General features: G+C 27.6%; 117 protein-coding genes and 5 tRNA genes (1 of these 122 cut by a window edge). 104 read left to right on the top strand and 18 right to left on the bottom strand.

What is annotated here, in order from left to right; translation table 11 throughout:
- Positions 1-968, top strand: the 3' portion of a protein-coding gene (locus ACH5BK_RS06995; protein WP_404305820.1) for a UDP-N-acetylglucosamine--N-acetylmuramyl-(pentapeptide) pyrophosphoryl-undecaprenol N-acetylglucosamine transferase. It extends 58 nt beyond the left edge of the window; 968 of the gene's 1,026 nt are visible here — the last part of the coding sequence; its start codon lies off the left edge, out of view; it ends in the stop codon at positions 966-968.
- On the opposite strand, the gene ACH5BK_RS06990 is transcribed toward ACH5BK_RS06995, so the two are convergent.
- Complete coding sequence (locus ACH5BK_RS06990; protein WP_404305818.1) at positions 955-1,725, bottom strand: undecaprenyl-diphosphate phosphatase; 771 nt, start codon at positions 1,723-1,725, stop codon at positions 955-957. The two genes, ACH5BK_RS06995 and ACH5BK_RS06990, sit on opposite strands and share 14 nt — an antisense overlap.
- Positions 1,725-2,384 (bottom strand): MqnA/MqnD/SBP family protein, encoded by a 660-nt coding sequence (locus tag ACH5BK_RS06985; protein WP_404305816.1) that lies wholly within the window; start codon positions 2,382-2,384, stop codon positions 1,725-1,727. Before ACH5BK_RS06985 ends, ACH5BK_RS06990 begins: the two co-directional genes overlap by 1 nt.
- A 70-nt stretch (positions 2,385-2,454) precedes the next feature.
- Between ACH5BK_RS06985 and ACH5BK_RS06980 the strand changes: the two genes are divergently transcribed.
- The 4 genes from ACH5BK_RS06980 to glnA all read left to right on the top strand — a co-directional run bounded on the left by ACH5BK_RS06980 (position 2,455) and on the right by glnA (position 5,485).
- Positions 2,455-2,676 (top strand): MoaD/ThiS family protein, encoded by a 222-nt coding sequence (locus ACH5BK_RS06980; protein WP_404305814.1) that lies wholly within the window; start codon positions 2,455-2,457, stop codon positions 2,674-2,676.
- 2 nt (positions 2,677-2,678) lie between these two features.
- Entirely contained in the window at positions 2,679-3,125 is a 447-nt protein-coding gene (locus ACH5BK_RS06975; protein WP_404305812.1) for a molybdenum cofactor biosynthesis protein MoaE, read from the top strand.
- Positions 3,125-3,934: a histidinol-phosphatase gene (locus ACH5BK_RS06970; protein WP_404305810.1), complete on the top strand. Its 810-nt coding sequence runs from the start codon at positions 3,125-3,127 to the stop codon at positions 3,932-3,934. The genes ACH5BK_RS06975 and ACH5BK_RS06970 overlap by 1 nt, the downstream gene beginning before the upstream one ends.
- 123 nt (positions 3,935-4,057) lie before the next feature.
- Entirely contained in the window at positions 4,058-5,485 is a 1,428-nt protein-coding gene (gene glnA / locus ACH5BK_RS06965; RefSeq protein WP_404305808.1) for a type I glutamate--ammonia ligase, read from the top strand.
- Positions 5,486-5,562: 77 nt separating this feature from the next.
- On the opposite strand, the gene ACH5BK_RS06960 is transcribed toward glnA, so the two are convergent.
- The 3 genes from ACH5BK_RS06960 to gpmI are packed head-to-tail and all read right to left on the bottom strand — an operon-like array spanning position 5,563 to position 9,719.
- Positions 5,563-7,539, bottom strand: coding sequence for a transglycosylase domain-containing protein (locus ACH5BK_RS06960; protein ID WP_404305806.1), 1,977 nt, complete (start codon positions 7,537-7,539; stop codon positions 5,563-5,565).
- A 2-nt stretch (positions 7,540-7,541) separates the two neighbouring features.
- Positions 7,542-8,237 carry an ATP-binding cassette domain-containing protein gene (locus tag ACH5BK_RS06955; protein ID WP_404305804.1) on the bottom strand — a complete coding sequence of 232 codons (696 nt, stop codon included), beginning with the start codon at positions 8,235-8,237 and terminating at the stop codon, positions 7,542-7,544.
- Between the two features lie 6 nt (positions 8,238-8,243).
- Positions 8,244-9,719, bottom strand: a complete 1,476-nt coding sequence (gene gpmI, locus ACH5BK_RS06950; protein WP_404305802.1) for a 2,3-bisphosphoglycerate-independent phosphoglycerate mutase — start codon at positions 9,717-9,719, stop codon at positions 8,244-8,246.
- A gap of 115 nt (positions 9,720-9,834) precedes the next feature.
- Between gpmI and mraY the strand changes: the two genes are divergently transcribed.
- The 20 genes from mraY to ACH5BK_RS06850 all read left to right on the top strand — a co-directional run bounded on the left by mraY (position 9,835) and on the right by ACH5BK_RS06850 (position 27,757).
- Entirely contained in the window at positions 9,835-10,896 is a 1,062-nt protein-coding gene (gene mraY, locus ACH5BK_RS06945; protein ID WP_404305800.1) for a phospho-N-acetylmuramoyl-pentapeptide-transferase, read from the top strand.
- A 3-nt stretch (positions 10,897-10,899) separates the two neighbouring features.
- On the top strand, positions 10,900-12,075 hold the full coding sequence (gene murD, locus ACH5BK_RS06940) for a UDP-N-acetylmuramoyl-L-alanine--D-glutamate ligase (RefSeq protein WP_404305798.1): 1,176 nt from the start codon (positions 10,900-10,902) through the stop codon (positions 12,073-12,075).
- Positions 12,076-12,111: 36 nt separating this feature from the next.
- A tRNA-Phe gene (locus ACH5BK_RS06935) sits at positions 12,112-12,187 on the top strand.
- A 15-nt stretch (positions 12,188-12,202) separates the two neighbouring features.
- Positions 12,203-12,279: transfer RNA gene (locus tag ACH5BK_RS06930), tRNA-Thr, on the top strand.
- A gap of 68 nt (positions 12,280-12,347) precedes the next feature.
- Positions 12,348-12,432: transfer RNA gene (locus tag ACH5BK_RS06925), tRNA-Tyr, on the top strand.
- Positions 12,433-12,441: 9 nt separating this feature from the next.
- Positions 12,442-12,518: transfer RNA gene (locus ACH5BK_RS06920), tRNA-Gly, on the top strand.
- A 204-nt stretch (positions 12,519-12,722) separates the two neighbouring features.
- Complete coding sequence (gene tuf / locus ACH5BK_RS06915) at positions 12,723-13,931, top strand: elongation factor Tu (protein ID WP_404305797.1); 1,209 nt, start codon at positions 12,723-12,725, stop codon at positions 13,929-13,931.
- A 10-nt stretch (positions 13,932-13,941) separates the two neighbouring features.
- Complete coding sequence (rpmG, locus tag ACH5BK_RS06910; RefSeq protein ID WP_404305795.1) at positions 13,942-14,112, top strand: 50S ribosomal protein L33; 171 nt, start codon at positions 13,942-13,944, stop codon at positions 14,110-14,112.
- Between the two features lie 38 nt (positions 14,113-14,150).
- Positions 14,151-14,226: transfer RNA gene (locus ACH5BK_RS06905), tRNA-Trp, on the top strand.
- A 77-nt stretch (positions 14,227-14,303) separates the two neighbouring features.
- The gene (secE, locus tag ACH5BK_RS06900; protein ID WP_404305793.1) at positions 14,304-14,486 is read left to right on the top strand and encodes a preprotein translocase subunit SecE; all 183 of its coding nucleotides are present in this window, start codon (positions 14,304-14,306) and stop codon (positions 14,484-14,486) included.
- Positions 14,487-14,495: 9 nt separating this feature from the next.
- Positions 14,496-15,023, top strand: coding sequence for a transcription termination/antitermination protein NusG (gene nusG / locus ACH5BK_RS06895; protein WP_404305791.1), 528 nt, complete (start codon positions 14,496-14,498; stop codon positions 15,021-15,023).
- A 98-nt stretch (positions 15,024-15,121) separates the two neighbouring features.
- Positions 15,122-15,547, top strand: a complete 426-nt coding sequence (gene rplK / locus ACH5BK_RS06890) for a 50S ribosomal protein L11 (RefSeq protein WP_404305789.1) — start codon at positions 15,122-15,124, stop codon at positions 15,545-15,547.
- A 74-nt stretch (positions 15,548-15,621) separates the two neighbouring features.
- Positions 15,622-16,320, top strand: a complete 699-nt coding sequence (gene rplA, locus ACH5BK_RS06885) for a 50S ribosomal protein L1 (protein WP_404305787.1) — start codon at positions 15,622-15,624, stop codon at positions 16,318-16,320.
- A 166-nt stretch (positions 16,321-16,486) separates the two neighbouring features.
- The gene (rplJ, locus tag ACH5BK_RS06880) at positions 16,487-16,975 is read left to right on the top strand and encodes a 50S ribosomal protein L10 (protein WP_404305785.1); all 489 of its coding nucleotides are present in this window, start codon (positions 16,487-16,489) and stop codon (positions 16,973-16,975) included.
- Between the two features lie 51 nt (positions 16,976-17,026).
- Positions 17,027-17,401: a 50S ribosomal protein L7/L12 gene (rplL, locus tag ACH5BK_RS06875; RefSeq protein ID WP_404305783.1), complete on the top strand. Its 375-nt coding sequence runs from the start codon at positions 17,027-17,029 to the stop codon at positions 17,399-17,401.
- A 174-nt stretch (positions 17,402-17,575) separates the two neighbouring features.
- Entirely contained in the window at positions 17,576-21,724 is a 4,149-nt protein-coding gene (rpoB, locus tag ACH5BK_RS06870) for a DNA-directed RNA polymerase subunit beta (RefSeq protein WP_404305781.1), read from the top strand.
- On the top strand, positions 21,714-26,246 hold the full coding sequence (gene rpoC / locus ACH5BK_RS06865; protein WP_404305779.1) for a DNA-directed RNA polymerase subunit beta': 4,533 nt from the start codon (positions 21,714-21,716) through the stop codon (positions 26,244-26,246). Before rpoB ends, rpoC begins: the two co-directional genes overlap by 11 nt.
- A 283-nt stretch (positions 26,247-26,529) precedes the next feature.
- Positions 26,530-26,661, top strand: a complete 132-nt coding sequence (locus ACH5BK_RS06860) for a hypothetical protein (protein ID WP_404305777.1) — start codon at positions 26,530-26,532, stop codon at positions 26,659-26,661.
- Positions 26,662-26,719: 58 nt separating this feature from the next.
- The gene (locus ACH5BK_RS06855; RefSeq protein WP_404305775.1) at positions 26,720-27,427 is read left to right on the top strand and encodes an EAL domain-containing protein; all 708 of its coding nucleotides are present in this window, start codon (positions 26,720-26,722) and stop codon (positions 27,425-27,427) included.
- Between the two features lie 42 nt (positions 27,428-27,469).
- On the top strand, positions 27,470-27,757 hold the full coding sequence (locus tag ACH5BK_RS06850; RefSeq protein WP_404305773.1) for a YciI family protein: 288 nt from the start codon (positions 27,470-27,472) through the stop codon (positions 27,755-27,757).
- On the opposite strand, the gene ACH5BK_RS06845 is transcribed toward ACH5BK_RS06850, so the two are convergent.
- The gene (locus ACH5BK_RS06845) at positions 27,741-28,361 is read right to left on the bottom strand and encodes a transposase (protein WP_404305771.1); all 621 of its coding nucleotides are present in this window, start codon (positions 28,359-28,361) and stop codon (positions 27,741-27,743) included. The two genes, ACH5BK_RS06850 and ACH5BK_RS06845, sit on opposite strands and share 17 nt — an antisense overlap.
- A gap of 87 nt (positions 28,362-28,448) precedes the next feature.
- Between ACH5BK_RS06845 and ACH5BK_RS06840 the strand changes: the two genes are divergently transcribed.
- From ACH5BK_RS06840 to ACH5BK_RS06810, 7 genes are read left to right on the top strand one after another with little or no spacing between them, the layout of a single operon-like run.
- Entirely contained in the window at positions 28,449-29,171 is a 723-nt protein-coding gene (locus ACH5BK_RS06840; RefSeq protein WP_404305769.1) for a DUF4198 domain-containing protein, read from the top strand.
- Between the two features lie 19 nt (positions 29,172-29,190).
- Positions 29,191-29,793 (top strand): cobalt transporter CbiM, encoded by a 603-nt coding sequence (gene cbiM / locus ACH5BK_RS06835; protein ID WP_404305767.1) that lies wholly within the window; start codon positions 29,191-29,193, stop codon positions 29,791-29,793.
- The gene (locus ACH5BK_RS06830; RefSeq protein ID WP_404305765.1) at positions 29,790-30,263 is read left to right on the top strand and encodes a hypothetical protein; all 474 of its coding nucleotides are present in this window, start codon (positions 29,790-29,792) and stop codon (positions 30,261-30,263) included. Before cbiM ends, ACH5BK_RS06830 begins: the two co-directional genes overlap by 4 nt.
- A 2-nt stretch (positions 30,264-30,265) precedes the next feature.
- On the top strand, positions 30,266-30,925 hold the full coding sequence (locus ACH5BK_RS06825) for a CbiQ family ECF transporter T component (RefSeq protein WP_404305763.1): 660 nt from the start codon (positions 30,266-30,268) through the stop codon (positions 30,923-30,925).
- A complete protein-coding gene (locus tag ACH5BK_RS06820; protein WP_404305761.1) occupies positions 30,909-31,565 on the top strand; it encodes an energy-coupling factor ABC transporter ATP-binding protein in 657 nt (218 codons plus the stop codon). Before ACH5BK_RS06825 ends, ACH5BK_RS06820 begins: the two co-directional genes overlap by 17 nt.
- Before the next feature lie 38 nt (positions 31,566-31,603).
- On the top strand, positions 31,604-32,419 hold the full coding sequence (locus ACH5BK_RS06815; RefSeq protein WP_404305759.1) for a DUF2971 domain-containing protein: 816 nt from the start codon (positions 31,604-31,606) through the stop codon (positions 32,417-32,419).
- A 33-nt stretch (positions 32,420-32,452) separates the two neighbouring features.
- Complete coding sequence (locus ACH5BK_RS06810) at positions 32,453-33,742, top strand: diguanylate cyclase (protein WP_404305757.1); 1,290 nt, start codon at positions 32,453-32,455, stop codon at positions 33,740-33,742.
- Between the two features lie 2 nt (positions 33,743-33,744).
- On the opposite strand, the gene ACH5BK_RS06805 is transcribed toward ACH5BK_RS06810, so the two are convergent.
- Entirely contained in the window at positions 33,745-35,109 is a 1,365-nt protein-coding gene (locus ACH5BK_RS06805) for a chloride channel protein (RefSeq protein ID WP_404305755.1), read from the bottom strand.
- A 128-nt stretch (positions 35,110-35,237) separates the two neighbouring features.
- Between ACH5BK_RS06805 and ACH5BK_RS06800 the strand changes: the two genes are divergently transcribed.
- From ACH5BK_RS06800 to ACH5BK_RS06790, 3 genes are read left to right on the top strand one after another with little or no spacing between them, the layout of a single operon-like run.
- A complete protein-coding gene (locus tag ACH5BK_RS06800; protein WP_404305753.1) occupies positions 35,238-35,723 on the top strand; it encodes a hypothetical protein in 486 nt (161 codons plus the stop codon).
- 3 nt (positions 35,724-35,726) lie between these two features.
- Positions 35,727-35,921 (top strand): YwbE family protein, encoded by a 195-nt coding sequence (locus ACH5BK_RS06795; RefSeq protein ID WP_254576207.1) that lies wholly within the window; start codon positions 35,727-35,729, stop codon positions 35,919-35,921.
- Positions 35,921-36,364, top strand: coding sequence for a YaiI/YqxD family protein (locus ACH5BK_RS06790; RefSeq protein ID WP_404305751.1), 444 nt, complete (start codon positions 35,921-35,923; stop codon positions 36,362-36,364). Before ACH5BK_RS06795 ends, ACH5BK_RS06790 begins: the two co-directional genes overlap by 1 nt.
- 94 nt (positions 36,365-36,458) lie before the next feature.
- Here ACH5BK_RS06790 and ACH5BK_RS06785 read toward each other — a convergent pair whose 3' ends face one another.
- The 8 genes from ACH5BK_RS06785 to ACH5BK_RS06750 all read right to left on the bottom strand — a co-directional run bounded on the left by ACH5BK_RS06785 (position 36,459) and on the right by ACH5BK_RS06750 (position 43,596).
- Positions 36,459-37,490 (bottom strand): YeiH family protein, encoded by a 1,032-nt coding sequence (locus tag ACH5BK_RS06785; RefSeq protein WP_404305749.1) that lies wholly within the window; start codon positions 37,488-37,490, stop codon positions 36,459-36,461.
- Positions 37,491-37,690: 200 nt separating this feature from the next.
- Positions 37,691-38,074 carry a RidA family protein gene (locus ACH5BK_RS06780; protein ID WP_404305747.1) on the bottom strand — a complete coding sequence of 128 codons (384 nt, stop codon included), beginning with the start codon at positions 38,072-38,074 and terminating at the stop codon, positions 37,691-37,693.
- A 16-nt stretch (positions 38,075-38,090) separates the two neighbouring features.
- Positions 38,091-38,849 carry an alpha/beta fold hydrolase gene (locus ACH5BK_RS06775; RefSeq protein WP_404305745.1) on the bottom strand — a complete coding sequence of 253 codons (759 nt, stop codon included), beginning with the start codon at positions 38,847-38,849 and terminating at the stop codon, positions 38,091-38,093.
- A 2-nt stretch (positions 38,850-38,851) separates the two neighbouring features.
- Complete coding sequence (locus ACH5BK_RS06770) at positions 38,852-40,147, bottom strand: TRAP transporter large permease (RefSeq protein WP_404305743.1); 1,296 nt, start codon at positions 40,145-40,147, stop codon at positions 38,852-38,854.
- A gap of 2 nt (positions 40,148-40,149) precedes the next feature.
- A complete protein-coding gene (locus tag ACH5BK_RS06765) occupies positions 40,150-40,611 on the bottom strand; it encodes a TRAP transporter small permease (protein WP_404305741.1) in 462 nt (153 codons plus the stop codon).
- Positions 40,608-41,567, bottom strand: coding sequence for a TRAP transporter substrate-binding protein DctP (dctP, locus tag ACH5BK_RS06760; RefSeq protein WP_404305739.1), 960 nt, complete (start codon positions 41,565-41,567; stop codon positions 40,608-40,610). The genes ACH5BK_RS06765 and dctP overlap by 4 nt, the downstream gene beginning before the upstream one ends.
- A 2-nt stretch (positions 41,568-41,569) precedes the next feature.
- On the bottom strand, positions 41,570-42,568 hold the full coding sequence (locus ACH5BK_RS06755) for a D-cysteine desulfhydrase (protein ID WP_404305737.1): 999 nt from the start codon (positions 42,566-42,568) through the stop codon (positions 41,570-41,572).
- Between the two features lie 152 nt (positions 42,569-42,720).
- Positions 42,721-43,596 (bottom strand): LysR substrate-binding domain-containing protein, encoded by an 876-nt coding sequence (locus ACH5BK_RS06750; protein ID WP_404305735.1) that lies wholly within the window; start codon positions 43,594-43,596, stop codon positions 42,721-42,723.
- Between the two features lie 358 nt (positions 43,597-43,954).
- Here ACH5BK_RS06750 and rpsL point away from each other — a divergent pair, with 358 nt between their 5' ends.
- The 31 genes from rpsL to rimM all read left to right on the top strand — a co-directional run bounded on the left by rpsL (position 43,955) and on the right by rimM (position 74,147).
- A complete protein-coding gene (gene rpsL / locus ACH5BK_RS06745; protein WP_152190696.1) occupies positions 43,955-44,329 on the top strand; it encodes a 30S ribosomal protein S12 in 375 nt (124 codons plus the stop codon).
- Positions 44,330-44,345: 16 nt separating this feature from the next.
- Positions 44,346-44,813 carry a 30S ribosomal protein S7 gene (rpsG, locus tag ACH5BK_RS06740; protein ID WP_404305732.1) on the top strand — a complete coding sequence of 156 codons (468 nt, stop codon included), beginning with the start codon at positions 44,346-44,348 and terminating at the stop codon, positions 44,811-44,813.
- 112 nt (positions 44,814-44,925) lie between these two features.
- Positions 44,926-47,034 carry an elongation factor G gene (fusA, locus tag ACH5BK_RS06735; protein WP_404305731.1) on the top strand — a complete coding sequence of 703 codons (2,109 nt, stop codon included), beginning with the start codon at positions 44,926-44,928 and terminating at the stop codon, positions 47,032-47,034.
- Between the two features lie 204 nt (positions 47,035-47,238).
- A complete protein-coding gene (locus ACH5BK_RS06730; RefSeq protein ID WP_404305729.1) occupies positions 47,239-48,105 on the top strand; it encodes an NAD(+)/NADH kinase in 867 nt (288 codons plus the stop codon).
- The gene (locus ACH5BK_RS06725; RefSeq protein WP_404305727.1) at positions 48,105-49,634 is read left to right on the top strand and encodes an AAA family ATPase; all 1,530 of its coding nucleotides are present in this window, start codon (positions 48,105-48,107) and stop codon (positions 49,632-49,634) included. The genes ACH5BK_RS06730 and ACH5BK_RS06725 overlap by 1 nt, the downstream gene beginning before the upstream one ends.
- Positions 49,635-50,056: 422 nt before the next feature.
- Entirely contained in the window at positions 50,057-51,391 is a 1,335-nt protein-coding gene (soxC, locus tag ACH5BK_RS06720; protein WP_404305725.1) for a sulfite dehydrogenase, read from the top strand.
- Positions 51,363-52,544, top strand: a complete 1,182-nt coding sequence (locus ACH5BK_RS06715; RefSeq protein WP_404305723.1) for a c-type cytochrome — start codon at positions 51,363-51,365, stop codon at positions 52,542-52,544. The genes soxC and ACH5BK_RS06715 overlap by 29 nt, the downstream gene beginning before the upstream one ends.
- A gap of 11 nt (positions 52,545-52,555) precedes the next feature.
- Positions 52,556-52,906: a sulfur oxidation c-type cytochrome SoxX gene (gene soxX / locus ACH5BK_RS06710; protein ID WP_404305721.1), complete on the top strand. Its 351-nt coding sequence runs from the start codon at positions 52,556-52,558 to the stop codon at positions 52,904-52,906.
- Positions 52,907-52,922: 16 nt separating this feature from the next.
- Positions 52,923-53,372 carry a thiosulfate oxidation carrier protein SoxY gene (gene soxY, locus ACH5BK_RS06705; protein WP_404305719.1) on the top strand — a complete coding sequence of 150 codons (450 nt, stop codon included), beginning with the start codon at positions 52,923-52,925 and terminating at the stop codon, positions 53,370-53,372.
- Positions 53,373-53,435: 63 nt separating this feature from the next.
- A complete protein-coding gene (gene soxZ / locus ACH5BK_RS06700) occupies positions 53,436-53,753 on the top strand; it encodes a thiosulfate oxidation carrier complex protein SoxZ (protein ID WP_404305718.1) in 318 nt (105 codons plus the stop codon).
- Between the two features lie 40 nt (positions 53,754-53,793).
- Positions 53,794-54,729 (top strand): sulfur oxidation c-type cytochrome SoxA, encoded by a 936-nt coding sequence (gene soxA, locus ACH5BK_RS06695; RefSeq protein ID WP_404305716.1) that lies wholly within the window; start codon positions 53,794-53,796, stop codon positions 54,727-54,729.
- A 12-nt stretch (positions 54,730-54,741) separates the two neighbouring features.
- On the top strand, positions 54,742-55,176 hold the full coding sequence (locus tag ACH5BK_RS06690) for a hypothetical protein (RefSeq protein WP_404305715.1): 435 nt from the start codon (positions 54,742-54,744) through the stop codon (positions 55,174-55,176).
- A 105-nt stretch (positions 55,177-55,281) separates the two neighbouring features.
- Positions 55,282-55,935 carry a rhodanese-like domain-containing protein gene (locus ACH5BK_RS06685; RefSeq protein ID WP_404305713.1) on the top strand — a complete coding sequence of 218 codons (654 nt, stop codon included), beginning with the start codon at positions 55,282-55,284 and terminating at the stop codon, positions 55,933-55,935.
- An 18-nt stretch (positions 55,936-55,953) separates the two neighbouring features.
- Entirely contained in the window at positions 55,954-57,720 is a 1,767-nt protein-coding gene (gene soxB, locus ACH5BK_RS06680; protein ID WP_404305712.1) for a thiosulfohydrolase SoxB, read from the top strand.
- 89 nt (positions 57,721-57,809) lie between these two features.
- The gene (locus ACH5BK_RS06675; protein WP_404305710.1) at positions 57,810-58,598 is read left to right on the top strand and encodes a thioredoxin fold domain-containing protein; all 789 of its coding nucleotides are present in this window, start codon (positions 57,810-57,812) and stop codon (positions 58,596-58,598) included.
- Positions 58,598-59,038: an MOSC domain-containing protein gene (locus ACH5BK_RS06670; RefSeq protein WP_404305708.1), complete on the top strand. Its 441-nt coding sequence runs from the start codon at positions 58,598-58,600 to the stop codon at positions 59,036-59,038. Before ACH5BK_RS06675 ends, ACH5BK_RS06670 begins: the two co-directional genes overlap by 1 nt.
- Before the next feature lie 10 nt (positions 59,039-59,048).
- Positions 59,049-59,486, top strand: a complete 438-nt coding sequence (locus ACH5BK_RS06665; protein WP_404305706.1) for a DsrE family protein — start codon at positions 59,049-59,051, stop codon at positions 59,484-59,486.
- Between the two features lie 16 nt (positions 59,487-59,502).
- Positions 59,503-60,285: an alpha/beta hydrolase gene (locus ACH5BK_RS06660; RefSeq protein ID WP_404305704.1), complete on the top strand. Its 783-nt coding sequence runs from the start codon at positions 59,503-59,505 to the stop codon at positions 60,283-60,285.
- A 38-nt stretch (positions 60,286-60,323) separates the two neighbouring features.
- Entirely contained in the window at positions 60,324-61,481 is a 1,158-nt protein-coding gene (locus ACH5BK_RS06655) for an HD-GYP domain-containing protein (protein ID WP_404305702.1), read from the top strand.
- A gap of 69 nt (positions 61,482-61,550) precedes the next feature.
- Positions 61,551-64,343 carry a cache domain-containing protein gene (locus ACH5BK_RS06650; RefSeq protein ID WP_404305700.1) on the top strand — a complete coding sequence of 931 codons (2,793 nt, stop codon included), beginning with the start codon at positions 61,551-61,553 and terminating at the stop codon, positions 64,341-64,343.
- A 100-nt stretch (positions 64,344-64,443) separates the two neighbouring features.
- Positions 64,444-65,724, top strand: a complete 1,281-nt coding sequence (locus tag ACH5BK_RS06645) for a peptidase U32 family protein (protein ID WP_404305698.1) — start codon at positions 64,444-64,446, stop codon at positions 65,722-65,724.
- 10 nt (positions 65,725-65,734) lie between these two features.
- On the top strand, positions 65,735-67,039 hold the full coding sequence (locus ACH5BK_RS06640) for a hypothetical protein (protein ID WP_404305696.1): 1,305 nt from the start codon (positions 65,735-65,737) through the stop codon (positions 67,037-67,039).
- 176 nt (positions 67,040-67,215) lie between these two features.
- Entirely contained in the window at positions 67,216-68,154 is a 939-nt protein-coding gene (gene glyQ, locus ACH5BK_RS06635; protein WP_404305694.1) for a glycine--tRNA ligase subunit alpha, read from the top strand.
- Positions 68,155-68,163: 9 nt separating this feature from the next.
- Complete coding sequence (locus ACH5BK_RS06630) at positions 68,164-68,919, top strand: Nif3-like dinuclear metal center hexameric protein (RefSeq protein WP_404305693.1); 756 nt, start codon at positions 68,164-68,166, stop codon at positions 68,917-68,919.
- Positions 68,912-69,631, top strand: a complete 720-nt coding sequence (locus tag ACH5BK_RS06625) for a zinc ribbon domain-containing protein (protein ID WP_404305691.1) — start codon at positions 68,912-68,914, stop codon at positions 69,629-69,631. The genes ACH5BK_RS06630 and ACH5BK_RS06625 overlap by 8 nt, the downstream gene beginning before the upstream one ends.
- A 2-nt stretch (positions 69,632-69,633) precedes the next feature.
- Positions 69,634-70,782 carry a lipid IV(A) 3-deoxy-D-manno-octulosonic acid transferase gene (gene waaA / locus ACH5BK_RS06620; RefSeq protein ID WP_404305689.1) on the top strand — a complete coding sequence of 383 codons (1,149 nt, stop codon included), beginning with the start codon at positions 69,634-69,636 and terminating at the stop codon, positions 70,780-70,782.
- On the top strand, positions 70,769-71,524 hold the full coding sequence (locus ACH5BK_RS06615; RefSeq protein ID WP_404305687.1) for a pseudouridine synthase family protein: 756 nt from the start codon (positions 70,769-70,771) through the stop codon (positions 71,522-71,524). Before waaA ends, ACH5BK_RS06615 begins: the two co-directional genes overlap by 14 nt.
- A 170-nt stretch (positions 71,525-71,694) precedes the next feature.
- Positions 71,695-73,047, top strand: coding sequence for a signal recognition particle protein (ffh, locus tag ACH5BK_RS06610; RefSeq protein WP_404305685.1), 1,353 nt, complete (start codon positions 71,695-71,697; stop codon positions 73,045-73,047).
- 79 nt (positions 73,048-73,126) lie between these two features.
- Positions 73,127-73,354: a 30S ribosomal protein S16 gene (gene rpsP / locus ACH5BK_RS06605; protein ID WP_404305683.1), complete on the top strand. Its 228-nt coding sequence runs from the start codon at positions 73,127-73,129 to the stop codon at positions 73,352-73,354.
- Between the two features lie 16 nt (positions 73,355-73,370).
- Positions 73,371-73,610: a KH domain-containing protein gene (locus ACH5BK_RS06600; protein WP_404305681.1), complete on the top strand. Its 240-nt coding sequence runs from the start codon at positions 73,371-73,373 to the stop codon at positions 73,608-73,610.
- Positions 73,611-73,616: 6 nt separating this feature from the next.
- Positions 73,617-74,147, top strand: coding sequence for a ribosome maturation factor RimM (gene rimM / locus ACH5BK_RS06595; protein WP_404305679.1), 531 nt, complete (start codon positions 73,617-73,619; stop codon positions 74,145-74,147).
- A gap of 11 nt (positions 74,148-74,158) precedes the next feature.
- Here rimM and ACH5BK_RS06590 read toward each other — a convergent pair whose 3' ends face one another.
- From ACH5BK_RS06590 to flgG, 3 genes are read right to left on the bottom strand one after another with little or no spacing between them, the layout of a single operon-like run.
- The gene (locus tag ACH5BK_RS06590) at positions 74,159-75,208 is read right to left on the bottom strand and encodes a coiled-coil domain-containing protein (protein WP_404305677.1); all 1,050 of its coding nucleotides are present in this window, start codon (positions 75,206-75,208) and stop codon (positions 74,159-74,161) included.
- Positions 75,208-75,621, bottom strand: a complete 414-nt coding sequence (locus ACH5BK_RS06585; RefSeq protein WP_404305675.1) for a hypothetical protein — start codon at positions 75,619-75,621, stop codon at positions 75,208-75,210. The genes ACH5BK_RS06590 and ACH5BK_RS06585 overlap by 1 nt, the downstream gene beginning before the upstream one ends.
- A gap of 15 nt (positions 75,622-75,636) precedes the next feature.
- Complete coding sequence (gene flgG / locus ACH5BK_RS06580) at positions 75,637-76,425, bottom strand: flagellar basal-body rod protein FlgG (RefSeq protein ID WP_404305673.1); 789 nt, start codon at positions 76,423-76,425, stop codon at positions 75,637-75,639.
- Positions 76,426-76,590: 165 nt separating this feature from the next.
- On the opposite strand from flgG, the gene ACH5BK_RS06575 reads away from it, so the two are divergent.
- The 38 genes from ACH5BK_RS06575 (at position 76,591) to ACH5BK_RS06390 (ending at position 115,216) form a co-directional block, all read left to right on the top strand.
- Complete coding sequence (locus tag ACH5BK_RS06575) at positions 76,591-76,962, top strand: response regulator (protein WP_404305671.1); 372 nt, start codon at positions 76,591-76,593, stop codon at positions 76,960-76,962.
- 16 nt (positions 76,963-76,978) lie between these two features.
- Positions 76,979-78,052, top strand: a complete 1,074-nt coding sequence (locus tag ACH5BK_RS06570; protein WP_404305669.1) for a hypothetical protein — start codon at positions 76,979-76,981, stop codon at positions 78,050-78,052.
- A 9-nt stretch (positions 78,053-78,061) separates the two neighbouring features.
- The gene (locus ACH5BK_RS06565) at positions 78,062-78,781 is read left to right on the top strand and encodes a flagellar hook-basal body protein (RefSeq protein WP_404305667.1); all 720 of its coding nucleotides are present in this window, start codon (positions 78,062-78,064) and stop codon (positions 78,779-78,781) included.
- Entirely contained in the window at positions 78,781-79,188 is a 408-nt protein-coding gene (gene flgB, locus ACH5BK_RS06560; RefSeq protein ID WP_404305665.1) for a flagellar basal body rod protein FlgB, read from the top strand. Before ACH5BK_RS06565 ends, flgB begins: the two co-directional genes overlap by 1 nt.
- A 16-nt stretch (positions 79,189-79,204) precedes the next feature.
- Positions 79,205-80,938: a flagellar basal-body MS-ring/collar protein FliF gene (gene fliF, locus ACH5BK_RS06555; RefSeq protein ID WP_404305663.1), complete on the top strand. Its 1,734-nt coding sequence runs from the start codon at positions 79,205-79,207 to the stop codon at positions 80,936-80,938.
- Positions 80,938-81,951, top strand: a complete 1,014-nt coding sequence (gene fliG / locus ACH5BK_RS06550) for a flagellar motor switch protein FliG (protein ID WP_404305661.1) — start codon at positions 80,938-80,940, stop codon at positions 81,949-81,951. The genes fliF and fliG overlap by 1 nt, the downstream gene beginning before the upstream one ends.
- Positions 81,951-82,616: a FliH/SctL family protein gene (locus ACH5BK_RS06545; protein ID WP_404305659.1), complete on the top strand. Its 666-nt coding sequence runs from the start codon at positions 81,951-81,953 to the stop codon at positions 82,614-82,616. Before fliG ends, ACH5BK_RS06545 begins: the two co-directional genes overlap by 1 nt.
- An 80-nt stretch (positions 82,617-82,696) precedes the next feature.
- On the top strand, positions 82,697-82,984 hold the full coding sequence (locus ACH5BK_RS06540; protein WP_404305657.1) for a FliM/FliN family flagellar motor switch protein: 288 nt from the start codon (positions 82,697-82,699) through the stop codon (positions 82,982-82,984).
- Between the two features lie 11 nt (positions 82,985-82,995).
- Positions 82,996-83,754, top strand: a complete 759-nt coding sequence (locus ACH5BK_RS06535) for a flagellar hook assembly protein FlgD (RefSeq protein WP_404305655.1) — start codon at positions 82,996-82,998, stop codon at positions 83,752-83,754.
- An 8-nt stretch (positions 83,755-83,762) separates the two neighbouring features.
- Entirely contained in the window at positions 83,763-85,223 is a 1,461-nt protein-coding gene (locus tag ACH5BK_RS06530) for a flagellar hook-basal body complex protein (protein WP_404305653.1), read from the top strand.
- 85 nt (positions 85,224-85,308) lie between these two features.
- A complete protein-coding gene (locus ACH5BK_RS06525; RefSeq protein WP_404305651.1) occupies positions 85,309-87,540 on the top strand; it encodes a flagellar hook-basal body complex protein in 2,232 nt (743 codons plus the stop codon).
- Between the two features lie 46 nt (positions 87,541-87,586).
- Complete coding sequence (locus tag ACH5BK_RS06520) at positions 87,587-87,916, top strand: hypothetical protein (RefSeq protein WP_404305649.1); 330 nt, start codon at positions 87,587-87,589, stop codon at positions 87,914-87,916.
- Entirely contained in the window at positions 87,891-89,924 is a 2,034-nt protein-coding gene (locus ACH5BK_RS06515; RefSeq protein WP_404305647.1) for a tetratricopeptide repeat protein, read from the top strand. The genes ACH5BK_RS06520 and ACH5BK_RS06515 overlap by 26 nt, the downstream gene beginning before the upstream one ends.
- Before the next feature lie 87 nt (positions 89,925-90,011).
- On the top strand, positions 90,012-90,329 hold the full coding sequence (locus tag ACH5BK_RS06510; protein WP_404305645.1) for a flagellin: 318 nt from the start codon (positions 90,012-90,014) through the stop codon (positions 90,327-90,329).
- 11 nt (positions 90,330-90,340) lie between these two features.
- Positions 90,341-91,213, top strand: coding sequence for a FliM/FliN family flagellar motor switch protein (locus ACH5BK_RS06505; RefSeq protein WP_404305643.1), 873 nt, complete (start codon positions 90,341-90,343; stop codon positions 91,211-91,213).
- A gap of 3 nt (positions 91,214-91,216) precedes the next feature.
- Positions 91,217-91,972: a motility protein A gene (locus ACH5BK_RS06500; protein ID WP_404305641.1), complete on the top strand. Its 756-nt coding sequence runs from the start codon at positions 91,217-91,219 to the stop codon at positions 91,970-91,972.
- Between the two features lie 4 nt (positions 91,973-91,976).
- A complete protein-coding gene (locus ACH5BK_RS06495; protein WP_404305639.1) occupies positions 91,977-92,753 on the top strand; it encodes a flagellar motor protein MotB in 777 nt (258 codons plus the stop codon).
- Positions 92,753-93,052, top strand: coding sequence for a hypothetical protein (locus tag ACH5BK_RS06490; protein WP_404305637.1), 300 nt, complete (start codon positions 92,753-92,755; stop codon positions 93,050-93,052). Before ACH5BK_RS06495 ends, ACH5BK_RS06490 begins: the two co-directional genes overlap by 1 nt.
- A gap of 9 nt (positions 93,053-93,061) precedes the next feature.
- A complete protein-coding gene (locus ACH5BK_RS06485; protein ID WP_404305635.1) occupies positions 93,062-93,439 on the top strand; it encodes a hypothetical protein in 378 nt (125 codons plus the stop codon).
- Complete coding sequence (locus ACH5BK_RS06480; RefSeq protein WP_404305634.1) at positions 93,426-93,818, top strand: hypothetical protein; 393 nt, start codon at positions 93,426-93,428, stop codon at positions 93,816-93,818. Before ACH5BK_RS06485 ends, ACH5BK_RS06480 begins: the two co-directional genes overlap by 14 nt.
- On the top strand, positions 93,815-94,969 hold the full coding sequence (gene flhF / locus ACH5BK_RS06475) for a flagellar biosynthesis protein FlhF (protein ID WP_404305632.1): 1,155 nt from the start codon (positions 93,815-93,817) through the stop codon (positions 94,967-94,969). Before ACH5BK_RS06480 ends, flhF begins: the two co-directional genes overlap by 4 nt.
- A gap of 2 nt (positions 94,970-94,971) precedes the next feature.
- On the top strand, positions 94,972-95,793 hold the full coding sequence (locus ACH5BK_RS06470) for a P-loop NTPase (protein WP_404305630.1): 822 nt from the start codon (positions 94,972-94,974) through the stop codon (positions 95,791-95,793).
- A 68-nt stretch (positions 95,794-95,861) separates the two neighbouring features.
- A complete protein-coding gene (locus tag ACH5BK_RS06465; protein WP_404305628.1) occupies positions 95,862-96,203 on the top strand; it encodes a hypothetical protein in 342 nt (113 codons plus the stop codon).
- A gap of 10 nt (positions 96,204-96,213) precedes the next feature.
- The gene (fliE, locus tag ACH5BK_RS06460) at positions 96,214-96,510 is read left to right on the top strand and encodes a flagellar hook-basal body complex protein FliE (protein WP_404305626.1); all 297 of its coding nucleotides are present in this window, start codon (positions 96,214-96,216) and stop codon (positions 96,508-96,510) included.
- A gap of 12 nt (positions 96,511-96,522) precedes the next feature.
- Positions 96,523-96,993, top strand: coding sequence for a flagellar basal body rod protein FlgC (flgC, locus tag ACH5BK_RS06455; protein WP_404305624.1), 471 nt, complete (start codon positions 96,523-96,525; stop codon positions 96,991-96,993).
- Between the two features lie 3 nt (positions 96,994-96,996).
- Positions 96,997-99,504 carry a flagellar hook-length control protein FliK gene (locus tag ACH5BK_RS06450; protein WP_404305622.1) on the top strand — a complete coding sequence of 836 codons (2,508 nt, stop codon included), beginning with the start codon at positions 96,997-96,999 and terminating at the stop codon, positions 99,502-99,504.
- Between the two features lie 7 nt (positions 99,505-99,511).
- Entirely contained in the window at positions 99,512-100,261 is a 750-nt protein-coding gene (locus tag ACH5BK_RS06445) for a flagellar biosynthetic protein FliR (protein ID WP_404305620.1), read from the top strand.
- Positions 100,262-100,272: 11 nt separating this feature from the next.
- Complete coding sequence (gene flhB / locus ACH5BK_RS06440) at positions 100,273-101,325, top strand: flagellar biosynthesis protein FlhB (protein WP_404305618.1); 1,053 nt, start codon at positions 100,273-100,275, stop codon at positions 101,323-101,325.
- A gap of 3 nt (positions 101,326-101,328) precedes the next feature.
- Positions 101,329-103,323, top strand: coding sequence for a tetratricopeptide repeat protein (locus ACH5BK_RS06435; RefSeq protein WP_404305616.1), 1,995 nt, complete (start codon positions 101,329-101,331; stop codon positions 103,321-103,323).
- Positions 103,323-104,627, top strand: a complete 1,305-nt coding sequence (gene fliI, locus ACH5BK_RS06430; protein WP_404305614.1) for a flagellar protein export ATPase FliI — start codon at positions 103,323-103,325, stop codon at positions 104,625-104,627. The genes ACH5BK_RS06435 and fliI overlap by 1 nt, the downstream gene beginning before the upstream one ends.
- Positions 104,624-105,778, top strand: a complete 1,155-nt coding sequence (locus tag ACH5BK_RS06425) for a flagellar hook-associated protein 3 (RefSeq protein WP_404305612.1) — start codon at positions 104,624-104,626, stop codon at positions 105,776-105,778. Before fliI ends, ACH5BK_RS06425 begins: the two co-directional genes overlap by 4 nt.
- Positions 105,779-105,807: 29 nt before the next feature.
- Positions 105,808-107,934 carry a flagellar biosynthesis protein FlhA gene (gene flhA, locus ACH5BK_RS06420; RefSeq protein ID WP_404305610.1) on the top strand — a complete coding sequence of 709 codons (2,127 nt, stop codon included), beginning with the start codon at positions 105,808-105,810 and terminating at the stop codon, positions 107,932-107,934.
- A gap of 2 nt (positions 107,935-107,936) precedes the next feature.
- On the top strand, positions 107,937-109,424 hold the full coding sequence (locus ACH5BK_RS06415) for a hypothetical protein (RefSeq protein ID WP_404305608.1): 1,488 nt from the start codon (positions 107,937-107,939) through the stop codon (positions 109,422-109,424).
- A 3-nt stretch (positions 109,425-109,427) separates the two neighbouring features.
- Positions 109,428-110,135 (top strand): hypothetical protein, encoded by a 708-nt coding sequence (locus ACH5BK_RS06410; RefSeq protein ID WP_404305606.1) that lies wholly within the window; start codon positions 109,428-109,430, stop codon positions 110,133-110,135.
- Positions 110,122-111,828: a molybdopterin-dependent oxidoreductase gene (locus ACH5BK_RS06405; RefSeq protein ID WP_404305604.1), complete on the top strand. Its 1,707-nt coding sequence runs from the start codon at positions 110,122-110,124 to the stop codon at positions 111,826-111,828. Before ACH5BK_RS06410 ends, ACH5BK_RS06405 begins: the two co-directional genes overlap by 14 nt.
- Positions 111,815-112,996, top strand: coding sequence for an MFS transporter (locus tag ACH5BK_RS06400; protein ID WP_404305602.1), 1,182 nt, complete (start codon positions 111,815-111,817; stop codon positions 112,994-112,996). Before ACH5BK_RS06405 ends, ACH5BK_RS06400 begins: the two co-directional genes overlap by 14 nt.
- Positions 112,987-113,211 carry a hypothetical protein gene (locus ACH5BK_RS06395; RefSeq protein ID WP_404305600.1) on the top strand — a complete coding sequence of 75 codons (225 nt, stop codon included), beginning with the start codon at positions 112,987-112,989 and terminating at the stop codon, positions 113,209-113,211. The genes ACH5BK_RS06400 and ACH5BK_RS06395 overlap by 10 nt, the downstream gene beginning before the upstream one ends.
- 4 nt (positions 113,212-113,215) lie before the next feature.
- A complete protein-coding gene (locus ACH5BK_RS06390; RefSeq protein ID WP_404305598.1) occupies positions 113,216-115,216 on the top strand; it encodes a cache domain-containing protein in 2,001 nt (666 codons plus the stop codon).
- The last annotated feature ends 127 nt before the right edge of the window (positions 115,217-115,343 follow it).

Here is a 115,343-nt window from a genome sequence, read left to right as displayed (position 1 = left end):
ATGCGTTTATTGAGGAGCTTTATAAGAAAGAATTTAATATTATTTTTATTGGTTCAATAAATGGACAAGATAAATTATGGTTTGAAAATGATAAAAGATTATATAAAAAAATTTTTTTAGATACAAAGGGTGTTGTTAATAAAAAAGGTTTAGGTAAAATTTTATCTTTATTTAATATATTAAGAAAAACAATATATTGTCTAGGATTGTATTATAAATATGATATTTCAAAAGTTATTTCTGTAGGAGGTTTCTCTGCAGCACCTGGAACATTTGCTTCTATTTTTAAACCTTTTACAAAACTTTTTATTCATGAACAGAATTCTAAAATGGGAAAGTTAAATGAAATAACATCAAAATTTGCAAAGCAGGTTTATTCTTCTTTTCATGATTTTTCTACAATTAAAGATTATCCTGTATCTAATGAGTTTTTTGAGAAAGCAAGAATAAGAAGTGAAATAAAAACAATTGCATTTTTTGGTGGTTCTCAAGGTGCAGTAGCTATAAATGATTTTGCATTAAAGCTAACACCTTTTCTTATTAATCTAGGAATAAAAGTTATTCATCAAACAGGAAAGAATGATTTCGAGAGAGTAAAAGAGTTTTACTCTAAAAATGATTTGGATGTTGATGTATTTGATTTTTCTAGAAATATTATAGAAAAAATGAGGGAAGCAGATTTTGCTATAAGTAGAGCAGGTGCTTCAACTTTGTGGGAAATGAGTGCGAACTGTTTACCTGCTTATTTTGTACCATACAAGTATGCAGCAGGGAATCATCAGTATTTTAATGCTAAAGATTTAGTAGAAAAGAATATGGCATTTATTTGTGAGGAAGATGATTTAAAAGAAGATGAGTTTTTAAAACTTATTGATAAAATTGATATTAATGAAATAAGTATTAGGCTTAAAAATTCAATTAAGCCTAATGCTGTAGAAAATATTATAAGTGATATTATACAAAAATAGCTAAAAGTATAATTCCAAATAAAATTCTGTAAATACCAAAAGCAATAAAAGTAAAGTTTTCTAAAAATTTAATAAAAAGTTTTATTGCTAGGTACGCTACTACAAATGAAACTACAAAACCAACAGCTAAATTTATTATATTACCTGCGGCAAAAAGTTCTTCATGATGTTTTAGTAAGTCATATCCTGTTGTAGCACACATAACAGGAAAAGCTAAAAGAAAAGAAAATTCAGCACTTGCTTTTCTATTTAATTTTACAAGCATTGCTCCAATAATAGATGAACCTGCTCTACTTGTACCTGGAATTAAAGCAAAAATTTGTGCCACACCAATCCATATAGCTTGTTTATATGTTACATCTTCTACATCATGTGTATGAGTTTCATTTTCATCATAAAATTTTTCTACTATTAAAAAAATAATACCACCAATTATAAACATCCAAGCAACTATTTCAATTGAAAACATTGCTTTTACTTGATCTGAGAATATAAATCCAATTGTTGCAATTGGTAGAAAAGAAATCAATACTTTTGTCCATAAATTAATATGAGAAAATGTAAACTTTGATGGATAGTTTAGAATTACAGCTAGTATAGCTGCAAACTGTATAATAACTTCAAAAGCTTTATTTACATTTGATTGTTCTAATCCTAAAAACTCACTTGCTACTATTAAATGTCCAGTTGAAGAGATTGGTAAAAACTCTGTTAAACCTTCAATGATACCTAAAGTGATAGTATCTAATATATTCATTATAAACCTTTTTCTTTTGTAAGTTTTAAAAAGAGTTTTAAAGCTCTTTTTTCTTTTATATTTAAGTCATAATCTATTTTATTTAAGTATTCTAAAATATTATTAGTTGATATTCCACTTCTTTTTGAATATTCTTTCAATATATATTGAGGTATTTTTATCTTTTTTTTATCAAAATTTTTTGTTATTTTAGTAAGGAGTTTTTTATTTGAATTAAAACATAATACAGCAAAAACAAAAGGTAAATTATATTTTTCTTTCCAGTGTTGTGCTAAATCAATAAAGTTTTTATCTTTTGTCGTATGATAATATTTTAGTGCTTTATCTCCAATTATTACTTTTCCTTCTAAATCTAAAACTTTTGCTAGAGCATTTGATGTCTCACTTTGATAATCTTTTTTATATTCACCTGGAATTAATAATACAGATAATACATCATTCTTAGCTACTATACCAAGATTTAATTTTTTTTCATTCCTTGATGCAATTGATGAAATGAAAGCAGCATCTACTTTTCTTTTTTTAAATCTTTTATTAATTGCTGAGGGATAAGATTTTTTGTAGTTTATTATAGATTTAATTTGATTAGATTTAATATTTTTTTTTATATATATATTAAATGGTAATAGATTTATGAAATCAATTTTAGCAAATATCATTTGATTTATGTCATCCTATTATTAAATTTAATTTGATATAATACTTAAAAATATGTAAAAAGGGGTTAAAGTGGTTAAAGTAGAATTTCTTGGACCTATTAATAAAGATTCATTAGAACTTGAAATTAATAACTTATCACAATTAAGTGAAATTTTAAAAAGTGATGAAGATGTTTCAACGTGGTTAGAGACATGTGCTGTTGCAATCAATGATACTTTAGTATCTAGTAAAGATGTAGATTTAAAAGATGGAGATAAAATCTCTTTATTACCTCCTGTTTGTGGTGGATGATAATGAATGAAAAGCTAATTTTATGTGATGGCCCTTTAGATGTAAATGAGATAAACTCAAAATGGTATGATGAATTTAAAAATTCAAATTATGGAGCTATTATTACTTTTGTTGGTGTTGTAAGGGATGAAAATAGTATCGATGGCTTATCTTTTGATATATATGAGCCAATTTTAAAATCTTGGTTTGAAGCTTGGCAAAATAAAGCAAAACAAAAAAATGCAATTGTTTTGATGGCTCATTCAAAAGGTGATGTTTTAAATCATGAAAGTTCTTATATAGCAGCTGTTTGTTCACCTAAAAGAAGAGTTGCTTTAGAAATGATTGATGAATTTGTTGAAGATTTTAAAGCTCAAGCTCCAATTTGGAAATATGATATCATAAAAGGAAAAAGAGTTTATGCCGAAGATCGAAGTACGATTATTAATGGAGCAGGGATTTTAAAATAATGAGAGTTGATTTACATAATCATACTATTCTTTGTAATCATGCTCAAGGTACTGTAGAATCATATATTCAAAAAGCAATTAGCTTAGGAATTGACGTTTATGGTTTTACAGACCATGCACCTATGAATTTTGATCCAAAATATAGAATGTCAATAGATTTCAAAGAGTTTTATGAAAGTACTATTTTACATTTTAAAAATAAATATAAAAATCAAATTAATATTCTTTTAGGATATGAAGTTGATTTTATGCAAAATATTCCTATGTTAGATGAAATATTAAATGCAGATGTTGATTATTTGATTGGTTCTATTCATTTTTTAGAATCAAAAAAAAATAACCTAGATGATGAACCATGGGGATTTGATAATCCTGAGTTTATAGGTAACTATAAAAAAAAGAATATTGATGATATATGGATTGATTATTTTGAAGCAGTAAGGTTACTTGCAAAAACTGGTAAATTTGATGTTATTGGGCATTTAGATTTAATAAAAGTTTTTAAGTATTTACCTAATAAAGATATTAAGCAAATTGCAAAAGATGCTTTGAAGCAAATTAAAAAATCTAATATGGTAATTGAAATAAATAGTGCTGGTTTGAGAAAGCCAATTGAACAACCTTATCCTTCAAAAGAACTTTTAGAACTTTCTTATGAGTTAAATATTCCAATAACTTTCTCTTCTGATGCTCATAGTCTTGATCAAATTGGTTTTTCTTATGATAAAGTAACTACTTTAGCAAAACAAATTGGATATAAAAAATGTTCTTACTTTAATAAAAGAGATAGAATAGAAGTTGATTTTTAAATATTGTTTTATTTAAAAGTATAATATTTTATACTATTGTATATTTTTTATACAGTATTTTTATCTTAGTTTTTTTTATTTTTGATACAATATTTGTATTAATTATTTTAAGGAGTTAAAACTATGGGTAAGTTTGTAAACAATACTGAAGAGTTTTTTAAATATTGTGAAGAAAATGAAGTAAAATTTGTAGATTTTAGATTTACAGATATGAAAGGTATGTGGCACCATATCTCTTATATGATGAGTGCAGTTACTGAAGATCAATTAGAATTTGGTATGCCTTTTGATGGTTCATCTGTTGATGCTTGGCAACCAATTAATAAATCAGATATGATTCTAAAACCAGATGTTGAAACTGCTTTCTTAGATCCTTTTACAGCTGATTCTACAATTATTGTATTTTGTGATGTTTATGATATTTATAAAGGTCAAATGTATGAAAAATGTCCAAGATCTATTGCTAAAAAAGCCTTAACTCACTTAAGTGAATCTGGTGTTGGTGATGTTGCTTACTTTGGACCAGAAAATGAATTCTTTATCTTTGATGATGTAAAAATTATTGATTCTGTAAATGAATCTTATTATAAAGTAGATTCAGAAGAAGGTGAATGGTCAGATGCTACAGATTTTGAATTAGGTAATATGGGTCATAGACCAAGAACTAAAGGTGGTTATTTCCCAGTTCAACCAACTGATTCAATGGTTGATTTAAGAGCTGAAATGATGCAAGTATTAGAACAAGTTGGACTAGAAGTTGTTTTAGGACACCATGAAGTAGCACAAGCACAAGGTGAAATTGGTATTGTATTTGGAGATTTAATTGAAGCTGCAGATAACGTACAAAAATATAAATATGTTTGTAAAATGGTTGCACACTTAAATGGTAAATCTTGTACATTTATGCCTAAGCCATTATTTGGTGATAATGGTAATGGTATGCACGTACACCAATCAATTTGGAAAGATGGTAAAAACTTATTCTATAAAGAAGGTGAATACGGAAATCTTTCAGAAATGGCTAGACACTATGTAGGTGGTATCTTTAAGCATGCAAGAGCAGTTGCAGCATTTACTAACCCATCAACTAACTCTTATAAAAGATTAATCCCTGGATTTGAAGCTCCTTCAATTTTAACTTACTCGTCTCAAAATAGATCAGCTTCTTGTAGAGTTCCTTATGGTGCTGGTGAGAAAGCAACAAGAATTGAAATGAGATTCCCAGATTCTACAGCTTGTCCTTATTTAGCATTTGCTGCAATGTTAATGGCAGGTCTTGATGGTATTGCTAATAAAGTTGAACCTATTGGTCCAATGGATGAAGATTTATTTGAAATGCCTTTAGATGAAATTAGAGAAAGAGAAATTCCACAAATGCCTCATACTTTAAGAGGATCATTAGAAGCACTAATTAGAGATAATGATTTCTTAAAACCAGTATTTACTCAAGATATGGTAGATACTTATCAACATTATAAATTTGAAACACAAGTTTGGCCAGATGAGTCTAGACCAACAGCATTTGAGTTTAAATCAACGTATTCTTGTTAATAGTTATATTAAGTTATGATACTTAAAAAGGCAAGTTCATAAGAACTTGCCTTTTTTTATATAAAATTAATAGAGTATTAAAACTCTATTAATTCTTCATCAGGGTTTTCAGGAACTATATTTACTTCTATTTCAGGTAGAGGAGATTTATGTGTATAATATTCAATTTTGCCATTAATTTTTGACTCATATACATTTGCAGGTTTTTCAAATGTTCTTGGAATTTCAGGGTGTATTTTTAAATATTCTTTATAAAAGTAAGCAAAAGCAGGTGTTGGTGTCTTTCCTCCTGTTTCACTTCTTCTCATTGGAGTATTATCATCTTTACCAAACCATATAACAGTTTGAATTGAAGGAGAATATCCACAAAACCATGCATCTACATTATCATTTGTAGTTCCTGATTTACCAGCAAGTTCTATACCTGAAACTTGAGCTCTTCTTCCTGTTCCTTTTTTTATTACATCTTTTAATATTGATGTTATTAAAAATGTTTGCTCAGGAGAGTTTACTTCTCTTGTTTGTGGTTCAAATATAAGTTTTTCACCATTTTTATTAGAAATAGATTCTATAATATAAGGTTTAACAATTGTACCATGATTTGAAAAAGTACTAAAGTATTCACTTAGTTGTAAAGGAGATACTGACATAGAACCAAGTGTAATAGATAAATCACTTGGCATTCCTTTAAAGCCATATTCTTCTAAGGATTTATACATAATATCTATTCCTGTATCTGTTACTAAGTTTACAGTAGATAAATTTCTTGATTGAACAAGAGAGTCTCTAAGATTTATAAAGCCTTTAAATCTTCCTCCATAATTTTTAGGTTGCCATTTCTTTTTATTTCCATTTGCATCTTTATAATCATAAGTTCTAGATATATCTACAAGTTGTGAAGCTGGATTTAATCCTTCATTTAATGCTGTTTGATATAAAAATGGTTTGATGGCTGAACCAGGTTGTCTTCTAGCTTGTACTGCTCTATTAAACATTGATTCATTATAATCAATCCCACCAACTAAAGCTAAGATTTTACCTGTACTACTATCAATTGAAACTAAGGCTCCATTTAATTTTTCTACATAATAATTATTATCTAAATCTTTTTCTTTTTTTCTATATTGCATATCTCTTTGAAGTGCTTGTTCATAGGATTTTTTTAATGCTTCTTTTGCAATTTCTTGTGCATCTAAGTCAATTGTTAATTTTATATCATACCCTCCATAATAAATATCAGGAATATCTTTTTTCAACTTTTTTAACACATAATCAATTACATAAGGTGCTTTATTTCTTGTAAGTGTTTGGTTATACACTTCAGGAATCTCTTTTATAGATCTTTCATATTGTTCTTTATTTATCCAGCCTAATGTATTTAATCTAGTGATTACTTGATTAGCTCTTGCAAAAGAAATTTTTGGGTTTTTTGTAGGGTCATAAAAGCTTGGTGCTCTAGGAAGTCCTACTAAGATACTCATTTCTTTTAAAGATAGTTCATATAAATCTTTTTTAAAATAACCTTTTGCAGCTGTCTTAATACCATAATATCCATGTCCAAAGTAAACATTATTAAGATATCTTTCTAATATTTCTTCTTTTGTCAAAATAGTTTCAAGTCTAACAGAAAGTAAGGCTTCTTTTATTTTTCTTATTAATTTTTTTTCTCTTGATAAAACTAACATTTTAACTAATTGTTGTGTTAAAGTACTAGCTCCTTCAACATAACCACCAGCTTTTATATTTTTAATCATTGCTCTTGAGATAGCATCAAGATTTACTCCATGATGTTCAAAGAATTGAGTATCTTCAATTGCTACTAAACCTTCAATGATCCTTGCAGGAATATTATCATATTTTACATACTCTCTATTTTCATCTTTAAAAATATTAGCAATTAATCTTCCATCTTTGTCATAAAATTGTGTACTTTGCTTAGGATTGTAATTAACTACCTTATCAACATCATGTTTTATCTCATCATATAAAGTATAAAGCCAACCTAATGTTACTAAACCTACTATGACAAAGAATCCAAATATATATTTCATCATATTTATTTCCTAAAATCTTTATTTTTAAAATTTGAATCTATTAATTTTTTTGTATATTTTTCTTGTGGATTTTGTAAAATTTCTTTTGTAAAACCTTCTTCTACAATTTTTCCTTTATTTATAATTAATATTTTTTCACATAAATTTCTAATAGATTCAATATCATGTGTTACAAAAAGTATAAGAATATTAAACTTTTTTACTAACTGATCAACTAACTTTATTATGTTTTCTTTGTTTTTTATATCTAGTGCAGTAGTTGGCTCATCAAGTAGTAAGATTTTAACATCATTACTTAAAGCAATTGCTATAATTATTCTTTGAATTTGACCTCCACTTAATTGATTGGGAAATTTTTCTAAAACTTCATTAGGTAAATCAACTAACTTTAGAAGTTTTTGTTGTTTTTCTTTTGAGCAAAAAAATTGTTTAGATATTTTTGTCATAGGGGATAATGAAGTAAAAGGATTTTGAGGAATAAATCCTATTGTCTTATGATTTAATTCAAAATTAGATTGAATATCTTTTTGAATATCTAAAGAGTTTGGAAGTAAGTTTAATAAACTTTTTAAGGTTAAGGACTTACCACTTCCACTTTCTCCAATTAATGCAGTAGATGTAGTGATACTAAAAGATATATCTACTAAAGTATTATCTTTATGAGTTATTCTTAATTTTTTAATATCAACTTTCAACATAATGTATTAAACTAATGCCTCATCCATTTCTTCTGGAACTTCTAAATTCATAAGTTTTAGAACAGTAGGTGCAATATTATTTAAACTACCACTTTTTACTTCTTTTACATCTTTTGAAACTACAAAACAGAATACATCTCCAACTGTATGATTTGTAAGAGTATTCCCATTTTTATCTCTCATCATTTCACAATTACCATGATCTGATGTTAGAACAAGTTTGTAATCTTTCTGTTTAGCTTTTTCTAAAATAAGACCTAATTCTTTATCCACAGCTTCTACAGCTTTTATTCCAGCTTCATAAACGCCCGTATGTCCAACCATATCACCATTAGCAAAGTTTACAACAATAAAATCTGTTTCTTCATCCATTGCTTTTCTTACTGTTTCACCTACTTGCGGTGCACTCATTTCAGGTTGTAAGTCATAAGTGGCAACATTTGGAGAGGGAATTAAAACTCTAGTTTCATTTTTTAAAGGTTCTTCAATTCCACCATTAAAGAAAAATGTTACATGGGCATATTTCTCCGTTTCGGCTGTATGAAGTTGGTTTAATCCTGCTTTTGAAATAACTTCCGCTAAAGTATTTTTTGGAGCTTCTTTAGGAAATAATACTGGTAATGGTAAATTTTTGTCGTATTGTGTCATTGTTGCAAGGTTTATTTTATTAGCAAATTTTGGAAATGCAGAAAAGTTTTTATCGCCTAAAGCAGCTGATAATTCTCTCATTCTATCACTTCTGAAATTACAGAAAATAATCCCATCATTTTCTCTTAGTCCATTATACCCTTCAAAAGCAGATGGAATTAAAAACTCATCAAATATATCTTCTTTATATGAGTCATTTATATATTCAATAGCAGATTTATTAGTTTTTGGTAAACCTAATGTAATAGCATCATGACCTTTTTGTACTCTTTCCCATCTTTGATCTCTATCCATAGAATAATATCTACCAGCAATAGTTGCAATTTTTATATCTTCATCACAGATATCTAAAATTTGTTGAACATATTTATTTGCACAATCAGGAGCTACATCTCTACCATCTGTAATTATATGAATAAAAACTTTTTTCCCACTGTTTTTAGCAATGTTTGCAATTCCAATAATATGATCAATATGAGAATGTACTCCACCATCACTTAATAACCCTATTAAATGAATATCATTTGATTTTTCTAAAGTATCTTTTAATACACTATTATCTTTTAATGTATTTTCTTCTAACGCTATATTTATTTTTACTAAATCTTGATATAGTGTTCTACCACTTCCTATTGTCATGTGTCCAACTTCTGAGTTACCCATTTGTCCATCTGGTAAACCTACATGCTTACCATAAGTATGAATATGTGAGTAAGGAACATTTTTAAATAGATAATCATACGTAGGAGTATTTGCATTTGTAAAGGCATTAAATTCATTTGAATCATTATGCCCAATACCATCAGTAATTATTAGAATTGTCTTATTTACCATTGTTTAAACCTTTTAAAAACTATAATATAATATAATCGCATGGATTATATCAAAATATAGGAATATGTTTGCTGAAAACATATTTTGTAATATTAATACAAAATGAAGGTTTAAATTGTTTTATTGGTTTTATAGACATCTAGATATTAATATCTTTCAATACATATCAGTAAGAGCTGGTATTAGTTTTTTTATTGCTTTTTTACTAACAATGTATTTGTTACCAAAATTTATTAATTGGGCTAAATCAAAAAAAGCATCTCAACCCATTTATGATTTGGCACCTGATTCTCATAAAGTAAAAGTAGGAACTCCTACTATGGGTGGAATAGTATTTATTTTTGCTACTATAATAGCTACACTTTTAACTGCAAAGTTGAATAACTTCTATATTGTAGGTGGTTTATTAACAATTGGATTATTCTCTTTAATTGGGATTCAAGATGACTATTCAAAAATTTCAAATGATAAAAATGATGCAGGTTTAAGTGCTAGAGGTAAACTTTTACTTCAAATATTCTGTGCCTTACTTGTTGGACTTGTTTTGTATTTTTATGAACATACTACAACTTTATTTACTCCCTTTTATAAATTACCTATTTTTGATATGGGAATGTTTGCATTAGGATTTTGGGTATTAGTTTTAGTTTCTACTTCAAATGCAGTTAATTTGACAGATGGTTTAGATGGTTTAGCTACAGTTCCATCAATTATGGCATTTTTTACATTGTCTGTATTAGTATATGTAACTGGACATGCTATTATTGCAGGCTATTTATTATTACCAAATATACAAATTGCAGGTGAATTAGCTGTGATGGGTGCTGCAATATCTGGTGCATTAATTGCATTTTTATGGTTTAATTCTCATCCAGCACAAGTTTTTATGGGAGATAGTGGTTCCTTACCTATTGGTGCTTTTATGGGATATATGGCAATTGTAGCAAAATCAGAAGTATTGTTACTATTAATTGGTTTCATTTTTGTGCTAGAAACTGTATCTGTAATTTTACAAGTTGGATCATATAAATTAAGACAAAAAAGAGTTTTTTTAATGGCTCCTATTCATCATCATTTTGAAGAAAAAGGATGGAAAGAAAATAAAATAATTGTAAGATTTTGGATCATATCATTTATGACAAATCTTTTTGCATTAATGAGTTTAAAAATTAGGTAATAAATGGATTATAGTAAAAAAATAAGAGTTTTAGGTAAAGGATTAACTGCTAAAGCAGTAAAAGAAAAATTTCCAAAAGCAATATTATATGATGATAATGATTTTCATGAGTATGATAAGCAGAGTAATGAACCTACTGTTGTAAGTCCCGGTATACCTCCTTTTAATGAAATGGTTAAGAATTCTAAAAATATAATAAGCGACTATGATTTATTTTATAATATAATGCCTTTTTCAATTTGGATTAGTGGAACAAATGGTAAAACAACTACAACACAAATGTGTCAACACATTTTAGAAGAAAAGGGAAGTGAATGTGGAGGCAATATAGGAACATCAATATCAAATCTTTCACTTAATAGTTCTATATGGATTTTAGAAACTTCATCTTTTACTTTTCATTATACTAATAAAGCAAAACCAAATTTATATTTATTGTTACCTATATCAGAAGATCATATTTCATGGCATGGTTCTTTTAAAGAGTATGAAAATGCAAAACTTAAACCCTTATCAATGATGAACGAAGGTGAAATAGCTATAGTTCCCGAAGTATATAAATATGTAAAAACAAATGCGACACTAATTACCTATAAAGATAGTGATGACTTATGTGAAAAATTTGATATAGATAAATCAAAAATTAAATTTAAAGAACCTTTTTTGTTAGATGCTTTATTAGCATTATGTGCTAAAAAAATTATATTTGATATTGTGGATTATGAAAATATAAATACATATAAAGTAGATAAACATAAAGTAGAAGAATTTTTTGATAAAGAAAATAGATTATGGATTGACGATAGTAAAGCTACAAATGTTGATGCAACAATAAATGCTTTATCTTCATATAAAGAGAAAATAATACATCTTATATTAGGAGGAGATGATAAAGGAGCTGATTTAAAACCACTTTTTGAATTTATCAAAAATCTTAATATAACAATATATGCAATAGGTTCTAATACAAATAAGTTGGTTTCTTTATCAAAAGAATATAATTTATCAGTAATTAAATGCAATTTTTTAGAAAATGCAGTGAATTCTATCAATTTAAAACATACTACAAAAACTCTTGGAATACTGTCTCCATCGGCTGCTTCATTAGATCAGTTTAGCTCATATAAACAAAGAGGAGAAAAATTTAAAAAATTAGTATTTAATTTAAGGAAAAATTAATATACTAATGTGTATACTTTCACTCCAATTTGAAAGGGTTCGATAGCTCAGTCGGTAGAGCAAAGGATTGAAAATCCTTGTGTCGGCAGTTCGATTCTGCCTCGAACCACCATTCAAATTTTTTGGCGCTGGTGTAGCTCAGTTGGCTAGAGCAGCTGATTTGTAATCAGCAGGTCGGGGGTTCAAGTCCCTTCACCAGCTCCATTTTTAATAATTGTCGTGCGTAAGTCAAAAGACCAGCGCTTGACCAGAACAATAATAATTTTAACATCGGTGAGGTTGGAGAGTGGTCAAATCCTGCGGATTGTAAATCCGCCGCCTACGGCTTCGAAGGTTCGAATCCTTCCCTCACCACCATTAAATGATGCGGGAGTAGCTCAGTTGGCTAGAGCCTCTGCCTTCCAAGCAGATTGTCGCGAGTTCGAGTCTCGTCTCCCGCTCCATTTATTTTATTGTTTACTGGGAGCTGAGTTATAAGCACTTTTTTTATAACTCTATACAAATTTATACTCCCTTTAAAGTTTTTTTTAGTATTTTTTAAATATAATACACGTCGAACAAAATAATAGTAATCCCCTCTGAATAGAGAAGCCAATGGGCTTATCTACTCAGAGGGCTATAACCACAAATTTTAGAAGGGGAATTTTATGGCAAAAGAAAAATTCGAAAGAAGTAAGCCGCACGTAAATATCGGTACTATTGGTCACGTTGACCACGGTAAAACTACATTAACAGCAGCTATCACTATGTGTTTAGGGCTTAAAAATGGTCAAGCTACTATGGATTATGATCAAATTGATAATGCTCCAGAGGAAAGAGAAAGAGGAATTACTATTGCTACTTCTCACGTTGAATATGAAACTGAAACAAGACACTACGCTCACGTAGATTGTCCAGGTCACGCCGATTATGTTAAAAACATGATTACTGGTGCTGCACAAATGGATGGAGCTATCTTAGTTATCGCTTCAACTGATGGACCAATGGCACAAACTAGAGAGCACATCTTATTATCTAAGCAAGTAGGTGTACCTTATATTGTTGTATTCTTAAACAAAGAAGATCAATTAGATGACGAAGATAAAGAAGAGATGTTAGAATTAGTTGAAATGGAAGTAAGAGAATTACTTTCTGAGTACGACTTCCCAGGTGATGATACTCCAATCGTTGCTGGATCTGCATTCCAAGCTTTAGAAGAAGCTAAAGGTGGAAACGCTGGTGAGTGGTCTGAAAAAATTTATCAATTAATGGCTGAAGTTGATGCTTATATTCCAACTCCAGAAAGATCTACTGATAAAGATTACTTAATGCCTGTTGAGGATGTATTCTCAATTTCTGGTAGAGGTACAGTTGTTACTGGTGCTATTAACCAAGGTACAGTTAGATTAGGTGATGAGATTGAAATCGTTGGTCTAAGAGATACTGTTAAAACTACTGTAACTGGTATTGAAATGTTTAGAAAAGAAATGGATTATGCTGAAGCTGGTGATAATGCAGGTATTCTTTTAAGAGGTATCAAAAAAGAAGATGTTCAAAGAGGACAAGTTCTTGTTAAGCCAGGATCAATTACTCCACATACTGAATTCAAAGGTGAGGTTTATATCTTATCTAAAGAAGAAGGTGGAAGACATACTCCATTCTTCTCAGGATACAGACCACAATTCTATGTAAGAACTACTGATGTTACTGGTTCTTGTACGTTACCAGAAGGTACTGAAATGGTTATGCCTGGAGATAACGTTGAAATGACTGTTGCATTAGTTGCTCCTATCGCTCTTGAAAAGGGAACTAAGTTCGCTATTAGAGAAGGTGGTAGAACTGTAGGTGCAGGTGTTGTTTCTGAAATCATCAAGTAAGGGTTGATTCATGGCAAACGGAGTTAGAATTAAAATCGGATTAAAATGTCAAGAGTGTGGTGATATTAACTACACTACGACTAAAAATCCTAAGACTCATACTGAAAAGTTTGAGACTAAGAAATATAGTCCAAGATTAAAAAAACATACTTTACATAAAGAAGTAAAACTTAAGTCGTAAGACTTTATATCAAGGCTTGGTAACAAGCCTTGACTTACAGGTCAGTAGCTCCAATGGTAGAGCGCCGGATTCCAAATCCGATGGTTGGGGGTTCGAATCCCTCCTGGCCTGCCACTAAATTTTTTTAAAAGAAGTCACGACTCCTTTTAAAAGAATTTACAAGCTTATTATTATCATACTTGGAGTCAATTGTGAACAAATTAAAAAACTATTATAAAAATGCTAAAGAAGAAATATCAAAAGTTATTTTTCCTATAAAGGAACAAATTAGATCTGCTTATTTATCAGTATTTATTGTTGTTACTGTTATTTCTCTTTTCTTAGCATTAATTGACACAGTAATGTCTTTAAGCTTATCTTCTGTAATGAACTAAGGAATATAAATGGCACAAAAATGGTATGCAATTCAAACTTACTCAGGAAGTGAATTAGCGGTTAAGAGAGCACTATTACAACTTTCTGAAGAAATGGCAGATGGTAGAATTTCAGAAGTATTAGTTCCAACTGAAGATTTAATTGAGATAAAAAAAGGTAAAAAGTCTATTGTTGAAAGACCTTTATATCCAGCTTATGCTTTTGCAAAGATAGATTTAGATACTGCATTATGGCACAGAATTCAATCAATGCCTAGAGTTGGAAGATTTATTGGTGAATCTAAGAAGCCAACACCATTATCTGATAAAGATATTAATATGATTTTAGAAAAAGTTCAAAATAGAGCTGCAGCTAAACCAAAAGTTTCTTTTGATGAAGGAGAAATGGTAAGAATTAACGAAGGTCCATTTGCTAACTTTAATGGTTTAGTAGAAGACTTTGATATGGCTTCTGGTTTATTAAAACTTAATGTTTCTATTTTTGGAAGAAATACACCAGTTGAAATCTCTTATACACAAGTAGAAAGAGTAGTTTAAAAATATATATTAGGCATTAGGCAATAAAACTTGCTTCTTTTATAGTTTTCTTGCCTAATGCCTAAGTACATTATAAACCAAATAAAAAAAGGAATAGCATGGCTAAAAAAGTTGAAGGTACACTTAAATTACAAATACCTGCTGGTGCAGCAAACCCATCACCACCAGTTGGACCTGCATTAGGTCAAAGAGGTATCAATATCATGGAATTCTGTAAAGCATTCAATGAGAAAACAAAAGATAAAGGTGGATTCAATATTCCTGTTGAAATCACTGTTTATTCAGACAAAAGTTTTACTTTTGTTACTAAACAACCACCAATGACAGATTTAATTAAAAAAATATCTGGAGTTAAAAAAGGTAGTGATAATCCACTAAAAAATAAAGTTGGAAAATTATCTAAAGAACAAATTTTAGAAATTGTAGATATGAAAATCGCTGACTTAAATACAGATGATAAAGAACAAGCTGCAAAAATTGTAGCAGGTTCTGCTAGATCAATGGGTATTGAAACTGAAGCATAAGCTTTAGTTTCTTTAACAGTCTTACCACCAGACTTAAAAAGGCGGTAGCAAAAAATAAAATTGCGGAGAACAAAATGGCAAAAATTTCAAAAAGATATAAATCATTATCAGAAAAAATTGAAGATAAAAACTATTCTTTAGTAGAAGCTTGTGAGTTATTAAAAGAACTTAAATCTGCTAAATTTGATGAATCAGTAGAAGTTGCATTAAACTTAAATGTAGATCCAAGACATGCAGACCAAATGATTAGAGGTGCTGTTGTACTTCCAAATGGTACTGGTAAAACTGTAAGAGTTGCAGTATTTGCTAAAGGTGCTAAAGTTGATGAAGCAAAAGCTGCAGGTGCTGATATCGTTGGTAATGACGATTTAGTTGAATCTGTTCAAGCTGGAAATATTGACTTTGACGTATTAATCGCAACTCCTGATTGTATGGGACTTGTTGGTAAATTAGGAAGAATCTTAGGACCAAAAGGTTTAATGCCTAACCCTAAAACTGGTACTGTAACTATGGATGTTACTAAAGCTGTTAATGATGCTAAAGGTGGACAAGTAGCATATAGAGTTGACAAAAAAGGTAATATGCAAGCAGCAGTTGGTAAGATTTCATTCTCAACTGAAGCAATTAAAGAAAACATTGAAGCTTTCGTTGCAGCTATTAATAAAGCAAAACCTGCATCTGCTAAAGGTAGATATTTTACTAATGCAGCTGTATCATTAACTATGTCACCATCTATTACTGTAGATGCATCTGAGTTAATGGATATTAAATAAGGATATTTTCCTTATTTAATAGCTACAAACATTCAAAAGTGTTGATTAGTAATCAATATTTTTGAGTGTTATTCAAAGCACTGATATAAAACTAAAGACAGCAGGTTAGAAACATTCCTCGTTTCTTGTAAATCCCGCCTAAGTCCATGTTTTGAAGGGAGGAAATATGACTAGACAACAAAAATCAGAAGTAATTGATTTTTTAACTGCAGAATTCAAAGAGTCTCAAGCTATCGTAGTTTGTGATTTTAATGGAATTTCTCATAAAGAGTTAGAAGAATTAAGAAAAGATGCTAAAGAAAATGGTGCTAAAGTTCAAGTTGCTAAAAATACATTAGTTACAGTTGCTGTAAAGAATGCTGAATTAGGTGATATTGAATTAAGTGGTTCAAACATTTTCTTATGGTCTGAAGATCAAATTACTGCTTGTAAAGTAGCTGATAAGTTTGCAACTGCAAACAAAGATAAATTTGCTATTAAATCTGGTATCATTGAAGGTGAAATTGCGGATCTTGCAACTGTTAATGCATTCGCTAAATTACCATCTAGAGATGAACTTCTTGGTATGCTTGCTGCTACTTGGATGGCTCCAGTACAAAACTTTACAATTGGGCTTGATGCTCTTGCAAAGAAAAAAGAAGAAGAGGCTGCTTAATTATAAGCAAACTATAAAAATATAAAATAAAATAAAATAAGGAATTAAGAAATGGCAATTTCTAAAGAAGACGTATTAGAATACATCTCTAGTTTATCTGTATTAGAGTTATCTGAATTAGTAAAAGAATTCGAAGAAAAATTTGGAGTTTCTGCTCAACCTGTAGCTGTAGCTGGTGCTGTAGCTGGTGGAGCTGCTGAAGCTGCTGAAGAACAAACTGAGTTCAACGTTGTATTAAAAGACGCTGGTGCTAAGAAAATTAACGTTATTAAAGTAATTAGAGCGTTAACTGGATTAGGATTAAAAGAAGCAAAAGCTATGGCTGAAGAAGCTGGTGCAGTTGTTAAAGAAGGAATTTCTAAAGACGACGCTGAAGCTGCAAAAGCTGAATTAGAAGGTGCTGGAGCTACTGTAGAATTAGCATAATTCTCCCATCTATCTTTTAAACGTTACACAAGGCGACGGCCTTGTGTAAAAGACTAGCATCTTTGAAGGCTAAGGTTAGAATTTACCTCAAATTTTAACCCTATCCTTTATGGATGCTTTTGTGCTTTATATATAAAGCTTAAAACTAAACCAAATTTTATAACAAGGCCTGAAATGTTAAACTCTTTAAAATCTGGTAATAGACTTAGAGTTGATTTTGCAAAAAATCCACAACAAATTGAAATTCCTAATCTACTACAATTACAACAAAATTCATATGATACATTTTTAATGATTGGACAAGAAGATAGAGCTGATGCTGGTATAGAAAAAGTATTCAAATCAATTTTCCCAATTCATGATGCACAAAATAGGATTACATTAGACTATTTAGGTTCTGACGTAGGTAAACCTAAATATGATGTAAGAGAATCAATGGTTAGAGGTCTTACATACTCTATTCCTTTAAAAATCAATATTAGATTGACTTTATGGGATTTAGATGAAAAGACTGGTGAGAAAATTGGTGTTAAAGATATGAAAGAACAATCTTTATTCATCAGAGAAATTCCTTTAATGACAGATAGAACATCTTTCATTGTTAATGGTGTTGAAAGAGTTGTTGTTAACCAACTTCACAGATCTCCAGGTGTTATCTTTAAAGAAGAAGAATCTAATACATCTGATAATAAACTTATTTATACTGGACAAATAATTCCAGATAGAGGTTCTTGGTTATATTTTGAATATGATGCAAAAGATGTATTATATGTAAGAATTAACAAGAGAAGAAAAGTTCCTGTAACTATTTTATTTAGAGCATTAGGTTACTCTAAAGAAGATATTATTAAATTATTCTATCCAATTTTAAATGTAAAAGTTAAAAACAACAAATTCTTAACAGAATTTAATCCTGATGATTTTACAGGAAGAGTTGAATTTGATTTAAAAGATGAAAAAGGTAATTTAATTTTAGCAGCAGGTAAAAGATTAACTGCTAGAAAAGCAAAAGCTTTAGTTGAAGGTGGATTAAAGTTAGTTGAATATCCTGTTGAATTATTAATGGATAGATCTACAGCTTCTACAATTTTCGATCCAGAATCAGGTGAAGTATTATTTGATGCTTTAACTAATCTTGATGAAATTAAATTAAAAAAACTATTAGATCTTGGTTTTGATAATTTTGATATAGCAAATGATTTAGCTGCTGGAGTTGATGATTCTATTATTAATGCATTTAAAGCAGATGCAGAGTCTTTAAAACTTTTAAAACAAACTGAAGAAATTGATGATGAAAATGATTTATCAGCAATTAGAATTTATAAAGTTATGAGACCAGGTGAGCCTGTAACAAAAGAAGCTGCAAAAGAGTTTGTTAAAAAACTATTCTTTGATCCTGAAAGATATGACTTAACTAAAGTTGGTAGAATGAAAATGAACCACAAGTTAGGTGTAAATGTTCCTGAGTATGTAACGACTTTAACTTATGAAGATGTTATTAAAACAGTTCAGTACTTAGTAAAAGTTAAATCTGGTCATGGTCATATTGATGATAGAGATCACTTAGGTAATAGAAGAATTAGAGCAATTGGTGAATTATTAGCTAATGAAATGCATTCTGGATTAATCAAAATGCAAAAAGCTATTAGAGATAAAATGACTACTTTATCTGGTACATTAGAAGATATTATGCCACATGATTTAGTTAACTCTAAAATGATTACATCAACAATTACTGAGTTCTTTACATCTGGTCAATTATCACAATTTATGGATCAAACTAATCCATTATCAGAAGTTACTCATAAAAGAAGACTTTCTGCACTTGGTGAAGGTGGTTTAGTAAAAGAAAGAGCTGGATTTGAAGTAAGAGATGTACACCCAACTCACTATGGTAGAATCTGTCCCGTTGAGACTCCAGAGGGACAAAATATTGGTCTTATTAATACTTTATCAACTTTCTCAAAAGTTAATGATTTAGGGTTTATAGAAGCGCCATATAAGACAGTAAAAGATGGTCAAATAACTGATGAAATTAAATACTATACTGCAACTCAAGAAGAGGGATTAGTAATTGCTCCAGGATCAACTAAAATTGATGAAAATGGTAAAATTGTTGAAAACTTAATTGAAGCTAGACAAGATGGTGAAATTCTTTTAGTTGAAAGAAATAAAGTTGACTTAATTGATATTTCTTCACAAATGGTTATGGGTGTTGCTGCTTCTTTAATTCCATTCTTAGAACATGATGATGCCAACAGAGCATTAATGGGATCAAATATGATGAGACAAGCTGTTCCATTATTAAGACCTAATGCTCCTGTTGTTGGAACTGGTTTAGAAAAAACAGTTGCTAGAGATGCATGGGAAGCTATTAAAGCTAAAAGAGGCGGAGTTATTGAAAAAGCTGATGCTAAAAACATCTACATCAGAGGTGAAGATGAAAATGGTGCATTTATTGATCACTATACAGTAAATAAAAATGTTAGAACAAACAATAATACTTCATTTGGACAAAGAATAGGTACAAAAGAGGGTGATATTGTTGAAAAAGGACAAGTTATTGCTGATGGTCCATCAATGGATAATGGTGAATTAGCAGTTGGTGTTAATGCTTGTGTTGCCTTTATGCCATGGAATGGATATAACTATGAAGATGCGATTGTTCTTTCTGAAAGACTAATTAAAGAAGATGCATTTACATCTGTTCATATTTATGAAAAAGATGTTGAGTGTAGAGAACTTAAACATGGTAATGAAGAAATTACTAGAGATTTACCAGGTGTAAAAGAAGAGTCAATTACTCATTTAGATGCTTCTGGTATTGTTAAAGTTGGTACTTTTGTTAAGCCAGGTATGATTCTTGTTGGTAAGGTAACTCCAAAAGGTGAAATTAAACCAACTCCAGAAGAAAGACTTTTAAGAGCAATTTTTGGTGAAAAAGCTGGTCACGTAATTAATAAATCTTTATTAACTCCTACTTCTATGGAAGGTACAGTTGTTGATGTAAAAGTATTTACTAAAAAAGGTTATGAAAAAGACGAAAGAGCAGTAGCTGAAATTGAAGCTGAAAAAGCAGAACTTGATATAAAACACCATGATAAACTTTTAATGCTTGATAGAGAAGAGATTTTAAAAATCAATGATTTATTATCTAAATCTGAATTAGCTAAAGATGTTGAAGTTGAAGATGTTACATATAAAAAAGGTGAAAAAATTCCTTTTGATATTTTAACTAATGTAAACAGATTTGCTATGAAAAAAGTTGTTGCTTCTTACTCTGATGAAGTTGAGAAAAAATACAATGAAATTAAAGATTACTTCATTAAGCAAAAAGCTCAATTAAGAGATGAACATGAAGAGAAACTTCAAGTATTAGAACATGATGATATTTTACCATCTGGTGTTATTAAACAAGTAAAAGTTTATATCGCAACTAAGAGAAAAATCAAAGTTGGGGATAAAATGGCCGGAAGACATGGTAATAAAGGTATTGTTTCTAATATCGTTCCTCAAGTAGATATGCCATATATGAAAGATGGTTCAACGGTTGATGTTATTCTTAACCCATTAGGGGTACCTTCAAGGATGAATATTGGTCAGATTTTAGAAGTTCACTTAGGTTTAGTTGGAATGAAACTAGGTGCTCAAATTCAAGAACTATTTGAGAACAAAAAAGCTGAATTTGTAAGTGAATTAAGAGCTAAAATGACAGAAATTGCATCTGTTGCTAAGCTTATGAATGGAAAAGAGTTTATGGATTCTTTATCTGATGAAGAGCTTATTAAATATGGTCAAGATTGGTCAAAAGGTGTTAGGTTCGCTACACAAGTATTTGATGGTGTAAAAGAAGAAGAGTTTGTTAAATTATTTGAATTAGCAAAAATTGATTCTGATGGAAAAACTCAACTTTATGATGGAAAAACTGGTAGTGCAATGAATGAAAGAGTTAATGTTGGTTATATGTATATGTTAAAACTTCACCACTTAGTTGATGAAAAAGTGCATGCAAGATCAACAGGTCCTTACTCACTTGTAACACAACAACCAGTAGGTGGTAAAGCACTATTTGGTGGACAAAGATTCGGGGAAATGGAAGTTTGGGCTCTTGAAGCTTATGGAGCTACAAATGTTCTTAAAGAAATGCTTACAACTAAATCAGATGATGTTGAAGGTAGAACAAGAGCATATAGAGCTATTGCAAATGGTGAAAATGTTCCAAGTTCAGGTGTACCTGAAACATTCTTCGTATTAACGAAAGAGTTGAAAGCTTTAGGTTTAGATGTTGAGATATTTGACGAGGTAGAAAACGATGAGCAATAATGAAAAAGTATTAGAACCAATTGAAATAAAAGAATTAGAAAGACCGCAAGATTTTGCGGCTTTTCAATTAAGACTAGCAAGTCCTGAAAAAATTCTTTCTTGGTCTTCTGGTGAGGTAAAAAAACCAGAAACTATTAACTATAGAACATTAAAACCTGAAAGAGATGGATTATTTTGTGCTAAAATCTTTGGACCTGTAAAAGACTATGAATGTCTTTGTGGTAAATATAAAAAGATGAGATACAAAGGTGTTGTATGTGAAAAATGTGGTGTTGAAGTAACATCTTCAAAGGTGAGAAGACACAGAATGGGACATATTGACTTAGTATCTCCTGTTGCTCATATTTGGATGGTTTCATCTTTACCAACAAGAATTGGTACTTTATTAGGTGTAAAATTAAAAGATTTAGAGAGAGTATTATATTATGAAGCATATATTGTAAATGAGCCAGGTGATGCTTATTATGATAATGAAAAAACTAAAAAAGTTTTAAAATATGATATCTTAAACGAAGAACAATATAGAACTATTTCTGATTTATTTGAACATACAGGTTTCCAAGCTGATATGGGTGGAGATGTTGTTAGAGAATTATTAGAAACTTTAGACTTATTTGAATTATTAACTAAGTTAAAAGAAGAAATGTCTGCAACTAAATCAGAAGCAAAAAGAAAGACTATTATTAAAAGATTAAAAGTAGTTGAAAACTTTATTAATTCTGGAAATAGACCTGAATGGATGATGTTAACTCAATTACCAGTTCTTCCTCCTGATTTAAGACCATTAGTATCATTAGATGGTGGTAAGTTTGCAGTTTCAGATGTTAATGACTTATATAGAAGAGTTATTAATAGAAATAACAGACTTAAGAGATTAACAGAGCTTGATGCTCCTGAAATTATTATCAGAAATGAAAAAAGAATGCTTCAAGAAGCAGTTGATGCTCTATTTGATAATGGTAAAACTGCAAATGCAGTTAAAGGTGCTAACAAAAGACCATTAAAATCATTATCTGAAATTATTAAAGGTAAGCAAGGTAGATTTAGACAAAACTTACTTGGTAAAAGGGTTGACTTCTCTGGTAGATCTGTAATTGTTGTTGGACCTACTTTAAATATGGATCAGTGTGGTATTCCTAAGAAAATGGCTTTAGAGTTATTTAAACCACACTTAATGGCTAAATTAGAAGAGAAAGGTTATGCAACTACATTAAAATCTGCTAAGAGATTAATTGAGTCTGAAACTAATGAAGTTTGGGAATGTTTAAATGAAATTGTTGATGAATATCCTGTTATGCTTAACAGAGCTCCAACTCTTCATAAACTTTCTATTCAAGCTTTCCACCCAGTATTAATTGATGGTAAAGCAATTCAGTTACATCCATTAGTGTGTGCTGCATTTAATGCCGACTTCGATGGTGACCAGATGGCCGTTCACGTTCCATTATCACAAGAAGCAGTTGCAGAAGCTAAAATTTTAATGATGTCATCTATGAACATTCTTTTACCAGCTTCTGGTAGAGCTATTGCCGTACCATCACAGGATATGATTTTAGGTATTTATTATCTATCATTAGAAAAAGATGGTGTAAAAGGTGAACATAAATTATTTACAGATGTAAATGAAGCAAAAATTGCATTAGATATGGGTCAAGTAGACTTACATGCAAAAATTAGAACTAAAATTGATAATAAAGTAATTCATACAACTGTAGGTAGATTAATTGTTCATGAAATTTTACCTGACTTTGTTCCTGCTAATTTATGGAATAAAATTTTAAAGAAAAAAGATATTGGTACTTTAGTTGATTATATTTATAAGCATGGTGGATATGAAGTAACTCCTAGATTCTTAGATAACTTAAAGAACTTAGGTTTCAGATATGCTACAGATGCTGGTATTTCTGTTTCAATTGATGATATTAGAGTTCCTGAAACTAAAGTTGCTCATATTTCATCTTCTAAAAAAGAAGTTATTGAAGTTCAAAAGCAGTTTGCACAAGGTTTATTAACTGAGCAAGAAAGATATAATAAAATTATTGATATTTGGACAGAAGTTAATAATAAGCTTGGATCTGAAATGATGAATTTAGTTGAAGAAGATAAAAATGGATTCAACTCTATTTACATGATGGCTGACTCAGGGGCAAGAGGTTCTGCTGCTCAGATTAGACAGCTTTCAGGTATGAGGGGACTTATGGCAAAACCTGATGGTTCTATTATTGAAACGCCAATTATTTCAAACTTTAAAGAAGGTCTAAACGTTCTTGAGTACTTTATTTCTACGCACGGTGCTAGAAAAGGTCTTGCCGATACAGCTCTTAAGACTGCAAATGCAGGTTACTTAACAAGAAAGCTTATCGACGTTTCTCAGAATGTAAGAATTACTATTGAAGATTGTGGAACTCATGAAGGTGTTGAGATTACTGATATTTCTTCTGGAAATGAGTTAATCGAATCATTAGAAGAAAGAATTACAGGTAGAGTTATTGCAGAAGATATTATTGATCCAATTTCAAATGAAATTCTATTTACAGAAGGAACATTAATTACAGAAGAGAATGCAAAAGTTGTTGCAGAAGCTGAAGTAAAATCTGTTGTAATTAGAACTCCATTAACTTGTAAAGAAGAGCATGGTTTATGTTCTAAATGTTATGGTCTTAACCTTGGTGAGCAAAGAAAAGCTACTCCTGGTGAAGCTGTTGGTGTTGTTGCAGCACAATCTATTGGTGAGCCAGGAACACAGCTTACACTTAGAACATTCCACGTTGGTGGTACAGCATCTGCAACTCAAACTGAAAGAGAGTTAAGAGCAGATAAAGAAGGTTTTATTAGATACTACAATATTAGAACATATACTAATAGTGAAGGTAAAAATATTGTTGCAAACAGAAGAAATGCAGGTATTTTATTAGTAGAACCAAAAATAAATGCACCATTTAAAGGTAATGTTACTGTTGAAACGATTCATGAAGAAGTTATTTTAACAATTTCTAATGGAAGTGAAAATAAGAAATATTACTTAAGAAAAAATGATGTTGCTAAACCAAATGAGCTTGCTGGTGTATCTGGTAAGATTGAAGGTAAGCTATACTTACCATACTCAGATGGTATTGAAGTTGAAGAAAATGAATCAATTGTTGAGATGATTAAAGATGGTTGGAATGTTCCAAATAGAATTCCTTTTGCTTCTGAATTAAGAGTTGCAGATGGAGCTCCAATTACTTCTAAAATTATTACAGGTGCAAAAGGTGTTGTAAAATACTATAAATTAACTGGTGATTATTTAGAAAGAAGAAAAGATATTAAAGCTGGAGATAAAGTTGATGAGAAAGGTTTATTTGCTGTAATCGTTGATGGTGAAGGTAGAGAAGCTTTAAGACACTATATTGCTAGAGGTTCACAAGTTGAATTAAGTGATGACGTTGCTGTAGAAAAAGATTCAGTTATTGCTGTACCTGAAACTACTGAACAAGTTGTAATTGCAGAGTGGGATCCATATTCAAATCCATCTATTGCTGAAAAAGAAGGTGTTATATCATTTGAAGATATTATTCCAGGTGTAACTGTTTCTGAACAATTTGATGAATTAACAGGTACTTCTAAACTAGTTGTTAATGAATATATTCCAAGTGGATATAAACCAACTGTTATCTTAGCAACAGAAGATAAAGAGATTATTAGATATTCATTAGATCCTAAGACATCTATTAATGTTTCAGAGGGGCAAAAAGTTCAAGTTGCTGATATTATTGGTAAAACACCAAAAGCAACTCAAAAATCTAAAGATATTACTGGAGGTCTTCCAAGAGTATCTGAATTATTTGAGGCTAGAAGACCTAAGAATATTGCAGTACTTGCTTCATTTGATGGTATGGTTTCATTTGGTAAACCACTTAGAAATAAACAAAGAATAATTATTACTGATGAAAATGGTAATAAAGGTGAATTCTTAGTTGAGAAATCTAAGCAAATTTTAGTACATGAAGGTGAGTTTGTTCATGCTGGTGAAGCATTAACAGATGGTCAAGTTTCACCTCATGATGTATTAAGAATTTTAGGTGAAAAAGCATTACATTACTTTATTGTATCAGAAGTACAACAAGTATATAGATCTCAAGGGGTAAATATTGCTGATAAGCATATTGAGGTTATTACATCTCAAATGTTAAGACAAGTATCTATTTTAGATGGTGGAGATACTAAATTCATTATTGGAGATATGGTATCTAAGAAAAGATTTAAAATTGAGAATGAAAGAATTATTAAACTTGGTGGACAACCTGCAATTGCTGAACCATTATTACTTGGTATTACAAGAGCGGCTGTTACATCTGATTCTATTATCTCAGCTGCATCTTTCCAAGAAACTACGAAAGTATTAACAGAAGCTGCAATTTCTGCAAAAATGGATATGTTAGAAGACTTAAAAGAGAATGTTGTAATTGGTAGAACAATTCCAGTTGGAACAGGACTTTATAAAGATAAGAAAATTAGTTTTTCTCAACCTAATGAACAATAAGGCTTAGCCTTATTGTTTAACCTTTCAAATGGAAATATTACTACTACTTTTAATTTTTATTTTTTTAGAAATTTTTGAATCAAAATGGCAAAAAGCTGATACTCTACATGGATTGATTTTAAATAATTTTTACATATTTAGAAAAAATATTTTTTTGTATTTTCTAATGCATACTACATTTTTTTATACAATTTTTTTATGTTTTTATTTAAATAATTTTGATTTTTGGATGAGCTCTATTTTAATAATAAAATTTTTAGATATTACATTTAAGTTATCTATGATGAAAAAATTATTAGCAGGAATTTCTATTGAAGAAGTAATGCCCATAAATATAGAAATGTCAAATATATATAGATATATAAATGTACTAATATATCCAATTAGTTTCATATTTTCACTTAACTTTATTTAATTAATATCAATAGTAATTATCATTTTAAAATAAGCTTCATTTTGTTATTATACTATTTATGAATGCTATAGAATTTAAACAATTAATATTAAATGCTAAATATTATACAAAATATGAACCTATATTATATAAAGATACTTTAGATATATATGGGTATGAGGCGTTGTCAAAGTTTGACATTAATAATGATATAATAAGTACAGAAAATATATTTAAAAAACTACATAATAATAATAAACTATTTTTTGAATTAGAAAAAAGAAATAAATTTTTACAAATACAAAATTTTACTCATAATGAAAAACTTTTTTTAAATTTTGATGCAGATATTTTTGTTACTGATGAACAAAAAAAGTATTGGGAAGATTTTTTACTTCTTAATAAAAAAAATTTAGTTGTTGAAATAACTGAAAATGGAAGTGATGATGAAACAAGTGCTGTAATTATGAAAGATTTTTCTGACTGGTTAAAACAAATGAATATTGAATCTGCTCTAGATGATTTTGCCCAAGATGGTTCTATGTTTTCATTTCACATGATGAATAATAGTAAATATATAAAAATTGATAAATCATTTATAAGACAAATAAGGTTAAATAATAGTTATAAATATTACTTAGATGGAGTACTAAAAACAATTAAACTTAATAATCAATATTCAATTATAGAAGGAATTGAAACTAAAGATGATTATGATTTAATTAAACAACTAGATTGTGATTTTGTTCAAGGTTATTATTTTGATAATCTTGTAACTATTGTTTAATTTTATTTAGTTAAAATTTTATATTAACAAAAAAGGATTAAGATGCAATATTTAATTATCGCTTATGATTATGAAGATGCTTTAGAAAAAAGAATGGAAGCGAGACCTGAACATGTTGAAGGAACTCAAAAGTTAATGGCTGAGGGAAAAATAGTTTCTGCTTGTGCACTAATTGAAGATGATAAAATGGTTGGCTCTTCTGTTGTAACAAACTTTGAAAATGAAGATGAGTTTGATGAGTGGCTAGTTAATGAACCTTATGTAAAAAATGGTGTTTGGAATATGGAAGAAATTCAAGTAGTTCCTATTAAGGTTATGCCAAAAGCTTAAGAAGAATTTCTTCTTGAGTTTTTTTATCATAATTAAATTTAAATTCACACTCTTTTAAGTAATAGATAAAATTTTCTTCTTTTATTCCTTTATATTTTTTTAAAAAATTTTCTAAAAAATCCCAAAAATCATTTATTAAACTATTTGAACTTTTTAATTGTGCAATTTTATTATATTTAAGAAAAGTGGATAATTCTTCCGCGTTTGATTCAGAAAATTTATTTAAAGAAGGAAGCATAATATTATAAATATGATTTTCATAATTAAATGTTAAAAAATTTTGAGCAGTTTTTATATTTTTATTTTTTAAGTATATATATTCGTCAAATTCATATTTATTTCTTTTAATACTTTTATAAACATTATCTAAAAAACTTACAATTAATTCTCTATATAGAAAAAAACTTTTTCTTACTGTTATATAATTACATTTTAATTTTTTAGCTGTTTGTAATGCATTTAAATTCTGAGAAAAACATTCTATTAAAGCTAATTGTCTATTGTATTTAATTAAAGAAAACTTTTTTTTACATTTAGAGCATTTCAGATAGTTGTTTTTTAATACATATAGTTTTTCATTATTGCAATATATACATTTATTCATTTTAGTTCCAAAAATATATAAGAAATTATAAAATTTATTTTACAGTAAACATCTTAAGATAAAATTTCTAAAAATATAGGAGTTCTCATGAAAAAGCTAATTTTATTTTTTAGTTTTGCTATTATCGCAAATGCACATTTTCTTACAATGTTACCAAATACAGATAATGTGAAAAATAAAGATCAATCAAGTATAAATATTAAGACGATGTTTATTCATCCTTTTGAACAAACTGGTATGACAATGGAAAAGCCTTTTGGTATATATGTAAATAGTAAAGAAAATTCTTTGCCTTTGGAAAAGTTTGAAGTATTTAATCATAAAGCATGGAGTACAAATTATAAGGTTAAAAAACCTGGGGTATATAAGTTTTTTACTATTCCTAAACCTTATTTTGAACCAGCAGAAGGTAAATTTATTTCACATGTACCAAAAATAATTCTAAGTGCTTATGGTTTTGAGGATGGTTGGGATGAACCAATTGGGTTAGAATATGAAATTGTTCCAATGGTAAAACCTTTTGCTTTATATAGTGGAAATATTTTTACTGGAAAAGTATTGGTTAAAGGGCAACCTGCATCTAATGTTGAAGTTGAAGTAGAGTTTTATAATACTTTAGGATTAAAAGCTCCTAGTGATGCGCATATAACTCAAGTAGTTAAAACTAATAATGCAGGTGAATTTAGTTTTATAATGAACCAAAAAGGTTGGTGGGGATTTGCTGCATTGATTGAAGAAGGACAAAAAGAGTTTAATGGTAAAATGTACCCAATTGAAAATGGTGCATTAATATGGGTTAAAACATATTAATAAATAAGTAGGATTCTAAATGCATATATCTGATGGTGTTTTAAGTATTGAAGTTGCTAGTAGTCTAGGCTTTGCTAGTTTAGGTTTATGTGCCTATTCAATTAAGAAATTAAAAAGTGAAGATATATCTTTACTTGCTGCGATGAGTGCTTTATTTTTTATTGCTTCATTTATTCATATACCTTTAGGTCCTACTCAAATACATTTACTACTTGTAGGAGTGATAGGCTTATTTTTAGGTGAAGCTGTTTTTTTATGTATTGCTATTGCTTTACTTCTACAAGCTTTACTTTTGGGATATGGAGGATTAAGTTCTCTTGGTGCAAATATAATAATAATGGCACTCCCAGCATATTTGGTTTTTTTAATCAATAAAATACCTTTATTCAAAAAATTAAATGAAAAAGTTAGATTTTTTTTCTATGGAAGTTTAGGAATATTATTTAGTGTTTTATTTTTAGCTTTAGTATTATATTTTGCGAAGGATGAATATTTAATAGCTTCTTATTCTTTAATTTTTGCTAATATTCCAGCTATAATTTTAGAAGGTTTAATTTCACTATTTTTACTTTTATATATCAAAAAGTCAATCCCAAAACTTTTAAAAGAGGCAAATATATGATTCGAATTTTTACTATTTTACTTTTAATTGTATCTTTCACTTATGCACACAAATTAAATGTTTTTACAAATTTTGAAAATGATAAGTTATTTGTAAGTGCATATTTTGCTAGTGGTGCAGGTTGTAAAAATTGTAGTGTTAAAATATATAAAAATGATAAACTATTACTTGAAGATAAAACAAATGATAAAGGTGAAGTCTATTTAGATATTAAAGAAGATTTTTTTAATCTAATTGTTGATGCAGGTTCAGGTCATGCAGTATCAAATATAATTAAAAAAACTTATAAAACTAATGAAATAAATCTAGATAAAAAATTGGAAAAGCTTCTTGAAGAAAATAAGAAATTAAAATTAGAAGTTAAACTTTTAGAACAAAAGTTATCATACTTTGAAATATTTAAAATATTGTTTGCTTTATTTATTATTATAGGAATTTTTATTTTTCTTAAAAAAATAAAAAAGGATTAAAATTGATAAATTTTAATCCTTCTATTTCTTTACTTAGTGCTTTTATTTATTCAATTTTAGTTAGTTTTTCAGCTTTTGAATTTTATTATATTTTTCCTATAATATTTTTACTTTTTTGTCAAAAGAAACATTTATTTTTAATTTTAAGAAAACTTCTTTTTTTAAATTTTTTTATTTTTATACTATTTTTAACTCTTTTATATAGTAGTAGTTTGAATGAGGCATTAAATATTTATATAAGAGCAAATGCTATACTTTTATTTAATATAGCACTTTTTTTTACTTCAAAAGGTTATGATATAGTTAGAGCTTTAAATAGTTTTAATTTCCCAAGTTCTGTGGTTTCTTCTACATACTTTACTTTAAAAATGATAGAGTTTTTAACTAAAGATTTTACTTTAATAAAAAATAGTCTAAAAGCTAGAGGTTTTAAAGCAGATACTTCTTTATTTACTTATGAAACCTTTGGAAATATTATTGGTTTACTTTTTGTGAAGGCCCTAAGAAAATCATATTCTTTAAGACAAACTTTTATATATAGAGGTTTTAAAAATAAAATTTATTTAAATGAAGACTTTATTGTTCAAGTATATGATAAGTACTTGATTTTTACAGTTTTATCTACAATATTAACAAAGGTTATTTATGAGTTGTTCTTTTAATTTAAAAAATTTAAGATATAAAAATGATTCAAAAGAGTTATTTAGTGGGGTAACTTTAAATGTAGGACATGAAGAAAAAGTTGCGATTATTGGTGCAAATGGAGTAGGTAAGAGTTCTCTTCTTAAAATAATAGCTGGTTTAGAATCAAATTATGACGGGGAACTTCATTTATTTCATAACTTAATTTCTTCAAAAAAACAGTATGAACAATTTAGGAGTGATATAGGTTACTTACCTCAAGATGTTAGTGACTTTTTTTTATGTCCAACAGTAATTGAAGATGTAATGTTTAATCTTAGAGCTAAAAAAGAGAAAAAAGAAGAAGCTTATCATAAAGCTTTAGTTATTTTACAAAAGTTAAATATTGAGCATTTAAAAGACAGAATTATTTATGATTTAAGTGGAGGAGAACAAAAAATAGTAGCACTTGCTAGTATTTTGATTACTAAACCTAAAATATTACTTTTAGATGAGCCAACAAATGCATTAGATTCAAAATCAGAAGAGAGAATATTACAACTTTTAAACTCTATAAATAAATCTATGGTAATTATATCTCACCATAAAAGTTTTATAGAAAAATTAACTTCTACGATATATGAATTAAAACCTACAGGCTTAGAGCTAATGAAAATTTAGTTAAGATATTGATATATGATAGTTCACAGGAGTATCTTATGGGAAAAATTATATATCATTATTGCCATGTTGAAGCTTTCAGAGCAATTATTCAAAATAAAAAACTATGGTTAAGTTCTGTTTATAATCTTAATGACTACAAAGAAATACATTGGATAAATGACAAAGTAAGTAAAAAATTAGAAAAAATTAGAAATAAAGATAATTTTTCAAAATATAAAGCTTTTGAAGATATCTTTAATAAACAACTACCTAGTGTATATATAGCATCATTTTCTCAAGGAAGTGATTTATTAAGTCAGTGGAGAGCTTATGCAAATGATGGTTATGGAGTAGCAATTGGTTTTAATTCTGATTATTTTAAAACTAATAAATTAGTTCATACAACTGATGTTTTATATGATGAAAAAAAACAAGAAAAACAAATAGATAAGATTTTTCTTCCTCTTGAAACAATTTCTAATGAAATAGATTTTAATTCAAATACTTTTAAAGATATTGTAAATGAAGTAATTAATAATATTAATAATTTAGCAGCTAAATGTAAAAATGAACTTTTTGAAGAAGAAAAAGAAGTAAGACTGATTCATAATCCAGTTATAATAGATGATAAAAAAAGTGAAAGTTTTGTTTTTAAGAAAAATCTGTCAGATATGAAGTTTAGAGCAGTATGTGGAAACTTAATTCCTTATTTTGAATTTGAATTTAGTAAAAAGTTTGAAGATATTCCAGCAATTGTTGAAATTGTAAAAGGACCAAAAAACAAATTTATTGATAAAGAGATCAAAATATTTTTATCAAATAATGGTTTTTATAATGTAAAAATCAAAAGTTCAAAATCATCTTATAGATAATTATTATATAATTTATTTAATTAAGGAGTTTCTATGAAAAGTAAAAAAGAAATTAACAACTTAGAAATTGAACTAGCATCATTGAAAACACTTATTAATGAAACAGGTGCTTATGTATATACAAAAGATAAAGAAGGCAAATATACTTATGCAAATAATTTAGTTTTATCTTTATTTAATTGTTCTTTAGCTGAGGTTATAGGAAAGGATGATAGAGCATTTTTTGATTTAAAAATGTCAGATGAATTAAGAAAGAATGATTTAGAAGTTTTAAAAAATGGGATAGTTATAGAAAAAGAAGAAACAAATTATATTTTTGAAACTAAAGAAGAAAAAACCTATTGGACTGTTAAAAAGCCACTTTATAATAAAAATAAAGAAATTATAGGTATGTGTGGAATTTCTACAGATATAACTGAAAGAAAAAAGTTAGAAGAAGAACTATCTGAACAAACAAAGTTACTAAATACTATTTTAGATAATGTTGATGCTTATATCTATATGAAAGATGAAAATAGAAAGTTTAGATATGTTAATTCAAAAGTAGCAAGACTTTTTAATTGTAAAGCAGAAGATGTTGTAGGAAAAAGAGATATTGAAATTATTGATAAAAAAATAGCTGATGCCTTTTGGAAGATGGATAAAGAAGTATTTAAGTCAAATAAACAAAAAAGTCAAGAAGAAATTTATTTTGATGAAGAAGGGGAAGAAAGGCATTATTGGAGTAAAAAAATACCCTTTAAAATGCAAGGTGATGACTATATGTCCTTAATTGGCTTATCAACTGATATAACCCAGTTACAAAAACTAAAAGAAAAGTCAAGAATTCAGTCCATCACAGATGAATTGACAAAAGCTAATAATAGAAGATATTTTGTTGAGCAAGCAAAAAAAGAGTTTAAAAGATCAAAAAGATATAATTTAGATATATCTATTGTACTTTTAGATATAGATTGGTTTAAAAATGTAAATGATACTTATGGTCATTTAGTAGGAGATAAAGTACTTATTGAAATTACAAAAATTTGTCAAAAAATGAAAAGAGAAGAAGATGTGTTCTGTAGAGTAGGTGGTGAAGAATTTGCTTTTATATTACCTTGTACTAATATAGTTCAAGCAAGTGAATTTGCTAATAGATTAATGCAGTTTCATCACGAAAATCCTTTTAAAAAGCTATGTTTTGATGATATTAAAATTACTTTTAGCGTAGGATTGTCTTCTCTTTATGAAATGGATTTAAGTTATGAAAATATTTTTTCAAGAGCAGATGATGCTTTATATGAAGCAAAACAATCAGGTAGAAATAAGCTATGTATTAAGTAAGCTTATTTCTTTTGTTTAAATTTTACTTTTTCAAAGAAATTTTTTACTTTTTCTTTATTTTTATCCGATAAGTCAATACTACTTTTATCTACATTATCTCCATATTCAATATTAAGCATATCAGATTTTTTCATATTTAAAATTTGAGATTGGAAGACACTTCTATGTCCTGTAATTAAAAAGGTAATAATTGCGCTAATTGCAGCATAATGGGCTATTTCGATTCCAAAAAGTTCAACAGCCATTATAGTTGCTGCTATTGGAGCATTAGTTGTTCCTGCTAGTACACTAGTAAGTCCAAGTGCTGCAAATAGTGCAATATTATCTCCTATTAAGGTTCCAAAAAATTGTCCACTTGTAGCTCCCACATAAAAAATAGGTGTAATAACACCACCACTTCCCCCTGCACCTAAAGTGATAGAGGTATAGATTGTTTTTGCTATAAAAGAGTACCATGGTATATCATTTGATATATTAGGATCACTATAAAATAGACTTGAAATAGTATCTAATCCTAAGCCAAAATATTTATCTCCAATAAAAAAAGATAAAACTACTAAAAAAGAACCAGCTATAAAAGCTTTTAAATAAATATTCAATTTAATTTTTTTTATTTGTATCTCTGTATTTTTTAAAGTCATAATCATAAAATACGAAATAAGTCCAAAGAATAAACCAGCAATAATAACTTGAAGTATAAGAATAATATCAAAAGGAATTGTATTTGAAAATTCCATGTGGTAATAAGTATAGTTTATTCCTAAAAGCTTAGCTGTTGTATAAGCTGCAAACCCAGCAATAAATGATGGTAATAAAACATCATACATTATAATACCAATAATTAAAACTTCAACTCCAAAGATAGCACCTGAAATTGGTGTACCAAAAACAGATGCAAAACCTGCACTAATACCACAAATAACAAGTTTTTTTCTATCTCTTGCTGAAAATTTTACAAGTTGAGATATAAAAGAAGCTGCACCAGCACCTATTTGTGCTCCAGGACCTTCTTTTCCTACTGAACCTCCTGTAAATATAGTAATTACAGTGGCAAAAAGTTTTATTGGCATAACTTTTACATCCATTAAACCATCTTTTTTATGAACCGCTTCAATAACTTTTTCTGTTCCATGACCTTTTGCATCTGGTGCAAATTTTTTTACTATGAAGATTGTTAACATTAATCCAAAAGGAAGGAGGTAATATGTTGGAAAAGGTAAAAGTTCACCTTGTGTGTTTGTACTATGTATTATATTTAAAAAGAAAGTAATAATTGCACCAATAATTACTCCAATTGCTGAAGATAAAAGTACCCATTTAGTTACACTAAAAAATATAAGAGATTGTTCTAAAAAATGTTTTTTCATAATAGAATCTTTGGAAAATATTTATATTAAAATTGTAACACATAAAAGTAAGACAAAATTAAAAAAAAGCAATTGATGTAGAAAAGTTTTAAGATTTAGATATACTTACGAAAAAAATAAGGTAATAAATGAATTTCAAAGATTTAAGTATAGAAGAAAAAAAAGAAATCAACGAGCTTCTAACAAAATATGCAGACTCAATTGGTGGAGTAAACTTCTTCTTACAGCTTATAGATGATATAAAAAAAGAAACAATATTTCCTCTTTTAAATAAAAGTAATATTTTTCATTTCTCAAAAGGAAAGGTTTCTTGGAGTAAAGGAATTTATAAAGATACAAAACTTTTACTACATAACTATTTAAAAAGTATGGAAAAAGATGAAAAGTATTTATCAACTGTAAAACCAAAAGAGAAAAAAAATATTGAAAATATGATGAGAACTTTAAAACCAGTAGAAATAAAAGTTAGAAGTAAAAATAACGCTGATGAAGGTTTTAACTTTAATATTATTGATATAACTGATGGACAAAATGCAAAAGTATCTTTATCGTACAAAATCATATTTTTTTATGGAAAAGATTTTGCTAAACAAGCATTAAGTTTTAAGGCTTAGATTATGAATGATCCTAAAAAAAGATTTTCTATTAAGCAGGGACAAAAAGTTAATATTGTTTTAAAACAAGATCAAAGAAGTGGAAAATTAACACAAGGAATTGTAAAAAATATTTTGACTAATTCTCCTTCCCATCCTCATGGAATAAAAGTTAGATTGCAAGATGGACAAGTAGGAAGAGTGCAAGAGATTTTGTAATGACTTTATTTATTGATGGTGATGCTTTCCCCAATCTTTTAAAACCTATTATATTAAGAGCAATTGAAAAAAAGAAGCTAAATACTTATGTTATTGCTAATAAAAAAATAAATATAGGTAAATCTTCATTTATAAAATATTTAATTGTAAATGAAGGTGCAGATGAAGCAGATAATAAAATAGTTGAGTTATTGAACGAAAATGATTTAGTTATTACAGCTGATATTCCTCTTGCAAATAGAGTTATTGAAAAAAATGCAATGGCTATTGATCATAGAGGAGAGATATTTACAGAAGATAATATCAAACACTATCTAGCTATAAGAAATTTAATGGAAGAAATAAGAGATAGTGGAGAGATTACAAAAGGCCCTAAACCATTTAATCAAAAAGATTCTCAACGTTTTGCTAATTCATTAAATATGTTTTTACAAAAACTATAATTATTAAAAAATAAGACTAATCTCTTTTATTTAATAGATTTAAGCAAATGATAGTAAATAAATACTTATTTGCTTAAATCATTTTTATAAAAAATCATATTTTTAAAGAGAAAAGTGTTATTGCAATTCCACCTATCATTAACCAGAAAAATAAGATTGTAGCAAGGTAAATAGGTTTCATTCCTACATCTTTAAATTTATTATAGTGTGTTTCCATTCCAAGTGCTGCCATTGCCATAGTTAGAAAGAAAGTATCAACTTCATTTATTACATTTACAGTTTGATGATTTAATAAATCAAAAGAGTTAAAAATAGCAACTGCAATGAATAAAAAAGCAAACCATGGTATAACAATTTTTGATTTTGAAGACTCTTCTTTTTTAGATTTAGCAACTTGTGTTATATAATAAGAGATTACTATTAAAAATGGAGCTAGAAACATTACCCTTAACATTTTCTCTATTACTGAGAAGTTTGCTACTTCTTCACTAATACTATTTCCTGCAGCAACAACATGTGCTACTTCATGTAATGTTGCTCCTAAATATAATCCAAATTCTTGTTCTGTAAAAGAGTAAAATCCTATACTATATAAGTAAGGATATAAGAACATACTAATAGTTCCAAATAAAACAACAGTACCAACTGCTATGGCACTTTTATGTGCAGGTGCTTTTATAACTGATTCAGTTGCTAATACTGCTGCTGCACCACAAATAGAACTTCCAGCAGATGTAAGTATTGTAGTCTCTTTGTCTAATTTTAGTACTTTAGTCCCTACAAACATACCAATTATAAAAGTTAAAGTTACTATTAAAAAACTACTTACAACTCCAGCAACACCAATATCAGTTATATCTTGAAATGTTAATCTAAATCCATAAAAAACAATAGCTGTTCTTAATAAAGTTTTAGTAGAGAATATAATTCCTGCTTTCCAACTATCTGGTAATTTACTTCTAAAAGTATGTGAAAATAAAATTCCTAATATAATACCTATAATTAGAGGACTTATATGATAGTTTTGAAATATTTCAAGTTTTGAAATAAGAACTGAAATAAATGCAAATAAACCTACAAATACTAATCCATAAATTAAGCCTAAATTTTTATTTAAATTAAGCATTAAAATCCTTTTTTAGTAATTGTATAATTAATTTTTTAATAAGTAAAATATATTAAACTAATTATTATAATAAAAAATATTTATAAGTAAAGAAAATATATTATTGAATAATTGTTAATTTTATTGTTAGACTTGATAATATTAAAATAAATAAAGAGTTTTTAATTAAGAAATAGATAGATTAAATAATCTATCTATTGTTAGTTTTTGAAAGATATAGCATCTACTTCAACAAGGACATTTTTAGGTAAAGTTTTAACTGCTACAGTTGCTCTAGCAGGAGCATTTTCTCCACCAAAGAAATTATTATAAACTTCATTGAATTTAAGAAAATTATCCATATCAGATAAATAACAAGTTGTTTTTAAGACATTATCTAATGATGAACCAGCTTCTTCTAAAACTGATTTTAAGTGTTCTAATACTAATTTTGATTGTTCTTCTATTCCTCCTTCTACAATTTCCATAGTTGAAGTTACAAGGGGAATTTGTCCTGATGTAAATATTAAGTTTTCAAATGCCGTGGCTTGATTATAAGGTCCAATAGCACTTGGAGCTTTATTTGTTGATATGATTTTTTTCATTTTTATTCCTTCTATATTAATTCTTTAAAAAATCTATTAAAATTTGATTAAAAAGTTCTACTTTTTCTAGATGGGGACTATGTCCACATCTAGGTAGTACACATAAGCTACTTTTTTCAATGTGATATTTTAGAAATAAAATATCATCTAATCCATAGGTTTTGTCACTATCTCCATACATAATAAGAGTTTTATTTTTTATATTTGATATTCTATCTTTTGCATTAAATGTCTCCATAACATTTAATGAATTAATAGCTGAACTTATAGAAATATCTTTTCCTGAGTTATAACACAAATCAAAATATTTATCATTTTCACCTTTATAAAACCATTTTGCATGGGCCATTTTTTTAAAAGTTGTATAATCTTTTTTTACTCTATCTCTACTTTGTTCAAATGTTTCAAATCTATTTTTTAAATTCCCACTAGCTGCAGTACCATAACATATAAGTTTATTTATCTGCTCACTAATAGTAACAGCAATTTCAATACTTAACATTCCACCCATAGAGTGTCCAAGTAAAGAAAAATTTTTAAGCTCTAAGAAGTTTATTGTTTCAATCATTGATTCTGCAAATGATGTCATATTTGGCAATAATACCTCTTTATTTAAGCCATGGCCTGGCATATCTATACAATATACACAAAAGTTATTTCTAACTAATTCATTAATTTGAAATTTAAAATGTTCATGAGAGCTTAAATATCCATGAATTAATAGAATTGAGTTTTCATTACTTTTATTTCCGTATATTTTATAGTTTAGAATCATAATTAATCCCCTGTTAAATACATAGCAATAGTTGGTTCAAAAATTAATAATACGATCATTAGTACAAGAGCTACTAAAAATGGTAATACACCTTTTATTACATCGAATATTGTAATTTCATTATTTGATATACCTTGTATTACATATAAATTAAGACCTACAGGAGGTGTTAAAACAGCTATTTCCATTGTAATTGTATAAACAATACCAAACCAAATTAAATCAAATCCAACTAAATTAATTAGAGGGAAAATAGTTGGTAAAGTAATAAATGTCATAGATACAGGTTCTAAAAACATTCCAATAATAATATAGAAAATAATAACTGCAAATAAAATCTCATATTTTGATAGATTTAATGTTGTCATAAAATCTGTAATTTCATCTGGTATACCATAATACTCAATTACAAAACCAAAAAGCGATGCACCAGCTAAAAGAATACCTAAATAACCCATTGTTTTCATTGTAGAAAGAATAGCTTCAAGAAATTTCTTGAAATTTATTCCACCTAAAAAATATGAAAAAATAGAAGTTGCAATTACACCTAATGCTGCAGCTTCAGTTGGAGTTGCAATTCCAAAATATATTGATGTGATAATAATTAAACCAACTACAATAATAGGTAAAAATGCAAAAAATACAAATTTGAAACCTACAGTTTCTATTGAATCTTTTCTTGGAATAGAAGTATCATCAAATTTTTGCCATATTAATATTATTGAGAAAAACATTCCCGTTAAAATAATACCTGGAATAATTCCCGCAATAAATAACTTACCAATAGAAGTATCTGTTACAATTCCATAAAATAATAAAATTAAAGAAGGTGGAATAAGTACACTTAAAGTACCACCTGCTGCAAGAATACCTGCACTTAATTGTTTATTGTAACCAAGTCTTAACATTTGTTTTAATGCAACGCCACCTATTGTTAAAGAACCAACCATTGAAGATCCACAAACAGCTCCAAACCCTGCACAAGCTCCAATACTACCATAAGCAGCAGTTCCTCTTACTGGAATACCTCTATAAAATGCTTCATATAACTTTTCACCTAGATTTGATTTTGCAATAAGCTCACCTAAAAAAATGAAAATAGGTACAGATAATAATATGTAATCTATCCAAGTTCTCCATAACTGTAATTGATTAGACATTAAAGAAGTATTAAAGTCTTGAATTGTCCATAAAAAAGGCAATGACGCCCCCACTAAAGCAAATGGAATAGGGATTCCTATACTAATAAATAGCATTAAAAGACCTAATAGTCCTATGCCAACAATATACCATTCCATTTTTAATCCTTAAACTCTAAATATAATTTATATAAACTGTAAATATTAAAAAATATCATAGAGGCCAATGTTGGAAATGCAACATACGTTCTCGGTATTTCTAATATTTCACTACTTGCACCACTTACATAGGCTAAAGTAAAAGCTTTATATAAAGTCAATGTAAAAAATATTCCTATTAGAAATATTACAAGATATTTAACCTTATTAAAAAACTTTGCTATTTTTGTTGGTAGCTTTTCATTAAGTAATGTAACTTCTGGATAACCATTAACTTTTAATGAATAACTCATACCTAAAAAAGCCAGTGGTAAAAGCATCAATGCTGTAACCTCTGTAACGTATGGATCTGGATATCCCAGTTTTCGTAAGAAAACTGAGACTCCTATCCATAGACTTTGGATAACAATAATAACCCCACCTAGATAGGATAAATATACTGTGATTTTGTCTAATTTATTCATTGATTAACCAATTCTTTTATTTTATTTGCTAAATCTTCTCCACACTCTTTTTTAACTTTTACATCCCATATTGCTTGAATTTTCTTAACAATATCTTTTCTTTTATCAATATCTAAAGAGTATGCACTTCCTCCACCTTCCATGATTGCTTGACCAACTCTTTCATTTACCCAAGCTTCGTATCTAGGTTTTAACCAAACTTCAGACTCTTTTGCAGATTCAAGAAGGATTTTTTGGTGTTCTTTTGATAGTTTTTCAAATGAACTTTTATTTATTACATATTGAGTATTACCGTAAAATAAACTTCCATTTACCATGTGTGGCATTACACCCCATAATTTCCAAGAACTATAAGTAGCTACACCCATACTTACACCATCTACAACACCTCTCTCTGCTGATTGAAAAACTTCTTTTGGTGAGATAAATACTGGATTTCCTCCCCATTGTTTAATCATTTCACTTATAACAGGATAAGGACTTCTTACTTGTTTACCATCAAGTTTTGTTAAATCTGCTATTGGTTCTTTAAACCACCATTCTTGGTCATAAGAATAGTTTGAATTAAAGATTACTTTTAAATTATTTTTTGAAAGTTCATCTTCTAAAAGTTCTGTATATTTTGCATCTGTTTCAATTTGCTTTTTGAAATCAACTACTGCTGGATATAGTGCAGTAACTCTTTGACATTTTAACCTCTTATCAGAAGGTAACCAAGAAATATCTGTTACCCCACCTAATACTGCATCAACTCCTTCACTCCAACCATGAAGTGTAGATGAACCATATATTTTGATTTTTAGTTTTCCATTACTTTTTTTCTTTACTAAATCGGCAAAATGTTCAAAACCTTTGTATCTTACATCTATTGAATTAACATAAGTAGATAATCTTAAAGTTTTAGCATTTACTGCAACAGCTCCAACAAGACAAACTAATAATATACTTCGTAACATTTTTAATCCTTAAAGTAATTTTGATATGCGTATAAGGCTATTGACCCACCAGTATGTAAGAACAATACATTTGAACCTTCTTTAAAATAATCTTTTTTAATTAAGTCTAAGAATCCATCTGCAACTTTTCCTGTATAAACAGGATCAAGTAAAATACTCTCTTCTCTAGCAAAAACTTCAACTGCATTTTTCATACCTTCAGTTTTAAGAGAGTATCCCTCTCCCACATAATCCTCAATACAAATTAAATCATCTCTTCTTAAGATATTTTTATCAAGACCTAATACTTCTATATGTTCTTGTGCAACTTTAAAAACAGTATCTTTTTGTTCTTCTGTTGTTCTTGATACGTTTATACCAACAAGATTTATTTTGCTATTTAAAGCTTTTAGAGCAACAGCCATACCTGCATGAGTACCAGAACTTCCTGATGGTACAACAATAGTATCAATATCCAATGATTCTTTAGCAAGTTGTTCCATTAATTCTAATGCACAAGATGAATATCCTAACGCACCAATACCATTTGAACCTCCACCTGGAACTATATATGGTTTTTTACCTTCTTTTCTTAATTCTTCAGCTTTCTTTTCCATTTCAGCCATCATATCACTTTTTCCAGCTACCATTTTAATAGATTTAGCTCCCATTAAATGAAATAGAAAATTGTTTCCATTTGCATCTTCTTTATATGAGCCTTTTACTCTTTCTTCTATAATTAAATGACAATCCATTTTTTCAAGATTTGCCCAAGATAAAGTTATTCTACAATGATTAGATTGTACTGCACCACAAGTAATAATCGTATCACAACCTTTTTCTATTGCATCAGCAATAAGATAATCTAACTTTCTAGTTTTATTTCCTCCACTTTCAAGTAAATCATCCCTTTTTACGTATAGATTTATATTCTTATTCATTAGCTTTGTTAAATTATTAAGAGGCTCAATATATGTAGGTCTTTTTACATAACCTCTTTTTTTAAATCTGTTTATATCCATCTTTTCTCCTAACACTTTTTAAATTATTAAATACTAGTATCTGTGTATTAAAATAGTATCAGAAATGAAATATTATAAAAAATAAGTTTTTTTTATTTTTTAGATAAAAGAAATTTATAGTTACAGAAATATTAATTAATTAAATTAAGTAATTAATTTATATTTTCAATAATAAAAGTTCTAAATGATTCAAATACTGCATTTCTAAATTTATTTCTATGATAGACCATATAACAGTTTCTTTCAAATTTCATATTGATAGTATCAACTTTGTATAAGATACCTTCATTTAATTCATTTTCAACACTTTTTGCAGGTAAAATTGAGATTGTGTCTTTATAGTTTTTTAATATTTGTTTTATTGCAAGAGCATGTTCAAGTGCAAGAGTAATATTTAATTCATTTTTTAAATCTCCTAGATAATCAAAAAATACTTTCATTACTCCTGAAGTTTCTTCTCTAATTATCCATTCTTTTGAAAATAATTGATCAATATAAAAACTTTTTTTAGTAAGTTCTTTATCTGCGCTAACTACTATAAGTTCATCTTTATAAAGCAATTCTTTAACGATATTTTTGTCATTGATATCACTTTCAATAAATCCTACATCAATTTTTCCTGAATTAATTAGAGATATAATAGAATTAACATCTTTGTAATAATGAGTGATTTTTACATCTTGATATAGTTTATTATAATCATAAAGTACAAAAGGAAGAACATATACACCTATTGTATTAGTAGCCGCTACACTTATATTACCAATTAATTTATTTTTTGAAAATTTATTTTGAAGTTCTTTTATTTGTGTTAATATAGGTAAAATTTCATTATATAAAATTCTTCCTCTTTCATTTACAATTAATTTTTTACCTATTCTATCAAACATTTTTTCGTTAAACTCTTTTTCAATAGATTTAATTGTTATTGAAATATTTGGTTGAGTTAAATTCATATTAATTGAAACCTCAGTTAAATTTGATAACTCAACAACATTAACAAATATATCCATTTCTCTAATTGTCATTTTTATTCCTTATATAGAATTTGTTAATAATAGTACAATATAAAAGCTATTAATTAGTATTAATTATTAATAAATATAAAATATTCAAGTTATGTAAAAGTTTACCATAACAACATTTCAGTTTAATATAAGAAAAAATTAAGCTATTATTAAATATAATCTATAACTTTTTTAGAAAACACTCAACGTTTCTCTAGAATGGTAGTATCGTTTTGATTATGATTCTTATCATATGTCATGGCGTCATTTGGCGTAACGAGAAGCATGAGCCGCTTTAAAGCTCAAACCAAGAAATAGAGAATCTTAAAGATTCATTTTGACTTTATAAGACTCTCTATAATAAAAATAAAGGGAAAGAATGCCTACTATTAATCAGCTTGTTAGAAAAGAGCGAAAAAAGGTGATTAAAAAATCAAAATCACCAGCATTAGATAAATGTCCACAAAGAAGAGGTGTATGTACTAGAGTATATACTACAACTCCAAAGAAACCAAACTCGGCTTTAAGAAAAGTTGCAAAAGTTAGATTAACTACTGGATTTGAAGTAATTTCATATATTGGTGGTGAGGGTCACAACTTACAAGAACACTCTATCGTATTAGTTAGAGGGGGAAGAGTTAAGGATTTACCTGGTGTTAAGTATCACGTAGTTAGAGGTGCTTTAGATACTGCTGGTGTTGCAAACAGAACTGTTGCAAGATCTAAATACGGTACTAAGAAACCAAAGAAATAAGTAGAAGGATAGAAAAATGAGAAGAAGAAAAGCTCCAGTTAGAGAAGTAATGGCTGATCCTATCTACAATAGTAAAGTGATCACTAAATTTATTAATACAGTTATGTTAGATGGTAAAAAATCTACAGCACAAAAAATTATGTATGGTGCAATTGCTAACTTAGATGCTAGAGGTGAAGAGTCTGGTATTGAATTATTTGAAAAAGCAATTGAAAATGTTAAGCCACTTTTAGAAGTTAAATCTAGAAGAGTTGGTGGAGCTACATACCAAGTACCTGTAGAAGTTAGAGCTGTAAGAAGACAAACTTTAGCATTAAGATGGTTAGTTGACGCTGCTAGAAAAAGAAATGAAAGAACTATGGTTGAGAGATTAGCAAACGAATTATTTGAAGCTGCTAATGAAAGAGGAGCTTCTTTCAAGAAGAAAGAAGATATGCATAGAATGGCAGAAGCTAATAAAGCATTTGCTCACTACAGATGGTAATCATTCTGTAATAAATCATTTTATATTTAAAAAAGGGTGTTTTACGCCCTTTTTTTTTATTGTAATTTAGATAAAATTACGAAAACTATTAAACTTAAAAGGAAAATTTAAGATGGCAAGAAAAACACCTCTTAATAGAGTTAGAAATATCGGTATTGCTGCTCACATTGATGCTGGTAAAACAACAACTACAGAAAGAATTTTATTCTATACTGGTGTATCTCACAAAATTGGTGAGGTTCATGATGGTGCTGCAACTATGGACTGGATGGAACAAGAGCAAGAAAGAGGTATTACAATTACTTCTGCTGCAACAACTTGTCACTGGAAACACCCAAAAACTAATGAGCAATTACAAATTAATATCATTGACACACCAGGTCACGTTGACTTCACTATTGAAGTTGAAAGATCTATGAGAGTTTTAGATGGTGCTGTAGCTGTATTTTGTTCAGTAGGTGGAGTTCAACCACAATCTGAAACAGTTTGGAGACAAGCAAATAAATACGGTGTTCCAAGAATGATCTTCGTTAATAAAATGGATAGAACAGGTGCTGATTTCTTTAATGTTGAAAAGCAAGTATCTGAAAGATTAAAAGCTAATCCAGTTCCAATTCAACTTCCTATTGGAGCAGAAGAAGATTTCCAAGGTGTAATTGATTTAGTACAAATGAAAGCTATCGTTTGGGATCAAGATGCTGCTATGGGTTCTAACTACCATGTAGAAGAAATTCCTGCTGACTTATTAGACCAAGCTGAAGAATATAGAGAAAAAATGATTGAAGCTGCTGCTGAGTCTTCTGAAGAGTTAATGGAAAAATACTTCGAAGAGGGTGAATTATCAGAAGATGAAATTATTGCTGGTTTAAAAACTGCTTGTTTAAATATGACAATTACTCCAATGACTTGTGGTACTGCATTTAAAAACAAAGGTGTTCAAACTTTACTTGACGCTGTTGCTATGTATTTACCAGCACCAACAGAGGTTGCTGATATTAAAGGTGAGACTCAAGATGGTGAAGCTGTTATTGTTCCTTCAACTGATGATGGTGAAGTTGCAGCATTAGCATTTAAAATTATGACTGACCCATTTGTTGGACAATTAACATTTACAAGAGTATATAGAGGACAATTAGAGTCTGGTACTTATGTAATGAACTCAACAAAAATGAAAAAAGAAAGAATCGGAAGATTACTTCAAATGCACGCAAATAATAGAGAAGAAGTTTCTCAATTATATGCTGGTGAAATCGGTGCAGTAGTTGGATTAAAAAACACTATTACAGGTGATACATTAGCTTCTGAAAAAGATCCAGTAATCTTAGAAAGAATGGAATTCCCTGAGCCAGTTATTTCTGTTGCAGTTGAACCTAAAACTAAAGCTGATCAAGAAAAAATGGGTATTGCTTTAGGAAAATTAGCAGAAGAAGATCCATCATTTAGAGTTAATACTGATGAAGAATCTGGACAAACTATTATTTCGGGAATGGGTGAGTTACACTTAGAAATTCTTGTTGATAGAATGAAAAGAGAATTTAAAGTTGAAGCTGAAGTTGGTGCTCCACAAGTTGCATATAGAGAGACTATTAAAAACCCTGTTAAAAACGAGTACAAATATGCTAAGCAATCTGGTGGTAAAGGTCAATATGGTCACGTATATTTAGATATTAAACCATTACCTGCTGATTCAGAAGATAACTTCAAATTCCACAATGAAATTAAAGGTGGTACTGTTCCAAAAGAATATATCCCTGCTGTTCAAAAAGGTTGTGAAGAAGCTATGGCTGGTGGTATTTTAGCTGGTTACCCAATGGTTAATATTGAAGTTACATTATATGATGGTTCTTACCATGATGTAGATTCATCTGAGATGGCATTTAAATTAGCTGCATCTATGGGATTCAAAGAAGGTTGTAGAACAGCTGCTGCTCAACCTGTAATCTTAGAGCCAATGATGAAAGTTGAAATTGAAACTCCTGAAGAGTATATGGGAGATGTTATCGGTGACGTTAATAAAAGAAGAGGACAAGTTCAATCTATGGATGAAAGAGCTGGTGTTAAACTAGTTACTGCAATGATTCCATTATCTGAAATGTTCGGATACTCTACTGACTTAAGATCTATGACTCAAGGTAGAGCAACTTACGGTATGTTATTTGATAACTATGCTGAAGTTCCAAAAAATGTTTCTGAGGAAATTATTTCTAAAAGAAATGGTTAAGACAGTATAAAAGAGTGACATGAGTCACTCTTTTATGTTTTAACAAGCTTTTGATATTAAGAAAAGGGAAGTTTAAAAACTTCCCTTTTTTTATACAAAAACAAAATAAACTTCCTATAAAAATATTGCAATTTGTAATTATAATACTCTTCATAATATAATTATGCTAAAATCCTAAAAATATATCTTCATTAGGATGAAAAGTTGAAACTAAAAAAAAGTCTTAATCTTTTAGAAAATATCAAAAGTGTTGGGGTTATTTTAAAACCTTCAAGCCCTGAATTAAAAACTGACTATCTAAAAATAAAAAAAATATTTAATGAAAATGACATAGAAACATATTTAGAATATAATTCAGCTATGATGATAGATGATGAGGGCTATAGCTTAGACTCATTATGTAAAAAAGTTGATTTTTTAGTTTCTGTTGGTGGAGATGGTACTTTATTATCTGTTGTAAGAAGATCTTTTAAATATAATATTCCTATTTTAGGCATAAATTTAGGAACATTAGGTTTTTTAACAGATATAAATATGGATGAATTAGAGAAATTTGTTGCTGATTTAAAAAAAGATAATTATAGAATTGATAATAGAATGATGATAGAAGGTAATTTAAATTTAAATAATTTTGTTGCTTTTAATGATATTGTAATTTCAAGAAAATCTATTTCTTCTATGATATCAATAGATGCTAAAATTGATGGTAGACCTTTTAATTCTTATTATGGTGATGGTGTTATTATCTCAAGTCCTACTGGTTCAACTGCATATAATCTTTCTGTAGGAGGCCCTTTAGTATATCCTCTAACAGAAGCTTTCATTATTACTCCTGTTGCGCCTCATTCTTTAACTCAAAGACCTTTAGTCATGCCTGCTGATTTTGAAATTGAGTTTAATATTTCAGATAATCAAGGGGCAGTTATAATTGTAGATGGACAAGATATTTACGAAATAGAGCAAAATGAAACGATTAAAATAAAAATTGCACAAGATAATGCAAGATTAATACATAGATGTGAGAGAAACTATTTTGATGTTTTAAATGAAAAATTAAGATGGGGTAACTAATGATTGATAGAGTTTATTTAGAAAACTGTTTATCTTTTGAAAAAGTAGAATTAAATTTTGAAAAAGGACTAAATGTTTTTACAGGGCCTAGTGGAGCAGGTAAATCTATTTTAATGGAAGCAATTCTTTCTTTATTTTCTTTAAGTGATGTAAAATCAAAACTAGGAGAGGTTACTCTTGTAAACTCAAATATTGAAAATGAAGCTTTTGATATTTCAAATAATGATGAAATTATTATAAAAACTATTAAAAAAGAAAAAGTAAGATTTTTCTTAAACAATCAAACTATCTCAAAAAAGAAACTAAACGAGTTTAGTTCTAAGTTAATTAAACATTTAAACTTAAAAGACACAAGTGACTTTCAAAGTTCAAAACTTATAAGTTTTTTAGATAATTTAGCTTCAAAAGAAAATAAAGAATTTAATACTTTAAAAAAAGAGTTTATTAAATTTTATCAAGAACTTAAATCAGTAAGAGCAAAACTTGAAAAAATTTATGAAGATGAATCAAAACTTGAAGATTTAAAAGAGTTTGCTAAATTTGAAATAGACAAAATTGAAGCTATTAATCCAAAAATTGATGAATATGAAGAACTAAATGAAATAAAAAAGAAGCTAGCAAAAAAAGATAAGCTTGAAGCAGCTATCAAAGAAGCTTCTGTCATTTTAAATTACAATTCATCAGTAAATAATGCTTTAGAATTATTAGAAATAGATAGTAGTTTTTTTGATGATACAATGAATGAACTAACAAATATATTTGAGAAATTTAATGATTCTTTATATGAACTTGAAGATATAGATATTGAAAATGTTTTAGATAGAATTGAGAAGCTTTCTTCCTTACAAAAAAGATTTGGTTCTATAAAAGAGTGTTTAGAATATAAAGAAGAAAAAATAAAAGAATTAGAATCTTATGAAAATATTAGTTTTGAAAAAAGCGTATTAGAAAAAAAACAAAATGATTTAAGAGAAGAATTAGAAATCTTCTCCTTATCAATAAGTAAAATTAGAAAAAAAGTTAGTGTATTATTAGAAAATAAAATCAATAAATATCTAAAAGATCTATATTTAGGGAATGCTAAAATCATATTTGACATTAAAGAAATTGATATTACGGGTATTGATTTAATTAAATTTGAATTAGCAGGAGTAAGTTTAGAAACAATAAGTTCGGGTGAATTTAATAGATTAAGATTAGCATTACTTACATCGATGAGTGAATTTGATATTGTTGATAATGGAATCTTATTTTTGGATGAAATCGATGCTAACCTAAGTGGAAAAGAGAGCGAAGCAATTTCTAAAGTACTTACAAAGTTAGCAAAATCTTATCAAATCTTTGCAATCTCACATCAGCCTCAACTTACATCCTCTTCAAATCAACATTTTTTAGTTGATAAAAATAAAGGTACTTCAATTGTAAAAAAACTTGATACACAAGGAAGAGTAAATGAAATATCAAGAATGATAAGTGGTGAAAATATAACAGAAGAAGCTGTTAGATTTGCTAAAAACTTATTAAACTAAATTTTATAAGTAAAAAAATCTCAAATATATAAAATTAAATACCATAAAACTGAATACATATTCAGTTTTATGCTAAAATCAATATTTATCTCTTTTTATGTTTCATTACTACTCAAATACCAAATTATTATTTAATTCTTGTAAATTTTTTTATATTCAACAAATGATAAATGAAAATTATCATAAATATAAATAAATTTGTTTAATCCTTTAAAAACTAGTATTTATAGCTATTTAATTGCTATTTTAAAAAATATGATAAAAAATTGTTATGATATTTATATGATAAAGTAATAATAAATTGAATATATATAATTATAAGAAAAGTTTATATTTATATATTTAGTATTTATTAAGATACTCATATCTATAATAGATTTGTTTGTCTGGTATAATTAAATACCAATATATAAGGAGGAATGATGACGAAAGCTAGTAATAATTCTGAAAAAGCTCTTGATAATGTTTCATCAAAGAAACTAAGTAGAAGAGATTTTTTTAGAAAAACTGCGGTTTATTCAGCTGGTGCAATTGCTGCTGCAAATGTTTTAGGTCCCGTAAAAGCAAAAGCAGATGATGTAGCAATTATGAACGAAGCTGAATGGGGAATTAAGCTTGGTGATAAGACTGATAAGTATCCATACGGAGTACCATCTCCTTATGAACATAATGTAGTAAGAAGAACTACTGAACTTCTATCTTCTGGTGATAAATATGCAACAGTTTCTATGTGTCCTTTACATGAATTAGATGGTATTATTGTTCCAAATGGTTTATTCTTTACTAGAAATCATGGAGGAACAGCTCATGTAAATCCCCATGAATTTAGATTAATGATTCATGGAAAAGTTAAAAAAGAAGTAGTTTTAACTTTAGATGATTTAAAAAAATATCCAAGTGAAAGTAGAATATATTTTATTGAGTGTCCAGCAAATGGAAGTACAGGTTGGAGAGGACCTCAATTTAATAACTTACAGTTTATGAAAGGTATGATGAGCCAAGCTGAATGGACAGGAGTTATGCTAAAAACTGTATTAGAAGATATTGGTTTAGAAGATGATGCTTTATGGATGTTAGCAGAAGGAAGTGATAACGCTACAAATCCTAGAACAATTCCTGTTGAAAAAGCTTTAGATGATGCAATGCTGGTTTGGGGACAAAATGGAGAAGCTCTTAGACCAGAACAAGGGTATCCTTTACGACTTTTAGTTCCAGGTTGGGAAGGTAATTTAAATACAAAATGGCTAAGAAGATTAGAGTTTTCAGATAAGCCATGGCATGCTAAAGAAGAAACTTCAAAATATACAATGCTTCAGAAATCAGGAAAAGCAATTCAGTTTTTCTGGATTAATGAGGTTAATTCTGTAATTACATCTCCCTGTCCTGAAAAGCCATGGACTAACCTTAAGAAAGGTGATATTGTTGAAATTCAAGGTATTGCCTGGTCTGGACAAGGTACTGTTAAACATGTAGATATCTCATTTGATGGTGGAGATAATTGGGTTGAAGCAAGTTTAAAAGGTTTAGTACTACCAAAAGCATGGACAAGGTTTAGTTATATTTATAAATGGGATGGAAAGCCTATTTTATTAACAAGTAGAGCAGTTGATGATACAGGTAATGTACAACCTACAATTGATCAAGAAACTTCAGTTGTTGGTGTAGAAAATGTTTATCATAGAAATGCTATGGTAACTTGGGAAGTTAACTCTAAAGGGGAGGTTAATAATGTTCACATTAGAAAACATAAAGCTTAAGAAAACTTTACTAGGGCTTATTGCTGCTTCAACATTGTTAACTTCATCTTATGCAGCACAAAAGGTTGTAGATGGAGCTATAAAATATGAAGTAAAAGATGGTAAATATACTTCTTATCATGTAAATACACAAAAAGTTAAGAATTTTAATCATTTTAGAACTGCTACTAAGAATGAAATAGCAGCATGGAACACTGATGTAATGCCTGATGGTACAGGTCTTCCTATGTATGATACAAAACATGGAAAACCAGTATTAGAAAATGGAAAACCAAAAAAAGCACAAGGTTCTGTAGAATGGGGTAATGAACTTTATGATGCACAATGTGCTATGTGTCATGGTGAATTTGGTGCTGGTGGTAAAGGTTATCCTAGACTATCTGTTGGGGAATCTTCAACTGAATCTTTAACTAATCAATTATTAAATCCAGCAGATAAAAATCCTAGCCCTGAGGCACCAATAAAAGTAATTGGTACATATTGGCCTTATGCAAGTACACTTTTTTGGTATATTAAAGATTCAATGCCTTTTAATCATCCAAAATCTTTAACTAATAGTGAAGTATATGCTCTTACTGCATATTTGTTAATGGAAAATGGTATTGAAATTGATGGGGTAGAACTTGATGAAGAGTATGTTTTAGATAGAGAAAAATTTTTAAAAATAAAAATGCCTAATGAGGATGGTTTTTATCCAAATGTTGATACAAAAGATCCTAAACAAGGTATCGAAAATATGAGAGCATTTTTAAGTGATCCTAAAAACTATGGTACTGGTACAAGATGTATGAAAGATTGTATAAAAGGTAAAGTTCCTGTTCTTAGAATTAAAAATGAGTTAAATGATTTTGAACCACCTGCTTCAACAAAAAGATTTTGGAAAGTTGAAGAAGAAAAAGGAAATGTAGCTGACCCTAAAGCAAAACAAGCTTATGAAACATCTTGTGCAGCTTGTCATGGAAACAAAGCTATTGGTGCTCCTGTACTTGGTGATAAAGAAGCTTGGGCTTCTGTACTTGAAAAAGGTAAAGAAGCAGTGTATAATAACGGTATCAAAGGTATAAATGCAATGCCTCCTAAAGGTGGGGCTATGAATTTATCTGATGAAGAGTTCAAAAAAGTAGTTGATTATATGATCAACTCTAGCAAATAAAGGGGTAAGGAATGAAGGTAATTAAAAAACTACTACTTGCATCTGCGATTACCGCAGTTTCGTTTACTGGTGCAGTAGCAAATGATGCACTAATTAAGCAAGGTAAAGAAATCTTTATGACAAAAAATAAAGGTAATTGTCTTGCATGTCATGCAATTGAAGGTATGAAAGTTGATGGACCTGGTAGTATGGGACCTAAACTTCAAGCTTTACAATATTGGCCTGATGAGGCTTTATATGACAAGGTTTATGATCCATATACAACAAATCCAATTTCAGCAATGCCAGCTTTTGGTAAAAATGGTTGGTTAAGTGATAGTGAAATTAAAGCTGTTGTAGCATTTTTAAAAACAATTAAATAAAGAAAAGGAATAAATTATGAATAGAAGAAATTTTTTAGGATTCGGATTAGGAGCATTAGCATTATCTATAGCACCTTCAACTTTAAGTGCTGTAAATTTTAGAGAAACAAAGCCAAAAGCTTGGACTGCAACAAAAGTTGATGAAGCTATGAAAGAAATTTTTGGAACAACTTCTACTACTAAAGGTAAAGTAAAATTAAAAGCTCCAGATATTGCTGAAAATGGTGCAGTTATTCCTGTAACTGTTTCTTCAAAATTAGCTGGTTCAAAAGTAGCTGTATTCCAAGATGCAAACCCTGAAAGTGCAGTTGCTGTATTTACAGTACCACAAGGTGGAATTATTGATTATTCTATTAGAATTAAAATGGCTAAAACAGGAACAGTTACAGCTGTTGTAGAAGAAAATGGTAAATTATATTCTGATTCAAAATTAGTAAAAGTAACAATTGGTGGATGTGGTGGTTGATTTAACCCCAACTAATAAATACATAAAATTAAAAGCATAAAATAGAAAATTAAAGGAATAAAAATGGCTGGTAAAACAAGAATTAAAGCAAAATTAAAAAAAGGTGTTGTAACTGTTAAAGCTATGGCAAAACATTCAATGTTAAGTTACCAAGAGGCAGAAAGAGCAAAAAAAGAAGCGAATTTTATTACATATTTAACTGCAAAAGTAAATGACAAAATTGTATTTGAAGCTTCAACATCACAATTTTTATCAAAAAATCCATACTTAAAGTTTAAGTTTAATGCTGAATCAGTAGGTGCTAAAAAAGGTGATAAAGTTGAGATTTCTTGGATTGACTTAAAAGGTGATTCAAGAACTGATAAAAGTAAGATTAAATAGTTAGTTACATTATGTAACTAGCTAAACCTAAGGAGAGATTATGTTAATAAAAATTGCAAAAACAACTGCTTTAGTTGCACTTACTTCATGTGCTTTAAATGCAGCTGATTTTAATGCTCAAGCAGAAAAAGATAGACTTGCTTTAATTGATTATTTTGAAGCAAAGTTCAAAGATCCTTATGGAAATAAAAATACATTTTTCCCATATTCTACTGATGATGAATTAAAAAACAATATTATAAGTGGAGTTAAACATGAAGAGTTTTCTAAAGGAAACTATGCTTTTTCTAAAAATGGTAGAGCTTCTTATGAAGAAATAAATGAATTTCCTCCATACGAAGATTTTATAGAAGCAGGAGAGGCTTTATATACAAAAGCATTTGCAAATGGTAAATCATTTAAAAACTGTTTCCCAAATCCTGATATTGCGGGAGATTATCCTTATTTTGATGATAAGAAAAAACAATTAGTTTCTTTAACTTCAGCTATTAATACGTGTTTAAAAGATAATGGGGAAAAACCTTGGAAAACAACAAAAGGTAAAATGGCACATTTACAAGCATATTTTGCAAATGAAGCAAGAGATGCTGAGAAAAAAGTTAATATTCAAATTAATAGTAAAGCAGCAGCAGAAGCTTATGAAAGAGGAAAAGAGTATTACTATTCTCAAAGAGGTTATTTAAAACTTTCTTGTGCAACTTGTCATGTTCAAGGTGCAGGTCAAAGAGTTAGAAATGAAAGTTTATCTCAATTATTAGGTCAAACATCACATTTCCCTGTATATAGATTAAAATGGGGAGCAAAAGATGCTAATAATGATGGTTTAGGAACATTAGAGAGAAGAATGTCTGGATGTGTAAAAGACCAAGGGCAAGTACCACCTAAGAATGAATCAGAAACTATGAAAGAGTTATTATACTTTATGAGTTATATGTCAAATGGAATGCCAGTTGATGGCCCAGATATTAGAAAGTAAGAAGGAACTATTATGAAAAGATTATTAAGTTTATCACTAGCAGTATCAGCTATATTTGCATTAAGTGCTTGTGCAAAGACTCCTTCAGCTCCTGAAATGGCTTCTAAAATTGATATAGAAAAAGTTTGTAATGTTGAAAAAAATGGTATTAAAAATGTTATTGAAACAGCAAAAAAATATAATGCCATTGCTCAAAAAGAGGGATTAGAATTTAGAAGATTAGGTGTTAATAACTCAGCTATTATTGTTTCTGTTGAAGAAGCTATTAAAACAAATGCAAAAGAAGTTAACCCTAAAACTTTTAAAGGTAAAAAATCAAAAACAAAATTAGAAACAAACTTTGCTGCTCACAGAGCTTGTAAATTTGCTATAAGAGCTTTACAACAAGCCCACGAAGCAAAATCAACTTGGAAATTAGCACAACCAGGTGAAGGTTATAAATACTAATTTAAATTTTAAAACACTGTTTTAAGAGTCAAGATTTTTATCTTGGCTTTTTTTTGTGATATGAATTATTAAATATTATTAATTAATAAAAAACTGGAGAATAAAATGACATTTTTTAAAAAGACATTATTAGCAACAGCTATTACTACTTTGTGTATAACAAACTCTTTTGCAGAGGGTGAAAGCTCAAAGTTTGTACCAATTTCAAAGGGTGTTAAATCAATAGAAATGAATTTAAATGGTGAAAAGTTTACTCTAATGAGAAATCAAAAATCAGGAAATTTAATTTCTGAATTATACAATACTACAAATAGAGGTGCTCCTCAACCAATTCAATTAGCAAAAGGTGTTGAAACTGTTGGTGAGTTGGAATTTATTGAATATATGAAGAAAGCACAAACTGATGATTCTATTGTAATTTTAGATTCAAGAAAACCAGGGTGGCATGCTAAATTAAGAATACCAGGTTCTGTAAATGTTCCTTTTACAAACTTTGACTCAAAAGAAACTTCAATTGAAATGATGGAAGATGAAATGGGTGTGGTTGAAAGAGAAGATGGTACACTTGATTTTTCTAAAGCTAAAACAATTGTAGCTTATTGTAATGGCTTTTGGTGTGGACAAACTCCTGCAATGATAAAAAATGTTAAATATTCTTTATTAAACATGGGATATCCAGCACACAAAATTAAATATTATAGAGGTGGAATGCAAGCGTGGACTTCTTTTGGTTTCACAGTAGCAGGTTCAGGAAAATAAACAATAAAAGGTTAATAAATGAGCAAATTAAGTAGAAGAGAATTTGTATACATGATGGCTATGCTAGGAGCTGCACCAGTATTTGCTAATTCACATACAAGAATGACAGATACAAATAAACTAGAAGATTATTATAAGTTAAAACCATTTGGTAATGCAAGATTTATGCACATGACTGATTCTCATGCACAACTTTTGCCAGTTTACTTTAGAGAGCCTAGTGTAAACTTAGGGTTTCATGGTAATTATGGTAAGCCTCCACATATTGTAGGTGAAAAACTGCTTGATTATTATGGAATAAAAGGTAATAAAAGATTAGAATATGCTTATTCTTGTGTAAATTTTGAGAAACATGCTAAAGCTATGGGCAGAACAGGTGGTTTTGCTCAGATTAAAACTGTAGTTGATTTTCTAACTAATTCATTTGGTAAAGATAAAACTTTATTATTAGATGGTGGAGATACTTGGCAAGGAAGTGCAACAGCTTTATATACAAGAGGTCGTGACATGGTTGGTGCTATGAACCTACTTGGTGTTGATGTTGCAGTAGGTCACTGGGAGTTTACATATAAAGCTTCTGAAGTTCTTGAAAATGTAAAATTATTAGATGCTGAGTTTTTAGCACAGAATGTTAAAGTAAAAGAAGACTCTTTGTTTGAAGGAACAGCAGAAGCTTATGATGAAGATACTGGTCATGCATTTAAACCTTATACTATTAAAAAAATGGGTAATGCTAGAGTTGCTATTATTGGTCAAGCCTTCCCTTATACAACTATTGCTAATCCACAAAGATTTATTCCAGATTGGACTTTTGGAATTAATGATGAGGGAATGCAAGAATTAGTTGATGAAATAAGAGAAGAAGAAAAACCAGATGCCGTGATTGTTCTTTCTCATAATGGTTATGATACTGATAAGAAAATGGCTGAGGTTGTAACAGGAATTGATTTTATTATGGGTGGTCATACTCATGATGGTGTACCAGAAGCTTATCCTGTTAAAAATGAAGCAGGTGTTACTTATGTTTGTAATGCAGGTTCAAATGGTAAGTTCTTAAATGTTCTTGATTTAGATATTCAAAATGGAAAAATTAAAGATTTTAAATTTACACTATTACCTATTTTTTCTGATTTAATTCCAGAAGATAAACAGATGAAAAAATATATTGAAGATGTAAGAGCTCCTTATTTAAAAGAGTTAACAAGAGAAATAGCAACTACTGATGAAACATTATTTAGAAGAGGTAACTTTAATGGTTCTTGGGATCAAATTATTTGTGATGCCCTAATGGAAGTTAAAGATGCAGAAATATCTTTATCTCCTGGTTTTAGATGGGGAACATCTGTAATTCCAGGTCAAGCGATTACTTTTGATGATTTAATGACTCAAACTGCTATGACATATCCAGAAACTTATAGAAGAGATATTTCAGGAAAAGATATTAAACTAATTTTAGAAGATGTTGCTGATAACTTATTTAATGAAGATCCATTTTATCAACAAGGTGGAGATATGGTAAGAACAGGTGGTATTTCATATAGAATTAATCCAACTGCAAAAATGGGAGAGAGAATTTCTGATATTCAGTTAACTAGAAATGGCTCAAAATTAGATCCAAGTAAAAAATATTCTGTTGCAGGATGGTCTACTGTTGGTGCAAAATCACCAGGTGAACCGGTATGGGAAACAGTTGAAACATATTTAAAAAATGTAAAACATATTCAAAATTTAAAAGTTGATACTCCTGATATTATTGGAATAAAAGGTAATCCAGGAATTGTTTAATCAATAAAAGTATAAAGAGTTTTCTTTATACTTTTTTGATTTAATAAGTAGCTTTAGGGCTATTTATTAAATTGAAATGAGGAAAAGTTATGAGAATATTATTAATATTTTTATTTATGATTAATATTTTAAATGCAGATTATAATAAAGGAAAAGAAATATTTGATAACAAATGTGCAAGTTGTCATAAAGGATATATCTCTTTTTCAAAATTAAAAGAAAATTATTTCCAAAGGAATAATAAATTATTAAAACTTGAAATACCAACTGTAAATATGTTAGCTTGGGCAATAATGGAAAGCTCAAGAAAAATAGGAGATCCAAATGATCCTGAAATGAGAGTAATTGAAATAGAAGAGTATTTAAAAGAGTATTTAGGAAATCCAGATCTAAACAATAGTATTTGTGATTCTCATGTTCTTAAATATTATAAAAAGAAAGAGCCGATGAAAATTACAGAAGAGGAAGCTTCTAATTTAGCATATTATTTTATGGATTATAAAAAAAATAGATTAAAAAATAGTTCTTCAAAAGTAAAAGTTTTAGATAAAAAATATAATGAAAAAGAGTTATTAAATCAAGCACAAAAAGAAGGAAAGCATTTTCTAGTTTATGCAACATCTCAAAGTTGTTATTTTTGTAAGAAAATGAAAAAAGATGTCTTAGATTTAGAGGAGATTCAAGAAAAAATAAATGATGATTATATTTTCTTAGAAGTTGATGTTGATTTTGTGAGTTTACCTTTTAATTTAAAAAAGAAATTTAAAGGAATGACCCCAACGTTTTTTGTTTTAACACAAGACGGAGTACTTTTAAATATTTATCCAGGGGCATGGGTAAAAAAAGATTTTATTGAGATTTTAAAGGAAAATCTATAATGTCTTTAGGAAAAGTAGTTGAAATATTTAGTGCAAAAAAAGAGCAAAGTGGTTTACCTAGACCAAGGGTTGAAAGTTTAAATCTTATAAAAGATTATGGGATTGAGTTTGATAAGTTTGCTTTAAAAGATTTAGATAGTACTGTTATGATTGTAGGTGTAAACTCTTATGAACTTGCCAAAAAAAATAATATAAGTTTAGAATATGGGAGTTTAGGAGAAAATATTTTACTTGATTTTAATCCACATGATTATAAAGTTGGAACAAGATTTATTGTAGAAGATGCAGTTTTAGAAGTTACTCAAAAGTGCACGATCTGTAATCATTTATCAGTATTTGGTAAAAAATTACCACTTATAATAAAAGACTGTAGAGGTTTATACTGTAAAATAATAAAAAGTGGTATTATAAAGAAAAATATGTTAGTAACAAAAAATTAAAGGAATGTATATGAAAAAGATATTGTTAGTTTTATTTATAAGTGTATTTGTTTATGGAAAATCAACTTTTAATGATCCTCAACCAACTTTTGATAATCCAAGGAAAGTTGCAATTCAACTTTATGATTCAGAATTAAAAAAAGTAAATCATAATCTTAGTACTATTTATAATATTTTAAAGGAGTACCCAGCTGAGTCTTTAAAAGTTGTAGTAATTGCTTATGGAAATGGAATAAGAGCTTTAAAAAAAGATTATGATAAAAAAACACTTACAAGAATTAATTCATTAATGGAGTATGATGTTGAATTTATTGTGTGTAAAAATACAATGGAAACTATGAAGTGGACTAAAGATGATTTTATTGAAGATGTTGATTATGTTCAAGCAGGAATTGTAGAATTAATTGAAAGACAAATTGATGGTTATACAGGAATAATTGCATATTAATTTAAAGGAGTTAAATATGAAATTTGAGAAAATTTTAAAAATAACAGTTTTTTTTGTTTTTATGTCAGTTTTAGCTTATGCTAATAAGACTAAATGTACAGCAAAAGGTAATAATTATATATATGTTGAAAATGAGTGTCTTGAATTAGCAGTTGTTAATGCAGAAGATAGTGAGTCTTTAAATATTATTCTTCATGGTACATGGGATAGAGGTACAAATACTTTAGGAAGATATGCTCCCTTTGTTGAAACTTTAAATCTAATTACTGATTATACAACAGTAGCAATTTCTTTACCTGGTTATTCAAACTCTACTTCTAATATATTTCCTGCTTTAGATAATGATAAAATTAAAAATTTGGCAGCTAAAAAAGAGTATATTTTATTTGTTTCAAAAGCAATTGAAAAACTAAAACAAAAATATAATGCCCAAAAAGTAAACTTTATAGGTCATTCAGCAGGTGCTATGATAGGATCAACTATTCTTGGTTTAAAACCTGAATTAATAGATAATATAGCTTTGGTTGGAGGAAGATATAATATTCATGAAGTAGCAAATAATAAAGAACTTATTTCTGCTATTGATGTGATTGATAATATTTCAAAAGATACAAATATTTTACTTATATATGGAACAAAAGATAAAATCTCAAAACCAGAAGTGACAAAAGAGTTTTATAAAATTGCTAAACAAAAAGGTTTAAATGTTAAGTTAATTGAAGTTAAAGATGGTGTACATCTTGATTTAGATATGACTGATTCATCTGTTGAAGCAATTACAGAATTACTTGATTACTAAAAATCCTTTCGGATTTTTTTATTTTATGGGATATTTATATGGATAAAAAAACACAAATTGTATTTAACTTAAATAATTTTTTATTAGGTATTTCAAATGCAATTGATTATACATCAAAAGAGTACCTTAATGTATCTTTAGGGCATTCAAAAAGAGTTGCTTATGTAAGCTTAATGATAGCAAATGAATTGAAACTTTCAAATGAAGAAAAATTTGATTTGTGTGCTTATTGTTTGATATCAAATATTGGTTTATATGAAGCAAAAAAAATATCAGAAGAGTTTTGTCTTTTAAATGAATCTTATGCTAGTAAATTGCCTTTTTTAAACTCAAATCATGATATTTTAAAATATAGTCATGAAAAGACAGATGGTTCAGGTATCTTTGCTTTAAAAGATGATGAAATTCCTTTGTTTTCGCAGATAATATCTTTTGTAAGTACATTAGATATCAAATTTGATTTATCAAACAATAGTATTGATAATATAGAGAAAATAAATGATTTTATAAAATTAAATCAAGGAGTTTTATTTAAAAAGGAGTTTGCACAGTATTTTTTATCTTATTCAAAAAAAACAAGTTTTTATTTAGACTTACAAAATGAAAATGAGATACTTTTTTATATATTTTCTAATCTTTTAGATTATTCTAAAGTTTTAAATTATGATGAACTTCTATCTATTACTTCAATTTTTGCTAATTTAGAATCAAAAAATAGTCAAATTTTATTGTTATTAGAGAAGCTTCTTGAATATTATGATTTTGAATATAAAGATAAAATGACACTTTTAATTGCAGCTTCTTTATGTAAAATAGGTAAATTTACAGTGCCTAGTAAAATTTTAAATAAAAAAGATAAGTTAAGTAAAAGTGAGTATGAAATAATAAAGGCATATCCTTATTATAATAAAAAATTTTTAAGTAATATTATAGGATTTAATGATATTAGTATTTGGACAAGTAAGGTTCAAGAAAGGTTAAATGGAGAAGGATATCCTTATTCTTATATGGCAAAAGATTTAAGTTTAAAAGAAAGAATCTTAGCATGTATAATTATATATGATTCATTAATAACTAATAAATCCTATAGAAATTCATATAGTCACAAAAAAGTTATTGATATTATGTATAAAATGTCAGAAAGTGGTAAAATAGATTTATCTATAGTAAAAGACTTTGAAAAAATATTAGAATAATATATATACATACTTGACTTTTTATTGCTTTAGAAGCTATTATAAACTAGTTTATTTTAAGGGTTGAGTATGTTTTTAAATCTTACGATAAAAGCTAAGCTTTTATTATTAGCACTATTTACAATTTTAGTTGTTTCAAGTGTAGTTGCAGTTGAATCAATACTGTCTATAAAAAGATTTTCATCGCAAAATATTGAAGAGTATTCAAATGAAGCTTTTTTGAAAAAAGAGAAAGAACTTAAAAATTATGTTTCTCTTGCTATGAAAACAGTAGATGCTTACTACAAACGAACATCAATAGAAAAAATAAAAGATGAAGTACAAGATCAATTAAAAAGTCAAACTGATTTTATTTTTACTATTCTTAATGGTGAATATGAAAAATACAAAAATACACTTTCAAAAGAAGAACTCGAAAATAGATTAAAATCAATAGTTCAAAAAGCTAGATATGGGGAAAATGGTTATTTTTGGATAAATAATATGGAAGCAGTAATAGTAATGCATCCTATTAAACCACAGTTAAATGGGAAAAATCTTTATAAATATAAAGATAAGGGTGGAAAAGAAATATTTAGAGAATTTGTTGAAGTTGCTGAAAAAAGTGGTAAGGGTTTTGTAGATTATGTTTGGCCAAAACCTGGTTTTGAAAAGCCACAACCAAAAGTTTCTTATGTAAAATTATTCAAACCTTTTAATTGGGTTATAGGAACAGGATCTTATGTTGATGATGTATCACAAAAAATTAAAGAAGAAGCTTTACATACAATAAATAAAATGAGATATGGTAAGAGTGGATATTTTTGGATAAATGATACTTCCTCAAAAATGATTATGCATCCTATTAAACCTACTTTAAATGGAAAGGATTTAACTAATTTAAAAGATAAAGATGGAAAATATTTTTTCCGTGAGTTTGTTGAAATAACTAATAAAAACAAAGAAGGAGGACTTGTCCCTTATCTTTGGCCAAAACCAGGTTATGATAAACCACAAAAAAAATTTTCTTATGTTCAAAAGTTTGAACCTTGGGGATGGGTTATTGGAACAGGTGCTTATGTTGATGATATACAAGCTGATATAATAGCAATGAAAGAAAAAACAGCTAATGAGATAAATGATATTATAAAAGGAATTATGATTTTTTCTTTAGTTGCTATAATTATTATGTATTTAATTTATTCATATTTTGTAAGAAAAGCAATTGTAAATCCAATTAATAACTTAGAAAATGCAATTAAAAAAATGAGTGATCATAATAATACAAATGAAGAAATTAAATTAACATCTAATGATGAATTCGGAAAACTTGTAATAAGTTTTAATAAATATATTAGAAAATTAATTGATCAAGCCTCAGAGGACTCAAAAGTTATTGAAGAAGTTGATGACGTTATAACAAAAGTTAATAATGGGTTTTATGTTTATAAAATAGAAAAAAGTTCAGCAAATCCTCAAATAACTAAGTTAAGAGATTCAATTAATAATATGATAGATAAAACAAACGAAAACTTGATAGAGTTAAATAATATATTGATTAAATATGGAGGTTCAGACTTTAAAATTACAAATACTAATAAGCATGCAAATGGAATTATAGGTTCTATTGAATCTAGTACTAAACTTATAGGTAGAAGTGTTTCAGAGCTTTTATCTATGATCACACAAAGTGGTAAAAAGCTTAATAAAGATACAAAAGTTTTATCAAAAAGTGCGACAAATTTATCAACATCTGCAAATCAACAAGCAGCATCATTAGAAGAAACAGCAGCAGCTGTAGAAGAAATTACCGCAATTATTAAGTCAAATGTTGAAAAAGTAAATCAAATGTCAGGTCTTGCGTCACAACTTCATGATTCATCTTCTCAGGGGAAGAATTTAGCTTCACAAACAACTAAATCAATGGATGAAATTGATGAACAAGTAAATTCTATTAATGAAGCAATTACTATTATTGATCAGATTGCATTTCAAACAAATATATTATCTCTAAATGCAGCAGTAGAAGCAGCAACAGCAGGTGAGGCAGGTAAAGGGTTTGCAGTAGTTGCACAAGAAGTTAGAAATTTAGCAAATCGAAGTTCAGATGCAGCAAAAGAAATAAAAGAAATAGTAGAAAAAGCAACTCAAAAAGCAAATGAAGGTAAAGACATTGCCAATAATATGATAAGTGGTTATAGTAATTTAAATGAAAAAATAAATGAAACTATTAGTTTAATTAAAGATGTAACACAAGCAAGTAGTGAAGAGGAAAGAGGTATTGTTCAAATAAATGATACTATAAATGATTTAGATAAAGCTACACAAGAAAATGCTAATTCAGCAACTACAATTAGTAATCTTGCAGTTGAGGTTAGTTCTCTTTCTGATAATTTATTAAAAATGGCAGAGCGTGCAAAATTTGATGAGTATGAAAGTAGTGAATTATCTGATATAGATTTAGTATATAAAATTTCAGAATTAAAAAATGATCATATTAAATTTAAAAATGAAAATTTTGAAAAAGTTGGAACTACTAAAAATTCATGGAAAGTAAAAACATCAAATGAGTGTAAATTTGGGAAATGGATACTTGAAGAAGAATCTAAAAATAGAAGTTTTACAAAAACATCAAATTGGATAGAGTTGAAAAAAGAACATCATAAAGTTCATGCTTTAGTTCAAGAATATGTTGATGTAAATGCAACTGATTCAATAAATAATAATAAATTAGAAGAAATAGCAACAAATTTAGAAGAGTCAATGAATAAAGTATTCTCTCATTTAGATCAAATAAAAAAAGAAAATAATGATAATAATACACTGAATAAGGATAATTCTTTAAGTACTTCATCTTCTTCAAATGATTGGGAAAGCTTTTAAAAGCTTTCTTGATTTTAACTTTTATATTTATGGCAAAATTCGCTATAATTCCAGATTTTAGAAAATATATATAAATGATAAATATTATTAAAGGAATTTTATGAGCGAAAAAGTAGAGCTACTTTCCCCCGCAGGGAACTTAGAAAAATTAAAAATTGCTATTAATTATGGTGCTGATGCAGTTTATGCTGGTGTTAGTCACTTTAGTTTAAGAATTAGAGCTGGAAAAGAGTTTACATTTGAAACTTTTAAAGAGGGAATAGATTATGCACATGCTAGAGGTAAAAAAGTATATGCAACTATTAATGGTTTCCCTTTTAATAATCAAATAGATTTACTTAAAAAACATATTGAAAAAATGGCAGAAGTAAAACCTGATGGTTTTATTGTAGCAGCACCTGGAGTTGTTAAACTTTGTAGAGAAATTGCACCAGAGATTGATGTTCACTTATCAACTCAAGCAAATGTACTTAACTATTTAGATGCAAAAGTATTTTGGGACTTAGGTGTAAAAAGAATTGTTGTAGCAAGAGAAATCTCTTTAAAAGATGTTAAGCAAATTAAAGAGCATTTACCTGATATGGAAATTGAAATTTTTGTACATGGTTCTATGTGTTTTGCATATTCTGGTAGATGTTTAGTATCTGCTGTTCAAAGTGGTAGAGTTCCAAATAGAGGTTCATGTGCAAATGATTGTAGATTTGAATATACACTTTATGCAGAAAGTACAAATCAAAATACACTATTTAGATTAGAAGAAGAACCAGGTGTAGGAACTTATATTTTCAACTCAAAAGATATGAACTTAGCTTCACATATTAAAGAGATTTTAGATTCTGGTGCAGTTGATTCTCTTAAAATTGAAGGTAGAACAAAATCACCTTACTATGCAGCAGTTACAGCTAATGCATATAGAGAAGCTATTGATGATTATTATGCAGGAGAATTTAAACCTGAAAAATATCAAAGAGAACTACATACTACTAAAAATAGAGGCTTCACTGATGCTTATTTAGTACATAGACCATTTGAAAAAACAACTACACAAAACCATGAGTATGCATTATCAAAAGGTTCTTATGAAGTAAGTGGATTAGTAACAGAAGATGAAAGTCATTTTATGTGTAAATATAAAATTTATCCAGGTAATGATGTAGAGATTTTTGCTCCAAGAGGCGTGCAAATTCAAGAGTGTGAAAATGAAATAGGAAAAATCTTCAAAAAAGAAGATGGTATTTATTATGTAAACTTTAATAAGATTTTAACTGAAACAAATAAAGAATTAGCTTCTGTTCATAGTGGAAACACAAATAAAATTCAATTACCAGGAAAACTACCTTATTTAACAATGTTAAGAGTAGAAAATACAGAAGAAGTATAGTTTTTAATAAATGATTTTTTTTAGAGTTACTCAAAATATTAATGTCAAAACAACAGATGGTAGTTTAATTAAGTATTTTAAATTTAAAACACCATCTAATCTTAATAATGAGACAGCATATATTACTACTTATGATGATTTTGAAGATTTAAAAATGGTTTTTAAAAATGTAGATGAAAAGCTGTATAAAGCTAGACTTCTTATTGAAGATAAAATAAGAAGTTTAGAGGATTTTCCTATTGAATTAGGAATATCAAATAAAAATGAGTTTTTAAAATTTTCGAAATATAAACAAATAAGTAATGAATATTTTATTAATGATAAAAAAGAGATTGAAACTTTTTTACAAAGTAGTGAATATGTTGATTTAAAAAAACAACTTATTATTAAGAAAAACAAAATAAATGTAGCTTTTATTGGAACTATGGGTGATACAATAGGACAAATGCTTTGTTCTTGTAGTGCACTTAGAGTTTTTTATAATAAATTAAAAGAAGTTTATGATGAGGTTTTATTTGATGTGTATTTAAATGCTTCAAATAATACTTTTTTTTCTAGGGATAAGCAAATATATTTAAACCAAGATTTTATAAATAAAGTTTATCCATTAAGCTTAAATGTAAAAAGATTTTGTACCTATGATTATTTTGTTGATAATAGTATGGTTAGTAAACATTCAAGCTATTATGATGTGCTAAATTGGACTGATGCTTGGTTATATAAATTTGGTATAAATTATAAAAAAGTTAATGTTTTAGAAAAACATAATCAAATAAATATTGATAAGTTTATAATTGATTTTAAATTAAAAGAAAAATTAACAGCTTTAAAATCAAAAGGAAAAATTCTTTTATATCATCCTTATGCAGCTGATATAAATAAATCTATTCCACAAGAATTTGCTTTAAAAATATTAAGAAAATTACTTAAAAAATGTGAAGATTATACAATTATTACTACTTTAAATATAGATAATAAATTTAAAGATGATAGGCTTGTAAATCTAAATAAATATTCAAAAACTTTTCAAGATTTAGTTTATATTATTTCTTTTGCAGATAAAATGATAACTACTCATACTTCAACAATGCATATAAGTGATGCTTTTATGATTCCTACTGTAGTTATTTCTACAAGTCAAAGAATAGAAGAAGAAATTAAATATTATGATTATGTTAAAGCAATAAGAATTCAAGATAAATCAAAGAGTATGTCTAAATTTATTTTTGAAAATGAGTCTTTAACTTTTTACAAATTCGAATCTTGGAAAAAGCTTAAAATATCTAAGATTATTAAACTATTAGAAACATTTTGATATAATCTACAACTTTATGAAAGTAAACTATATATTTTAAAAACTTCAAAAATATATATAGTTTACTTCTTTTAAAATATACAAGAATAAATAATCAAAAGCATGGATGTAGTAAAGTAGAAAATTTTATTATTAGATCTATGGTTTTGAAAATTTAAGAGTTAGGAAATAAATTAATGGTTACATTTTCGCAAATTCTATTAAAATTACAAGAGTTCTGGGCTAATCAAGGTTGTAATATTGTTCAACCTTATGATATTCCAGCAGGTGCTGGTACTTTTCATCCAGCAACAGTTTTAAGGAGTTTAGATTCAACTCCTTGGTCAACTGCTTATGTAGCACCAAGTAGAAGACCAACGGATGGAAGATATGGAGAAAATCCAAATAGATTAGGTGCTTATTATCAGTTTCAAACTTTAATAAAACCAAGTCCTGATAATATTCAAGATTTATATTTACAGTCATTAGAATATTTAGGTTTAGATTTATCTAAACATGATATTAGATTTGTTGAAGATAACTGGGAATCTCCAACTCTTGGTGCTTGGGGTCTTGGATGGGAAGTATGGCTTGATGGTATGGAAGTAACACAGTTTACATATTTTCAACAAGTAGGTGGGCTTCCTTGTGATCCTGTTGCTGTTGAGATTACTTATGGTACAGAAAGACTTGCTATGTATTTACAAGGTGTAGATTCTGTATTTGATATTGTATGGAATGAAAATGCTCATGGAATTACAACTTATGCTGATGTACATAAAGAAGATGAGTATGAATTTTCAAAATATAATTTTGAAGTAGCAAATGTTGATATGTTATTTAGACATTTTGATGATGCTTTTAATGAATGTAAATCTTGTTTAGCTCAGGGACTTCCTCTTCCTGCTTATGATCAATGTATGATAGCTTCTCATGCATTTAATACATTAGATGCAAGAAAAGCTATTTCCGTTACTGAAAGACAAAACTATATTTTAAAAGTTAGAGAATTAGCACAAGGTTGTGCGGTTTTATATAAAGAACAAGAAATTCAAAGATTAGAAAAAGTTGATAGTGAAGCAGCTAAAAAAGCTTTAGCTAATTTAAAAGAAACAAAACCAGAGCTATTTGCATAAGGTAGACATTTGAAAGTAAAAGATATTTATAACTATTTAAATGAATTATCTCCTTTTGAATTACAAGAAAAATGGGATAATTCGGGTTTATTAGTAGGTTCAATGGTAGATGAAGTTAAAGAAGTACATATTAGTATTGATTTAGATGAGTCTTTAGTCGAACAAATTAAACCTAATAGTTTAATAATAACACATCATCCATTGATTTTTTCAGGTTTAAAAAGAGTTAATTTTGATTCTTATAGTACAAAAATCTTGAAGCAATTAATAAAAAAAGATATTGCATTAATTTCTATGCATACAAATATTGATAAAACTCATTTAAATAAGTATGTAATAAATCAAATCTTAGGATTTGAGGTTTTAAATACTGATGAATTTATATCTTATGCAAATATAGATATGAGTTTTGAAGATTTAGTGAAGTATGTATCAAATAAATTAAATCTAAAAACAACAAAAGCAGTTAAATGTAGTAAACACATAAAAAAAGTTGCTATTGTTACAGGTGCAGGGATGTCTTTATTAAGTGAAGTTCAAGCTGATTGTTTTCTAACAGGAGATATAAAATATCATGATGCTATGGAAGCAAAAGCTAGAGGAATTTCATTAATTGATATTAGACATTATGAGAGTGAAAGATTTTTTAGTGAACTTTTAGAGTCACTACTTTCAGAATATTTGAAAAAAAATGAATTAAAAGCTATAATAATAGCTTCAAAAAATCCATTTGAGTTTTTTAAACAAGGAGAAACGGTTGAATAAGTATTTACAGGATCTAATCAAGTTATCAAAATTTGATAAAGCAATTAGTATGTTTGAGCCTAAAATTGAAAATGAAAAGGCAAAATTAGCAACATTTATTGAAACAGCAGAGTCAATTAAAAAATCAATAAATGATATATATTTAGAAATTGATGAAATTAAATCTAAAAGAACAAAAAACAATATTCATTTAGCAGAATTAAAAACTAAATTAGAAGATATTGCAAAGAAAAATAAAGATGTACAAACTGAAAAAGAGTTAAAAGCTTTACAGTTAGAAGAAGAAATAGCTAAAGAGCAAATTTCATTTGCAAATGAAGAGATTGAAAGACTTGATACTTTAGCAAGTGCAAAAGAAGAAGAACTTAAAGAACTTCAAGAAAAATTAGCTGAAGAAGAAGAATCTATTAAAGATATTCAAGTTGCAGTTGATAATACAATTGAAGAAATTAATAAAGAAAGAAATGTAGTTTATCAAGAAAGAAGTGAATTATTAGAGAAATTTGATAATAAAATTCTAACTTTCTATGAAAAAATTAAAAGATGGGCAAAAGACTCAGCTGTAGTTCCTGTAAAAAAACAAGCTTGTTACGGATGTTATATGAAAATCAATGACAAAACGTATGCAGAAGTAATAAAATCAGAAGAGATTATCAACTGTCCACACTGTGGAAGAATTCTATATAAAGAAGATGAAACTGAAGAGGCTTAATTTTGAGCCTTTTTAGTATATTCTATTATTTTATACTTTCAATAGTATATATACTTGCATTACCTTATTTATTATATAAATCAAGAACATCTAAATACAAAGTAGCAATTCCCGCAAAATTTTTTTTAAAACAAAATAAGAGATTTAATGAAAATGGTATATGGTTTCATTCTTGTTCTATGGGTGAAACAAAAGCTCTTAAACCATTGATTGATATTTATTTAGAAAAAGCTAATATATCAGTTATTACTAATACTGGTTATGAGGAAGCAAAAAAATCAACTTCAAATGTAAGATATTTACCTTTTGAAATATTTTTACCTTTTTGGATAACTAAACAAAAAGTTTTAGTAGTGATGGAAGCTGAACTTTGGTATATGCTTTTTTTATGTGCAAAAGCAAAAGGTGCAAAGACTTTTTTAATAAACGCAAGAATTTCAGATAAATCTTATAATTCTTATAAAAGATTATCTTTTTTATATAAAAAAATTTTTGAAAATATTGATAAAGTATTTGCACAAAGTCAAATTGATAAGGAAAGACTAGAGAGTCTAGGTGCAAAAAACGTAGAAGTAATAGGTAATATAAAATTAGCTCAACTTCCAAAAGTAAATAATATATTTGAAAAACTAGATGTAAATGTTATTACGGCTGCAAGTACTCATGAAAAAGAAGAAGAGTTAATTCTTAAAGCTTATAATAAGTCACAAGGTAAACTTTTAATAGTTCCAAGACATCCAGAAAGGTTTGAAAAAGTAGATAAGTTAATTAAAAATTTTATAAAAGATAAAAAATTAACTTATAATAGGTTTTCAACAAAACAGGATTTTAAAGCTGATATAATATTAGTTGATAAAATGGGCATACTAAATGAGATTTTTGCAATATCAAATATTGTGATATTAGGTGGAGCTTTTGAAAAAATAGGAGGACACAATCCTATTGAACCAGCATACTTTGGGTGTAAAATAATTAGTGGAAAAAATATATTTAATCAAAAATCACTTTTTGAATGTGTAAAAAACTACTATTTAATTGAAAATAAACAAATAGGTGAGTATCTAAATAAATTAGATACTTTAGAAAAAGCAGAATTAAAAAAAATAGGCTCAATAGAGCCTATAATAAAGGAAATAAATGGCAACTTATGATAAAGCATATAAAGTATTAGCAAAACAAGAAAATATCTCTAACTCAAAAGCAAAAGATTTAATCGATAAAGGTTTAGTAAGAGCTGAGGGTAAAAAAGTAATGATTGCAAGAGGTGAAATTAGTACTAATACTAAATTTACTGTAAAGCATCCAGCAGAAGTTAAAGTAATCTTTGAAGATGAAAATATTATTGCAGTTGATAAACCAGCATTTTTAACAGCAGATGAAGTGTCAAAGAAGTTTAAAGAAGCAATACTTTTAAATAGACTTGATAAAGAAACATCAGGAGTAATGATGTTTGCTAAAACAGAAGAATTTAGAGTAAAAGCAATAAAAGAGTTTGCAGCAAATAGAGTATATAAAGAGTATGTAGCAGTTGTAGATGGTAGAGTTATTGATGAAATAGAAATTGATAAACCAATTTTAACTACAAGAGAAAGAAAAGGTAGCGCAAAATCTAAAATTGATATGAAAAAAGGAAAACCTGCTAAAACAACTGTTTATCCAATGCTTGTAGAGGGTAAAAAATCAAAAATAAAAGTTCTTATAGAGTCAGGTAGAACACATCAAATCAGAGTACATTTAAACTCAGTTGGTTTACCTATTATTGGTGATTCTGTATATGGAAAAGCAGCACCTAATATTAATAGAGTATTGTTGCATTCTAAAAAAACTAAAATTTTCGATTATGAATTTGAAGCAAAAGAACCTAGAGAATTTAATGTGTATGAATTTAATTAAAAATTAAGCTTCAAAAATACTCTTTAATAATATAAAAGCCCATTTTTTGGGCTTGAAGTGATTTGGAAAAAAACTTTAATCTAAAAAAAAACTTAAATTAATTAAATTTAATCTTTCTTGAAGTATTAAAAAAGTATAATCCACAAAATTTAAAATCATGGAGTTTCATTTTGTTTGATTCAATAACCGGTTCAATAAGAAATGCTGTTAATAAAATAAGACATAAAGATGATGCTGCTTCATTAAAGAAAGCAGTAACAGAATTAAAAAAATCTTTATTGAAATCTGATGTACATCATAAAACTACAAAAGAATTAGCTGCTGCTGTTGAACTTGAAACAAAGAAAAATGGAATAGGGCAAGACTCTTTTTTAAATGCTTTAAAAGATGAGTTAACAAAACTTTTAACTACAGAAGGTAATCAAGGTTTTGTATTTTCAAATACTCCTCCAACAACGATTTTAATGACAGGATTACAAGGGTCTGGTAAAACAACAACTACAGGTAAATTAGCAAACTATTTAAAACAAAGAAAGAAAAAAGTTTTAGTAGCAGCAGCTGACTTACAAAGATTAGCAGCGGTTGAACAATTAAAACAAATTGCTGCACAAGTTGAAGTTGATATTTACTTTGATGATAATGAAAAAGATCCAGTACAAATTGCTATTAAAGCCCAAGAAAAAGCTAAAGCTGAACATTATGATGTATTATTAGTGGATACAGCAGGTAGGCTTGCTATTGATGAAGAGTTAATGACACAATTAGACTATGTAAAACAAGCAGTGAAACCTGATGAAATTTTTTATGTAGCTGATTCTTTAACTGGTCATGATGCAACAAAAACAGCAACTACTTTTAAAGAAAAAATTGGAATAGATGGTGTGATTCTTTCTAAGTATGATGGTGATACAAAAGGTGGGGTTGCTTTATCTATTGCACATCAAGTAGGAGTTCCTTTAAGATTTATAGGTATTGGTGAAAAAATGCCAGATCTTGAAGTATTTATTCCAGATAGAATTGTGTCAAGGCTAATGGGTGCAGGAGATATCGAAGGACTTGCTGAAAAAACATCAGCTGTTATTGATGAGAAAAAAGCAAAAGAAGTTACTAAGAAGATTAAAAAAGGTGAATTCAATTTTAATGATTTCTTAGATCAATTATCAATGATGTCTAAGTTAGGTTCTATGAAATCAATTATTGGAATGATCCCTGGCTTATCTGCTATGGCTGGACCTTTAAAAGATATGGACTTTGAAAACTCAGATGAAATAAAAAGAATTAAAGCTTTAATTGGATCAATGACTCCAAAAGAAAGAGAACAACCAAGTTTAATGAACGCTTCAAGAAAGAAGAGAATTGCTAAGGGTTCTGGTTTGACAGAAATGCAAATAAACAAAATATTAAAGCAGTTTAAAAATGCTTCAAAAATGGCTAAGAAACTTTCATCTAAAGGTGGTATGAAAGGACTTCAAAATATGATGTCTCAAATGGGACCTGGTGGGATGCCAAAAATACCAAGATAAAAACATTTTATAGTATTGAATTGTGAACTTACGAAGAGATTAGAATTCAATACTATTATAAAAAAATTAAAGGAATAACATGACAGTAATTAGATTAACAAGAATGGGTAGAAACAAAAAACCATTTTACAGAATCGTTGTAACAGACTCAAGAAAAAGAAGAGATTCAGGATGGATTGAATCAATTGGTTACTTCAACCCAGTAGTTGAGCCAAAAGTATTAAAATTAGACGAAGAAAGATATAACTATTGGTTAAGCGTAGGTGCTAAACCTTCTGAAAAAGTTAAAAAATTAGCAGCTAAATAAGTTATTGAGATAAGTAATGATTATTAAATTTATAGAAAACTACGCAAAATTAATTGTTAGTCAACCCGAAGATATTAAGGTTTACAAAGAAATGGTTGATGATACTTTTGCGGAGATTACAATAGTAGCAAATAGTGTTGATATTGGAAAGCTTATTGGAAAAAATGGAAATATGATTAATGCTTTAAAAACTATGGCAAATGGTTGTAAAGCAAAAGATGGTGTTTCATATAAAATTCAAGTAGTATCAAAGTAGTTTTCTATGAATGATAAGATTTATGTAGCAAAACTTGGTAAAGCTGTGGGTCTAAAAGGTCAATTAAGACTTTTTATAGACTCAGACTTCCCTGAACAATTTAAAAAAGGTTCACAATTTATAACAAATAAAAAAATAAACTTAACTGTTAAAGAATATAACTCAAACAGAGAACTTGTTTTATTTGAAGGTTATGAAGATGTGGATACTGCAAAAAAACTTACTAATCAGGAACTATTTTCAACAATTGAACAAACAAGAGAAAACTGTAAATTAAAAGAGAATGAGTTCTTTTGGTTTGATTTAATATCTTGTAAAGTAATTGAAAATGGTTTAGAATTAGGTGAAGTAATTGAGCTTCATAGATATCCAGCTAGTGATTATTTAGAAGTTAAAACATCAAAAGATTTAGTAGACAAAGATTTACCTAAAACATTTTTAATCCCTCATTTATTTGATACATATATTTTAAATGTAGATGTAGAAAATAAAATTATTGAAGTTAAAGATTCAATGGTAATATTAGAAAACTCATAATTAAGAGCTTACTAATAATTACATCTTTTATCAAACTCTTCTTTCGTTAGTTCAACTTCATAGGCATTAGAAAAATTTTCTTCTATTAATTTATTATAAATTTCATTTCTTTTATTATTATCAAAAAATGGTCCAAAATATATTTCTATATTATTGAAATCATCTCTACAAAGTAATACATCATTATGTATCATCAAAATTTTATCTAAATAGTCTTTGTATAACTCACCTTTTATTTTAGCAACATTAATAAGGTTTACAAATCCTGAGGGGCTAGGTTTTTCATTATTCATGGGTTTTGTATCTACTTGAACATTATTAATTACATCTTTTTCTGATTTTTCTTGTTCTTTTTTGTTCTCTTCATGTTTTATAGTATTCTCTATTTCCATTTGTGCAAGAATAAGTTTTTCTCTTTTTACTTCTAAAATTTCTTTTTCTCTAAGCATTTCTTCTTTTAATGATTTTGCTTGTTCTTTTAGTATCTCAAGTTCATTTTTTTGATTTTCAAGCTGTTCTTTTTTAGCTTGTAATAATTGTTTTTCTTTTGTCAACTGTTCTTCTTGAAGAGCAAGTTTTTCTTTATACTCTTTTTTCTCTTTTTCAAGAATTTGTTTTTGTTCATCAATTTTATCTAAAGCTTTTTTTTCTAAAATATTTTTATTTGTTAGCTTTGATAATTCTTTATTTAAGTTATCAGTATTTACATTTTTTAAACTAAATTTATATTCATTCTTAGGTTCTATATTTTTTGTTTGGACTTTTTTAGGAGTTATAGGCTCTTTTTTAGGCTCTTCTGGATCAAAAAAACCTATTAGATATAGAATTAGTCCAATAACTAAAGTTACAAGTAAAAATCCTATAACTCCAAAAAGAATTAATTTAATTTTATTGTTTTCTGTTTTCTTTTTAAAAGTAGGTTTTTCATCTTTTTGAGATGCTTCATTTTCTATTTTAACTGACTCTTCAGCTGAAGCATCATCATTATTTTTGTCTGAATCATTTTGTGTACTATCTTCATCTAGTGTTAATTCTAATTCTTCTTCTTTTACTTCTGCCATTAGTCACTCTTTTTTGAATATTTTCTTTTTTCTTTTTGTTTTGCTAATATTTTATCTTTGTTTTTTTGATAATATTGGCGTCTATACTCTCTTAGCTCTTCTTTTTTCTTTTCTCTATACTCTTTGTCGTATTCTAATCTTTTTTCTTTATTTTCTTCGTAATACTCTTTTTTCTTATTTTTATACTCATTTATTTTAGCAACAATTAATTCTTTTCTATCATCAACGTGAGCTTTTTGTACTTTAGCTATTTCTTTTATTTTATTTGTAAAATTTAAGTCATTTAATTCATCTTCATAATCAATGACTTTTCTTTTCTTTTTTGCTTTATTTTTTAAGTAGTATTCTCTTTTTTTTCGTTTATGAGCTAAAAATTTTTCTTCTCGAAGTTTTTTTAATTCATCTAAATCCATTTCTTAATTATTTACCTATCTTTTTAGCCTATTTACTGTATCAAGCATACCATCAGTTGTAGTAATTGCTTTTGAGTTAGCTTCATAAGCTCTTTGAGCTGTAATTAAGTCTACCATTTCATTTACTAATTTTACATTTGATAATTCTATCATACCTTGTCTAGTATTACCAAATTGTTCTGTAGTTGGATTTCCTGTTACTACAGCACCAGAAGCTTCTGTTTCTCTAAATAAAGATTCTCCCATTGGAGCTAAACCAGCAGGATTTATAAAATCTGCAATTTGAATTTGTCCTAAATTAACTATTTCTTCTGTTTGTGGATTTGTTGCAGTTACTGTTCCATCTTTACCTATTGTTAATTTTGTTACATTATCTGGAACTACAATTTGAGGTGATAAAGGATATCCATTACCATTTACTATTGTACCTTCTGAATTTAATTTAAAAGTTCCATTTCTTGTATAAGCTGTTTCTCCATTTGGCATTGTAATTTGGAAAAATCCTTTTCCTTCAATTGCAATATCTAAAGGATTTGAAGTTAATTTTAAATCACCTTCTGTAAAGTTTTTTTGAACTCCTGAAATTCTAACACCTAAACCAACATCAATACCTGTTGGATTTAATGTAGTTTGAGATGTTTGTCCTGCTGTATAGTTTAATGTTTCGTACATAAGATCTTGAAATTCAGCCCTGTCTTGTTTAAATCCAGTTGAATTAACATTGGCGATATTGTTTGATGTAACATCAATTTGATGTTGCATTGAATTCATTCCTGTAGCAGCAGTATAAAGTCCTCTTATCATGGAATTTCCTTTAGAGTTTTAGATTCTAATTATTATATTTTAAGAACAATTAAAAAAAGATAAATTTATATAGTTATTTATGACTTTAGATTAAGTGGATATTTAAAACAAATTATATATAATAATCGATAATTGAATATTAATAAAGATTTAAAGGGTAGTATGATGAGAATTCTAATCGTTGATGATAGTTCTACTATGAGGAGAATTATTGGAAATGTTGTAATGCAATTAGGTTATGCAAAAGAAGATTTTGATGAAGCTGAAGATGGTGTAAAGGCTTGGAAACTTTTAAGCGAATCTAATTACGATGTAATTTTAACTGACTGGAATATGCCTAATATGAACGGTTTAGATTTAGTTAAAAAAGTAAGAGCAGAAGGTGCTCATCAAAAGACTCCTATAATCATGATTACAACTGAAGGTGGGAAAGGTGAAGTTATTACAGCTTTAAAAGCTGGAGTAAATAATTATATTGTAAAGCCATTCAATGCAGAAGTCTTAAAAGAGAAGCTTGATGGGGTATTAAAAAAATAAATAATAAGGCATTATTATGAGTATGAGCCAAGAAGAAATTGAAGCATTAATGAATGGACTTGATATTTCTGATGATGAAAATGAATCTTCTGAATCAACTGATACAACTGTTGATACAAGTGAAATTGATGAGTTAATATCTCAAACACAAAACGAAGAAGAGTTAGAACCTAATCCAGTTTTAGAAGAAGTAAATGATTCAGTAGAAGAATCATCTACTAATATTGAGGAAGAACCAAAAGTTGAAGAAATGCTTTCTTTTGATGAAACTGAAACAAGTGATACAGTTGATAATGATGACATTGATGCGTTATTAAAAGATTTGGAAGCAGAAGGTTCTTCACAAGAAGGTGAAACGGAAATTTTTGATGATTTAGAAAATAATTCATTATCAGAAAATTCAAGTGATGATTTTGATGACATTATGTCTCAAATAGATGGTATTACAGAAGAAACACAAAGTACTAATGAACCCGTACAAGTTAAAGAAAAAGTAGTTGAAGAAGATATTAATGCAGACAAAATAGTTAAAGATTGGACTGATACTAAAATAAATGAAGGAGTAATTCCTTTGCCTGCAGAAAAAGATACAAAAGTAGTAAGTCAACTTAATCAAGTTGCAAATGATTCAGAAGAAAAAGTTTCACAAATATTTGATGTCTTAAGTCTTAGTTTAGATAATAATAATGCTTTTAGAACAAAAGTTTCTGAAATGGATGAGCTTTTAGTTTCTCAAAATAAGCTTTTAATGTCTTTACATGCAAAATTCCCAAATATTGAAATTTTTAAATCAAATATTGAAAAAATAGAAGAAGTTAACAAAAGTTTAGAATCTATGAAATCAATAATGAATGAAGAAGATATGAAAATATTTGAAGCAATGGAACTAATGCAGTTTAATGATATAAATAGGCAAAAAATTGAAAGAGTAATGTCTGTTATTAGAAAACTATCATTGTACTTAAATAATTTATTTGAAGATGAATATACAGATCAAGAAATTGCAGTAGCTAAACATATTCATGGAGATGAAGGTGAAGTACTTATTGGTGAAGATTTAGATAAATTAATTGAAGAATTTGGAAAGTAAGGAAATTTAATGAATCAAGGAACATACCCTCTTGCAGCATCAATGATTAATCAGATAAATAGATTAGACCAAATAAGTAATAATCTAGCAAATGTTAATACAAATGGTTTTAAACAAGAAGGAACAACTGAAACTACATTTAACTATTATATGCAAAGAGCAAAGAATGAAGGTTTTACTCCATCAAAAATTAATGAAGTTACTAATAATATTCCAAAAATTGATTCAAAATTTATAAATGGTGAAATGGGTCCTATTACACCAACAGGTAATAATTTAGATTTTGCGTTAACTCAGCCAGATACATTTTTTAAAATACAAAATCAAAATGGAGATATTGTTTATACAAGAGATGGAGCTTTTAAAAATTTTGATGGCTTTTTAGTTGATTCAAATGGAAATAATGTATTAAATCCTGATAATGAACCCATCTTAGTAGAAGAGGGGTTCGAGAATAATATTGGAGTTGCTCAAACTCCTTATTCAAACCTTCAAAAACTTGGAGATAATACATATAAACTAAAAAATGATAATGATCTGATTTTATTTGAGAATTCTGATGGTTTATTTCAGCAAGGTGCAATTGAGAAATCAAATGTAAATTCTGTTACAGCAATGGTTGAATTAATAGATGCACATAGAAGGTTTGAACAATCACAAAAAGCAGTTTCAAGCATAGATGAAATTAATTCTAAAGTAATTGATAAAATAGGAAATAATACTAGATAATGGAAGCAAGTAGCGTAACAAATACTCTTTTCGCACATTTAAATTTTAGAGGTGAAAGACAAAAGGTAATATCTAGTAATATTGCTAATATAAACACACCAAACTATAAAACTAAAGAATTAGTTTTTGAAGATGAATTAAATAAGACAGTTAAAGAACCAAGATTATCATTAGCACAAACTAATGGACAACATTTATCAAATATTAATCATAATAAAAATGTTCCTAACCCTAGATTAGTACAAGTAAAAGGTCTTGAAGAACAAAATGATGGAAATAATGTCAATTTAGATACACAAATGGGTGAAATGTCAAAAAATAAAGTTATTTTTGATGCCCTGCAGTCAGCAATAAAAAAAGATTCAAGACTTTTTAGATCAGTTATAGAATCGTCAGCTAAAAATTAACCAGGATAAGTAATATATGGATCAACTTTTAAAATTTATAAATAATTTGAATGCTGCCCAAAGAGCAGTAATAATAGGAGGTTTCTCCCTTTTATTTATTCTATTAATTGGTCTATTAGTTTATTCAAATATAAAAGCAGAAGATAAAAAATTAAATTATACAATTGCCTCAAATTTAACTAAATCACAAGTTATGTTAGCAAGTGATGAACTTGAAGCTTCAGGAATTGCCTTTAGTGTAATTGGTTCAGGTAATAACTTAACATTAAAAACATCAAAAGAGTTTATTAATATTGCCAAAATTAAACTTGTAACTAGTGAAGCTTCAACTAGTAAACATGTTGGGTGGGAGATTTTTGAAAAATCTTCTTTAGGTACTACAAATTTTGAAAACAAAGTAAAGTATTTAAGAGCTTTAGAAGGAGAACTTTCAAGGTCTTTAGAATCTTTAACAGGAGTCTTAAGAGCAAGTGTAAAAATAGCAATTCCTAAAGATACTATTTTTACAGAAAGAAAGACCCTTCCAACTGCTTCTGCAGTTCTTTCATTAAAACCAGGGGTCTTTTTAACTCAAAAACAAATAGATGGAATAAAGAACTTTATAGCATCAGCTGTTCCTGATTTAACACATGAAAATATTAAATTAATTGATCAAGATGGAAGTTTACTTCAAAAGTCTAAAGATGATATGGCAACACAAAAATCATATTCACAAAGTAAATATAAAAAGAAAATAGAAGATGATTATGAGAAAAAGATTGTTGAATTATTAGAACCTTTTGTAGGACCTGGAAGAGTTGTAGCAAAGGTTTCTGTATCTTTAGATTTTATTATGCAAGATATTGAAGAAGAAATATATGACCCAGAAGGTACTATTCGATCTCAACAAGTTATTGAGAATGTATCATCTTCACAAGGTATGCCATCACAAGTAGGTGGAACAGCAGGTGTTGATAATAATATTCAACTACCAGGTGGTACTGGTGGAAATTCAAATTCACAAGCTAGTAGTGAAGGAACAAATACTGTAACAAATTATGAAATCTCTAAAAAAATAATTAAACAAAAAGATAACAATTATTCAAGAATAAATAGAATTACCGCTGGTGTTACTTTTGATTCTACTGTATTAAAAGATGTTGAAAATAAAGATGAATTTTTAAACTCAATTGAGTCTATTGTTCAAGATACTATTGGATATGATAGTAAAAGAGGTGATAAAGTAACCGTAAAAGACTTTAAATTTATAGGAGTTAAACCCATTGGAGAAGGTGGTGTACAACTTGATGAAAATGGAAACCCTATACAAGTTAGTGAAGGTTCTTCTTTAGACAGTTTATCAATGATAAAAGCTATACTAAAAGAGTTTAGTGAATATATTCAATATTTAATTGCAGCAATACTTTTATTTATTTTTTATAAGAAGTTTATAGTAAATCATGAAGTTGTAATATTAGGTGATGGTACAGCAAAGAAAAAAGAAGATGGTGAAGATGATGATTTAGTTAATGATATGCTAGGTGATTATGGAGATCAATTTGATAGAGAATCTGCAAAAGGTAGATTGAAAAACAAAATTAAAAGTCAAATCTTAAATAATATAGAAGGTTTAGATGAAGAATCAGCTGCTAAATATGAAGTTTTAGTAGAAGAATTAGACAAAGAGGTTAATAATAATCCAGCAGAAATTGCATCTATGATAGAACTTCTATTATCAGAAGGTGATGCTAACTTAAAAGGTAAAAAATAATGGCAGAAAATATTACTACTTTACATGAAGTTCTAAAAGGAATGTCAATGAAGGATAAAGTTGCTAGATTTTTTGTCCTAATTGGAGAAGAAGCAACTGTAAAAATTTTTCAACATTTACCTAAGGATACAGTTGAGGATATTTCTACTTCTATTACTCAAATAAATTCAATTGATAAAGAAACATCTTTAGCAATATTAGAAGAGTTTCATTTATATACAAGAACAAAAGGTTTTATTAGTTCAGGTGGTTATGATTTTGCTAGGGATATTTTATATAAGTCTTTAGGAAAAGGAGAAGCAGATGAAGTTTTAGCTAAGCTTTCAAAATTAAAACTTGCTTCTCAATCTTTTTCTTACCTTGATGCAATTAATCCAAAACAATTATCAGATTTTATTAAAGATGAATCTCCCCATACTATAGCTGTAATACTTTCACACATGGATGCCCCAAAATCGGCAGAAGTTTTAATGCAACTTGAAGAAGAAGTAAGAGTAAAAGTAACTATGCAAATGGCAACAATAAAAGATGTTTCACCAGATGTAGTAAGAACTATATCCGTTGTATTAGAGAAAAAATTAGAGTCTTTACTTTCTTCTATTGTTGATGTAGGTGGAGTTAAAGTTGTTGCTGATATGTTAAATAGACTAGGACCAAAGTCACAAGATATTTTAAAAAATATCAATGGTGTTGATACTTCACTTGCCACAAAAATTAAAGAAAATATGTTTGTATTTGAAGATTTATTAAATTTAGATACAGAATACGTTATGAAAATTTTACAAAATGTAGATACTGCTGATGTTGCAGTCGCTATGAAAAATGCTCCTGATGAAGATATGGAAAAAATTACAAGTGCAATGTCTCAAAGAGCAAGAGACAGATTTAAAGAAGAGTTTGAGATGTTAAATAAAGTTAAAATCAAAGACATTGAAGCTGCTCAAAGAAAAATGCTTGATGTTGCACAAAAAATGATTGAAGATGGAATCATTGATAGAGAAATGGATGAATAATGGCTAGTAATAATGTTCGATCAAATGCAAAAGTTTTAAATGGTGGGGGAGATGTACAAAAGTATGAATTAGGTAATTTCATAAATAGTACAAATCAAGTTCAAGAAGAACAAATACCTTCTCAAGCAGTTTTAGATAATAAAGAAATAAATGGCTATATAGACCCTGTATTAAGTGAAGTAAGAAATTTAGCTACTCAAATTAGTCATATTTCAGCAAAAGTTGAAAGTATTGAAAACGGTGGTGTTCAAGGTAGAGATATTGATGCACAAGTTGTACAAGCTATAAAAGATTTAAAACATTATGCCGCTTTTTTTGAACAAGCAACTTTTCAAATGGAGTCTAAACTTTTAAAAACATCTATTTCAATCGCACAAAAAATTATAAGTATTGAAGTTGGAGAAAATTCTGCAAAAATTGCTAAACAAACAATTTCTCATTTATTAGATAAAATAAAAACTGCTTCTAAAGTTCAAATACATTTAAACCCTAAAGATTATCAAATGTTAAAAGATCAACTTACTTTAGAACCATATATAGAACTTAGAGAAGATCCAAATGTTGCTACGGGTGGTGTTGTAATTGCTAGTGATTTAGGTAATTTTGATGGTAATATTGAAGCAAAAGTTGCTTCAATGCTAGAAACACTTGATACTGTAATTTAATTAAAACTAAACTACTATTTAATTTCTTAAAAGTTTATGTTATAATAGTTTAGAATGATATTTTTTATAAAAGTTTGGTTATGGAAATAAGTGAAAGAGATTATGATATATTAGTTGATACAGAAATTACTGTTGATGTAATGCTTGGAAATTCTGACATTACTATAGCAGAATTTTTAAAATTAAGTGATGGAGATATAATTTCATTAGATAAGCCAGCTGGCGCTGGTGGAGATATATATGTAAATCAAAGAATTATTGGTACGGGTGATATTATTGTAATTGATGATAAATTAGCTGTAAGAGTACAAGATGCAATGGATTCTGACAATGTTGTTAGATATTTCTTTGATGAAAATTTAGTATAGGAGTTAAAATAATGACTGTTAATAGTAGTGATGAAATTAAAACAGGTACAGGAATAGGTGGAAGTCAGTATACTAAAGCAATTACAAATGATGAATTATCAAATGAAGATTTTCTAAAATTAATGATTCAAGAATTAAAGCTACAAGATCCTACTAAACCTATGGATTCAAAGCAAATGCTAGCTTCTCAAATGCAAATGTCTACAATTAGAACTAACCAAGAGTTAGCTAAATCAATGGAGAGTTTAAAAGCTTCTTTATCTAATATGACTTTAACTAATGCTGTTACTTTTATGGGTAAAAAAGTTGATGCAATTGTTGATAAGCCTGTTATTTTGGAAGATGGTAGTGTAAAAAGAGATAAAAATGGTAATGTTGTTACTGAAAAAGTAAAATCTTCATACAAAATTGCTACAGTTCAGTTAGATAATGGAGTTACTAAATTTGAAAGTCATGAACTTGTAGGTTTTAAAGATGTAGCCATTGACTATAAAACTAATAAAGTAGTTAAGTATGATTTTAAAACAGGTCAAATTAAAGATGAAGAAGGTAACTTAACAGAGTATTATATAAAGTTGACAGAGGATGGACGTTTTGAAACGAATGCTTCAGGTGATATTCAACTTGTAGATAAAGATGGTAAAACTATTTCACCTACTTATACAGTTGAAGACAAAGATATTCTACGATATGAGTTTATTAATACCGAAGAAATATATTCTGCTAACCAAACAAATATAGAATATGAAGAAATTGTAAAAGTATACTAGGATAAATTATGATTGGTGGACTTTGGAATGGATATTCAGGTTTAAATACTTATGAAAGAGCATTAAGTGCAGAATCTAATAACTCTGCAAATACTAACACTGTTGGTTATAAAGCTAATGATGTAAGATTTGAGGATTTAATGTACAAAGATGGTATAGGAAAAGGTGCTCAGATTGAACAAGTATTTAAAAGATTTCAACAAGGTAATATTAAACCAACTGGACATAGTTTAGATATTGGTATTGAAGGTAAAGGGTATTTTATTGTAAATGACCCTCAAAACAATGAAACATATTATACTAGAGCTGGAAATTTTCAATTAGGTTCTGATGGATTTTTACAAACACCTGATGGTTTAAAAGTACAAGGTTTAACTCCTCAAGTTCCACAAGTTATTACTACTAATCCAGATCTAGTTCAATTAAGTAAAATACATTCTGGTTTCGTAGCAAGTGAATCAATTGCAAATGAGAATTTTATTCAAACAATTAATGCAAGAATAGGGGATTATTCAAAAACAGCTCAAACTACGGGAATTAATGGGGAAGGTTTTAAAACAGCAAGTTCAAAAGTAGTTGATATTGAAGCCTTGATTACTGATTATAAAGATAAATTAGATCTTTATAGGTCTGTATCAACTCAAGAAGCTACTCCATCTTCAAATCAAATTACTAGCTTAGATTTTAGTAGTTATCTATCTGAATTACAAGATCAAAACGATTTTATAAAAGTTACAATCAATAATCAAGAGGTTAGACAACAATTTGATACAAATGTAGATAATACAATGCGACTTTTTGCAGATAAAATTTCTGCTATTCAAGGTATGAAAGGTACAGTTGATACAACATTAGGAAAAGTTACAGTTGAATCTATGATTCCTGCAAAAGAAATAGCTATTTATGATGGAACTGTAAACGATAAAGCAGCTTCAATTAATCAAGTACAAAATCAAAGTTTAGGTACAGGATATGGAATTGTAGTTAGTGCAAGAGATGCTTTACAAGCAGCAGTTGAAGCTGCTGGTTCAGAGTTTATAGAAATTACGAATACTATTAATTTAGAAAATCAAGGAAACCTTCAAGTAAATGATATTCAGATGAAGTTAGCAAATCTAAACTTATCAGAATATACATTTGGCGGTATTAGTGTTGATGAAGGTATTATTTATCTTGCTGATGGAGATAATAAATTTGTAGTTGGTAAGGTACAAACAGCATTTTTTAGAAATGATCAGGGCTTAGATGCACAAGGTAATAATCTTTATAAAAGTACAAATGAAGCTGGTGAGGCACAATATGCAGGAAAAGTAAATACTTTACACTCTGATTCTTTAGAGGTTAGTAATACAAATAATGCTGATACTTTAACAAATTTATTGACATACCAAAAAGCATTTGAAGCAAATTCAAAATCAATAACTACATCTGATGAGTTATTAAAAACAGCTATTAATCTTAGAAAATAATAGCTGTAGTGTTTTCATATTAGCATTTCTTTAATGTTAATATGTGAACATTTTGTTCACCATTTTTATATAAAAAGGATAAATCATGATTGGCGCACTATGGACAGGGATCTCAGGATTATCGTCACAACAACAAGCATTAGATAATGAATCAAATAATATCTCAAATGTAAACACAATCGGATTTAAGTCATCAAGAATATCATTTGCAGACCAGATGTACCAAGATAGAATAGGTAAAGGGTCTAAAATTTTAGATGCAGAAAAACTATACACACAAGGTAACCTAAAATTAACAGGAGTTAATTATGATATGGCCTTAAGTGGAGAAGGGTTTTTCACAGTATCAAATACAAGAGCAACAGGTTCAACAGAGAACTTCTATACAAGAGCAGGAAACTTTAGAATGGGTGATAATGGAACCCTACAAGATTCAGCAGGTAATGAAGTGCAAGGTTGGATGATGACAGCAATAGATACAGCAAAAGATGTAACAAGCACAAACCCAAATGTAAATGTATTTACAAATGATTATACAAAATTACTATCATCAAAAATCATAAAACATAGTACGTATGTAGAGACAATTACAGCAAAAGCTACAGATTATACAAAAACAGCAAAGGGTGATTCTGAGACAATATTTGATGGAGCAGGATTAAAAAGTAAATCTTCAAAAGTATCAGATATTGAAGAAGCAATAAAAGATTATGCAACATGGTTACAAAGATTATCAGAAGAACCAGATGGAGCATCAGCAACATCAACAGCACAAATATCACATATAAACTTTAAAACAACAAAAGCAGACTCTTTAATAAGAAGTGAAGGTCAACAAATATATGCATTTATAAATGGAACAAAATATTCTCAAAACTATATATCAACAACTGCAACTGATCAATGGATAAAAGATTTTTATGTAGATGCAGCAGCAAATGCACCTTTTGGAGATGCATATTTAACAGATTTTGGACTACCAACATCAGGAACATTTTCAAATCCACCATCAGATGCAAATATTGGGACATTAACAAGTGAGCAAAGAGATACATTTAATGTAATAGCAAGTAGAATAGAGACATATAAGGGACTAGCAAATGAGATATCAGAGAGAGTACCAGGAGTAGTAGCGTATATGTCAGATGAAGGAGGAGGAACAAATAATGATGTATTAGAATTAAATGATACATTAACTCCAAATTCACATGATTTATATCAAATGTCAAAAGGTATAATACAAATTAAGTCATTAATTCCAGGACAAGAGTTTACAATATCAGAAGTAGGTGAACGTTCAGGAGATACAACAGTACAGGGGAATTATCTGACAACAATAGCATCACAAAAAGGTGAGGGTATTGGAGCATTAAATTCATCAAAAGATGCCTTAGCTAAATTAGTTACAGGTAAGCAAAGAGATGTTTATACTACAACTGATTTATCTTTAGCAAAAGATGGTAGTGTTACTAAAGACTTTACTTATGGTATTACAATCTATGATAAAGAGTTAGGTCAAAATATACCAATCCCTAATGATGGTGCAACTCCTCCAAGTGCTTTAAATATTCATATTAATGGTGCAACTTCTATAGATGATATAGTTGCTGCAATTAATGATTCATCAAGAACAACTTTTACTTCTGATAATGGTAATACTTCTACTGTTACAAATAACTTACCTGATTATATAGTTGCTAAAAATGTAAATGGAAACTTAGTACTTGAAACATTAGATGAAAATTATGATGTTGAATTTACAGGATCTATGAAAATTGCAGATGATCATACTGTAGATAATGGAGCTGCTAACTTAACAGCTGTTTATACACCACTTGATAAAAATAGTGATTATAGTGGAAGGGAAGGTGCAGGAGCTGAGTTTATACAACTTATAAATAAAGTTGATCAAACTGCTACAAAAGGTTCACTGCAATTAAGACTTGATACTTTAGGTATTTCAGATTCTGCCTTTGGAGACTTTTCTGTAGATAGTACAGGTCTTATTATGATGAAACAAGATGGAGCTGATTATGCTATTGGTCAAGTAGCAATTGCTTTATTTAATAATAATAGAGGATTAAATCCATCAGGGGATAACTTACTTGCAAAAACAAATGAATCAGGTGAGCCAATTTATAACTTAAACAATGATAAAACTGCAAAAGTTGAAGGAAAAACATTAGAGTTAAGTACAGCTGATTTAAGTGAAAGCTTAGTAAATCTTATGGTATTCCAAAGAGCTTTTGAAGCAAATGCTAAGTCAATTACGACTTCAGATCAATTATTAAATACATTAATTAACTTAAAAAGATAAATAAATAAAGTAGTATTCTTTACTACTTTATTTTAATAGGATTGTTTTGGAAAATTTTTTATTAATCACAATTATTGGAATATTATTATTATATTTCTTTTCAAGTGCAAATGTATATAAATCTTTATATAAAAAAGTTAATGAAGAGAAAAATTTATTAGAAGAAGAAATTAAGAAATTACAAAAAATTGTAGATAGATATGAAAAACAAGCAAAGATAAGTTCTAATACATTAGCAAATAGCCATGACAACCTTCAAGTTGCTAGAGATGATTTACAAGAAGCAAGATTGGAAAATATGAATTTAAAACATAGAGTTGATGAGTTAGAAAAAAGAAATGAAGAGTTATATGCACAAGTTAATACAATGGTTTAATATGGAATTAGATACTTTAGTATATAAAATATTATTAATATTTTTATTTTTAAATTGTACTTTATATGCTAAAAATGAATTAATTGAATCTCAACCAGAAATATTATTTCAATATGATAAATTAAAAAAAACACAAGATAATTTAGCTTTACAAGTTGAATTTAATAAAGCTGTTTTATTTTTAGGAAAAGGTGAATATAAAAAAGCCATTGATATTTTAAAAAAAACAGCTTTAATTATAAAAGTACCTTCAAATTTAAATATTGGTATTGCATATTATAAGTTGGGTGCTATAGATAAAGCTATTGTTTATTTAAATGATATTTATAAAAATAAGGCAGTAGCTCTTAGTGATACTTATTCTTATATGTCTGCTTGTTATTATTTATATCAAATTTCTAAAGATAATAAGTATTTAGATACTATTGTAAAAATTTCAAGAAAATATAAAAATTTAACAGAACATTCTAAAAGAATGTTAGCAGATACTTATATAATTCTAAAAGAGTATAAAAGTGCATTAAAAATTTTAAATTCAATGAACTATGCAATGGATTTAAAAAAAGCACTTCTTTATATAAAATTAAAAGATTATGAAAAGGCTAATATTTTATTAGAAAAATCACAAAATAATACCTTGAATCCTTCAAGATTAAATCAAATTTTATGGTTTAGAGTTTTTGTAGATTTAAAATCAAATAATATTGAAAGACTAAGAGAAAATTTAGATTTAATCCAAGAAAAGAAAAGTTTATTTAAAGCTAATCAAGATTTACCTTTAGAAATATTTTTTAATGAGAATAAGTATTCATCAAAAGATTATTTAGATTTTGTTTCAAAATTTGATGATAATAGAAAATACAATTTCCTTTTTTATTTTGCTCCTTTTATTTTTTCAGATTCAGAAGAAATAATTTATGATAGTTCAAAAGGTTTTATTTTTAACTCTGAGGGAAATTTAAATAGTTTAGAAGAAATGGTTGAATACAATAATAAGTTTCTTGATATAATAAAAGAAGACCCTATTATAAGAGTTGTAAAATTAAAAAAGCTTTTGTCTACTGACACAAAATCTTATATTTATTATAATCTTGCTTTATCTTATACTCATATACAAGATTATTTTAATGCGCATAAATATTTTATAAAAGCATTTAAGCTTAATCCTGGAAATAAATTATATGCAGTTATGACTCTTTTAACTGCTAATAAATTAGGTAAAAAACTTGCTGATGAAGAGTATATAAATGCAATAATTAGGTCAAAAGATGGTATTTACAATTATTTTGGGAAAAAAATATATACACTATTTTTTAATCCTGAATATAAACTTGAAATAAAACCATTATCTTATAAGAGTACTATTTTTTATAAAGCTTTAGATTATTTAGAGAAGTTAAATAATAATGAACCCTTAAATAATCATCCTTTATTATCTAAGTATTTTAAAGATCCTTTAACATATCTTATGAGATTAGTTCAAAGAGAAAAAAATGAAAGTAATTATTCTTATTTCTCAAGACTTCAAGATAGTGTACCTTTATCTTTAAATAATAATTTTCTTGAAGGTCCTTTAATTATTACAAAATATTATATTGATGTTTTAAAAGCTATTGGTTTAATGAAAAAAGCTGACTTAACGATAGTAGGAAAGAATTCTCCTTCTTATTTAAGAACAAAAGCTTTAAGTGATTTACATTTAGGTAGACCAGATGAAACAATAAAAACTATAGAATATTTACAAAAAGAGTATAAATTAGAAGATAAATATACTATGTATCTATTAGTAGCAGCACTACTTGAAGCTGGCAGATACAATGATGCCTCAATACAAATCTCTTTGATAAAGGCAATATTAAATGATAAAGATGCTGATTTTTTAACTGCTGTACAGTTAATTCAAGAGTTGAAAATATCAAGTGCAAAGCAATATATTACACAAGCTTATAAAGATGCTTTGATTGACTTTAAACTTATAGGTTTTGATGAATATTTGGAATCTTTATAATTTTTACCTAAAACTTTTTATAGAACTAATTATTTAAATTTTTTTCTGCTATAATATCTAAAAATAGTATCTTTCAAGGAGTCTGATATGGAACTTGGTAGAATAGCTGAAATTGACAACGCAAAATTAAATAACGTTGAGAAAATTGAAAAAATAAACGAAACAAGTGAAAAAAACAAAGTCATCAAAGATGAAGAATATAAAAAAACACTTGGAAGTAAACAAGAAATTCAAGCAAATGAAGTAATTCTAGATAATATAAGATTTGGATACAACAAAAACTCAAAAGATTTCTTTGTAAAAATTACAAAAGGTGATGCTGAGTATAAATATCCTACTGAAGATATGATGAAAGTAAAAGCATTTATCCTTCAACAGTTAGAAGAAACACAAAATAAAAAATAAGGTTAGTTTAATTGGCTTCAGATTTATCAAATATATTTAAAGATGAACTTGCAAATACATTAGAGCAATTATTATCAAATAGTTCACAAGTTGAAACAGTAAACCCATTAGCAATAGAAAATTATGAATCTTCTCAATTTATTGAAGCTGAAGTAAAATTTGATTTTAAGGCTATCTCTTCTACTTGTTATTTTTATGTGCCTACAATAAGTGCTACAAAATTTGAGTACCTAATGCTAGGAGGTATGGGTGATTTAAAAGAACATATTGATGATGAAATTACTGATGCTGTAAATGAAATTATTTCAAATATTTGTGGAAGTTTTTGTACAGCAGTTAATGCACAAGGTTTTGCTGATGTTGAATCCATAAAAGCTGAAGTTGTAGGTTCAAAAATTGTAGAACTAGATGTTTTAGAAGCAAAAAATAATAGTTATGAATTTATTATAGCTTTAGGAGATGAAAAACTTCCTTTAATTTTAAGTTTCGATGAAATCATTCTACCTTTTTTCTCTACAATAGTTGGTAATTCAGTAGGAACAGTAGAAGAACCTTCTTCTCATAGTGTTCAAGCACCTGTTCAAAATATGAAAAGTTCAGTTGAAAATACATATAAACCACCAAGAAATTTAGAGTTACTTTATGATGTAAAATTAAAACTTAGTGTAAGACTTGGAACAAAAATTGTATTATTAAAAGATATATTAAAATGGGATGTAGGTGAAATTATTGAATTAGAACAGATGGTAAATGAACCTTTAGAAGTTTTAGTTAATGGTGTAAAGATTGGTGAGGGTGAAGCTGTAATTGTTGAAGGTAAATTTGGTTTAAAAATCAAAAAAATTGGAAATGAAGACTTAAGATTAAGTCAAATAGGGATGTAAATAATGGATAAAAGTACCTTAGCTGGATTTGGTGGTGGATGGGGACTAGTTGCTCTTGCTATCATCTTAGGGGGAGTTGGTTTTGGACCTTATATTGATATACCATCTGTTGTTATTGTATTTGGTGGAACAATAGCAGTTACAGCAGGACAATTTGAAGCAAGTGACTTAAAAAGAGTAGGTGCTTCTATGAAAATTGCAATTAATGAAGTTCCCGTAGAGCCCTTACCTGAACTAGTTGAGAAGATTATATTTTATGCTACAGAAATTAAAAAACATGGTGTTATGCAGATTGAACAAAAAGTTATGGAAGAAACAAATCCTTTTTTTAAAGAAGGTTTCCAACTTTTAGTTGATGGTACAAAAGCAGAAGTGCTTGAGCCTTTACTTGAATATAAACTAGAACACATGGAAAAAAGACATAAAACCATGATTAGTATTTTTGGAAATATTGGTGGTACAGCAGGTGCAATGGGTATGATTGGTACTCTTGTTGGTCTTGTAGCAATGCTTGCAAACCTTTCTGATCCTGCTGCTGTTGGTCCTGCAATGGCTGTTGCCTTACTTACTACAATGTATGGAGCTTTAGTTGGTACTTTAATTGCAGGTATTTTTGAAAGTAAATTAACACAAAAACATGAAAAAGAAATGGTTGCTTGTGAGGTAATTATTAAAGGAACAACAATGATTGCAGCAGAAGAGTCAATCGGTAATATCAAAATGCAATTAAATGCAATTTTAACAGACGTAGAAGAGTAAAATTATGGGAAAAGATAAGTGTCCAGAATGCCCTAAGTGTTTACCAGGTTGGCTTGTACAATTTGGTGACCTTATGTCATTACTTTTAACTTTTTTTATTCTTCTTTTATCCATGGCAGTTATGGATAAGAAAAAAGTTGAAGAATATTTTGAAGTAATGAAAAAGGCAATGGGCTTTATTGATACTACAACTTCTGTTGAAACACAAACAGAAAAACATGATACTGCTCAAAGTACTTCAGAAGATGATAATAGTGAAGGGTCTAGTCAAGAAGCGGCAGAAAATGCTGCAGAAGAAATGGCACAGATTGTTCAAGAAATAAATGCAAATTCAATGAGTGAATTACAAGAAGTAAATATTGAAAAAGGTAAGAATGAATTTACTTTAGATATACCTTCAACAATTATGTTTAAAGAGGGTGAATATGATTTAACAAATCCTGCGGCTAAAAATTTTGTTTCAAAAATAGCTAGGGTAATAAGAACAATGCCTCAAACTTTTAATATTGAAATTGTAGGTCATACAGATAGAAATAATCTTCAAAACAATGAAATACCAAGAGATGGTTGGGATATTTCAGCTTTAAGATCAATTTCTGTTGTAAAAGAACTTATAAAAAATAGAATAGATCCTTCAATATTAAAAGTTTCAGCATATTCATCTTTTCATCCAAAGAGTGAGGTTTCAGCTGATAATAGAAGAGTAGAAATGAGATTTTTTGCTCAAGAGAAGCAAGATGATATATTAAGTGAAGAAAATTTCTTTGATAGGTTGGAATAATGGAAATTAATAGCAATAATTTAGTAGATATGTCTGTAATTAATAATACAAAAAAATTTGATAATATAAAAACAGATAATTTAGAAAATGAACAACTAAAAAAAGTAAGCGATGAGTTTGAAGCTTTCTTTTTAAAACAAATTATGGATATATCATTGAAATCAACAAAAGTAGCAGGTGAAGCAGCTGGTTCTGATATTATTAAAGGTATGTATACACAAGCTGTATCTGATAGTTCTACTGGAAGTTTAGGAATTAGTAATATGCTTTATGAATTTTTATCAAGAAATAATAAATAAGGAGCACTTGTGGTTGAAGAAGTAGTACAAAAAATTACACAACAAGTTGAAGAACTTAAAAATGCTATTAATTTAGATATTGAAGATATTAGACAAGCTAATAATGAAGGTTTATTAGAAAGAAATGATCTTAAACATGAATTGATTAATGATATTGCTTCTTTAAAGTCAGATTTAAATCGAGAGCTTATATCTGAAATGAAAGAAGGAGTTGATGTTAATATTTATAGAGAACAGGTTGATAGTCTTGAAGATAAATTAAGAGAACTTTATGAATTAAATAAAAAATTAGCATCAATAGTATTACCAGTAAAACAAATGTATAGTGATTTAGTTGATGAAATTTCTGCTGTAAATGGAGGACAGATATTTGATGTTAAAGCATAGTATTTTGCTTATATTATTATCTATTCATTCTTATGCAATTACAGTACTTGTAGCAAAACAATCTTTTGCTTATGAAGAGAAGTTGTCAAAAGCAAAACTAAGACTTATAAATGTAAATAAAATAAGAAAGTCTTGTGTCCCTTTAACTATTAAAGATATAAATGAAAATGATTATATCACACGACATTATATAAATGATGGCTCTATCATTTGTAAAAAAAATGTTAAACTTTATAAAAAAGAGAGTGTTACATTTAAATTTGGTGCTTTAGAAATAGAGAAAAAAGGTAGAATTATTTACGAAAATGATGACTTTATAAGAATAAAAAAAGCAGATGGTACAATTGAAAAAATCTACAAAGATGGAAGATTAAAATGAATATGCTCTCTTTTCTAGGAGAAACACCTACTGCTGCATTAAGATTAGCCCAAGAAGAGTGTGGTGAAGAAGCTATTGTAATCTCTACAAAAAAAATAGCAAATGCTCATGATGCAGGGAAAAATATGTATGAAGTTGTTGTTGCATTAGAGGATGAAGACAATAAAAATAGTTCTGTTTATGCTAAACCTGCAATTACAAAAAAATATCAACAAGACTCAAAGCCAATACAAACGCAAGTTTATGATTTTAAAGAAGAAATCTCTAAAATGCAAGAAAAACTTGAACTTGTACAAAAATCCTTATGGAATCCTAAGAGTCAGCTTTATGATTTAACAATTCCCCATGAATTTGTAGATATTTATAATCTTTTTGAACAAAATGAGTTTGATCAAGAAATGACATACACAATAATGAAAAAAACAATTAAGCAATTGCCAATTTCATTAAAGTCTAATCCTAAAAAAATAAATGATTTTTTCAAATTAATTTTAAGAAGAATTATTCCTGTAAAGTATGAGATGCCTTTGCGAAAACATCAAAGAAAAATTATTATGATGGTAGGTCCTACAGGAGTAGGAAAAACTACGACTATTTCTAAACTTGCTGCTAGATATGCTTATAAATTAGGTCAAAGCTATAAGGTTGGTATTGTTACCTTAGATTCTTTTAGAGTTGGAGCAATTGAACAACTTCAAGCGTATACTAATATAATGAGATTACCCCTAGAAGTTGTGAAAAAGCCAGAAGATTTAGCAGAAGCGCTTCTTAGGTTAAAAGATTGTAATTATATTTTTATCGATACAGCAGGTTCTAGTCAATACGATGTTGATAAAATTGAAATGATAAATGATTATCAAAAAAAAGTTGAAGAATTACCAATTGAAAAAATATTAGTAATGCCAGCAAATGTTAAACAAAGTGATTTATTGGAAATATATGCAAATTATTCAAGATTAAATATAGATTATTTAACTTTTACAAAATTAGATGAAACAAAAAGTTTTGGTAATTTAATATCTTTTGCCCATAAGACAAAAAAATCAATAACATATTTTTCTATTGGTCAAAATGTACCTGATGATTTAGTTGTTTCGGATAGTTCTTTTTTAATTGATTGTTTTATGAATAATGAATGTGTTAGGAGATGAGTTTGTTCGACGCAATTTCATCGCAAGCTAGTAAGCTTGTGAACTTAACTAATAAAGCAAGAGGTAACTATGCTTCAAAAACTAAACTTGTTACTGTTACATCAGGAAAGGGTGGAGTAGGTAAATCAACTTTTACTGCAAATATGGCTTTTCTTCTTTCAAAAAGAGGTTTCAAAGTAGCTGTAATAGATGCAGATATAGGTTTGGCAAATATGCAAGTATTATTAAATATAAAACCTAAAGTTACACTTTTCGATTATATAGATGGTATGAGAAGTTTAGACGAAGTTATTTTAAAAACACAATATGATGATTTATTTTTAGTTGCAGGGAAAAGTGGTTATCAGTATTCAAATCACTCTAATTCATTTGTTTTTTCAAGAATTGTAGAGGATGTAATAGCCTTAAATAAATTTGATATTGTTTTGGTTGATACTGGTGCTGGATTAAATGATTATGTAAAGGAATTTTTATCAATTTCAGATAATATTTTAGCAATAACAACAACAGATCCAAGTGCTTTAACAGATGTATATTCTTTGATAAAAATGCTATCCAATGATAAAAGTAAGCTTATGTTATGTTTTAACCATACTAATAGTTACCAAATTGGAAAAACTATTGTAAATTCCTTAGTTAATTTGGCAAAAAAAAATAGACTAAGTAAAGATTTTATGGTAAAATATATAGGTAACGTTTCAACATCTGCTAATATTTCAACGACTGGAAGATTGAGAAAACTTTTTACAAAAGAGTTTATTCAAGATGATTCTACTAAACAATTGCAGGTGATAATTGACTATTTATTAGAAAATATTCACTAAAGGTAAATCAAAGTGCAAGAACATATTAATATTTGTACTTTTTTTATTGTTAAAAACAAAAGAGTAACATGGTAGTAGAAAGATTCTCCCAAAATGTTATAAACAGTGGTGTGTTTAGATTATACATTGCTACTGGCTTTTTTGCTACAGTGATATTTTTTGTAGTTAATATTGAGTTGTTTACTCCTTATGAAATGATTTTAGGTATAATTGGTGTAACAGTTATACTTAAAGGTATTAGCAATATGATGTTATCTTTAATAATTTCTTTTTTTAGTTTAGAAGATAGAAAAGCTGAATTAGATTTTAATTATAATGAAGAAAAAATAGATGCTATGTTAAATGAATTAAATGTACAAGATATAGTAAAAGCGGAAGAAAAATCACAACAAAAACAAAAAGCAAGCTAAAGGAATTTAGATGAAAATATCTTCAATTGCAGACACAATTAATCCCCTTTCTTTAAAAGATAATACACCTTTAAACAATAAAAAAGATAATTCTTTTTCAAATATGTTAAATGATGCAGTATCTCAAGTTAATAAAGAACAATTAGAAGGTTATAAAGCTATGGAAGAAATAGCAAGTGGAAAAGTAACTAATCTTCAACAAGCAGTTCAGCAAATTGAAGAAGCAGAACTTTCTATGAAACTTGGTTTAGAAGTTAAAAATAAAGCTTTAAATGCCTATAAAGAAGTTATGAGAATGCAAATATAATAGGAGTTAGTGATGGGTTTTTTTGATGGATATAATGTAGCAACTTCTGGTATGAGTGCTCAAAGAACAAGAATAAATATTACTAGTGCAAATATAGCAAATGCTAAAACAACGCACACAGAACAAGGCGGACCTTATAAAAAACAAGAAGTAGTTTTTGAAGATATCTTACTTGGTAAAACAAATAGTAATAACAATAGTGCTCAAGCATTAGATAAAATGAGTAGTAAAGAACAAACAGAAGTTGCTTTAAGAGGAGTTGGTGTTAAATCTATTGTTGAATCAGATGCAAAACCAGTTATGAGATTTGAACCACATCATCCTGATGCAAATGAAGATGGCTACGTAGCTTATCCAGATATTAATCCTGTAATTGAAATGGTAAATTTAATTGAAGCAATGAGATCTTATGAGTCAAATGTTGCAGCATTTAATACTCATAAAAATATTGATACTAAAACTTTAGATATTTTGAAAGCATAGATTATGAGTAAACAAGTTGAATTTTTATCAAAACAAACAAATATAAATGAAGCTTCATCTAGTAGCAAAACTTCTATAAAAGGTGAAAAAAAAGAAGGACTGTCTCTTTTTGATTCTATGTTAGGTGGAATGAAAGAAGATACTAGTAAAACAGAAGATAAAACAAATACTTCTTTAGTTCAAGAAAAAACAAAAGAAAAAAATGAAATTACTGTTAAAACTTCAAAAAATGATACACAAAAAACAAATATTCAAAATTCAACACAAGAAAATATTAATAAAAAAGAAAACTTAAAGAGTAATACTTTAGAAAATAAAAAGAGCATAAACTTAGAAACAAATCAAGTTGAAGATAATGAAAATAAAAAACAAAATACATCACCAAAATCATCTTCTTTACTTGATAGGTTAATTGTTGAAGCAAAAACTCAAGAAAAAAATAATCAATTTGATATTAAAGACTCTAAAGAAAAAACTAATATATCAAAAACACAAGAATTATTATCTTCTAAAAATGAAGATAAAACAAATGTTACTGCTAAAATTAAAGAAGAAATAAAAGACTTAAAAGAACAAAATAAAATTGATAATTTAGATAAACAAAGTAAATTAGAAAATACAAATGAAGTTATAAAAGAAAAAAAAGTAGATAAAAAAGAACTTAGTGATAAAAATTCTGAACTTGTAAATATTAAAGAAAATCAAAAAACTGACAGTAGTAATACAGAAGAAAAATCTTCTACAAAAAATATATCAGATATTGATAAAATAAAAAAAGATTTAAATAAAAATGATTCTAAAGTAGATTCAAAAAAACTTGTTGATAATAAAGATGAAAAAGTAAATGATTTATTAAAAGAACTGGATACTAAAGATAATAATAACAGTCAAGATATTTCAAAAATTGATAAGCAAAAGCAAGAGAATCAAACAATTGAAAAGATAGATCTAAATAAAAATGTAAAAAAAATAAATGAAAATGAAGAGAGTATTTTAAATACTAAAAATGAAGAAAAGACTTCAAAAGAAAACAATATAATTAATGAAGAAAAAACTACTGAATCCAAAGTAAATAAAGATATTTCAAAAGTTCTGAAAGTAGATGAGACAAATAATATAGATGAGAGTTTAAATCAATCTGAAACTATTCAAAATAATAAGTTTGGAAAAAGTGATTTAACAACTAATGTTAAAATTGAAAATGAAAAGAAAATAGTTAGTCAAGACAATAGTAAAGTGGCTAATTCAAAAGTAGAAGCACAAGATAATAAAGTAGAAGTAAAAAATATTGAAAAAGATATTACTCCTGAGAATAAAAATATAAGTACTAATCAAGAAAATGTATTAGAGTCTAAAAATGAAAGCACTAATAAAGAAGCTTTATTTGAAGAAACAGGCAAAGTAAAAAATAAAAAAGTTGCAAATGAACTTGCTTCTTTAAAGACTCAAGATAATAATGAAAATATTAATATCTCAAAAAAGGATATTGAGCAAAATACAAATAGCTTAAAAAGTGATGTAAAAAAAGAAGAAAAATCATTGCTTGATAAATTGGTTGATGATAGTAAGCAGTTAAATGAAAAGAAAACTATTAATGAAGTTAAATCTAACATAGAAATAAATAAAAATGATCAAAGTTCTGTTGTTAAAAATACCAATGATTCAAAAGAGTTTTTAACAAATATTTATTTAAGTACTCAAAGAAATAATGCAAATAAAAGTTCTTTAGTAAATAAAAGCGAAGCTATAAATCAAGTAAAAGATGCTAAAAATATTGAAGATGTAAAACAAGGTGGAAATAAACTTGATTTAAATGTTCAAAAAGTAGAGGTAGACGTATCTAAACAGCAAGAAGTAAAAGTAAATGATAGTGCATATACTGATAGAAGAAACTTTTTAGATAAACTTGCTATGAGTAATAGTGTTAAAAATGATGAAATTAGAAATATTATTAATAAAAGTATTGATAATGCAAATCTTTCAAAAGCTACTGAAACAATAGTAAATAGTTCAACACAGACAAAAGTTGAGGAAGTAACTGTAAATGTTAATCCATCTTTGGCTCAAAGTATTCAAGCTAGAATAATTGGAGCAAGACAGCAGATGTCAACAATGATGTCTGATGTAGCTAGACAAATGTATGAAAACTATAAGCCTCCTGTTACTGCATTTAGAATTAATTTAAATCCTTCTAATTTAGGTTCAATTGCTATTGTAATGAAAAGTGATAAAGATAATGCTATAAGTATTAGTATGAATATTTCAAATAATTCTACTTTAGAAGCTTTTGTAGATAATCAAAGTGGTTTAAGAAATGTATTAAATAAAACATTCAGTGAAGAAACAACTTTTAACCTAGATTTTAATTCAAATGAAAATAGTGGAAATCAATCAAATAATCAAGAAGAAAAAAATCAAAATAGAAACACACAAAATAGTTCAGATACAAGAAGTATATTAGAAGCAAGAGAAAATAATAAAACTGATGATAAAAAATTAGATTATATGTAAGTATTAAATGGAAGCTTTTCTATCGTTACTAAATGAAAATGTAGTTTATGAATTTTTACTTTTGCTTGGACGAATATTAGCATTTGTTGCTTTTATGCCTATATTTGGAGATGCTGCTGTTAGTGTAAGAATAAGAATAGCATTTGCTTTTTATATAACTGTTTTTTTATTTCCTGTTGTTGATGTAACTACAGCTATTACTCAAGATACTTTTATTTTAGGATTAATATCAGAAATAACTTTAGGAGCAATAGCTTCTTTACTTTTTCAAATTATGTTTGCAGCAGTTAGGATTATTGGTGATTTTGTAGGTTATTCAACTGCTTTATCAATGGCAATGATGTTTGACCCTTCTACTGGTTCACAAGAGGGCTTAGTTTCAAGGTTATTATATTGGATAATTGTGGCTTTATTTTTTCAAACAGGAATGTATGAAATGACTATTGTTATGCTAGTAAAAAGTTTTTCTATGGTTCATTTAGGTTCTTTTGATATTTTTTCTTATGATGGAATACAATTAGCTATTGATGAGGTAAAAAGAATGTTTACATTTGCTTTTGCCTTTGCATTACCATTGTTTTTTATAGGTTTTATTATGGATTTATATTATGGGTATGGTACAAAGTCAATGCCAGCTTTTTCTCCTTTTGTAATTACTTTTCAAATGAAGTTTGGTTTAATTTTTTTATTTTTAATGTTTGGAATGGAAGTTTTTACAGAAACTTTTACAAATTATTTCCTTTCAAAGTTTCAATAGTAGGATAATATATGGCTGATGAAGATGATAAAACAGAAGAACCCACGCCCAAAAAAATAGAAGATGCTAAAAAGGAAGGTAATGTAGCTAAGTCTATGGAAGTAACGGGTGCTGCTATACTTTTTTTTGGTTCTTTATATTTACTTTTTTTCTCATCATCTTCAATGTTGGAAATAAAAAAACTAATGTTGTTTTGTTATAGTTTAATAGGACAAGAAATGGATAATACAATTTTTTATTCCTTAACCTATTCTGTAACCATGGCAACACTAAAAGCTTTAGCTCCCATGTTTATTTTAGTATTTATTTTAGCATTAGTTTTTAACTGGGTACAATTTGGAATGATTGTAACACCTATAAAACTTGATTTACAAAAACTAGATCCTATAAAGGGAATGAAAAATGTTTTTGGAGTAAAGAAGTTAATAGAAGCTTTCAAATTAACAATGAAACTTTTAATAATTGTTGCAGTGATGGTTGTTTTATTCCTTTTCACAGGTGAAATGATGCTTGCTATGATGAATCAAGAAACACTTGGTACTATTAACTCTATGATTGAGCTTACTAGCTATTTTTTAGCAGCTATACTTCTTATTATAATTATTTTTGCTATAATTGATTTTTATTTTACAAGACATTATTATATGAAGTCTCTTAAGATGAGTAAGCAAGAGATTAAAGATGAATTTAAAAATATGGATGGAGATCCACAAGTAAAAGGGCGTATTAGAAGAATACAGATGCAAATGGCTCAAAAAAGAATGATGTCAGATGTACCAGATGCTGATGTTGTAATTACGAACCCAACTCATTATGCTGTAGCTATGAAATATGATAATACTGTAGATTCTGCACCTAAAATGATTGCAAAAGGAATTGACTTTTTAGCAATAAAAATTAAAGACATTGCAAAAGAGAATGATATTCCAATTATTGAAAATCCTGCATTAGCAAGGGCATTACATGATCAAATAGAAGTTGATCAAGAAGTTCCAAGTGAATTTTATAAGACTTTGGCAGAAATTTTCTCATATGTTTATGAACTAAAAAAGAATAAAAGGTAAGATTTGAAATTTTTAATTATATTTTTTCTAATTGTAAATTTTTTATATGCAAAAAAAGATTTTTATTATAGTTTTATTAACTCTTCAGGTATTCAAATTTCAGAACAAAGAAAACAAAAAATAAGTGATGGTTTTGATTTAATACAAAATGCTAGACAACTAGCTAAAGATGGGAAAGTTGATGAAGCTTATGCTCAGATTAAAAGCTTTAAAGATAAAAATAGATTAAAAGTTCTAAACTCTGATATTATTCTTCTTTATAGTGAATTATCATTAAAAAAAGAGTCAAAAAGATTTATTGTTGATGGAGCAAAAGTTTTAGAAGAAGCTATTAATTCTTCTAAAATAAATGAGTATGATTTACCAAGGGCTTATGAGTTATTGGTTGATTTAAAACTAGAATCAAATAGATCAAAAGATGCTAAGTATTTTGCTGAAATAATAGTTAATAATTTTAATGATAAAATAGTTAAAACAAGAGGTAAAATCGCTCTTGCGAAGGTTTATAAATATCAAAAAGAGCCAAAAATGGCTATTAGAATTTTATATGAAATATTAACTAAAACAAAAGATAAAGAAGTAGCTACTATTGTAGCAAATGAACTTTTTGATTTATATATTTTTACAGAAGAGTTTGATAAAGCAAATGAATTAATATCTCAGGTATTAAAAAATAATATAGACTTCTATGCTAATGATTCTTATTTAGCAAATAAAAAAATAAATAAATTAATAAAAGCAAATATGCCAAGACATGCAGCTAATATTTTAAAAGAGCTTTTAAATAGAACAACAAAAGAAGAATCAATTGAGGATTTTAAATTTAAATTAGCAAATACATATATGTTAATGTATGATGGAACAAACTATTACTTAGAAAAAGCTAAAGCTTTATATGAAGATATCATAAATGATTATTCACAAGGGGCATATTTCCAAAAAGCAAAAATGTATATTGATGAAATATTAATGCGACAAAATATTTTAAAAACAACAGTTGTTTCACAGAAGTATGAAAATTCAGAGTCTATGCAACAAAAGGCTTTATTACAAGAGCTTATAAATGAAAAAGAGGGTAAACAATTTGATAAAATTTTAAGAAAGAAAAAAATTTACAGAACTATTTCAGATACAATTGCTAGAAGATTTGGTTATGATTCAATGACTGTTCTTTTTGATGAAGTTAATATAGATAGAATAAAAATGTTATTAAATGATGACCAATGCTTTACTCTTCATGATGCACTTCAAACAGCTAGAAGTTCAACTTTAGAAAGATTAATTGAAGATGATAGTGTAAAATATAAATTTTTTCAATGTTTAATTGATGTACCTTATGAAAGAGCTTATACTCAAATAAAAAACACTTTTAATACAAGTAGAGATGCAAATATATATTTATATTTAGAAAAAATGGCTTTAGCTTTAGGTTTATATGATGAAGCTTTAGATTTTTCTGCTAAAGTTGAGATGGTAAATAATAAAGATATTCTTTCTAAAGAGTTTTTAATTAGATATAAAATCATAAAACATCAAAATGATACTTTATCTTTAGATAAATTCTTTTCTTATGCAACAAGAAATAAACAATTTATTGAACAAAATAAAAATAATCCAGTTATTGTAGATTTTTATTATGATTATTATTTTTATTTATTAAAACATAGAAAAAAAGATAAAGCTGTTGAGTTTTTACAGAAACTTTATGAAAAACAAAAAGAAATAAATGCTTTTGTTTATTCTCCTTTTGTGGAAATGTCTTTGGCTAAACTACAAGAAAATGAGAATAATATTCAAAAAGCAAAAGATTATTTACTGGAAGGTCTAAAAAATACAAGAAGAATTAAGCCTAATGATGAGGTTAAAGTTTATTATGATTTAATAAATATTTATAATAGTTTAAATAATCAAACAAAAAAGCAAGAGTATATTTTAAAATGTAAAGAGGTTAATGGTACAGTTGATAGTTTATACAAAAAAATGTGTGATGAGATGTAATGGATTTAGATAAGCTTATAAATAATATTGATTCAAGTGATTTATCTATTGCTTTTGGGCGAATAAAAAATATTTCAACTACAACAGTTACGGCAACAGGTCTTGAAGTTGCAGTTGGAGATATTGTAAAGATTGAATCGGTACAACATCTTTATACAGTTCTTGGAATGATAGCTTCTATTAATGGGGCTGACTTTACAATTGTACCTTTTTCTTTTATTGATGGATTTAGAATACATGACAAGGTTTATTTACAAAAAGAAGGCTTATCTGTTAAATGTGGTTATGGCTTACTTGGAAGAGTTGTTAATGCCTTAGGTGAGCCTATTGATGATAAAGGTAAGATAAAAGATTTACATGAAACATCTGCTATAAATAAGCTTTCTATGGCTCCTTTGGATAGAGGAATAATAGATGAAAGATTTTCAACAGGAGTAAAATCTATTGATTCTATGCTTACTTCTGGGAAAGGACAAAAAGTAGGTATTTTTGCAGGTTCAGGGGTAGGTAAGTCTACACTTATGGGAATGATTGTAAAAGGTTGTGAAGCACAAATAAAAGTAGTTGCACTTATTGGGGAAAGAGGTCGTGAAATTCCTGAATTTATTCATTATAATCTGGATAATAATTTAGAAAATACTGTAATAATTGCAGCAACCTCAGATGAATCTGCTCTTATGCGAAAATACGGGGCCTTTACAGCTATGGCAATTGCTGAATATTTTAGAGATAAGGGACATGATGTTTTATTAATGATGGATTCAGTTACAAGGTTTGCTATGGCTCAAAGAGAAATAGGCTTAAGTACTGGTGAACCACCTGTAAGTAGGGGATATCCACCCTCAGTATTTGCTCTTTTACCTCAATTGATGGAACGTGCAGGAAATAATGAAAAAGGATCTTTAACAGCCTTTTTTACTGTACTAGTTGATGGAGATGATATGAATGACCCTATTGCTGATCAAAGTAGATCAATTCTTGATGGGCATATTGTTTTAACAAGAGAGCTAACAGAACAAGGTTTTTATCCTCCAGTAAATTTACTTAAATCAGCTTCAAGGGTTATGGATAAAGTTGTAGATAAAGAGCATTATAATGGCTTTTTAAAGTTAAAAAGAGTATTATCATTAATAAAAGAAAATGAAGTTTTAGTGAGAGTAGGTGCATATAAACCAGGAATGGATCCTGAATTAGATGAGGCTATGGCTAAAAAAGAGCAAATACGAGAGTTTTTAACTCAAGGTACACAAGAACAATATAATTTTAATGAAATTATACAAATGTTCAGAAAGGTATTACAATGATAAATCAAACTGAAGTTACAATGTATAGATTAGATAAGTTAAATGCTGAGCAAGAAAGAATTTCTTATCAAAAATCTAGTGGTAAAATAATTGATAATGGTAGTGATGATGCGGTACTTTTTACAAGACAAATTTTTACAGAAGATAAAATTAGAACTTTTGAAGGAATAAAAGCTCAATTAAATAAAACAACTATTCATAATAAAGCTTCTGATTCTGCTGTTACAGGGATAAAAAGTCTTTTAGAACAAGTTAAAAGTGAGCTTTTAAAATCGAATACTGATACTACAACAGATGAAGGTAAAAAAGCAATTGCTGTAAGTATAGCAGGTGTTAAACAAAATATGTTAGATCTTGCAAATACAAGAATAGATGGTGAATACTTATTTTCTGGTTCTGATTCATCAATCCCAGCTTTTACAGAAGATCCTACTACAGGAAAAGTTTCTTATAATGGAGATAATCATTTAAGAAAAATTGCAGTTGATGAGGGTTCTTATAGAGAAAAAGGTGTAAATGGTTTTGATATGATGATGTATCCAACGGATATAGCAACTAAAGCTGATACATTAGAGTTTTCAACTTCTCAAAGAATTGTAGATCAAGATGGTTTTGAGTGGAAGCCTGATTCTTTAACAACTCCTACAAAGTTAGTTAAATATGATTTTAATGGAAATGCAACAACTGAAGAGTTAACAGTTAGTGCAAATACAGGTGCAAATGCAACAAAATTTCCATATCAAATAACTACACCTAATGTTGATGGTACAAAATTTCAAGCTAAAACAAATATTTTTGATGAACTTGATTCAATAGTAAATTCATTAAATAAAGTAGATTCAAATGGTAATCCAATTACTACAGCAGAAGCAAATGCTTTATTAGATGAAGGTTTAAACAATATTAATGCTGCTTATGATGCAGTAAATGTTGCTCATGCAGAGCTAGGTGGTAGAAACAAAGTATTTGAAATTTCAGAGGAAAAAAATTCTGCTAAATTAACACAATATAATATTATGTTTCAAAAGATTGCAGGAGTTGATTTAGGTAAAGTTGCTATGGAAGCAAAAGCACTTGAATTAACATTTACAGCATTATATTCAACAATTCAAAAAACTAGTGAATTATCATTAGTTAATTTTATTAGATAGTTATTTAAAATAAAAAGTTAAAGTCGTAAATGAACATTAGAAAGATATTATCGAAAGATTTATTTGTAGTTGCATTATTTGTATCTATATTAGTAATTATTATAGTTCCCTTATCTAAGGGTATATTAGATTTCTTCTTGGTAATATCTTTATCTTTATCTTTATTAATTTTATTAATATCATTATATATTCATAAACCCTCAGACTTAACTACTTTTCCAACAATTATACTTATTTTAGCATTATTCAGACTGTCCTTAAATATTGCTACAACAAGATCAATCTTAAGTGAAGGACATAATGGTCCTGATGCTGTAAGCTCCATAATTTCTGCATTTGGTGAGTTTGTTGTTGGTGGAAATATGGTTATTGGTATTATTGTATTTATTATTTTGGTACTTATTAACTTTATGGTTGTAACAAAAGGTGCTACAAGGGTTGCCGAAGTTACAGCAAGATTTAATCTTGATTCTATGCCTGGTAAACAAATGGCAATTGATGCTGATTTAAATGCTGGATTTATTGATGATAAACAAGCACAAGAAAGAAGAAAGTCTTTAATTTCAGAAGCAAATTTTTATGGTGCTATGGATGGATCTTCAAAGTTTGTAAAAGGTGATGCTGTTGCTGGTATTATTATTACTCTTGTAAATCTAATAGGTGGACTATTAATAGGTTTATTTCAACACGATATGACTGTAGCTCAAAGTGGTGAGATATACACAATCTTAACTATTGGAGATGGATTAGTAGCTCAAATTCCTGCACTTATATTATCAACAGCAACGGCCATTATTATTACACGTTCAAATATGGATGAAGATAAGTTTGCTAATCAATCAGTTATGCAACTTGTAAAAGACTCTAAAGCTTTAGTATTAGTTGGAATAGGAATGATTTTATTTGGTTTTGTTCCAGGTTTTCCAACAGGTATTTTAATTGTAATGGGTTCAATTATGATCTTTATAGGTTATACTATAAGTATGATTGAAAATGAACAAGATAATGCTATTACAAGATTCTTTAAAACTCAAGAAGCAGATAAACTTAAACCAAAAGCAAGAATGTCAGATGATGTTGAAACTATCAAAGAAAAGAAAAAACAAGCATCAGCTGCTAATGAAGAACAGAATATTGAGACTATAATGAAGCTAGAAGTATTAGAGTTAAAGCTTGGAATTAGACTACTTCAATTAGTTCAAGGAAATTCAGAGTTATTAGATAAAATAAAAGCAATTAGAAAGACTATAGCAGGGGAATTAGGTTTTATTATTCCTCAAATTAGAATATCTGATGACGCTTCTTTAGCACCAAATGAATATCAATTGTATTTAAAAAGAATTCCTTTAGTAAAAGGAAGAGTTGAAACTGATAAACTACTTGCTATGGGTGGTTTAGGTAGTGAAAAACTAAGAGGTTTAAAAGTAAAGGAACCTGTCTTTAATTTAGATGCAACTTGGATTTCGCAAGATTTAAAAGAAGAAGCATTAATGAAAGGATTTACAGTAGTTGATGCACCTACAATTATATCAACTCATATTTCTGAAATTATCAAAAAGCATGCTGAGGATATTATTACAAGACAAGATATTGTTGATATTATTGATAGATTAAAAAAAGATTTCCCAATTGTTGTAGATGAAGCTATGAAAGTTACTTCTTATGGTACTTTATTAAAAGTATGTAAAGATTTACTTCATGAAAAAATACCTATTGTGGATATGTTAACAATTGTAGAAGCAATTGCTGATATAGCAGAATTTACAAAAGCTCCTGATGTTTTATTAGAACACGTAAGATCAAAGCTTTATAGATTAATTACACAGAAGTTTGTTGATAATGATGGTATTTTACATATTATTACTATTAAACCAGAGTTAGAGCAACAGTTCATTGGTAAAATCCAAGATCAACATGGAGCTACACAACTTATGTTATCAATTGCAGAAATTAATAATTTAGTTACTCATACAAAAGATTTAATAGAGCAAATAGAAGCAAAAGGTTTTAGTAAAGTAGCAATGGTTGTTGATCCTTCACTTAGAAAAAGAATTTCAGAAATATATGAGAAATTTGGTTTACAAGTGGCAGTTTTATCCCATGCGGAACTTGATTCTAAAGCTAATTTCGCTATTGAAGGAACATTGGAATTTTAGATATGAAAAAATTTAGATTTATATTTCTTTTTTTTCTTTTTCTTAATGGTTTATTTGCTGATGTCAAATTAGATTTACCTTCTATTTGTATAAAAGATGAACCTTGTATTTTTAACATTGAAATACAAGGTGAAAATATAAAGTTTCCAAAACTAGATGAAATAGCAGGTTTTAAAACTTCTATTATTTCTAATACATCATCTACTTCTATTATAAATTCAACAATAAGTAAAAAAATAAATAGAGTATATTCTATTTATCCCACAAAAGATTTTGTATTTCCCTCATTAAACTTTATAGTTGATAGTAAAGAGTTTAAAACACAAGAAAAACAAATAAAACTATCTTTACCTCAAAAAAGTAAGTCAAATATTTTTGATTTTGAGATATCAAGTAGTAAGAAAAATCTATATGTATCAGAAAGTTTTGAACTATTATTAAAATTTAAATATAAAACACAAACACAAATCTTAGATTTATCTTTTATTAATCCTGATTTTAAAAATTTTTGGTATAAAAAACTTGGTTATCAAAATAGTTATGAAGAAAATGGTTTTACTATTACAGAATTAAAATTTTTACTTTTCCCTCAAAAAGCAGGAGAATTAGTAATTGAACCTTTAAGAATAGATACTCAATATGTAGATAATAGTAGTAGAAGTATTTCATTCTTTTCAAATTCGATATCGAAAGAAAGAATATATTCAAATGCTTTGAAATTTAAAGTAAAAGAACTTCCCAAAAATATTAATCTTATTGGTAATTTTGAAATAAAAGCAAATGTAAATAAATCTCAAACTAAAAGTCTTGAAGCTATAAATTATACTATTGAAATAGTAGGACATGGAAATTTTGAGGATATAAAAGATTTTAATTTAGAAATTCCAGGTGTAAATATCTATTCTAATAAGCCTAAAATAGAAACTAAGTATATAGATAATAAAAATAAAGGTACTTATAAAAAAACTTATACAATTGTATCTGATAAATCTTATACTATTCCTTCTTTTTCTCTTAGTTACTTTGATAAAAAAACAAATAAAGTATTTACAAAAAAAACAAAAGAAATATATATAGATATTTTAGATTCAAAGGTAAATGATTCTTCTTTAAATAAAGCTGTTTTAGAAAAGCTACCTAAAGAAGTAAAAGAGTTCAAAGAGAAACAAATAGTTAAGATTATTGAAGAAAGTTCTTTAAAAGATAAGTTAATATACTTTTCTTTAGGTATTATATCAACACTATTAACATTAGGTTTATATTATTATGTTATAAATTTAAGAAACTCTAAAAAGCTTAATGAAATGCCTTTAATTAAGAAGGTTAAATTAACAAAATCATCTAATGAACTATTGAAAATATTGAGTGTTTATATAAATAAAGACCCAAAATTAGATGAGTTGATTTATAATTTAGAAAATACTAAAGATGTTGATATTTTAAAAAAAGATATTATAAAGATTTTAAGAAGACTTAATCTAAAAGGATAATAAATGAGAGCATTGTTAATATGTATGTTTTTTGTTGGTTCAGTTTTTGCAAGTGAATATTATGCAAAATTAGAACCAGTGAATAGTTATAAAATAAAATCTTCAGTTTTAGGAAAAGTTATTTATACAAATGATGAAGTTGAAGGAACAAAAGCAAATGATTCTTTAATTGTTCAAATAGATTCAAATGTAGATAAAATAGATTTAGAACAATCAAGAAATAAACTTTCATATATTAATGAAATGATTAATATTGAACAAAAAAACTATGATAGATTAAAAAGAGTATCTTCAAAGCCTGCTTTTGAAAAAGACTCTCAAAAATTAAAAGTTGTAAATTTAAAATCATCAAAAGCAGATATTATTATAAAAATAGAGAATTTAAAAGATACAATTTCAAAAAAAAGGTTGATTGAAAAATCAAATTATATATCTAATATCGCAGTAAAAAAAGGGGATTATGTAAATCCTGGAACACTTTTATATGAAGCACAAGATTTATCAAAAGGTAAATTAGAGTTTTTTGTGCCAATTTCAAGTATTGAAACTATAAAAAATAAAAAAATATTTTTAGATGGAAAAGAATCAAATATAAAAATAAATAAAATATATTCTGTTGCTGATTCATCACATATTTCATCATATAAAGTAGAAATTATTGTAGATAAGGTAAAAACATTTTCAAGGTTAGTAAAAATTGAGTTTAAATAAAAAAATAGCCTGTCCTTTAGACTGTTATGATACTTGTCAAGCAGTAAGTAATGAAGGAGTTATAAAAGGTTCAAAAGAAAATAAAATCACAAATGGTAGATTATGTGTTAATTTTGCTTCTTTATTAAAAGAAGATAATTTAAAAAATGCAAAATTTGAAGGAAAAGATATCTCTTTAGAAGAGTCTTTAGATATTTTAGAGAAAAAACTAAAGACTACACCTTCAAGTTCTACTTTATATTACAAAGGAAGTGGAAACTTAGGTGTAATGCAAAGTGCTCCTAAAAACTTCTTTGCTAAACACGGAGCTGTTTTAACAAAAGGTAGCTTATGTGATGGAGGTGGAGGTGCTGGTATTGAAGCTAGTAGAGGAAGTGTACAAAATCCTCCAATTCAAGATTTAATTGATTCAGATGTGATTATAGTTTGGGGTAGAAATTTTACAGAAACTTCTTCTCATATATATAAGCTTGTAAAAGATAAGATATTTATTACAATTGATCCAATAAAAACACAAATTGCTAAGAAATCAGAACTTCATTTACAACTAAATCCTAAAACTGATTACGAGTTAGCTTTATATTTAACTAGATTAGCTTTTATGAATAGATTGGATGATGAAGAATATTTGGAAGACAATAGTGAAGGGCATGATTGGTTTTTTGATATTTCTAAAAACAGACCTTTAGTATCTTATGAAGCTACAACAGGAATTGCACTTGATGATGCATATAAGTTTTTTGATATTATAGAAAATAAAAAAGTATCAATAGTTTTAGGGCTTGGGGTTCAAAAATATTTTGAAGGTTCTCAAATCATGAGATGTATTGATGGTTTTGCAATGTTTTTAGGTATTTATAAGCAAGAAGCAGGTGGAGTATGGTATTTAAGTGATTCAAATTATGGCTATGAAAAACAGTTTGAAGTTAAAGGGAAAAATAAAAAAATCCCTGTTCCTAGTGTAGATTTTTCTGCTTATGATTTAGTATTTATTCAAGGAGCAAATCCTGTTGTATCTGCACCTAATACGCAAGCTGTGATAAACGGGCTTAAAAATACATTTGTTGTTTTTTTTGGTACAACAAATAATGATACTTGTGAATATGCAAATCTTATTATTCCTTCTTCTGATTTTTTAAGTAAAGAAGATGTTAGATTATCTTATGGACATGAAAATATTGCTATTTCTGAAATTGTAAATGAACCATTAAAAGAAACAATAAATGAATATGATTTAGCAAAATATTTAATTGAAAAATTTTCTTATGAACCTTTGATGCAAAAAGATGAAATATTAGAATATTATAAAAATAATAAAGTAGAATATGAAAAATTTGAAACTTTTGAGTTTATAGAAGAGGTTGATATTGAACCTTTATATAAAGATAAAACTGACGATAACTATTATTTAATAACTGCAAAAAGTAAAAAATCTCTAAATTCACAGTTTAATAGTGATAATTTTGTATATCTAAATTCTAAAAGTGGTTTTGAAGATAATCAAGAAGTTAAGATTTCTTCAAAATATGGAAGTGCAAAATTTAAAGTAAAAATCAATAATGACATAAAAGAAAACTGTGCATTTTTCTATGCTGGAAATAAATATGTAAACTACTTAACTGTAAATAAAGAAGATGAAGATTCTTTTTCTGCAATGTATCAAGAGGTTTTAATCCAAATTGAATTATCGTGAGTTATTTTCAAAACATAAAGTAATTAGAGATTTATCTGCTGTACAATTAATAGCATATTTTGGAGCGTGGTTTTCAAATGTTGCTATTTATACTATGCTTGTACAGTTTGGCTCTTCTGAACTTGCTATTGCTGTTGTTACAGCAATGCACTTTTTACCAGCAGTATTAATAGCTCCATTTTCAGGGGCAATTATTGATAGGTTTAAACTTAAAAATTTAATGGTTGCTCTTTTAAGTGTTGAACTTTTAATGACACTTTGTTTTCTTTTTATTGATGATAAAAGTGAAATTTGGCTTTTAATGATATTTATATTTATTAGAATGAGTTGTGCTTCTATGTTCTTCTCAACGGAGATGTCATTACTTGCTAAGTTAGTAAAAGGACCAGCCTTACAAAAAGCAAATGAAATTCATTCGATAATATGGTCTTTTGCATATTCTGCTGGAATGGGTGTAAGTGGTGTTGTCGTAAATTATGTTGGAGTTAGAACAGCTTTTATAATTGATGCAGGATTTTTTCTAGTGGCTCTTTTAGTACTACTTAGAATTGATTTTGAAGTAAAACAAAGCGAAATAAAACATAAAATATTTGCTTTAATAAAAGATGGCTTTTTTTATATAAAAGAAAATCCAAAGATAATGCACTTGATTTTTTTACATGCAAGTGTAGGACTTACCTCTTTTGATACTTTAGTTACACTTTTAGCAAAAAATGAGTATAAATATGTAATTGCAGTACCTTTAGCTATAGGTATATCAAATGCAGTAAGAGCCTTTGCTTTAATGATAGGACCATTTTTTATATCAAAGTATGTAAATAAAACAAATATTCACTACTTATTAATAATTCAAGGTATTGCTATTATTCTTTGGGGATTAACTCAATATAATTTCTATTTATCTCTTATATTTGTGTTTATGACAGGTTTATTTACAACGGTTTTATGGTCAATTACTTATGCTTTATTACAAGAAAAATGTGATGATGAGTATTTAGGAAGAGTTATTTCTTATAATGATATGTTCTTTATGATTGCTTGTGTGATAACAACTTTGTTTATTGGATTAATGGCAACTTTAACTTCACTTGCTATAATTACCATTGTTTTAGGCTTAGCATTTATGCTATTTGCTCTATATTTTATTAGGATTAAAACATGGATATAAATGAAAAAGTTTTGCTTTTAGGAATTTTGAAAAAAGATGATGACGAATCTTTAAATGATGTAGTTTTAAAGCTTGAAAATAGTGGTCTTTTTTCACTAAAAGAAGGAAAACGTTTATTAAAAAATCTTAAAAAACAAGAGTATATTTCAGATTCAACTTTAAGTGTGAAAGGTGAACTTTTAGCTAAGCAAGTAGAACAAGAGTTTAAAATCTAAAAGAATGTTTAAAGAGAAACACTTAACAGGTTTAATATATATAATACCTATGGTGTTTATTATATTAACAGCTTCAATACTTACTTTTGTTCATATACAAAAATCAAATTTAAAATTTGAAACAGACTATAATAAATTAAAAGATAATTTTTTAGATCAAGAAGAGTTAAGAGTTTCAACAATAGTTGAATCTGTTAATTCTTATATTAAATTTAAAAAAGCAAGTACTCTAAATATAATAAAAGATAATATAAAATCAAAAATAAGTTTTACTAATAATATATTAAGTAGGTTTGATTTAAAAAACAATATTTCAAAAAGTGCTATACAAGATGAGCTTTTAAAGGTTTTGAATGATATACAAAAAAAAGATAAAGGGAAATATTTTATATTTAGCTATGAGAATGGTTTGAGTTTATTAAATTCAGATTATATTCATGATTCAGAATCAGAACTTTATTCAAATAAGCAGTTCTTACAAAAACTTAAGTATATAATTGAAAATAAAGAAGAGGGTTTTATTTTATATAATAAATCATTTTCATTAAATAAAAAAATTGATAAGCTTAAGGTTTCATATATAAAAAACTTTAAAAATCTTAATTTTGTTGTAGGTTATAGTGTCGATGTAGATGAGTATGAAACCATAACAAAAGATGAAGTAAAAAAAAGATTAGACTTAATGAGTATTCCTCAAAATGGATATATTCTAACTCTTGATGAAAACTTTAGAATATTACAACATTCAAAAGATACAAAATATATAAATAGAAGTTTTAAGAGTTATGAAAATAATGAAGAGGTTTTAGAGTCTATATATGATTTTATGAATAAATCAAGAGTAGGCTTGTCAAATGAAAAATTTGGTTTTATTTGGAAAAAAATAAATGATAAAAATTATAAGTTATATGTAGTAAATTATATAAAACATTGGGATTGGCTTATAACAATCGCAATTGATGTAAATAATATAGATAAAAATATTGAACAAATATTAGGTTCAAATAAAGAAAAAATAGAAGAAAGTATTAAAGAAATGCTTCAAATTGTATTAATATTTTTAGTAATTGCTTTAATCTTTTCATACTTTATTTCATCAAAACTAAACTACTTATTAAAAAAACATAAACTAAGAATAGAAAGCCAAAAAAATGCACTTAAAAATATAAATGCTTCTTTAGAGTTTAAAGTTGAAGAAAAGACAAAAGAACTTGAAGAGTTAAATGATAAATTAAAAAATAGATTTAAAGAAGAAGTTCGTAAAAATAGAAAAAAAGACCAATTACTTTATAGTCAATCTAAGATGGCTTTAATGGGTGAAATGATAGCTAATATTGCACATCAATGGAGACAACCTTTAAGTGCAATTTCCACAATAGCTAGTGGAAACTCTTTAAAAATGCAGTATGATATTTTAGAAAAAGATGAGTTAGAAAAAGACTTTTCTAAGATAGTAGAAACTACAAAACATTTATCTAATACAATAGAAGATTTTAGAAATTTTTTTAGAGAACGTAAAAGTATTGAAGAGTTCAATTTAGTTGATTTATTGAAGAAAAATCTTTCGCTTACAAGTGCTTCTTTGCAAAATAGTTATATTAATATAATTGAAAATTACAATAGTGTTTATATTTCAGCTATAAAAAATGAACTATTACAAGCAATATTAAATATTTTAAATAATGCTAAAGATGCACTACTTCAAGTTGATGAATCTAATAGATTTATTGTTATTGATATTTATAGTGATGAAAACAATGCTTACATAAATATCAAAGATAGTGCAGGGGGAATACCTTTGGATATTATAGATGATATCTTTAAAGCACATTTTACTACAAAAGATGAGCATAGTGGTACGGGTATTGGTCTATATATGACAAAACAGATTATTGAAAAGCACTCAAATGGAAAAATAAGTGTTCAAAATGAAGAGTTTGTAATAGATGAACAAATATATAAAGGTGCCAATTTTAAAATATCTTTACCTTTAAAAAGTGACTAAATATCATATCCATAAATAACTATTGGAAACACAAATTTATTAAGTCTGAAAAATCATAACTAATATTTTTTTTAATTCTAATGTTTAGCTATAATTTTGTATATTTAACGAAAAATAAGGGAAGTAA

It is taken from the genome of Arcobacter sp. YIC-80, from assembly GCF_044841725.1.
Classification (GTDB): domain Bacteria; phylum Campylobacterota; class Campylobacteria; order Campylobacterales; family Arcobacteraceae; genus Arcobacter_B.
This window is presented reverse-complemented; position numbering and strand designations above follow the sequence as displayed.

What these genes read in the sequence shown, in the direction of transcription:
- ACH5BK_RS06840 (WP_404305769.1), top strand. Translation starts at nt 28,449, where the DNA reads ATGAAAAAGCTAATTTTATTTTTTAGTTTTGCTATTATCGCAAATGCA.
- ACH5BK_RS06960 (WP_404305806.1), bottom strand. Translation starts at nt 7,539, where the DNA reads ATGATGAAATATATATTTGGATTCTTTGTCATAGTAGGTTTAGTAACA.
- fliE (WP_404305626.1), top strand. Translation starts at nt 96,214, where the DNA reads ATGAAAATATCTTCAATTGCAGACACAATTAATCCCCTTTCTTTAAAA.
- ACH5BK_RS06785 (WP_404305749.1), bottom strand. Translation starts at nt 37,490, where the DNA reads ATGCTTAATTTAAATAAAAATTTAGGCTTAATTTATGGATTAGTATTT.
- soxY (WP_404305719.1), top strand. Translation starts at nt 52,923, where the DNA reads ATGAATAGAAGAAATTTTTTAGGATTCGGATTAGGAGCATTAGCATTA.
- ACH5BK_RS06725 (WP_404305727.1), top strand. Translation starts at nt 48,105, where the DNA reads ATGATTGATAGAGTTTATTTAGAAAACTGTTTATCTTTTGAAAAAGTA.
- ACH5BK_RS06670 (WP_404305708.1), top strand. Translation starts at nt 58,598, where the DNA reads ATGTCTTTAGGAAAAGTAGTTGAAATATTTAGTGCAAAAAAAGAGCAA.
- ACH5BK_RS06490 (WP_404305637.1), top strand. Translation starts at nt 92,753, where the DNA reads ATGGAAATTAATAGCAATAATTTAGTAGATATGTCTGTAATTAATAAT.
- ACH5BK_RS06395 (WP_404305600.1), top strand. Translation starts at nt 112,987, where the DNA reads ATGGATATAAATGAAAAAGTTTTGCTTTTAGGAATTTTGAAAAAAGAT.
- ACH5BK_RS06800 (WP_404305753.1), top strand. Translation starts at nt 35,238, where the DNA reads ATGAATTTCAAAGATTTAAGTATAGAAGAAAAAAAAGAAATCAACGAG.
- ACH5BK_RS06765 (WP_404305741.1), bottom strand. Translation starts at nt 40,611, where the DNA reads ATGAATAAATTAGACAAAATCACAGTATATTTATCCTATCTAGGTGGG.
- rpoB (WP_404305781.1), top strand. Translation starts at nt 17,576, where the DNA reads ATGTTAAACTCTTTAAAATCTGGTAATAGACTTAGAGTTGATTTTGCA.
- ACH5BK_RS06820 (WP_404305761.1), top strand. Translation starts at nt 30,909, where the DNA reads ATGAGTTGTTCTTTTAATTTAAAAAATTTAAGATATAAAAATGATTCA.
- rpsP (WP_404305683.1), top strand. Translation starts at nt 73,127, where the DNA reads ATGACAGTAATTAGATTAACAAGAATGGGTAGAAACAAAAAACCATTT.
- rpsL (WP_152190696.1), top strand. Translation starts at nt 43,955, where the DNA reads ATGCCTACTATTAATCAGCTTGTTAGAAAAGAGCGAAAAAAGGTGATT.
- ACH5BK_RS06590 (WP_404305677.1), bottom strand. Translation starts at nt 75,208, where the DNA reads ATGGCAGAAGTAAAAGAAGAAGAATTAGAATTAACACTAGATGAAGAT.
- ACH5BK_RS06675 (WP_404305710.1), top strand. Translation starts at nt 57,810, where the DNA reads ATGAGAATATTATTAATATTTTTATTTATGATTAATATTTTAAATGCA.
- ACH5BK_RS06770 (WP_404305743.1), bottom strand. Translation starts at nt 40,147, where the DNA reads ATGGAATGGTATATTGTTGGCATAGGACTATTAGGTCTTTTAATGCTA.
- rpoC (WP_404305779.1), top strand. Translation starts at nt 21,714, where the DNA reads ATGAGCAATAATGAAAAAGTATTAGAACCAATTGAAATAAAAGAATTA.
- ACH5BK_RS06545 (WP_404305659.1), top strand. Translation starts at nt 81,951, where the DNA reads ATGGCTAGTAATAATGTTCGATCAAATGCAAAAGTTTTAAATGGTGGG.
- gpmI (WP_404305802.1), bottom strand. Translation starts at nt 9,719, where the DNA reads ATGGTAAATAAGACAATTCTAATAATTACTGATGGTATTGGGCATAAT.
- flgB (WP_404305665.1), top strand. Translation starts at nt 78,781, where the DNA reads ATGGAAGCAAGTAGCGTAACAAATACTCTTTTCGCACATTTAAATTTT.
- ACH5BK_RS06860 (WP_404305777.1), top strand. Translation starts at nt 26,530, where the DNA reads ATGAAAAAATTATTAGCAGGAATTTCTATTGAAGAAGTAATGCCCATA.
- ACH5BK_RS06660 (WP_404305704.1), top strand. Translation starts at nt 59,503, where the DNA reads ATGAAATTTGAGAAAATTTTAAAAATAACAGTTTTTTTTGTTTTTATG.
- murD (WP_404305798.1), top strand. Translation starts at nt 10,900, where the DNA reads ATGGATTATAGTAAAAAAATAAGAGTTTTAGGTAAAGGATTAACTGCT.
- ACH5BK_RS06790 (WP_404305751.1), top strand. Translation starts at nt 35,921, where the DNA reads ATGACTTTATTTATTGATGGTGATGCTTTCCCCAATCTTTTAAAACCT.
- ACH5BK_RS06665 (WP_404305706.1), top strand. Translation starts at nt 59,049, where the DNA reads ATGAAAAAGATATTGTTAGTTTTATTTATAAGTGTATTTGTTTATGGA.
- rplL (WP_404305783.1), top strand. Translation starts at nt 17,027, where the DNA reads ATGGCAATTTCTAAAGAAGACGTATTAGAATACATCTCTAGTTTATCT.
- nusG (WP_404305791.1), top strand. Translation starts at nt 14,496, where the DNA reads ATGGCACAAAAATGGTATGCAATTCAAACTTACTCAGGAAGTGAATTA.
- ACH5BK_RS06450 (WP_404305622.1), top strand. Translation starts at nt 96,997, where the DNA reads ATGAGTAAACAAGTTGAATTTTTATCAAAACAAACAAATATAAATGAA.
- ACH5BK_RS06530 (WP_404305653.1), top strand. Translation starts at nt 83,763, where the DNA reads ATGATTGGTGGACTTTGGAATGGATATTCAGGTTTAAATACTTATGAA.
- flhA (WP_404305610.1), top strand. Translation starts at nt 105,808, where the DNA reads ATGAACATTAGAAAGATATTATCGAAAGATTTATTTGTAGTTGCATTA.
- flgC (WP_404305624.1), top strand. Translation starts at nt 96,523, where the DNA reads ATGGGTTTTTTTGATGGATATAATGTAGCAACTTCTGGTATGAGTGCT.
- ACH5BK_RS06845 (WP_404305771.1), bottom strand. Translation starts at nt 28,361, where the DNA reads ATGAATAAATGTATATATTGCAATAATGAAAAACTATATGTATTAAAA.
- ACH5BK_RS06480 (WP_404305634.1), top strand. Translation starts at nt 93,426, where the DNA reads ATGTTAAAGCATAGTATTTTGCTTATATTATTATCTATTCATTCTTAT.
- flhB (WP_404305618.1), top strand. Translation starts at nt 100,273, where the DNA reads ATGGCTGATGAAGATGATAAAACAGAAGAACCCACGCCCAAAAAAATA.
- fusA (WP_404305731.1), top strand. Translation starts at nt 44,926, where the DNA reads ATGGCAAGAAAAACACCTCTTAATAGAGTTAGAAATATCGGTATTGCT.
- ACH5BK_RS06535 (WP_404305655.1), top strand. Translation starts at nt 82,996, where the DNA reads ATGACTGTTAATAGTAGTGATGAAATTAAAACAGGTACAGGAATAGGT.
- rpmG (WP_404305795.1), top strand. Translation starts at nt 13,942, where the DNA reads ATGGCAAACGGAGTTAGAATTAAAATCGGATTAAAATGTCAAGAGTGT.
- fliF (WP_404305663.1), top strand. Translation starts at nt 79,205, where the DNA reads ATGGATCAACTTTTAAAATTTATAAATAATTTGAATGCTGCCCAAAGA.
- tuf (WP_404305797.1), top strand. Translation starts at nt 12,723, where the DNA reads ATGGCAAAAGAAAAATTCGAAAGAAGTAAGCCGCACGTAAATATCGGT.
- ACH5BK_RS06465 (WP_404305628.1), top strand. Translation starts at nt 95,862, where the DNA reads ATGGTAGTAGAAAGATTCTCCCAAAATGTTATAAACAGTGGTGTGTTT.
- soxZ (WP_404305718.1), top strand. Translation starts at nt 53,436, where the DNA reads ATGGCTGGTAAAACAAGAATTAAAGCAAAATTAAAAAAAGGTGTTGTA.
- ACH5BK_RS06690 (WP_404305715.1), top strand. Translation starts at nt 54,742, where the DNA reads ATGAAAAGATTATTAAGTTTATCACTAGCAGTATCAGCTATATTTGCA.
- ACH5BK_RS06685 (WP_404305713.1), top strand. Translation starts at nt 55,282, where the DNA reads ATGACATTTTTTAAAAAGACATTATTAGCAACAGCTATTACTACTTTG.
- ACH5BK_RS06795 (WP_254576207.1), top strand. Translation starts at nt 35,727, where the DNA reads ATGAATGATCCTAAAAAAAGATTTTCTATTAAGCAGGGACAAAAAGTT.
- ACH5BK_RS06655 (WP_404305702.1), top strand. Translation starts at nt 60,324, where the DNA reads ATGGATAAAAAAACACAAATTGTATTTAACTTAAATAATTTTTTATTA.
- ACH5BK_RS06495 (WP_404305639.1), top strand. Translation starts at nt 91,977, where the DNA reads ATGGGAAAAGATAAGTGTCCAGAATGCCCTAAGTGTTTACCAGGTTGG.
- ACH5BK_RS06780 (WP_404305747.1), bottom strand. Translation starts at nt 38,074, where the DNA reads ATGAAAAAAATCATATCAACAAATAAAGCTCCAAGTGCTATTGGACCT.
- ACH5BK_RS06570 (WP_404305669.1), top strand. Translation starts at nt 76,979, where the DNA reads ATGAGTATGAGCCAAGAAGAAATTGAAGCATTAATGAATGGACTTGAT.
- ACH5BK_RS06500 (WP_404305641.1), top strand. Translation starts at nt 91,217, where the DNA reads ATGGATAAAAGTACCTTAGCTGGATTTGGTGGTGGATGGGGACTAGTT.
- ACH5BK_RS06755 (WP_404305737.1), bottom strand. Translation starts at nt 42,568, where the DNA reads ATGGATATAAACAGATTTAAAAAAAGAGGTTATGTAAAAAGACCTACA.
- soxX (WP_404305721.1), top strand. Translation starts at nt 52,556, where the DNA reads ATGAAGGTAATTAAAAAACTACTACTTGCATCTGCGATTACCGCAGTT.
- rplJ (WP_404305785.1), top strand. Translation starts at nt 16,487, where the DNA reads ATGACTAGACAACAAAAATCAGAAGTAATTGATTTTTTAACTGCAGAA.
- ACH5BK_RS06805 (WP_404305755.1), bottom strand. Translation starts at nt 35,109, where the DNA reads ATGAAAAAACATTTTTTAGAACAATCTCTTATATTTTTTAGTGTAACT.
- ACH5BK_RS06975 (WP_404305812.1), top strand. Translation starts at nt 2,679, where the DNA reads ATGAATGAAAAGCTAATTTTATGTGATGGCCCTTTAGATGTAAATGAG.
- fliI (WP_404305614.1), top strand. Translation starts at nt 103,323, where the DNA reads ATGGATTTAGATAAGCTTATAAATAATATTGATTCAAGTGATTTATCT.
- ACH5BK_RS06390 (WP_404305598.1), top strand. Translation starts at nt 113,216, where the DNA reads ATGTTTAAAGAGAAACACTTAACAGGTTTAATATATATAATACCTATG.
- ACH5BK_RS06955 (WP_404305804.1), bottom strand. Translation starts at nt 8,237, where the DNA reads ATGTTGAAAGTTGATATTAAAAAATTAAGAATAACTCATAAAGATAAT.
- ACH5BK_RS06750 (WP_404305735.1), bottom strand. Translation starts at nt 43,596, where the DNA reads ATGACAATTAGAGAAATGGATATATTTGTTAATGTTGTTGAGTTATCA.
- ACH5BK_RS06615 (WP_404305687.1), top strand. Translation starts at nt 70,769, where the DNA reads ATGGCAACTTATGATAAAGCATATAAAGTATTAGCAAAACAAGAAAAT.
- soxB (WP_404305712.1), top strand. Translation starts at nt 55,954, where the DNA reads ATGAGCAAATTAAGTAGAAGAGAATTTGTATACATGATGGCTATGCTA.
- ACH5BK_RS06715 (WP_404305723.1), top strand. Translation starts at nt 51,363, where the DNA reads ATGTTCACATTAGAAAACATAAAGCTTAAGAAAACTTTACTAGGGCTT.
- glnA (WP_404305808.1), top strand. Translation starts at nt 4,058, where the DNA reads ATGGGTAAGTTTGTAAACAATACTGAAGAGTTTTTTAAATATTGTGAA.
- ACH5BK_RS06640 (WP_404305696.1), top strand. Translation starts at nt 65,735, where the DNA reads ATGATTTTTTTTAGAGTTACTCAAAATATTAATGTCAAAACAACAGAT.
- ACH5BK_RS06970 (WP_404305810.1), top strand. Translation starts at nt 3,125, where the DNA reads ATGAGAGTTGATTTACATAATCATACTATTCTTTGTAATCATGCTCAA.
- ACH5BK_RS06850 (WP_404305773.1), top strand. Translation starts at nt 27,470, where the DNA reads ATGCAATATTTAATTATCGCTTATGATTATGAAGATGCTTTAGAAAAA.
- ACH5BK_RS06565 (WP_404305667.1), top strand. Translation starts at nt 78,062, where the DNA reads ATGAATCAAGGAACATACCCTCTTGCAGCATCAATGATTAATCAGATA.
- ACH5BK_RS06645 (WP_404305698.1), top strand. Translation starts at nt 64,444, where the DNA reads ATGAGCGAAAAAGTAGAGCTACTTTCCCCCGCAGGGAACTTAGAAAAA.
- ACH5BK_RS06855 (WP_404305775.1), top strand. Translation starts at nt 26,720, where the DNA reads ATGAATGCTATAGAATTTAAACAATTAATATTAAATGCTAAATATTAT.
- flgG (WP_404305673.1), bottom strand. Translation starts at nt 76,425, where the DNA reads ATGATAAGAGGACTTTATACTGCTGCTACAGGAATGAATTCAATGCAA.
- ACH5BK_RS06510 (WP_404305645.1), top strand. Translation starts at nt 90,012, where the DNA reads ATGGAACTTGGTAGAATAGCTGAAATTGACAACGCAAAATTAAATAAC.
- soxC (WP_404305725.1), top strand. Translation starts at nt 50,057, where the DNA reads ATGACGAAAGCTAGTAATAATTCTGAAAAAGCTCTTGATAATGTTTCA.
- ACH5BK_RS06415 (WP_404305608.1), top strand. Translation starts at nt 107,937, where the DNA reads ATGAAAAAATTTAGATTTATATTTCTTTTTTTTCTTTTTCTTAATGGT.
- ACH5BK_RS06650 (WP_404305700.1), top strand. Translation starts at nt 61,551, where the DNA reads ATGTTTTTAAATCTTACGATAAAAGCTAAGCTTTTATTATTAGCACTA.
- rpsG (WP_404305732.1), top strand. Translation starts at nt 44,346, where the DNA reads ATGAGAAGAAGAAAAGCTCCAGTTAGAGAAGTAATGGCTGATCCTATC.
- cbiM (WP_404305767.1), top strand. Translation starts at nt 29,191, where the DNA reads ATGCATATATCTGATGGTGTTTTAAGTATTGAAGTTGCTAGTAGTCTA.
- ACH5BK_RS06830 (WP_404305765.1), top strand. Translation starts at nt 29,790, where the DNA reads ATGATTCGAATTTTTACTATTTTACTTTTAATTGTATCTTTCACTTAT.
- ACH5BK_RS06600 (WP_404305681.1), top strand. Translation starts at nt 73,371, where the DNA reads ATGATTATTAAATTTATAGAAAACTACGCAAAATTAATTGTTAGTCAA.
- ACH5BK_RS06775 (WP_404305745.1), bottom strand. Translation starts at nt 38,849, where the DNA reads ATGATTCTAAACTATAAAATATACGGAAATAAAAGTAATGAAAACTCA.
- soxA (WP_404305716.1), top strand. Translation starts at nt 53,794, where the DNA reads ATGTTAATAAAAATTGCAAAAACAACTGCTTTAGTTGCACTTACTTCA.
- ACH5BK_RS06815 (WP_404305759.1), top strand. Translation starts at nt 31,604, where the DNA reads ATGGGAAAAATTATATATCATTATTGCCATGTTGAAGCTTTCAGAGCA.
- dctP (WP_404305739.1), bottom strand. Translation starts at nt 41,567, where the DNA reads ATGTTACGAAGTATATTATTAGTTTGTCTTGTTGGAGCTGTTGCAGTA.
- ACH5BK_RS06540 (WP_404305657.1), top strand. Translation starts at nt 82,697, where the DNA reads ATGGAAATAAGTGAAAGAGATTATGATATATTAGTTGATACAGAAATT.
- ACH5BK_RS06425 (WP_404305612.1), top strand. Translation starts at nt 104,624, where the DNA reads ATGATAAATCAAACTGAAGTTACAATGTATAGATTAGATAAGTTAAAT.
- rplA (WP_404305787.1), top strand. Translation starts at nt 15,622, where the DNA reads ATGGCAAAAATTTCAAAAAGATATAAATCATTATCAGAAAAAATTGAA.
- flhF (WP_404305632.1), top strand. Translation starts at nt 93,815, where the DNA reads ATGAATATGCTCTCTTTTCTAGGAGAAACACCTACTGCTGCATTAAGA.
- ACH5BK_RS06585 (WP_404305675.1), bottom strand. Translation starts at nt 75,621, where the DNA reads ATGGATTTAGATGAATTAAAAAAACTTCGAGAAGAAAAATTTTTAGCT.
- ACH5BK_RS06990 (WP_404305818.1), bottom strand. Translation starts at nt 1,725, where the DNA reads ATGAATATATTAGATACTATCACTTTAGGTATCATTGAAGGTTTAACA.
- fliG (WP_404305661.1), top strand. Translation starts at nt 80,938, where the DNA reads ATGGCAGAAAATATTACTACTTTACATGAAGTTCTAAAAGGAATGTCA.
- ACH5BK_RS06410 (WP_404305606.1), top strand. Translation starts at nt 109,428, where the DNA reads ATGAGAGCATTGTTAATATGTATGTTTTTTGTTGGTTCAGTTTTTGCA.
- ACH5BK_RS06445 (WP_404305620.1), top strand. Translation starts at nt 99,512, where the DNA reads ATGGAAGCTTTTCTATCGTTACTAAATGAAAATGTAGTTTATGAATTT.
- ACH5BK_RS06515 (WP_404305647.1), top strand. Translation starts at nt 87,891, where the DNA reads ATGCACAAGTTAATACAATGGTTTAATATGGAATTAGATACTTTAGTA.
- ACH5BK_RS06575 (WP_404305671.1), top strand. Translation starts at nt 76,591, where the DNA reads ATGAGAATTCTAATCGTTGATGATAGTTCTACTATGAGGAGAATTATT.
- rplK (WP_404305789.1), top strand. Translation starts at nt 15,122, where the DNA reads ATGGCTAAAAAAGTTGAAGGTACACTTAAATTACAAATACCTGCTGGT.
- ACH5BK_RS06985 (WP_404305816.1), bottom strand. Translation starts at nt 2,384, where the DNA reads ATGATATTTGCTAAAATTGATTTCATAAATCTATTACCATTTAATATA.
- ACH5BK_RS06525 (WP_404305651.1), top strand. Translation starts at nt 85,309, where the DNA reads ATGATTGGCGCACTATGGACAGGGATCTCAGGATTATCGTCACAACAA.
- ACH5BK_RS06810 (WP_404305757.1), top strand. Translation starts at nt 32,453, where the DNA reads ATGAAAAGTAAAAAAGAAATTAACAACTTAGAAATTGAACTAGCATCA.
- glyQ (WP_404305694.1), top strand. Translation starts at nt 67,216, where the DNA reads ATGGTTACATTTTCGCAAATTCTATTAAAATTACAAGAGTTCTGGGCT.
- rimM (WP_404305679.1), top strand. Translation starts at nt 73,617, where the DNA reads ATGAATGATAAGATTTATGTAGCAAAACTTGGTAAAGCTGTGGGTCTA.